Raw genomic sequence first — 114,321 nt, 5'->3', positions numbered from 1 at the left:
TCCAGGACGGGCACGGGGGCTACCGTACCTGCCCCTGGTGGCGCCCCTCCCGGACGACCGGACGCAGCACCTCCACCGTCCGGTGCGCGGCCTTGATGCTCACCAGCGGCGAGGTGGGCAGGGTGAGCACGCGGGCGGAGACCTCCTCGGCCACCGGGGACCCCGCTCGGGTCGTAGTGCAGGTCGGACCGGCGCCGCGGGCCGGGCCACAGGGTCGGCCGGTACCAGGCACCGGCGTCCAGACCCTCGCCCCGCAGGGCCGCCAGCACCGCCTCGGCCACCTCGGTGGAGGGGACGAGGAGGGGGAAGCGCACGAGGGTGGTCGCCGGATCCTCCAGGAGACGGGGGACGGCGACACCGGGCTCCCCGCTGAGCCCGAGGCGGTAGACCGCGGCGACGGCCCGCCGGTGCTCGCCGGTGGTGCCCAGCACGGGCAGGGTCCGGCGCATCCTGCGCAGGACGTCCTCGGAGGGGAGGTGGGGCTCGCCCACGCTGCGGCCCGAGCGCTCGGCGTCGGTGACGTCCAGCTCGACCAGACCCCGTTCGGCCGCGGCGGACAGCACCCGTGCGCCGGGGGGCCCCAGGCGGCCCGCCACGCGGCGCAGGGGACCGCCCGCCCGCCGGGCGACCGCGTCGCGCCGACCGGCCTGCGGCAGGTCCGCCAGCGCCCCGGCGAGGACGTCGTGCCAGGGCCCTTCGCGCAGGGCCGGTGAGATCCACACGGCGGCTCCCGACGCGAGCGGAAGGGCCCCGCCGGCCTCGAACCCGTGCAGCGAGATGTCGGCGGCCACCAAACCGTCGGCCGTGCGGGCCAGGTGTCCGGGGCAGTGGGCGCTGTCCTCCACCAGGAGCGCCCCGGGCGGCAGGAACGCGCGCAGCCGGGCGACCGGGGCCACCGGCCCGAACGTGTGCCGGACGACCACCGCCCGCGTGGAGGAGGAGGACACCATCGGCACCGTGGCCGGGTCCAGCGAGAGGGTGTCGCGGTCGATGTCGGCGTAGCGGGGCCGGTGCCCGGCGCCCAGCACCGGCGTGACGGTGGTCAGCGGGGCGAAGGGCTGCACGACCACCTCGCCCGGGCCGGCGTGCCCGCAGACGGCCCGGAGCACGGCCAGGGCGGCGTGCCGGTCTCGGTCCACGAGGAACCAGTCGGCCGGGTCCGTGCCCGACCGCCGCGCCAGCTGCTCCCGGACCGCGGAGGCCGCGGACGACGGAGGCGGTGCCGTGGCCGGTGCCGGTGTCGCGGAGCCCATCACGCCTACGGAGTCTAGGTGTCGGGAGCCCGGCCCACCCCTTGGGCCTCGCATAGGGTGAGCGCCATGGCCCTCACGTTCGAGACCTCTCCTCCGGCCGCGGGCTGGAACGCCCGGATCGCGGCCACCCCGAACGGCGGCAACATCTACCAGAGCCACGAGCTGGGCGAGGTCAAGCGGATGGCCCGATGGCGTCCCCTCTACGCCGAGTCGCACGGCGTGGCCATGACGATCCACGAGAAGGCGGCCCCCGGCTTCGGGACCGTCTGGTACCTGCCGAAGGGGCCGTGCGTGGACGGGACCGCGTCCCTGGCGCCGGTCGTGGACGACCTGCGCGAGGCCGCCCGCGCCCGGGGGGTGATGTTCGTGCGCCTGGAGCCGGAGATCCGCGAGGAGGAAGGGGCCCTGGCCGGCCTGCGGGCCATGGGCCTGGTGCGGACCGACCCCGTCCAGCCGCACTCCTCCACCGTGCTGTTCGCCCTGCCGGAGTCCCCCGAGGACCTGCTGGGCGCCTATCCGTCCAAGACCCGCAACATGGTCCGCCGCGCCGGCCGCGAGGGCGTGCAGGTCGAGCGGGCTCCGGGCACGGAGGAGACCTTCGAGCTGATGTGGCGCCTTTGGTCGGCGGTGGTCGAGGACCAGGGGCTGGGGGTCCGGGGCCACGACTACTTCGTCGAGAGCTGGCGCATCATGGTCTCCGGCGGCCTGGCGCAGCCGTTCCTCGCGCGCAGGGACGGCGAGCCGCTGGCCTGGGCGCTGGTCGCGGCGCTCGGGACGGTCGCCGCCTACAAGGAGGGGGCCAGCCTGCGCGAGCGGCCGGTGCCCGGCGCCAGCCAGCTGCTCCAGCACGAGGGCATGCGGTGGGCGATCGAGCGTGGCGCCCGCACCTACGACCTCGTCGGCGTGCCGCACTCCTCCCGCCTGGACGACCGCTCGGACCTGCGGTACGGACTGGGGGTCTTCAAGCGCGGGTTCAGCAAGGAGGTCACCGACTGGGTGGGCGCGTGGGACCTCGTCCTGCGGCCCCGGAGGTATGCCGCGTGGCAGCGCCTCGGGCAGCGCGTGGTCACGCGCGTGCAGCGGCGTGAACCCGGTGACGCCTTCTGGTGAGCGGTCCCGACCGGCGGGAGGGTGATGCCCGGCCGTGTCCGTAGGATGACCGCCATGGGTCTGATCGAGAGCCGTCCGTCGACCGCGGCCGAGTGGGACGCGCAGGTGGTGGCCGCACCCGGACCGTCGTCGATGTTCCAGACGCACGAGTTCGCCCAGGTCAAGGAGCGGGTCGGCTGGCGTCCCCGCTTCCTCGTCGTGGACGGCGTCGCCGTCACGGTGCACACCCGCACCGCCCCGGGGCTCGGCCGGGTCTGGTACGCCCCCAAGGGACCCTCGGTCGCCTCGGTCGACCAGCTGTCCTCGCTGCTGCCCACGCTGGCGGAGGCGGCCCGGGCCGACGGGGCCTTCCTGCTCAAGGTCGAGCCGGAGCTGCTGGAGAACCCCGAGACGCTGGCGGCCCTGGACTCCCTGGGGCTCGTCCGGGCCGGCCGGGTGCAGACGAACGCCTCCACGGTCCTCGTGGACGTCTCCGGGGACGCCGAGGAGCTGATCATGCGTCTACCGGGCAAGGTGCGCAACCAGGTCCGCCGGGCCCAGCGCGACGGCCTGGAGGTCGAGCGGGTCCCGGCGACCGAGGAGAACTACGAGCGGCTGTGGCGGATGTGGGCCGAGGTCGTCGAGGACCAGGGCATCGCCACCCGCGACCGCGAGTACCAGGTGGGCCTGTGGCGCACCTTCTGCGAGGCCGGGCTGGCCCAGCTCTTCCTCACCCGCTTCCAGGGGCAGGACGTCGCGGGGGCCTTCGTCACGGTGGTCGGTGACGTCGCCTGCTACAAGGACGGGGCGAGCGTGCGCGACGGCCGGTGCGGGGCGCCAGCCAGCTCCTGCAGTACGAGGCCATGCGGTGGGCGCAGGAGCAGGGCGCCACCGTCTACGACCTGTGCGGCACCCCCCACTCGACCAGGGTGGCCGACGAGGACGACCCGTTCTTCGGCATCGGCGTCTTCAAGCGCGGGTTCAACAAGCAGGTCACCGACTGGGTGGGTGCCCTGGACCTGCCGCTGCGGCCGCGGCGCTACCAGGCCTGGACCCGGTTCGGCCACCGCGTCCTGGCCAAGGCCCTCTCGCGCGGCCGCAGCGGGTCGAGCTTCTTCTAGGGGCCCTCCCCACCACTGGCCGAGCGCGTCTGGGGCCGGGGCCGGGGCCGGGGCCGGGGGTCAGTAGAACAGCGGGTTGCGCGCCCTGGTCAGCCGGGCGTGGACCCGCAACCCCACCCGGTCCCAGACGGCCGTACGTCGTCGGTCCACGACCAGCCGGACGCTGCCGACGGTGTCGGTGATCGGCCCGAAGGCCGTCCGTCTTGAACTGCACGAGCCCGTGCAGGGGGTGGTCCTGGTCGTCGGCCGCCCAGCTCGGCGGCACGCCGTACAGGTCGTAGGTGGTGGCCCCCCGCTCCTTGCACCAGCGCATCGACTCCCACTGGACGCGGTACTGCAGGCCGTTGGCTGCCGGGGTGCGCACCGACCCGCCGTCGCGGTAGTAGCCCAGGTCGCCGTGCTGCCACAGGAACGCGCCGGCCTCGGGCTCGGCCACGTCGGCGGAGGACCTGGCCAGCACGACATGGCCCTGGCCCAGGTCGCGGTAGAGGCGCCAGGCCCTGACGTAGTACTCCTTGGGGCGCAACGGGAAACCGGCCCGCTCCACGGTGGGGGCGTACAGCTGCCAGAACGTCTCGATGGCCTCGTCGTCGGTGCGGTGCTCCACGACCGCGTCCGAGGCCTTGCGGATGGCCCTGCGCGCCCGCTGCCGGAAGGAGGCCAGCAGCTCGTCCTCGTCGGGCCGCAGGTCGATGAGGACGGTGTGGTGCCCCTGCTGCAGGTCGGTGAACTCCTCCAGCCCCGGTATGCCGGCGACCAGGTCCGAGCGCGTCTCCGGCCCCTCGGCGGGCACCGGTGGCTCGAAAATGACGCTGAAGGCACCCACCGTGCGCAGGTCCTCGCAGATGGCCCGGACGTGCTCGGGGTCGGTCACCCTCGGACCCATGGGGGCGTACCAGAGCTCGCCGAAGGGGGGCACCTTCTTGACCAGGTAGAGGGCCGGGACCGACGGCCGGCCCGGGTGCTCGTGGACGACCTGGCGCGCGGACGCCCAGGCGCCCGACTTGATCTCGGCGTAGGGCGCCAGCTGCATGAGGTCGACACCGCCCGGGCTGGCCCGCACCAGGTCGTCCCAGCCGGCCGTCTCCTCGGGGGTCGCGTCGCGCAGCGTCATGCCGCAACCCTAACCGTCCACCGCCGGCGTCCTGCCACGTCGCCGGGCGGGCGGCTGCGGACGTGCGGACGGGGCGCACCGCGGTGGCGGTGCGCCCCGTCCGGTCGTGCTCGGGGTATGGCGTGCGCGCGGGCTCAGCCGGCGTGCTCGCCCTGCTCCTCGGCGGGACCACCGGAGGTGGCCGGCTCCACCGGCAGGGTGTCCGGCACCGCCGAGGGCTTGGGCTGCCCCTGGAAGGTGAAGACCTTGTCCCGGGTGCGGTCCTCGCCCACGGTGTCCTCCACGTCGACGACCACGATCTCGCCGGCGCCGATCTGCCCGAAGAGGATCTTCTCGGAGAGCTGGTCCTCGATCTCGCGCTGGATCGCGCGGCGCAGCGGCCGGGCGCCCAGGACGGGGTCGTAGCCCTTCTTGGCGAGCAGCTCCTTGGCCGACTGCGTGAGCTCGAGGGCCATGTCCTTGTCCTTGAGCCGCACGTCCAGCTTGGCGATCATCAGGTCCACGATCTGGACGATCTCGGCCTGCGAGAGCTGCGGGAAGACGATCGTGTCGTCCACGCGGTTGAGGAACTCGGGACGGAAGTGCTGCTTGAGCTCGTCGATGACCTTGTTCTTCATCCGGTCGTAGCTGCTCTGGGTGTCCGGACCGGCCGAGAACCCCAGGGAGATGCCCTTGGCGATGTCCCGGGTGCCCAGGTTGGTCGTCATGATGATGACGGTGTTCTTGAAGTCGACGACCCGACCCTGGGAGTCGGTCAGACGACCGTCCTCCAGGATCTGCAGCAGGCTGTTGAAGATGTCCGGGTGCGCCTTCTCGACCTCGTCGAAGAGCACGACCGAGAACGGCTTGCGCCGCACCTTCTCGGTGAGCTGACCACCCTCCTCGTAACCGACGTAGCCGGGGGGCGAGCCGAACATCCGCGAGACGGTGTGCTTCTCGGAGTACTCCGACATGTCGAGGGTGATGAGTGCGTCCTCGTCGCCGAAGAGGAACTCCGCCAGCGCCTTGGCCAGCTCGGTCTTGCCGACGCCGGTGGGGCCGGCGAAGATGAACGAGCCACCGGGGCGGCGGGGGTCCTTCAGGCCGGCCCGGGTGCGCCGGATGGCCTGGGACAGCGCGGTGATCGCGTCGTCCATGCCGACGATCCGCTTGTGCAGCTCGTCCTCCATGTGGAGCAGCCGCTGGGACTCCTCCTCGGTGAGCTTGAACACCGGGATGCCGGTCGCGGCGGCGAGGACCTCGGCGATCAGCTCCTCGTCGACCTCGGACACGACGTCCATGTCGCCGTTCTTCCACTCCTTCTCGCGCTCGGCGCGGGACTGGGTGAGCTTGTGCTCCTCGTCCCGCAGCCGCGCGGCCTTCTCGAAGTCCTGGGCGTCGATCGCCGACTCCTTCTCCCGCTTGGCGTGGGAGATCTTCTCGTCGAACTCGCGCAGGTCCGGCGGAGCGGTCATCCGGCGGATGCGCAGCCGGGCGCCCGCCTCGTCGATGAGGTCGATCGCCTTGTCGGGCAGGAAGCGGTCGTTGATGTAGCGGTCGGCCATCCCCGCGGCCGCCACGAGCGCGGCGTCGGTGATGGAGAGACCCGGTGGTGGGCCTCGTAGCGGTCGCGCAGGCCCTTGAGGATCTCGATCGCGTGCGACAGCGTGGGCTCGGCGACCTGGATCGGCTGGAAGCGGCGCTCCAGCGCGGCGTCCTTCTCGATGTGCTTGCGGTACTCGTCCAGGGTCGTGGCCCCGATGGTCTGCAGCTCGCCGCGGGCCAGCATGGGCTTGAGGATGCTCGCGGCGTCGATGGCGCCCTCGGCGGCACCCGCCCCGACGAGGGTGTGGATCTCGTCGATGAACAGGATGATGTCCCCGCGGGTGCGGATCTCCTTGAGCACCTTCTTGAGCCGCTCCTCGAAGTCGCCGCGGTAGCGGCTGCCGGCGACGAGCGCACCGAGGTCGAGCGTGTAGAGCTGCTTGTCCTTCAGCGTCTCGGGCACGTCGCCGCGGACGACGTCCTGGGCCAGACCCTCGACGACGGCGGTCTTGCCGACGCCGGGCTCGCCGATGAGGACCGGGTTGTTCTTGGTGCGGCGGGACAGCACCTGCATGACCCGCTCGATCTCCTTCTCGCGACCGATGACCGGGTCGAGCTTGCCCTCCCGCGCGGCCTGGGTCAGGTTGCGGCCGAACTGGTCCAGCACCAGCGAACCGGCCTGCTGGCCCTCCGCGCCGCCGCTGGGGCCCACGCCCGCGCTCGCGGTCTCCTTGCCCTGGTAGCCCGAGAGCAGCTGGATGACCTGCTGGCGGACCTTGTTCAGGTCGGCACCGAGCTTGACGAGCACCTGGGCGGCCACGCCCTCGCCCTCGCGGATCAGGCCGAGCAGCAGGTGCTCGGTCCCGATGTAGTTGTGGCCCAGCTGCAGCCCCTCGCGCAGCGAGAGCTCGAGGACCTTCTTGGCCCTCGGGGTGAAGGGGATGTGCCCGGTCGGGGACTGCTGGCCCTGCCCGATGATCTCCTGCACCTGCTCGCGGACGGCGTCCAGGGAGATCCCCAGCGACTCCAGCGCCTTGGCGGCGACACCCTCCCCCTCGTGGATCAGCCGAGCAGCAGGTGCTCGGTCCCGATGTAGTTGTGGTTGAGCAGCCGCGCCTCTTCCTGGGCGAGCACCACGACCCGCCGGGCCCGGTCGGTGAACCGTTCGAACATCGTCACTCCTCGACTAGCGTCTCGTCACGCGGTCGGCGGCCGGAGCCCACCCGCGCGGGCGTACGTCCACTCTACGTGGCGTCTGAGAACCTCAACGTCCTCGTGCACCGTCGGTGTTCCACGAGGGCCGCCTGTTCGCCCCTGGCATAACCGGACGGCCCCCGACGGCCACCGTCACGCGCCACCGGACGTCCCGGCCAGCCCCGCGGCGGGCGCGTCCCCGGTCGACCGGCCTCGGAGCGGCCCGCCCCCGGTCAGCCGGCCTTCTTGCGGGTGGAGGTGCGCTTGTCCGCCGCCTTGGCAGGCGTCTTCTTCGCCGCGGCCTTGCTGCCCGTCGAGGCGTCCGTCTTCGCCGCCGTCCTCTTGGTCGCCGTCCTCTTGGCCGCGGTGCCCTTGGCCCCCGCGCTCCGCGACGACCCCGACGAGGCCCGGTCGCCGGACCCGTCCCCGTCGGCATCGGCACCGACGTCGTCCGGAGTCTCCTCGGTGGTCTCGCCCCGACCGGCCCGGGCCCGCTCCACCGACCGCTGCAGAGCGGCGAGCAGGTCGACCACCTCGCCGGACTCGCCGTCCTCCTCGGACTCCGGCGGCTCGGTGACCTCCCCGCCCTCGATCTTGCTCTGGACCAGCGCCTCGACCGCCTGCTTGTAGTCGTCGACGTGCCCCTCGGGCTCAAAGTCCCCGGCCATGGACTCCACGAGCATCCGCGCCATGGCGATCTCGTTCTTCTTGGGGTCGCTGACCTCGTCCAGGTGGTCGAGCCGAGAGGCGTCCCGGATCTCGTCGGGCCACAGCAGGGTCTGCAGCACGATGGCGTCCTCCATCACCCGCAGCACGGCCATGGTCATCCGGCTGCGCACCGACACCGTGACGACGGCCACCCGCTCGGACTCGCGCAGCGCCTCGCGCAGCAGCCCGTAGGCCTTGGCCCCCATCGCGTCCGGCTCGATGTAGTAGGCGCGGTCGTAGAGGATCGGGTCGATCTGGTCGATCGGCACGAACCGCTCGACGGTGATCTCCTTGCTCGAACGGTTGGGCAGCGAGGCCAGGTCCTCGTCGGTGAGCACGACGGTGCGCCCGTCCTCGGTCTCGTAGGCCTTGGCGATCTCCTTGTAGGCCACCTCCTCGCCGTCGGCCTGGGCCACCCGCTTGTAGCGGATGCGGCTGCCGTCGCTGGCACGCACCTGGTGGAAGGACAGGTCGTGGTTCTCGGTCGCCGAGTAGAGCCGGACCGGCACGTTGACCAGCCCGAACGACACGGCGCCCTTCCAGATGGCTCGCATTGGACAAGGATGGACCCATGCGCCCCATGCTCGCCACCCCTGGAGATGCGCGGACCGGTCCACCGTCCGGCCCGTCCTGGGCCCACGAGATCAAGTGGGACGGCATCCGGTCCTGGCCGACGTGCGGGACGGCCGGTTGCGGCTGCTGACGCGCGGCGAGCGGGACATCGCCGTGGCCCTGCCCGAGCTGCGGGCCCTCGCCGGGGTGGCCCAGGACCTGCTGCTCGACGGCGAGGCGGTGACGATGATCGCCGGGCGCCCCTCGTTCAGCCACGTCGTCGACCGGGTGCACACCTCCTCGCCCACCGCGGCGGCCCAGCTGGCCCGCACCCGCCCGGTCACCTACCTCGTCTTCGACCTGCTGCGGCTGGACGGGATGGACCTCACCGGCCTGCCGTGGTCCGCGCGCAGGTCCGCCCTGGAGGACCTCCTCCGCGACGTGGCCGGCGTGCAGGTCCCCCCGGTCTACGACGACGGGGGCCAGCTCCTCGCGGCGACCGCGGAGCAGGGGCTGGAGGGCGTGGTGAGCAAGCGCCGGTCCTCGACCTACCAGCCCGGCTCGCGGTCGACGGACTGGCTGAAGTTCCCCCACCGCGACCACCTCAGCGTCGTCGTCGGCGGATGGCGGGTGCAGACGGGCACCGCCGCCCGGCTCGGCGCCGTGCACGTGGGCCTCCCGCTGGACGACGGCACCGGCACGGTCCTGCGGGACGACGCCGGCCGGTTGCGGCTGACCTACCTCGGCCGGGTGGGCAGCGGACTGGCCGGGCGGGCGGGAGCCCAGCTCCAGACGCTCCTGGAGCAGGTTCCGCCGGTGCCGTACCCGTTCACCACCGACATTCCCCGGCCCGAGTCCGCTGGCTCCACGTGGCTGGAGCCGCGCGTGGTGATCGACGTCGCCTCGCTGGGCATCACCCCCGGGCTGGGACGGTTGCGGCAGCCGTCGTTCCAGGGCGTGCGCCCCGACCTGGACCCGTCGGACCTGCTGGAGGTGCAGCCGTGAGCAGCCAGAGCGTGCGCGTGGCCGGGCGGACCCTGCGGGTCAGCAACCTGGACAAGGTGCTCTACCCGTCCACCGGGACCACCAAGGGCGAGGTGCTCACCTACTACGTGACGCACGCCGACCGGATCCTGCCCGAGCTGGCCGACCGGCCGGTGACGCGGATCCGCTGGCCCGAGGGGGTGGGTGCGGCCCACTTCTTCGAGAAGAACCTGCCGCCCGGCGCCCCCGACTGGCTGTCGCGCGTCACGGTGCCCACCCCCGGGTCCTCGCGGGGGCGCGAGACCATCACCTTCCCCCTCGTGCACGACGTCGCCGCGCTGGTGTACCTGGTCAACCTCGGCAGCCTGGAGCTGCACGTGCCCCAGTGGCGGGTCGACGCGGAGGGGACGCCGCTGCCCCCCGACCGGATGGTCGTGGACCTCGACCCCGGCCCGGGGGCGGGGCTGCGCGAGTGCTCCCGGGTGGCGCTGCTCGTCCGCGACCGGCTGGACGCGGTCGGGCTGTCCACGCACCCGGTGACGAGCGGGTCCAAGGGGATGCAGCTCTACGCCCCCCTGGAGGGCGCGCGGGGGTCGGAGGAGGTGAGCGGGGTCGCCAGGACGCTGGCCGAGCACCTGGCCGAGACCCACCCCGACCTCGTGACGGCACGGATGACCAAGGCGGAGCGGCCCGGCAAGGTCTTCCTGGACTGGAGCCAGAACAACGCCGCCAAGACCACGATCTGCCCGTGGTCGCTGAGGGGCCGGGATCGGCCGCAGGTGGCGCTCCCCCGCTCCTGGGACGAGGTCGAGGCGGCCGAGGCGGGGGGGCCGGAGCTCACCCAGCGCACGATCGACGAGGTCTGAACCCGTCGAACGGGGCGGCCGCGGGGACGTCCCCCGGGCGTGCGGACGGGCCGCTCCCGGTCGGGAGCGGCCCGTCAAGAAGGCGTCGGCCTCCTCGTCCGGTCGCGTCAGTGCGCGGCCGCGTAGGCGTCCTGGAGCTCCTGAGAGACCCGCCCGCGGGAGCTGACCTTGTAGCCGTTCTCCCGACCCCACTCGCGCATCTTCGCGAGCTCGTCGGCCTTGGCCGAGGAGCCGGAACCCGAGCCGGAGCCCGCGCCGCGACGACGGGTCTGCCGACGGCCGCCGGCGCGACGGGCCTCGCCGATCCACCGGGCGAGGTCGTCCCGCAGCTTGGCTGCGTTCTCGTCGTTGAGGTCGATCTCGTAGGTCACCCCGTCGAGGGCGAACTCCACCGTCTCGGTGGCCTCGCCGCCGGAGATGTCGTCCTCGAGAATGACCTGCACACGCTGAACCATAGGCGTTCTCCTGGTGATTGTCGTGACGTGCCGAACAGGGATCGGCGGCACGCCGACAACTCTACCGAACAATTCAGGCATCCGGAAAGCCCCTGTGGAAGAGGGCCATTTATCGGATTTCAGTCACCGCTGGAACGGGTCGTTGGTATTGTCCGTCAGCGCGTCCTGCTCGGCCTCCCACCGGCGAAGCGCCGCACGTTCCCGACGGTCGCCCTCGACGAGGTGCTTGAGAATGACCCAGAACAGGAACAGCAGACCGGCCGAGGGAATGAGGGCGGCCAGCACCATCCAGCTGTCGTGGAGAAAAGAGGGCATCATGCCTCCGGCTTGAGGAAGGGAAAGAGGATGGTCTCACGGATCCCGGCGCCGCTGAGCAGCATGAGCACCCTGTCCAGCCCCATGCCCAGCCCCCCCATGGGCGGCGCGGCGTACTCCAGGGCACGCAGGAAGTCCTCGTCCAGCTGCATCGCCTCCGGGTCGCCACCGGCCGCCAGCAGGGACTGCTCGGTGAGGCGGCGGCGCTGGATCTCCGGGTCGATCAGCTCGGTGAAGGCGGTGCCCCGTTCGACCCCGGCGATGATGAGGTCCCAGGCCTCGACCAGCCCGTCGTGCGTACGGTGCTGGCGCGCCAGGGGCTGGGCGATCTCGGGGTAGTCGTGCACGAAGGTGGGCTGGAGCAGCGTCGGCTCCACCAGGTCCCCGAAGATCTCCATCGCGATCCGGCCGGCATTGTGGTCGGGCCGCACGGGAATGTCGTGCCGCCGGGCGATCTCGACCACCTCGTCCCGGGGCGTGCGCACGTCCACGGAAAGACCCAGCACCTCCGAAAGTCCTTCGTAGAAGGAGAGCCAGCGCCATTCCCCGTCCAGGTCGACCATCCCCATGGGGGTGGAAATGCGACGACGGCCGACGGCGTCGGCGGCCGCCAGGATCATCCGCTTCATCAGCTCGGCCATCGAGTACTGGTCGCCGTGGGCCTCGTAGGCCTCCAGCATGGTGAATTCCGGGCTGTGCGTGGAGTCGATTCCCTCGTTGCGGAAGATCCGCCCCATCTCGTAGACCTTGTCCACGCCGCCGACCACGGCCTTCTTCAGATAGAGCTCCAGCGCGATCCGCAGGGTCATCGGCATGTCGAAGGCGTTCAGGTGCGTACGGAAGGGACGGGCCGCCGCACCGCCGTGCACCGCCTGCAGGACCGGGGTCTCGACCTCCACGTACCCCTCGTCCTCGAGCACCCCGCGGACCGCCCGGGTGACCGCCGCCCGGTCGAGCACCATCTGCCGGGCCTCCTCCCGCACGACGAGGTCGACGTAGCGCTGGCGCACGCGCTGCTCCTCGGAGAGGTCCTTGTGCAGGACCGGCAACGGACGCAGCGCCTTGGAGGCCATCAGCCACTCGCCCGCCATCACCGACAGCTCGCCGCGGCGGGAGGCGATCACCCGACCGTGGACGAAGACGTGGTCCCCCAGGTCCACCCACTGCTTCCAGCGGTCCAGGGCCTCCTGCCCGACCTCGGCCAGGGAGAGCATCGCCTGCAGGCGGGTGCCGTCCCCGGACTGCAGGGTCGCGAAGCACAGCTTGCCGGTGTTCCGCACGAAGACGACCCGTCCCGAGACACCGACCCGGTCCTGGGTCTCCTCGCCGGCCGAGAGGTGGTCCCACCGTCCCCGCACCTCGGCCAGGGCGTGCGTGACCGGCACCGACACGGGGTAGGGCTCCATCCCCGCCTCCAACATCGCCGCCCGCTTCTCGCGGCGGATCCGCATCTGCTCGGGCACGTCGACCTCGGGGACCTCGGACTCCAGGGCCTTGGGCTGGGGCGTCTGACTCACCCCGACAGGGTATCCGCCGGTGCCGGGGGGGTCCGGTCAGAACAACGAGCCGCCGGCCACCCGGCGCTCGAGGTCCAGCAGAGCCTGCTTGCGCCCGACCCCTCCCCCGTAGCCGGTGATCGCGCCGGCGCTGCCCACCACGCGGTGGCACGGCACGACGATCGAGACGGGGTTGCGGCCGTTGGCCAGCCCGACGGCCCGGGCGGCCCCGGCCTGCCCGATCCGGGCGGCCAGCTGCCCGTAGGACCAGGTCTGGCCGTAGGGGATCAGCAGGAGCGCGTCCCACACCCGCCGCTGGAACTCCGTGCCGGGAACCCGCACGGGCAGGTCGAAGCCGGTCCGGCGGCCCGCCAGGTAGTCGGTCAGCTGCTCGGCGGCGGACTGCAGGACGGGGTCGGCGTCCTGCAGGGCCGTGGTGGTCCCCAGGTCGGCGGGAGCGTGCCGGTGCGTCTCGAAGTACACCCCGGTCAGGTGCTCTCCGTCACCGACCAGCCGCAGCGGCCCGAGGGGCCCGTCGAGCAGGACGTGGGTGGTCTTCGTGCTCGACGTCGTGCTCGACATCGTGCTCGACATCGTGCTCGAGGTCGTGCCCGAGGTCGTGCCCGTCGTGGTGGTGGTCGTGGTGGTCGGGATCATGCGTCCTCCGTGGGGTGCGGGGCGGGTCGGGTCGGGCCACCGGCGCGGAGCAGCTGGACGGCATACCCCCGCCAGGGGCTCCAGCGCCCGGCGCGGGCGGTGAGCTCGGACGCGGTGGCGCCCAGTCCTGCCCGGGCCGCGCGGCGCAGGACGTCGAGGTCGCTGGCGGGCAGGGCGTCGGGGTCGCCGAGGGCGCGCAGGGCGATCGTCTCCACGGTCCAGGGTCCCACGCCGGGCACGGCCGCCAGGGCGGCCCGGGCCTCCTCCCAGGAGGACCCCGGGCCCAGGTCGACACGGCCCTCGGCCAGGGCCGACGTCAGCGCCACCAGCGTGTGCGCCGACGGGCGCCCGGCATGCCCGGCAGCTGTTCGAGGTGCGCCGCGGCGACGTCGGCGGCGGAGGGGAACAGGTGGGTGGGTCCGCCGGGGCTCAGGAGAGCGCGGGGCAGCTCCCGGCCCAGGCCGCGGACGAGCTGGGCGGCCATCGTCGTCGCCCGCGAGGTGGAGACCTGCTGCCCGAGGACCACCCGCACCGCCGTCTCGTCGGGGTCGACGGTGCCGAGGGGCCGGACCCCCGGGGTCGCCGCCACCAGCGGACGGAGCGCGGGGTCCTGCGCCAGGTGCTCGTCGACCGCCTCCGGGTCGGCGTCCAGGTCCAGGAGCCGGCGGAGCCGACCCGTCGCGGCGCCCAGGTCCCGCACGTCGGTGAGCCGCAGGAGTGCGCGGACGTGCCGGTCGCCGGGTGCCGGAGCCTCGAGCCGGACGACACCGGGGCCGTGCGGGAGGGCCAGCGACCGCTCCCACCCGCCGTCGCGCCACGCCTCCACGCCGGGGACGACCCGGCCCCTCAGCTGCTCGACCAGGCTGGGCACGTGCAGAGGAGGTCGGAAGGGCAGGCGGACCTCCACCTGGGCGGCCGTGCCGGCCTCCTGCCCGGTGACCCCGTCGGTCTCCCCCTCGCCGGCCCCGACGGCACCACCGGGCGCACCCGTGCCGCGGAAGCGCGCCGTGCGCCGCAGCGTGGTGGGCGTGGTGGCGTAGACGGCGCGGACGGTGTCGTTGAACGCCCGTACGCTGCCGAACCCGGCCGCGTGGGCCACGTCCGTGACGGTCAGGTCGGTCGACTCCAGCAGGACCCGCGCGGTCTGCGCCCGCTGCGCCCGGGCGAGGGCGAGCGGGCCGGCACCCAGCTCCGCGGTGACGAGGCGCTCCAGCTGCCGGGTCGAGTACCCGAGCCGGTCCGCCAGGCCGGTGACGCCCTCGCGGTCGACGACGCCGTCGGCGACCAGGCGCACCGCCCGGGCGACCAGGTCGGCCCGCGGCCGCCAGCGGGGGGGGAACCGGGCGTGCTGTCGGGCAGGCACCGGCGGCAGGCGCGGAACCCGGCCCGCTGGGCGGCAGCGGCCGAGGGGTAGAAGGAGAGGTGGACCACCTTGGGGGTGATCGCCGGGCAGCTGGGTCGGCAGTAGATCCCGGTGCTGGTCACGGCCGTGACGAACCACCCGTCGAAGCGGGGGTCCTTGCTGCGGACGGCGGTCACGCACCGGTCGTGGTCGAGCTGCACCCCTCCATGCTGCGGTCCGGGCACCGGTGCGGTCCAGCAGAAAACCGACATCGACAGGGAGGGTCGGGCGACGGCACCGCTCGAGGCCCGCGGTCCCCTGCCCCACCGCCGGGGATCCTGCCCGCCCGCGGACGGTTCGGCCCCGGCGAGGTTCAGCCGGGAGAGGCCGCCCGCTCCCGGCGCTCGGCGATCCGCCCGAGCTCGTAGGCCACGGTCGTGGCCAGCATGACGAGGACGAAGGGCAGCACGAAGAGCGTCATGACCGTGGTGAAGCCGGAGAGCGCGTCGTGGGAGGTGGCCTGCAGCACGACGTAGCCGACGTAGGCGGCGTAGAGCACCATGAACAGGACGCCCTCCCACCGGGCCACCACGAAGCCGGTGAAGGACACCGGCAGCAGGGCCAGCGAGGTGGCCAGCATGACGGGCAGGTCGAGCGCGAGGACGGCGGGAGGCACCTCCAGGCCGCCGGCCAGCAGCGCGGGCAGGCCCAGGACGAGGCCGAGGTTGGCGATGCAGCTGCCCACGACGTTGCCCAGCGCCAGGTCACGCTCCCCCCGCAGCGCCGCGATCGCGGACGCCGCCAGCTCCGGCAGCGAGGTGCCGACCGCCACCACCGTGAGCCCGACCACCAGCCCGCTCACCCCCAGGGCGGTCGCGACCGACGTCGCGCCCGAGACCAGCAGACCGGCTCCCACGACCAGCAGGACCACCCCGCCCAGCACGAGGAGCACCGCCGCCCAGCCCGGCAGCACGCCTCCGGCCTCCTCGTCCGCCGGCGGGTCGTCCGGCCCGGCCGTCCCCGGGTGGGCCTCCCCCGGCCTGTGCTCCGCGTCCTCCGTCGGCGGGTCCTCGTCGGGCGCCGGGTCCTCGTCGGGCGCCGGGTCCTCGTCGGGGTCGCGGCGGGCGATCCACACGCTGGCCAGCAGATGGACCAGGAAGACCCCGAGGAGCACCACCCCGTCGGCCAGGCCGATCCGACCGTCCAGGGACAGCACCAGGGCGAGCACCCCCAGCCCGAGCATCACCGGGACGTCGATCCGCACGATCCGGCGCCGGGCGGTCAGCGGCAGGATCAGCGCCGAGACCCCGAGGATGAGCAGGACGTTGGCGATGTTGGAGCCCACGACGTTGCCCAGCGCCAGGTCGGTCTCCCCCCGCAGCGCGGCACCCGTGCTGACCGCCAGCTCGGGGGTGGAGGTGGCCACCGACACCACGGTGAGCCCGACCACCAGCGGGGTCAGCCCGGAGCGCACCGCGAGCGCCGAGGCACCGCGCACCAGCAGCTCGCCACCGCCCACGAGCAGCACCAGGCCCAGCACGATCCGACCGACGTCGAGAAGATCCACGTGCGGCACAGTAGTGGGGGTGCACCCCGACCGGCAGCCCCACCACGACGCCCCCGGTCGGGCACGACCCTGGCACGCGGCGTGGGCGGACGCGCTCTACGGCGACCGCGGCTTCTACCGCTCGCACGCGCCCGCGCAGCACTTCCACACCTCCGCCCAGGGGATCCCCGGGGGCGGGGCAGTCCTGGCCGAGGCGCTCGTCGCGCTGTGCCGCAGGCACGGGCTGACCGGCGTGGTCGACGTGGGGGCCGGCCGGGGCGAGCTGCTCGCCGAGGTGCGCCGGCTCGCACCGCAGCTGCACCTGCACGGCGTCGACGTCGTCGACGCGCCGGCCGACCTCCCCGTCGACCGCTGGACCCGTTCCCCCGGCGGGGCGCTCCTGCCCGACGCCCTCCGGGACCTGCACGGGGTGCTCGTCGTGGCCCACGAGTGGCTCGACGTGGTGCCCTGCCCCGTCCTGGTCCGGGACGACCACGAGGTATGGCGCGAGGTCGCCGTCCACGAGGACGGCACCGAGGTCCTCGGCCCGGTCCCGTCGGCCCCGGACCTGGCCTGGGCGCGGCGGTGGCTCGGCCCGCAGGTGCACCGGGCCGAGGTCGGCCGGCCCCGCGACCAGGCGGCGACCGACCTCGTGGGCCGCGTCCGGCAGGGGCTGGTGCTCCTCGTCGACTACGGGCACACCTCCGCCGACCGGCCGGCCGGGGGCACCCTGACGGGCTACCGCGCGGGGCGGCAGGTCGCCCCCGTCCCGGACGGTTCGTGCGACCTGACTGCCCACGTCGCCTGGGACAGCCTCGTGGACCACCTGGGTGCGCCCGCCGTGCTGACCTCGCAGCGTGCCGCCCTGCTCGGGCTGCTGCAGGCCGACGGTCGTGCCGGCGACGGCAAGGACGGGACCGGCGAGGACGGGACCGGCGAGGCCCTCCTCCTGGCGCGCCGGTGCCGCACGGGCTCGCCCGTGCCGACCCCGCGGCATACCTGTCCCTGCTGGCGCGGCGCGCCGCCCTCGGCGCGCTCACCGCCGTCGGCGGTCTCGGCGACTTCGGCTGGGTGCTCGTCGTCGTCGAGGAGCCGGGCCGCGGCCGCGTCGCCCCCGACGGGGCCACGGTGCCCGACTAGGGTGGCCCGGGTGAGCACCCGCGACCTGGACGTCTCCCTCGGCGCCGCCGGCGTGGGCGGGGTGAGCACCACCGAGATGGTGCTCAACATCGGTCCGCAGCACCCGGCCACGCACGGGGTGCTGCGGCTGCGGCTGACCGTGGACGGGGAGCGGATCATCGCCGCCGAGCCGGTGATCGGCTACATGCACCGGGGGGCCGAGAAGCTGTTCGAGGTCCGTGACTACCGGCAGATCCTCGTCCTGGCCAACCGGCACGACTGGCTGTCGGCGTTCAACAACGAGGTCGGGGTGGCCCTCACCGTCGAGCACCTGCTGGGGATGGAGGTGCCCGAGCGGGCCACCTGGACCCGCACGCTGCTCTCCGAGCTGGGGCGGGCGCAACCACCTCATGTTCCTGGGGTCCTACCCGCTGGAGCTGGGTGCGATCACCCCGATGTTCTACTCCTTCCGCGAGCGGGAGGAGCTGCAGGCCGTCATGGAGGAGTACTCCGGCGGACGGATGCACTACATGGCCAACCGCGTGGGCGGGCTGCTGCACGACCTGCCCGAGGGCTGGCTGGACCGGGTCGACGCCGCGGTCGAGCAGGTCCGGGCGCGGATGCCCGAGCTGGAGTCGATGCTGCTGGGCAACGAGATCGTCCTGGCGCGCACGCGCGGGGTGGGCGTGCTCGAGCTGGCCGACGTCCTGGCCTACGGCGTGTCCGGGCCGATCGCCCGCGCCTCCGGCCTGGACGTGGACCTTCGGCGGGACGAGCCCTACCTGGCCTACGCCGAGCTCTTCGGCGAGGGCGGGCCGGGCCGGGTGGTGACCCGGGAGGAGGGGGACTGCTACGCCCGGCTGGAGGTGCTGGCCGAGCAGGTGCACGTCTCGCTGGACCTGGCCCGGGCGTGCACGCGACGGCTGCGCGAGCTGGGCCCGGGCCCCTACGACACCAGGCTGCCCAAGGTGCTCAAGGTGCCCGAGGGCGCGCACTACCTGGCGACCGAGAACCCGCTGGGGTTCAACGGCTACCACCTGGTCAGCCGCGGCGACAAGGCTCCCCACCGGCTCAAGCTGAGGTCCGCCTCGTTCAACAACGTCCAGGTGCTGCGGGAGATGCTCCCGGGGACCGTGGTCGCCGACATGGTCGCGATCCTGGGGTCGATGTTCTTCGTCGTCGGGGACGTCGACAAGTAGGTCGGCCCCGGCACCGCGGCCTCAGGCGGTCGGGGGCCGCATCAGCGCGAACCGCTCCCCGTCGGGGCCGGTCGCCTCGGCGATCCGGCCGTGCTCGGAGTCGAAAGGCTCGGTCGTCACCCGACCGCCGGCCGTCGTCGCGGACCCGGGCCACGGCCTCGTCGGTGTCCGCCACCTGGAGCACGACCGACCAGTACGGGCCCTCCCCGGCACCGACCAGACCCAGCCCGGCCGTCCCCGACCGGTCCTCCCCCGGGGCGCGGGCGACGGCATACCTCATGTCCCCCTCGGAGAGGTCCTCGTAGGTCCAGCCGAAGACGTCCGCGTAGAACCGCCGACCGCGGTCGAAGTCGCCGACCATGGCCTCGGTCCAGGCGACCGCGCCCGGGACGTCGTAGGCCTCGAACCCCTGGTGGGACCCCGGCTGCCACAGGCCGAACCCCGCGCCGGTCGGGTCGGCGTGCAGGGCCATCGTGCCGAACGGCCCCACGGACACGGGGGACATCAGGGTCGTGCCGCCGGCGTCGGTGACGGCACGGGAGGCAGCCTCGGCGTCCGCGACCACGAGGTAGACGGTCCACTCGTGCGGCGGCTCCGGCATCCCCTCCATCGGCGGGGCCATGCCCGCGACGGCCAGGCCGTCGACGGTGGCGTTGAGGTAGCCCCCGAACTCCTCCTGCCCACCCGTGTAGTCCCAGCCGAGCACCTCGCGGTAGAAGGCCTTGCTGCGGTCCGGGTCGGTCACCGAGATGTCGATCCAGCCGGGTGCGCCGACGGGGCGGCGGGTGCTGCGTGCGGTCATGGGAGCTCTCCTCGTGGACGGTGCCCCGTCGGGCCGACGGGCGGCTGCATGGTCAGACCGTGCGCGGGTGCAGGACTCATCGGTGGCCGGGACGGTGGCGAGGTGACCACGGGCGGAGTCCTGTCAGGTCTCCCTCCGGCGCAGGACGCTGACCGCGAAGGTCGCGTCCTGGCCCCAGGGCTTCAGGTCCCAGGTCGCGAACCGGTGCTCCAGCCGCAGCCCGGCCGGGAGGAGGAGGTCGTCCAAATCGGTCGGGGTGAAGCCCCGGGTGACCCGGCAGCCCACCAGCACGAAGCCTCCGGCAACGACGTGGGACGCCACGCCTCGCAGCGCCGGACCGCGGTGCTCGACGGGCAGGAAGTCCAGGACGTTCCCCGCCAGGAGGGCCCCGTCGAAGGGCTCCGCCTCACCGACCGCCCCGAGGTCGAGGGTGGCCAGGTCCCCGACCAGCCAGGTGGCGTCCGGGTGGTCCGCGCGGGCCGCCGCGACCAGGACGGGGTCGATGTCCACCCCCACGACCCGGTGGCCCAGCCGGGAGAGGTGCCCGCCGTGCCGCCCGGGACCGCACCCGGCGTCGAGCAGGCGCGCACCCCGGGGGGCCAGGACGTCGACCAGGCGGGACTCCCCCTCGACGTCCTCCCCCCGGGCGGCCATCACCCGGAAGCGCTCGGCGTACCACCGCGAGTGCTCAGGATCCTCCAGCCCGGGCCAGAGCGAGGTCGGGCGGGCCGGTCCGGGGGCCGGTTCGACGGGGGTGTTGCCGTGGTCGCTCACCCGGCCACTCTAGGCCGGTCAGCCGTAGGCCAGGTCGGCGTCGGGCACACCGTCCCCGTCGTCCGTCGTCGCCGTCGCCGGGCGGGATCCGGCACCACGCCTGCCCGAGGTAGCCCACGACCGAGAGCAGCAGGGCTGCCGCCGCGTGGACCACGCCCCAGACCAGCTGGGCGCGTTCGCCGGCGACGTCGGCGTTGGGCAGGTGCACCAGGGCGTTGGCCAGGTACCACCCGACCAGCGCGGCCCCGCCCAGCGCGGCCGCCTGGGCCCCCACCAGGGTGCCCCGCCCGCGCTGGGGGCTGGGGCGGGCGGTGCGCGCCCCCCGCAGGTAGCGACGGATCTGCCAGCTCATGACCAGCACGAGAAGGGTGACCGCCACGAGCGGGACCAGCCCCAGCCAGGAGATCACCGGATACTCCGCCCCGAGCGTCCGCAGCAGCTGCAGGACCAGCCAGCCGGCCATGCCGGAGAGCACCCCGACCAGGAGGCCGGTGGTGGGACGCACCCCCTCGACCGTGTTCACCGGGCACCTCCTGCGTCCAGCACGCGCAGCTCCTGCTCCCCACGTCGTGGACGAGGTCGCGCACCGCGCGCACGTCCTCCCCCCTCCGCAGGTGGGCGTCGGGGTCCAGGTCCAGCCAGGGCCGCAGCACGAAGGCCCGCTCGTGGGCCCGCGGGTGCGGCAGCGTCAGGGCGGGGGTCTGCGCGCGGACGTCGTCGCCGAGGACGGGGTCGCCGTACTGGACCAGGTCCAGGTCCAGGGTGCGTGCACCCCAGCGCACCTCCCGGGTGCGGCCGTGGTCCTCCTCGAGCCGGTGCAGCCGGTCGAGGAGCGTCGTCGGCGCCAGGCTGGTGCGGGCCAGGACCACCCCGTTGACGTAGTCCGGCTGCCCGGCCACGGCGGCACCTCCGACCGGGGCACCGACGTAGAGCGGCGAGAGGCGCACGCCGCGCAGCCCGCGCACCCGGTGCAGCTGGCGGACGGCCGTCCGCACGGTGCGGGCGGGATCCACGCCCTCACCGCTGGGCAGGTTGGCCCCGACGGCGACGACGACGGGCACGTCCCGCTGCCGGCGCACGACGACCGCGACGTCGCCGAAGGGCACGCCGACCGGGGCCTGCGGCTTGTGCACGGTCACCTCGACCGTCTCGACGGCCGGTCGTGCCAGGACGACGGCGGCGATCTCCTCGGCCACGGTCTCGACGAGGTCGCGCGGCTGCCCCTCGACCACCGCGACGACGTCGGCGGCGACCTCGCCGTAGTGCACGGTGCGGGCCAGGTCGTCGCTGGTCCCGGCGGGCCGCAGGTCGAGGCCGATCACGACGTCGACGACGAAGTCCTGGCCGTCGCGCCGCTCGTGCTCGAAGACCCCGTGGTGACCCCGGGCCACCACGCCGGTCAGCCGGACCTGGTCGCCGCGCTCAGCCACGGTGCCGCTCGGTCATCTCGTGGACGGCCAGCGCGTCCCGGGTGGAGGCCACGTCGTGCACCCGCACCGCCCAGCAGCCCGCCCGTGCGGCCAGCAGGCTCGTCGCCGCGGTGGCCATGTCGCGGTCGGCGGGGCGGGGTCGCTCGGGGGCGCGGCCCCGTCGACGGCCGCGCCCGGCCGGGCGGGCAGCCGCCCCAGGAACCGCTTGCGGGAGGCGCCCAGCAGCACCGGGTGGCCGAGCTGGAGGACGCGCTCCAGGGCGGCCAGCAGGGTCCAGTTGTGGGCGGCGTCCTTGGAGAAGCCCAGGCCGGGGTCCAGGACCACCTGGGCGGGGGCGACGCCCCGCGCGGCGAGGGTCGCGACCCGCTCTTCCAGCTCACGGCAGACCTCCTCCACCACGTCGTCGTAGTGCGGTCGCGCGTGCGGGTCGGTGAGCAGGCCCCGCCAGTGCATGACGACGAACGGGACGCCGGTCGCGGCGATCAGCGGGGGCATCTCCTCGTCCGCCAGCCCGCCCGAGACGTCGTTGACCAGGGTCGCCCCGGCCTCCAGGCAGGCCCGGGCCACCGAGGCACGCATGGTGTCGACCGAGACCGTGAGACCCTCCTCGACCAGCCCGGTCACGACGGGGAGCACGCGGTCCAGCTCCTCGGCCTCCTGCGGCCGTGTGCTCCCCGGCCGCGTCGACTCCCCGCCGACGTCCAGGAGGTCGGCACCCTCGGCGGCCAGCCGGCGGCCGTGCGCCACGGCGGCGGCGGTGTCGGACCACCGGCCGCCGTCGCTGAAGGAGTCGGGCGTGACGTTGACGATGCCCATGATCCGGGTCGGCCCCGGTCGGACCAGGTCGGCGACGGTGGGCACCACGGTCACGTGCTCCGACCGGTCATCAGGCTCATCGCCTCGGCCCTCGTGGCCGGGTCGCGCAGCATGCCGCGGACCGCCGACGTCGTCGTCCGGGCCCCGGGCCGCCGCACGCCGCGCATGGACATGCACAGGTGCTCGGCCTCCACGACGACCATCACCCCGCCCGGGTCGAGGTGGTCGACGAGCGCCTCGGCGATCTGGGTGGTCAGCCGCTCCTGCACCTGGGGCCGACGGGCGAAGACGTCGACGAGGCGGGCCAGCTTGGACAGCCCCACGACCCGTCCGTCCCGGCCCGGGACGTAGCCGATGTGGGCGACGCCGTGGAAGGGGACCAGGTGGTGCTCGCAGACGCTGTAGAGCGCGATGTCGCGCACGATGATCATCTCCTCGTGCTCCACGTCGAAGCGGGTCCCCAGGACGTCGGCGGCGTCCTGCCGCAGCCCGGAGAAGACCTCGGCGTAGGACCGGGCGACCCGCGCCGGGGTGTCCCGCAGGCCGTCGCGGTCGGGGTCCTCCCCGACGGCGAGGAGGATCTCGCGCACGGCCGCCGCGATCCGCTCGTGGTCGACCTCCTGGACGACCGGGCCGCCGGGCGCGTCGCCGTCGTCCCTCAGGACGGGCGGGTCCCCCGCCGGCGTCGGCTGCTGCGGGTCACGGGTGCCCGGGGTCGACATACCCGCCCTCCGGGACCTCGACGACCTTGTGCGGGGGACGCTCCTGACCGTCCGGAGCGGCCGGCCCCTGACCGTTGGCCATCGAGCGCTTCTCCGCGTCCGTGAGCACCGGTCCTTCGGTGTGCACGTGCCGGCTGTCGGAGGAGAGCCACACGGGCCGCACCGGGCGCTTGCGCAGGTCCGTGAAGATCTCGGCGATCGCGGCGGCGTTCAGGGTCTCCTTCTCCAGCAGCTCCAGCACGAGCGCGTCGAGGATGTCCCGGTTGTCGTTGAGCGCGTGCCACGCCTCGTCGTGGGCGGCCTCGATGAGCCGGCGGACCTCCTGGTCGACGACCCCGGCCAGGTCCTCGGAGTAGTCCCGCTCGTGGCCCATGTCGCGGCCGAGGAAGACCTCGCCCCCGGCGGAGCCGAGCTTGACCGCCCCGACGCGCTCGCTCATCCCGAACTGGGTGACCATCTTGCGGGCCAGGCCGGTGGCCTTCTCGATGTCGTTGGCGGCCCCGGTCGTGGGGTCGTGGAAGACCAGCTCCTCGGCGACCCGGCCGCCGAGGGCGTAGGCGAGCTGGTCGAGCAGCTCGTTGCGGGTCGTGGAGTACTTGTCGTCGGCCGGCAGCACCATCGTGTAGCCCAGGGCCCGCCCGCGCGGCAGGATCGTCACCTTGCTGACCGGGTCGGTGTGGTTCATCGCCGCCGCCACCAGGGCGTGCCCGCCCTCGTGGTAGGCGGTGATCTTCTTCTCCTTGGCGCTCATCACCCGCGTGCGCTTCTGCGGGCCGGCCATCACCCGGTCGATCGCCTCGTCGAGGTCGGGGTCGTGGATGACCTTCTCGTTCTTGCGCGCCGCGAGCAGCGCGGCCTCGTTGAGCACGTTGGCCAGGTCGGCGCCGGAGAAGCCCGGGGTCCGCCGGGCGATGGCCATGAGGTCCACGTCCGCGAGCGGCTTGCCCTTGCCGTGCACCTGCAGGATGTGCAGCCGGCCCAGCATGTCGGGGGCCTCGACGGCGATCTGGCGGTCGAAGCGGCCCGGGCGCAGCAGCGCCGGGTCGAGGATGTCGGGACGGTTGGTGGCCGCGATGAGGATGACGTTGGTCTTGACGTCGAAGCCGTCCATCTCCACGAGGAGCTGGTTCAGCGTCTGCTCGCGCTCGTCGTGGCCGCCGCCCATGCCGGCGCCGCGGTGGCGGCCGACGGCGTCGATCTCGTCGACGAAGATGATCGCGGGCGCGTTCTCCTTGGCCTGCTCGAAGAGGTCCCGGACGCGGGAGGCACCGACCCCGACGAACATCTCGACGAAGTCCGAGCCGCTGATCGAGTAGAACGGCACGCCCGCCTCACCGGCGACCGCCCGCGCCAGCAGGGTCTTTCCGGTGCCGGGAGGACCGTAGAGCAGGACGCCCTTGGGGATCTTCGCGCCGACCTCGAGGAACTTGCGGGGCTCGGAGAGGAACTCCTTGATCTCCTCCAGCTCCTCGACGGCCTCGTCCGCGCCGGCCACGTCGGCGAAGGTGACCTTCGGCATGTCCTTGGTGGCCAGCTTGGCCTTGGACTTGCCGAACTGCATCACCCCGCGACCCCCGCCCTGCATGCGGGTCATCAGCCACAGGAACAGACCCAGGATGAGCAGCAGGGGCAGGAAGTTCACCAGCATCGAGACGAAGACGTTCGGCCGCGCCGGGTCGTCGGTCCAGGTCTCGCTGGGCGGGTTCTCGTCCAGGGCCGTGATGATCTGCTCGCCGCGCGCCTCAACGTAGTAGGCCTGCACCTGGCCGGTCTCGCGCACGTCCGGGCTGGAGAAGGTCTCCCCCTCCTTGAGGGTGAGGTCGACCCGGTCCGGCGTGACGACGGCCTCGGCGACCTTGTCGTCCTGGATCAGCTCGAGGGCGTCCACGGTGTCGATGCGGGTGTACGCGCTCGGGGAGAGCAGCGAGAACCACAGGATGCCCAGGCCCAGGAAGAGGAAGATCCAGATCCAGGGACTGGGCTTGGGACGGGGGCGCGGCTTGGCGGTGCTCATGTGGTCGCGGCGGGGACGGCGCGGGTAGGACGCGCTCGCCCCGGTCCTCCTGATCGTTCGGTGTCGGCACGGGTCTCCTGCCGACAACGTGCGGCAGGGGGCCAGTGTTCCATCACCCGGGGGGCTCGGCGCCCCGGGCACCCCCCGGCGGACCGACCCGCCGCCGGGGCTGCGCTCCTGCGCACCCCCGAGGACGGGGGCCCCGCCCCACCGGGTGGACCTTCGCGAACCGCCGTCCGGGCCCCGTCGTCGGGTCCGGCGCTCAGCTGTAGACGTGCGGCGCGAGGGTGCCGATGACGCGCAGGTTGCGGTACTTCTCGGCGTAGTCCAGCCCGTAGCCCACGACGAAGGCGTTGGGGATCTCGAAGCCGACGTAGCGCACGTCGATCTCGACCTTGGCCGCCTCCGGCTTGCGCAGCAGCGTGCAGATCTCGACCGAGGCGGGGCGCCGGGACTCCAGGTTGGTCCGGATCCAGCTCAGCGTCAGGCCCGAGTCGATGATGTCCTCGACGATGAGCACGTGCCGGCCGCTGATGTCGGTGTCCAGGTCCTTGAGGATGCGCACCACGCCGCTGGACTTGGTCCCCGAGCCGTAGCTGCTGACCGCCATCCAGTCCATCTCGGCCGAGCCCGGCAGCGCGCGGGCGAAGTCGGCCATGACCATGACCGCGCCCTTGAGCACGCCGACGAGGAGCACGTCCTTGTCGCGGTAGTCCTGCCACACCTGCGCCGCGAGCTCGGCCAGCCGCTGCTGGATCTGCTCCTCGGTGAACATCACGTCCTCCAGGTCGGCACCCATGTGCTCGGCGTCCACGGGCCTGCTCCTTCGTGTCGGGGTCGATCGCGTTCCGGCGCTCGTGGTCATTCAACTACGGACGGCGTCATTCACCTACGGGCGACCCAGGTGCACCAGGCCGCCCTCCCGCCGGGCCCGCACCCCGCCCGGGAGATGGACCGGACCCTGCCCGTGCCAGTCGGTGAGCAGGGCGTCGACGGCGCGCAGGTGCTCGCCGGTGAGGTCGGTGCCGGGGCTGCCCTCGGCCAGGGCCACCCGGCGCCAGAGCCGGCGCCGCACCGCGGGGCCAGGGCCTGCAGCGCGCCCACCTTCCACGGGGGCGGGCCCAGGTCCTGGTATGCCGACGCGCTCACCCGCTCGAGCGCGTCCGCGTCGTCGCGCAGCAGGTCCGCCGACCTGGCCAGCCCGGCCACCAGCCCGGGACCCAGCTCGTCCTCCAGCAGACCGAGCGCCCTCCGGGCCCGCACCCGGGCGAACCGCGGGTCCTCGTTGTGCGGGTCGGTCCACGGCTCCAGGCCGGCCGCGGCGCAGGCCTGGGCCGTCTGCGCACGGCCGACGCCCAGGAACGGCCGCAGCAGGAGCACGGGGGAACCGTCCCCGAGCGGACGGCCGGCGGGCATCCCCGCCAGGGACCGGGCCCCCGAGCCGCGCGCGAGCCCGAGCAGCACCTGCTCGGCCTGGTCGTCCCGGGTGTGCCCGACGAGCACCGCGACCGCCTCCGACCGGCGCGCCGCCGCCAGCAGCGCGGCATACCTGGACCGGCGCGCAGCGCCCTCGGGACCGGTGCCCGGACCGCCGGGGGCCTCGACCTCGACCCGCACCACCTCCACGGGGTCCAGACCCAGGCCGCGGCAGGCGGAGGCCGCCGTCGCCGCCACCCGGTCCGAGCCCTCCTGCAGTCCGTGGTCGACGACCACCGCCCCGGCGGACACCCCCGCCCGCGGGGCCTCGAAGGCCGTGGCCGCGGCCAGCGCCAGGGAGTCCGCTCCCCCGGAGCAGGCGACGAGGACCGGCCCGGACGGCGGCAGCCCGCCCAGCGTGCGGCGCACCGCCACCCGGGTGGCGGCGACCGCGGGGTGGGGTCCGGGCACGGTTCCGCGCTCCTGGTCCTCTCAGCCGTGGACCCGGGCGACCCAGGCCTGCGGCTCGGCGATCTCGGTGGGTCGGGGCAGGGTCTGCGGCGAGGTCCACACGGCGTTGAACCCGTCCACGCCGACCTGGTCCATGACCGCGCGCACGAACACGGCACCGTCGCGGTACTGCCGCATCTTGGCCTCCATCCCCAGCAGCCGGCGCAGGATCTTGTCCACCCCGCCGGCCCCCTTGCGCCGCTCGGTGAAGCGGGCCCGGATCGTGGCGACGGTGGGGATGACGCTGGGGCCGACCTCGTCCATGACCACGTCGGCGTGCCCCTCGAGCAGGGACATCACGGCGGTGACCTCGGCCAGGCGTTCGCGCTGCTCGGGCGTGGCCAGGACCTGGGTGATGTCGGTGTCGCCGCGCAGCACGCCGGGGATCTGGGTGACGATCTCGCCCAGGCGCTGGGAGAGCTGGTCCGGCTCGGGCATCATCCGGGCGCCGACGGACCGGGCCTGCTCGATGAGGTGCCCGCGCAGCCACGGGACGGCGGTGAACTGCACGCGGTGCGTCTCCTCGTGCATCGCCACCCACAGCCGGAAGTCGCCGGCGTCGACCTCCAGCTCGCGCTCGGCGGCCAGGATGTTCGGGGCGACGAACATCAGGCGCGGGGTGCCCTGGGGGGCGAGGTCGTACTGCCCCAGCACCTTGGTCGAGATCCAGGACAGCATCCCGGCGACCTCGGTGCCGGTGATCGTGGACCCGATGCGCTGGGCGGTGGGGCCGACCTCGGCCAGCTCCTTACCGCGGGCCCGGGCACGGGCCCGGTCGGCCGTCCGCTTGCGGGCCACGACGTCGTCGAGCACCGGCGCCAGCATGGCCCCCATCGAGGCAGCGTTGGCGCTGATCCAGCCGGGCCGGTCCACGACGAGGGCCGGCGGGGTGCCCGGGGGCGTGTGCAGCCGGGCGGTGGTGGCGACCGGGTCGACGGCCCGCTCGCCGGCGGAGCGCAGCTCGGCGACGAGCTGCGCGATCTCGGCCCGCCCCGCCCTGGGGCCGGGCGGGACCAGCCGGCGGGCCGCCGAGGCGGCGAGCTCCCAGTCGACCAGGTCGCTGCCGGAGAGCCGGTCGCCGCCCGGGTCCGCGTCGACGTCCGGGTCTGCGTCGACGACCGGCAGGGAGGAGCCGTCGTCGGTCGGGGAGGCGCCGTGCGGGTCGGGGCTGGTCGTCATGGACCCGACGGTATGCGGTGGGGCGGGCCGGCGCGAACGCGGCCGACCCTCAGGAGCAGCCGCAGCGGGCCAGCTCGGCCACGATCTCGTCCAGGACCGAGCGGGCCTCGAGCACCGCGCCGTCCTCGCCGATCCGGTCGGCGCCCAGCGCGTAGACGAGCAGCCGGCCGTCGGCCGTCACCACGGTCCCGGCCAGCGACGTCACCCCGGGCAGGGACCCGGTCTTGGCCCGGGCGGTGCCGATGGCCGGGCCGTGCACCGGCAGGTGGAAGCGGGTGGCCAGGGTGCCGGTGTACCCGGCGATCGGCAGCCCGCCCGCGGCCAGCACCGCCTGCAGGTCGGGATGGCTGCCGTCCGCCCCGGCGACGAGGAGGTCGGCCACCACGCGGACCGGGAGGATGGTCCCGTCCGACAGTCCGCTCGTGTCGGCGATCTCCACGCCGGTGAGGTCGACCCCGTAGGTCCGGGCCAGCGTCTCCTCCACCCACGCGGCGACGTCCTGCCGGTCGGGCGCGCGACCGGCGGCGACCGCCGCCTGCCGGGACAGCTGCTCGACCATCGCGTTGTCACTGGTCGCCAGGGCCAGGGCCAGCACGTCCCGCAGCGGGGCCGAGCGCACGACGGCCAGCTCCTCGGGGGACCCCGCCGCGGTGTCCCCGGAGGCGGGGGCGTCGTCGGCCGGGCCCGCCTCCTGCGTCGACCCGCCGTCCTCCGGCGCGGCGTCCGCACCCGCCCCGGTCGCCACCTCCACCTCGGGGACGTCCGGCAGGTCGGCCAGGTCCTCGGCCTCGGTGAGCACGGCGTCGCCCTCGCCGGCGAGGGGGACGCCCCGGTCGAGGAGGGCGGCCGCGAACGCCCGCACGGCCTCCTGGGCCGGGTCGCGGGGGGAGGGGAAGAACGGCAGGGCGCGGTCCTCCTCGAGCCCCAGCTGGACGATGCGGCCGGTGTAGCCCTCGGCGACCCAGAAGTCGGTCCAGCTGTCCAGGACGGACGGGCCGGCGGCGTGGGTCAGGTCCACCCGGAGGCGCACCGGCGCGGTCGACCCCTCGGCCTGGAGGGCTTCGGCCACCTGGTCCGCGAGGTCGCCCAGACCGGCGTGACCGGCGACCGAGTCCGGGTCGCCGGCGCCCCGGGCCAGGAGCATGTCTCCACCGGCCACGAGGACGAGCTCCTGCGGCCCGGTCCCGCGGACGACGCGCGTCGGGAAGGTGTGCTCGACGTCGAGGCCGGTGACCACGGCCGCCGCCGCGAGGATCTTGGTGGTGGAGGCGGGGGTGAGCAGGCGGTCGGCGTTGCGGTCGAGCAGGTGCTCCCCGGTCAGCGCGTCCCGCACGGTGACGGCGCGGCGGTTGGCCGGTCCGAGCCACCGGCTGTCCAGCTCGTCCTCGAGGGCCTCCTCGACGCCGGCCGGACCGGGGACCGACCCGTCGGCCACCTGCCCCAGCGGACGGACCGTCGGGGCCACCACCGGCCGCACCTGGGCCGGGCTCGTCGGCTCGGGGGCCGAGGTCGTCGCGGCCGGGTCGGCCTCCGGGGAGGTCGGGCCCACGGTCGAGGCGCCCGCATCGGAGGGCGCCTCCGCCTCAGAGGTCGGGCCCGCGGTCGAGGTCGCGGCGTCCGGCGCGGCGAGGGCCGGCGCACCGGCGAGGACGGCGGCGAGCATGAACGCGGTCCCCGCCGCGCGTGCGCCATACCTCCCGCGCCCGCCCCCGACGACCCCCGGGGTGCGGGGGCGGACCTGCCTGCGATGCACCGTTGCCTGCCCTCCGTGGTCGTGGGTCCCCGGGATAGGGAACACTGGGGCCTAGAGCCTAAGCCGAACCCACCAGAAGAGAGCAGCGCACATGCACTTCGACGTGACGATCGAGATCCCGCAGGGCAGCCGCAACAAGTACGAGGTCGACCACGCGACCGGCCGGATCCGGCTGGACCGCATGCTGTTCACCGCGACCCGCTACCCGGCCGACTACGGCTACATCGAGGAGACCCTCGGTGAGGACGGCGACCCGCTGGACGCCCTCGTGCTCCTCGACGAGCCGACCTGGCCCGGCTGCCTGGTCGCGGCGCGCCCGATCGGCATGTTCCACATGCGGGACGAGGCCGGTGGCGACGACAAGATCATCTGCGTCCCGGCCGACGACCCGCGCAAGAGCAACATCCGCGAGCTGGAGCACATCAGCGAGCACACCCGGCTGGAGATCCAGCACTTCTTCGAGGTCTACAAGGACCTCGAGCCCGGCAAGTCGGTCGAGGGAGCGCACTGGGCGGGCCGCGAGGAGGCCGAGCGCTGCTACCACGAGGCGGTGCAGCGGGCCAAGGACGCGGGGCTGTCCACCGCGCGCTGGCCGATGCCCTCGCCCCACTGACTCGCCCTTCGGCCCCGTGATCACCGCCCGGCGGGGCTGGGCGCAGTGATCCGGGACACGGCCAGCCTGGCCCACTGCCCCACGCCGACGAGGGTGGCCGACGCGGCTCCGCACCAGTCGCCGTAGCCGACCAGCTGCAGCCCTGGCACGCTTGCGGCGGTGGGGCCGTCGGTCACCGGACGTCCGCCCCGCCACCCCAGGCCGGCACCGCGCAGGTGGCCCAGGGCCGGCCGGAAGCCGGTGCACCAGACCACCGCGTCGAACGGACAGGTCGACCCGTCCGGCCAGCGGGCGCCGTCGGGGGTCAGGCGCTCCATCAGGGGGACCGCCGTCAGCAGGCCGGCGTCCCTGGCCCGGCGCACGGGCGGCACTGCGACGACGTCACCCAGTCCCCCGACCCCCTCCCCCAGGCCGCGCACCCGCAGGCTGGCCACCCGGAAGAGCTCGCGCCCGTCGACGTCGTCGGGCAGGTAGCGGGGAGGGGTCCGGGTGCACCACGTGACGTCCGCGTGGTCCAGCAGGTCGGCGGCGACCTGGGCCCCGGAGTTGCCTCCGCCGACCACCAGGACGCGCCGGCCGGCAAACCGGTCGGGTCCCCGGTACTGGGCCGAGTGCAGCTGCTCCCCGCCGAACACCTCCAGGCCGGGCAGTGTCGGGAGGAACGGGCGCGACCAGGTGCCCGTCGTGCTGACGACCGTGGCGGCCTCCCAGCCGCCCCGGTCGGTCAGCACCCGGTGACCGCCGTCGACCGGGAGGACCGACCGCACCCGGACCCCTCGGCGCACGGGGACCTCGTAGCGCTCCTCGTAGCGGGTGAGGTAGTCCACCACGTGCTCGGCCGGGGGGTACTGGTCCCCCGACCCCGGCATCTGCCAGCCGGGCAGGGAGGAGAAGGCGGCCGGGGAGAAGAGGCGCAGGGAGGGCCAGGTGTGCAGCCAGGCCCCGCCCGGGCGGTCCTGGTCGTCCAGCACGACGTGCTCGAGTCCGGAGCGTCGCAGGTAGTAGCTGGTGGCCAGGCCGGCCTGACCGCCGCCGACGACCACGACGGGTACCGACCTGGTCGTCGTGCTCCTCGTGGTCGTCGTGCTCGTGGTGGTCGTCACGCCACCGCTGCCGTCGGCGGGGGCGGGGGTGTGCGCGGGCTCAGTGCCCCTCGTCCTCCTCGGCGACCTCCTGCGTCGGGTGCACCGTCCCGTGCTCGTGCTCCGGCGGGGCGTAGAGGGAGTACAGCTTCAGCGGCTCCTCGCCGATGTTGGTGATGTTGTGCCAGCTGCCCGCCGGGACGAGGACGACCCAGTCGTCACCGACCTCCTCGTCGAACCCCAGGTCGTCCTCCGCCGGTCCCATCTGCACGCGGCCGCGCCCGGACTCCACGCGCAGGAACTGGTCGTGGTCGTGGTGGACCTCCAGGCCCACGTCGCCGCCGGCCGGGATGCTCATGACCGTGAGCTGCAGCTTCGTCCCGGTCCAGAGCGTGGCCCGGAAGTTGTCGTTGCCGAGCGTGGCCTTCTCGATGTCGGTGACGAAGGGGTGGGGTCCGGCGTCCTGGAACGTCATGAGCGGTCCTTTCTCCGTGGGCGGCGGCGGTTCCACCGCCACCCGGCCCGGAGGACGGGCCGGGAGCTCCAGTATGGAGCGTGGCCGGCAACCGCCGCCGCGGGGGTGGTCCCCACCGACAACCACCGCGGAGGGGGCGGCCTCCGGCCAGATTTGGAGGAGACACAGATCACACCCGCTGCTAGCCTCCCGATCGCCCCCACCACGCAACGACGCGCGGTTGCCGACCCTCGACGGAGAGGTGTCTGCGTCCCGGGGCCCGAGAGAAAGAAGAACCCCTGATGAGAAGAAGGTTCGCAGCGACTGCTGCGTCCGCGGTCCTGGTGGCCGCGGTCTCGATGACTCCGGCGCTGGCCCACCACCCGGAGGTCACGGACGAGGGTGGCAACAGCACCTCGCCCTACAAGTACGAAGGTCTGGAGGTCAAGTACGACCGCGACTGGGTCACGCCGAGCACCGTGGGCAAGGGGAAGGGCAAGGGCTCCGAGCGCGGCAACGCGCCCGGCACCTCAGCCCCCTGCGTCGACGGCATGGCGGCGGACTTCTTCCCCTGCGACGGCATCGACCTGCTCAGCCACGTCTCGCACAACGAGCTCGGCACCACCTTCGTCAACGACATCTGGGGGTGGACCGACGCGAAGTCCAAGAAGGACTACGCCCTCGTCGGTGCCTCCAACGGCACGGTCTTCGTCGACATCAGCGACGCCAAGCGGCCCGAGGTGCTCGGCATCCTGCCCACCGCCTCCACGGCGGGCGGCTCGTCCTGGCGGGACATCAAGGTCTACCAGGACCACGCCTACGTCGTGTCCGAGCACACGAACCACGGGATCCAGGTCTTCGACCTCACGCGGCTTCGCGACTGGGACGGCACCTACACCACCTACGACGTCGACGCCCGTTACACCGGGCACGGGTCCGCGCACAACCTCAACATCAACGAGGACACCGGCTTCCTCTACTCGGTGGGTGCCGGACCGTTCTCCTCCAGCCCCCTGCCCAACACGGTGACCGTCGACGCGCCGTCGTCGGCGGCCGGCGACTACCTGGCCAACAGGGCCGGGTTCGGACCGGCCCCGACGGTGGAGGGCCTGTCCGGCTCCTTCGCCGTCGTCGACGACGGCACGGGCACCGCGGAGGGCTGTGGTCCGCTGGTTGGCTTCCCCGCCGGCGCGATCGCCATCGCCGACCGCGGCACCTGCGCCTTCACCCAGAAGGTGGCGAACGCCCAGGCTGCCGGCGCGTCGGCCGTGGTCGTCGCCAACACCGCTCCCGGGACCATCGTCATGGGAGGCAGCGATCCCACCATCACCATCCCCGCAGTGATGGTGAGCCAGGCCGACGGTGACACCATCAAGGCCGGTCTGCCGGCGACGGGAAGCATCGTGGCCAACGACCCGCCGCCCGTGTGCGGCACCGGCCTGCACATGGTCGACATCAACGAGCCGAAGAACCCGACCTACGCCGGGTGCTTCGACGACCACGGCTACATCCATGACACCCAGTGCATCGTCTACGACGGGCCCGACGCCGACTACACCGGCCGGGAGATCTGCTTCAACTCCAACGCGACCACGAGCGGCGCCGGCGGTCTGCACCGGGTCGCGATCGTCGACGTCACCGACAAGAACGACCCGGTCTCGATCGCGCGCGAGGGATACGAGAACGACGGCTACAGCCACCAGGGGTGGCTGACGCCGGACCGCCGGTTCTTCCTGCACGGTGACGAGCTCGACGAACAGCGTCGCGGGATCAACACCACCACCCGGGTGTGGGACGTGAGCGACCTCGACGACATCGTGGAGGTGCAGGCGTTCGCGAACGACACCACCTCGATCGACCACAACATCTACACCCAGGGTCGGTACGCCTACGCCTCGAACTACACCTCAGGCCTGCGGGTCTACGACACCCGTGACCTGGCGGGCGGTGGCCTGAGCGAGGTGGCGTTCTTCGACATGTACCCCGAGAACGACAACGCGACGTTCGAGGGCGGGACGTGGAGCAACTACGCCTACTTCGGGCAGAAGGGCGTCGTCGCGGCCAGCAGCATCGACCGCGGGCTGTTCATCCTGCAGCCGAGGCTGAGCCGTCAGGGCAACTGACGCCACGGCTGAGACGCAGCAGCACCCCGGGTCGGAAGGACCCGGGGTGCTGCTGTCTGCGGAGCCGCCTAAGGGAATCGAACCCTTGACCTATTCATTACGAGTGAATCGCTCTGGCCGACTGAGCTAAGGCGGCACGGCTGCGTGCGCAGCCCGAGCGAGAATACCCGACTCCGGTCGGCGGGCCCAAACCACCGGTCAGCAGGTGAGCCCGTCCTGGGGCACCGTCCCCTCGAGCAGGTAGTCGTCCACGGCGTCGGTGATGCAGTCGTTGGAGCGGCCGTAGGCGGTGTGCCCGTCGCCCTCGTAGGTGACCAGGACGCCGGAGTCCAGGACGTCGGCCAGGTCGACGGCCCACTCGTAGGGGGTGGCCGGGTCGCGGGTGGTGCCCAGGACCAGGATGGGCCCGGCCCCCGTCGCCGAGTAGTCGTCGACCGTCTCGGCGGCCTCGGCGGGCCACACGCCGCAGGCGCCGTCCCCGGCGAGGTAGCGGCCCCACGTCGGGGACACCTCCTCGAACCGTGCCCGGACCGCCTCGGTGTCGAGGTCGTCGGTCTCCTCGCTGGGTCGGTCCAGGCAGTTCACCGCGTAGATCGACTGCATCCCGTTGCCCTGGTAGACGCCGTCCGCGCCCCGGCTGGCATAGGTGTTGGCCAGGAACATCAGCAGGGTCCCGTCACCCTGCTGGGCCCGTTCCAGGGCCTGGGTGAGGATCGGCCAGAAGTCCTCGGCGTACATGGCCACGACGATCCCCAGCATCCCCCAGCCCTCGGTCAGCTCGCTGACCTCGTCGCCGCTCACCGGGAGCGGGGCCTGGTCCAGCCCGGCGAGGAACTGCGGGATGGCGGCCATGGCCGTCTCGACGTCCTCGCCCAGCGGACAGTCGCCGCCCGCGACGCAGTCCTCGACGTAGGCCCGGGTGGCCCGCTCGAACCCGGCCGCCTGCCCGAGGCCCATCTCGACGGCGGAGAGCGTGGGGTCGATCGCACCGTCGAGGACGAACCGTCCCACCCGGTCGGGGAAGAGGGTCGCGTAGGTCGTGCCGAGGAAGGTGCCGTAGGAGGCACCCAGGTAGGTCAACCGCTCCTCGCCGAGCGCGGCCCGCAGCACGTCCATGTCGCGTGCGGCCTCCACGGTGGAGACGTGCTCCAGCAGCTCGCCGGCGTTCTCCGCGCAGGCGGTCGCGAACTCCTCCAGGAGCGCCTCCACCTCGGCCTCCTCGGCCGGGTCGTCGGGCGAGGGGTCGGACCCCAGGAACTCGTCGAGCTGGTCGTCGTCCACGCAGGTCACCGGTGCCGAACGGCCCACCCCCCGGGGGTCGAACCCGACGACGTCGTAGGCGCGGGCGACCTCGGGCGAGACGACGGCGCCGGCCATCATCGCGTAGTCCACGCCGGACCCGCCCGGCCCGCCCGGGTTGACCACGAGGGAGCCCTGCGGGTCGCCGGTGGCGGCCGACCGCAGCAGCGCGAGCTCGATCGTGGCGCCCTCCGGCTCGGCGTAGTCCACCGGCACCGTGAGGAAGGCGCACTCGAAGCTCGTCTCGCACTCGCTCCACGCCAGGTCCTGGCCGTAGAACTCCTCCAAGCCCTCGGGGGCGCCGGCCACGACCTCGTCCGGCGCCTCGGCGGAGCCGGTGCCCCCGGCGGGATCCTGCGTGCCGCCCGCGTCCTGCGACTCCTGGGTGGCGGCGGGCGCGGAGGTACCAGGGTCCGGCTCCTCCTCGTCCGCACCGGGCGTGCAGCCCGCCAGCAGGAGCGCCAGGGCGGCGACGGCCGCCGCACCGGCCCGCGGACGGGCGGCGCCGGCGGGCCCGCGTCGGGGGATGACGCCGCCCGGGCGCGCGGATCGTCCAGGGGTGGTGAGCCGTGGGGCCACGGGGAGGGTGTCCTTCCGTCCGTCCGCCCGGGGCTCCGGGCGGGTGGTGCCGATGGGTCGAGGTCCGGCGGTGGAGGAGGCGGCGCTCATGCCCGCGTCCCTGCCCGGTCGGGCAGGACGAGGGCCACCATCATCGCCTCCAGGACCAGCAGGGGCGCCCCGTTGGCCACGAGCCGGCCGCGCGCCAGCGTGATCGCCTCCAGCGCCGCGAGCAGGCCCTCCGGTGACAGAGAACGCGCCAGCCGCTGGATCTGCTCCGGCTCGGTCGCGTTGACCGGCTCCACCGGCGCGCCGGTGGCCAGCATGAGGGCGTCGCGGTAGACCGAGGCCAGGTCGGTGAGCGCCGAGTCGATGCTGTCGTGCTGCTGACGACGGGTCTCTCGCTTCTGCCGGACCTCCAGGTCGCGCAGGTGGCTGCGCACGGCCGGCGGCTGGCTGCGGGCCGAGGGGTCGGCCCCCAGCTGGGTCAGCAGCGCACGGCGCTCGGCCTCGGCCCGCTGCGTGGAGATGGTCTCGGCCCCCTCGCCGGCCTCCGCGACGAGGTCCTGAGCCGCCCGCAGAGCGGCCCCCACGCCGGTGAGCGAGCGAGGCGGGGATGGCCACGATCTCCCGCCGCCGTGCGCGGGCGTGCTCGTCGGTCGCCAGCCGGCGGGCGATGCCCACGTGGCTCTGGGCCGCCCGGGCCGCGTAGTGGGCCATCGCCGGGTCGATCCCGTCCCGGCCCACGAGCAGGTCGGCGACCGCGTCCACCGGAGGGGTCCCCAGCTGCAGGCGCCGGCACCGGGAGCGCACGGTGACGATCAGGTCGTCGGCGGTCGGGGCGCACAGCACCCAGACGGTGCGCGGCGGCGGCTCCTCCAGGGACTTCAGCAGGGCGTCGGCGGCCTGCTCGTTGAGCCGGTCGGCGTCCTCGACCACCAGGACCCGCCACCGGCCGGTGCTCGGACGGGTGGCCGCCGTGAGCGCCAGCTCGCGGGCGCGGTCGACGCGGATGAACGTCTCGGTGGTGGACACCAGGGACACGTCGGGATGGCTGCCGGCCAGGACGGTGCGGCAGGCGTGGCACTCGCCGCAGCCGGGGTCGTCGGTCCGTTCGCACTGCAGCGCGGCGGCGAACGCGCGGGCCGCCACGCTGCGCCCGCTGCCGGGCGGACCGGTCACCAGCCAGGCGTGCGTCATGGCGGCGGGGACCGTGACGGCGCGGCGCAGGACCGCGACCGCCCGCGCCTGGCCGACCAGCTGGTCGAAGACGCTCACGGTGCCCCCTCCGGGCTGCGCAGCAGGACGTCCACCCGCGCGCGCACCTCCTCGGCCAGCTCGTCGGCCGGGCGCGAGGCGTCGAGCAGGAGGTAGCGCTCGGGCTCCTGCGCCGCGAGCGCGAGGAAGCCCTGCCGCACCCGGTCGTGGAAGGAGTCGGCCTCGCGCTCGAGCCGGTCGTGCTGCGCCCCGCGCCGCGCGCGCCCCTCCCCGGGGTCGACGTCCAGCAGGATCGTCAGGTCCGGCAGCAGGCCCTCGACCGCCCACAGCGAGAGCGCACGGACCTCCTCGTGCCCCAGCGCGCGGGCGGCCCCCTGGTAGGCGACCGAGGAGTCCAGGTAGCGGTCGCTGACGACCACCGCGCCCCGTTCCAGGGCCGGCCGGACGACCGTTGCCACGTGCTGGGCCCGGTCGGCGGCGAAGATCAGCGCCTCGGCCCGGGGCACGACCGAGCCGTCCTCGCCGTGCAGGACGAGCTCGCGCAGCGACCGGCCCAGGGCCGTGCCGCCCGGCTCCCGGGTGCGCACGACCTCGTGGCCGTGCCCGGCCAACCAGGCGCCCAGCCGGTCCGCCTGGGTCGACTTGCCCGCCCCGTCACCGCCCTCGAGGGCCAGGAACAGCCCGCCATCAGGGGCCGGCCGCCCGCCGTGGGCGACCACCGGCACGCCGTCCCCGCCTCCCGGCAGGGGCGGCGTCGGGCTCGGTCCGGTCACGGCGGCAGCCTACGTGAGGCGACCGACGCGCCAGACCTCCTCGTCCACACGACCGGACCAGGTTCACTCCCCTGCCGACGGGGGCCGGCCGCGCGTGGCGGGCCGCCGGGGTCAGCCGCGGGCGGAGTTGGCGACGACGGCGTCGTGCACGTACCGCGCCAGGCCCGGGGCCACGTCCTCGTAGGTCTTCGTGAAGCGGGGGTCGGTGACGTACATGGCCGCGATGTTGGCGTGCAGCTCCCGCGGGCAGTCGTAGAACCACCGGCAGATCTGCTGACGGGCCTCCTCGGCGACGTCCATCGCCTCCTCCGAGGTGGCCGGCACCCCGGCCTGCATCAGCTCCACGTAGCGCGCGTTCACCGCGTCGCCCTCGTCCTTGATCTGCTGCCACTGCGCCTTGCCGTAGCCCTTGGCCCGCTGCTGCGACTGCGCCCAGGCCGCCGACCCGCCCCAGCGCTCCTCCGCCTCCTGGGCGTAGCTCTCGTCGAAGGTGTCGCCGAAGAGCTCACGCTGCTCCTCGCGGGTGATCCGGTCCTCGTTCATCTCTGCCTCCAGGGCTCGGTCGATGGCCGTCACGAGCTCGGTGAGCTCGGCGACCCGTTCCGTGACCGTGTCCCGCTGACGACGCAGGTGCGCGGCCACCGTGTCCGCGCCGGCACCGTCCCTCAGCATCTGCCCGATCTGCTCCAGGGAGAGGCCGAGCCGGCGGTAGACGACGACGTGCTGCAGCCGCCGCAGGTCCTCCTCGGTGTAGAGGCGGTAGCCGGCGCGGCTGCGCTCGGAGGGCACCACGAGGCCGATCTCGTCGTAGTGGTGCAGGGTCCGCACCGTCACGCCGAGACCCTCGGCCACCTGGCCCACGGTCAGCAGCTCCTCGGTCATCAGCTGGTTCTTGGTCACGGCACGATGCTCGTGCCTCCCGTTCCGTGAGGGTCAAGCCCGCAGGTCGGACGCATCGTCCTCAGCCTCCTCCACACCCTCCGTCCCGTCCGCCCCGTCCGCCCCCCGGCGCCCGTCCTCCCCGGCGCGCGGCGCCTCCTGCCCGCGGGTCATCGTGCCCCGCCCCCGCAACGACTCGAAGATGAGGGAGGTCTCGGCGTGCAGCACCCCGGGACGGTTGGTCAGGTGGTCCAGGACGAAGTCGCGCAGCGCGTCGGCCGACTCGGTGGCCACGTGCACGTAGTAGTCGATGGCTCCGGAGACGTGGAAGGCGCCCAGGACGCCGGGCAGCCGGGGCACCTCCTCGGTGAACTGCTCGAAGTGGCTGCGGCGGTGACCGCCGAAGCGCACCGCGATCATCGCCTCGACCGGCCGGCCCACGGCCACCGGGTCGATGTCGGCGTGGATGCCCCGCACGACCCCCCGCTCGCGCAGCGAGCGCACCCGCACCAGGCAGGTCGACTCGGCGATGCCGACCTCGCGGGCGAGCATGGCGTTGGACATCCGCCCGTCCCGCTCCAGCAGGCGCACCAGCGCCAGGTCGGTCTCGTCCAACGGCTTGGCGCGGTCCTGCGGATTCTTCGGCACCCCGCCAGGGTATGCCGTGGGGCGAGGCAGCGGCATACGTCGCCCTTTGCGGGTCATGCTTCGTGGATTTCGTCTTGATGACACAGGATCTACACTTCTGTCTCATGAACGCCGAAGCCCTGGGTCTTGACAGCCGCGCCGTCCACGCCGGGCGGGAGGACCTGGCCGCCCTGGGGGTGCACGTCCCCCCGATCGACCTCTCCAGCACCTACCCGCTGCCCGACGTGGAGGCCGGTGGCGAGGCCTACGAGCACATGGCCTCGGGGCACGAGCGCGCCCCGGGGCAGACGGCGGTGTACCAGCGGCTGTGGAGCCCCACGGTGGCCCGGTTCGAGGAGGCGCTGGCCGCCCTGGAGGGTGCCGAGGCCGGGGTGGCCTTCGCCTCCGGGATGGCCGGGCTGACCGCGACCCTGCTGGCCTGCGTCTCCGCGGGCACCCCCCACGTCGTGGCGGTGCGTCCGCTCTACGGCGGCAGCGACCACCTGCTCGCCACCGGCCTTCTCGGCACGAGGGTGACCTGGGTCGACGCGGACGACGTCGGGGAGGCGGTCGAGCCGGACACCGGCCTGGTGCTGGTCGAGACCCCGGCCAACCCGACCCTGGACCTGGTCGACCTGAGCGCCCTGTGCGAGCGCGCGGGGGACGTCCCGGTCCTGGTCGACAACACCTTCGCCACCCCCGTGCTCCAGCGGCCGCTCGAGCACGGGGCGAGCCTCGTCCTGCACTCGGTGACCAAGTTCCTCGCCGGGCACGGGGACGTCCTCGGCGGCGTGGTCGCCACCTCCCAGGAGTGGGCCGGGCGCATCCGGCCGGTCCGGGCCATCACCGGCGCGATCATGCACCCGTTGTCCGGTTACCTGGCCCACCGCGGGTTGCAGACGCTGCCGGTGCGGGTGCGGGCCCAGCAGGAGGGCGCCCAGGTGGTGGCCGCCTGGCTGCGGGCGCACACGGACGTGGACCGGGTCTTCTACCCCGGGTCGGAGGGGTCCGACCCGGCCGGGCTCGTCGGCACCCAGATGAGCGGACCGGGAGCGGTGCTGGCGTTCGACCTGGGCAGCTACGAGCGGGCCCGCCGGGTGGCCGAGGGCGTGCGGATGATCACCCACGCCGTGTCGCTCGGCGGGGTCGACAGCCTGATCCAGCACCCCGCCGCGCTGACCCACCGTCCCGTCGCCGAGGAGGCGCGTCCCGGAGCGGGCATCCTGCGCCTGTCGGTCGGGCTCGAGACGCCCGAGGACGTCGTCGCCGACCTGGCGCAGGCCCTGTGCGCCTGACGCGCGGCTCTCGGGCTCGTGCTTCCGTGCTGCGGGCGAGCCGGAGGCGTCCCCGGGGCTACGGCTCCTCGCAGGGAGGCGTCCACGGGACGCCGGGCAGCCGGTCGGCCCACTCCTGCTCGGTGAGCCGCACCCCGGTGGTGCCGCAGATCCAGTCGAGGGCGCGCTCGACGTCGGTGTCCCAGATCCGGACCTCACCGAGGTTGCCACCGGCGTAGATCACCTCGTCGCCCCCGCCCCCACCCGACCGCGAACAGCCGGGTCTGCGCGGCGCCGAGGGCCAGGGGGTCGCTCCAGCCGTCGCCCTCCCGGTCCCAGAGCCAGAGCCGCCCGTCCTGGGAGGCCGCCGCGAGCCGGCCGCCGTCGGCGCTGTACTGCACGTTGTAGACCTCCGAGCCAGGACCGGTGAGGGTGTCCACCAGGACCGGCGCCGCCGGGTCGCGCACGTCCCACAGGGCCACCTCGCGACCGGCCCCGACCGCGACGAGGTGCTCGTCGGTCGGGTCCAGGTCCAGGCCCAGGACCGCGCCCGGCGTCTCGAGGTCGCCGAGCAGCTCCCCGATGCGGGTGCTCCACAGCCGCGTCCGCCCCACCTGTCCGACCACGGCGACGTCGTGGACCGAGTGCGCGACGGCATACACCAGCCCCTCGGTGTCGGCCCGTCCTGCCAGGGCGAGCCTGGCCCGGTCCTCGTCCACGGCGTACCACGACACCCAGCCGTTGTCCCCGCCCGCGACCATCGTCGTGCCCGCGGAGTCGAAGGCCACCATCTCCACGATCTTGCGGTCCGCCGGCTCCAGCCGACCCCCGGTGATGTCGTCGTCCAGCACGAGCCGGGGACCGTCGGGGTCGCACACGTCGTAGGCGAGAAGACGGTCGGTGGTGGTGCCCCCGACCATCACGGTTCCCGCGGGTCCGAGGTCGGCCGCCCCGCTGAAGACCTCGCCGTCAGGAGCCCGGGTCGCCGAGAGCTGCACCGGCCGACGGGGGTCCTCGGCGGTGTCGTAGAGGACCAGACGCCCGTCGCCGGCACCCGCCGCGACGAGAAGCAGCTCCCCCTCCGCGTCGGTGCGGGTGGTGAAGACGCCGTCGGCGTGCCGCACGGGCACCGGCCCGGTCGTGTCCCAGAAGAACCACTCGTCGTTCTCCGGCGCGACCACCCACCTGCCCTCGGCCAGGGCCACGACCGCGACGTTGGGTGCCGCGGTGGCCACCGACGCCGCCGGCACGTCCCAGTCCGTGGAGGCCCATCCCTGCGGACCCCGCCGCCACAGGAGCACCTCCCCGGCCGACCCCGACGGCCACGACCTGCTCGCCGTCGGGGGCGAACTCGACGTCGTTGACGTAGCTGGCGAACGCCCGCGCCTCCCCCTCCGGCGTCAGCCCCTCGTCGTCCACGGCGAACAGGCGCAGGGTCTTGTCGCGGCCGACGACGGCGGCGGTGGTCCCGTCGGGGGACAGCTCCACGCGGTGCTGCAGGCGTCCGTCGGGGTCGACCAGGGTGTCGGCGACGCGCCGCCAGCCCCCGGGCCGCACCTGCCACAGCGTCGCGGTGCCGTCGTCGCCGAGGGTCACCGCTCGACGCCCCTCGGGGCCGAGCGCCAGGTCCACCACGGGCCGGCCCTGGTCGGCCACGGACCCGACGGCCTCCCACCCCCCGACCGGGAGACCCCCGCCCTCGACCGGGCGGGTCCAGGCCAGCACCTCCTCGCCGGCCCCGGCGACCAGGAGCTGCCCGTCCTCGACCGTGCGCACGTCCAGGGAGACGGCATACCCCTCGGTCGGCAGGGACAGCACCCCGGCGTCCCGGGGCCGGGCGGGGTCGGTCACCTCCACCAGGCGCAGCCCGTCGGGGCCGGCGGTGGCGACCACCTCCCCGCCGTCGGGCGTCACCACCAGGTCGGCCACGCCGGTGGTCGGGCTGGTCTGCTCGGTCAGGACGTTGACCGCCGTCGACGGGGCCCCGAGGCCGTCGTCGGTGAGCGCGGCGGCGGTGCGCACGCTCCCGTCGGCCGACCCCAGGGCCACCCACGTGCCGTCCGGGGAGACGTCCCCGCGGTTGACCCCGGTGGGGTCCAGGTGCCGGGTCAGGTGCGGACCGGCGGCCGCGTCGAGCACGGCCACCACCGCCTCCCGGGTGGGGCGCAGGGCATGCGCGGACGCCGCGAACTGGGCGGCGGTGGCGGGGTACTCCCCCCGCAGGGACACCGCCTGGTTGGCCACCTGGCGGGAGCGGGCCTCGTCGCGCTGGACCTGCACCTGCTGGCGGGAGGAGAAGGCCGCCACCGAGAGCGAGGCCGTGGCCAGCGCCAGCACCGTGGTCGCGGCGAGCAGCCGTCGGGTGCGCCGGTGGGTGAGCTCCCGCCCGGCGGCCAGCTGCTCCTCCCGACGGGCGCCCGCCTCGATGAACTCCTCCTCCTCGGCCGTCACGTCCTCGCGGTGCTCGGCCAGCCAGTCCCTGGCGACCGCCAGCTGGCTGCCGGTGAGCAGCAGGGCCGGGTCCCGACCGGCCTCCAGCCACTCCGCGCGGCGCAGGGCCACGCGGTCGCGGACGCGCAACGCGTCGCCCCGTCGGCGCACCCACCCGTCGAGCAGCGGCCAGTCGACGAGCAGCACCTCGTGGCTCAACGAGACCCGGTCGTCCTCCAGGACCACCAGCCGACGGTCCGAGAGGTGCTCGAGGACGTCCTGGGCGTGCGGTCCCAGGGACAGCAGCTCCTCGCGCGAGGCCCACCGCCGGGACGGGGCCTGGCCGGGCTGGACGCCCACCAGGCGCAGCAGCAGCCGTCGGGCCGTGCGCCGGTCCTCCTCCGGCAGCGCCTCGACGACGTCGTCGGCCCACCGCACCAGGGAGCCGCGGAAGCCCCCGACCTGCTCGTAGTGCTCGCGGGTGAGCTCGCGGCGGTCGCTGACCGACCACATGGACCGGAGCAGGTGGGAGAGGTGGGGCAGCACCTGCTGGGGGCGACCGTGGCCGACGGCCCCGGCCAGGACGAGGTCGGCCAGACCGTCCTGCAGGCGCAGACCGACGAGCTCCGCCGGACCGGTGATCACGCCCCGCAGCTCCTCGGGTCCCGGTGGAGCGACCAGGACCTGCCGCTCCCGCAGCGCGCGCAGCAGGAGGGGGTGCTCCGCGGCGCTGCCGTAGTGGTCCGCCCGCAGACCCACCACGACCGCCCGCCGTCCGGTGGCCGGGCCCTCGGGGGACGGCGGGACGTCACCACCGCTCAGCCAGGTGGCCAGGACCTCGACGAAGCGGTCCTGGACCGACCGGTCGTGGCCGAGGGTGAACAGCTCCTCCAGCTGGTCGACGACCAGGAGGCGGACGTGCCCGGAGGAGGCGAGGACGGCCAGGGTCTCCTCCAGCAGCTCCACGGGCAGGGCGCCAGGGGTGAGGCGGCGCAGGTCCACGTCCTCGCCGGGCTCGGCCAGCCCGGCACCCAGCAGCGAGGACTTGCCCGCCCCCGAGGGCCCCACGACCGCCACCACGGCGTGGTCGGCCAGCGCCGAGGCGACAGCACCCCGCAGCTCGGCGACCTCGGCACCGCGGCCGAAGAAGAGGTCCGCGTCCTGGGGGGCGTAGCTCTCCAGCCCCAGCCACGGTGCGCGCCGGACCGGCGCCGGCTCGGGCTTGGTGCGCAGGTCCCACAGCCGCTGCTCCCAGCCGGCGACGTCCTCGGCCGGCACCCGGCAGGCCTCGAGGATCCCCCGGAGCACCTCGGGGCGGTTCCACGGAGGAAGCCGGCGCCCCGCGAAGTAGTCGCCCAGGGTGCTGGCCGGGATCCCGCTGCGGGCGGCGACCTGACGGACGGAGAGGCGTGCCCGGTGCCGCAGCGTAGTGAGCGCAGCGCCGAACTCCTCCGCGGTGGACGGCGCAGGCCCCATCCCTCACCTCCCCGGACGGCTCGTCGGTCGGACCGGGGACCATCATGGCGCACCGCCGGGCGTCCGGTGCGCCACGGGGTGCCGTCCGACGTCGTCCGGACACGGCAAAGTGGCCTGCGCGCACGCCGCCGACCGACGACGATCGTCCACAGGGGCAGCACGCCCCGGGGCCGAGACGCCCCACCGACGACCCGGGGAGGACGGATGACCCGACCGCACGACGCGGCCGAGCTGCTGTGCTCGGTGCTGGCCCGGCCGCGCTACCGCCGACGCTGGCTGCGCCACGTCCGACGCATGGCGCCCACCGCCTCGGTCCACCACGCGGCGGTGGCCGAGGTGATCGTGCGCCACCTGGTGGCGACCGGCGAGCTGGCGGAGGGTTCCGCGCGCTCGGCGCGCACCTACAAGGACCTCGTCGGCGGGGCCCTCACCGGGCGGACGTTCAGCTGCACCACCCTCCAGCTCTTCGTCGACGCCTTCGAGATCGAGGACGAGCTGGCCGAGGCCCTGTGGGACGCACTCCTCGGCGAGCGGGCGCGCTCAGGGTGAACCCGGCTCCGGGCCGGACCCGGTGCGGCCCCACCGGCGTGGGGCAGGTAGGTTCGTGGCCGTGAGAGCTCGCGCCGCCGGCCGCTACGACGACGTCGCCCGGGCCAGCGCGGCCGTCGTCATCGAGCGCTATTCCACCTCCTTCGGCTGGGCCACCCGCCTGCTCGCCGAGCCCGTCCGCACCCACGTCCGGTGCATCTACGCGCTGGTGCGGGTCGCCGACGAGCTCGTGGACGACGTCGACCTGGCCTGGGGGACCGAGCAGCGGGCGGCGCTGCTGGACGCCATGGAGGAGGACACCCGGCGCGCCCTGGAGATCGGTGGCAGCCCCAACCTCGTCGTGCACGCCTTCGCCCGGACCGCCGCCCAGCACGGGATCGGCTGGGAGCTGGTCGGTCCGTTCTTCGACTCGATGCGCGCCGACCTCGACGTCGCCGTGCACGACCCCGCCTCGTTCGAGACCTACGTCTACGGGTCCGCCGAGGTCGTGGGGCTGATGTGCCTGCGGGTCTTCGTCGGGGGCGACCAGGCCCGCTACGACCGGCTCACCCCGGGGGCGCGGGCCCTCGGCGCTGCCTTCCAGAAGCTGAACTTCCTGCGCGACCTGGCCGACGACCACGGGGCGCGCGGCCGGGACTACTTCCCCGGGGTGGACCCCGCCCGGCTCACCGACGAGCGCAGGGACGAGCTGCTCGACGACATCGACGCCGACCTGGCGACCGCGGCCGCGGTCATCCCCGAGCTGCCCCCGAGCAGCCGCCGCGCGGTGCAGGCGGCCCACGACCTGTTCGCGGCCCTGTCCGTCCGGCTGCGCCGCACCCCCGGGGCCGAGATCGCCACCCGTCGGGTCCGGGTCCCCGACCCGGTCAAGGCCGTGGTCCTGGCCCGCTGCCTGGTGGGACGCCGATGAGCCGGGTGGTCGTGGTCGGCGGGGGCATCGCGGGCCTGGCGTGCGCCGCGCTGCTCGCGGCCGACGGGCACGACGTGGAGCTGCTGGAGCAGCGCCCCGCCGTGGGGGGCCGCGCCGGGTCGTGGGCCCGCGACGGCTACCGGTTCGACACCGGGCCGTCCTGGTACCTGATGCCCGAGGTCTTCGACCACTTCTTCGCGATGATGGGCACCAGCACCTCCGAGCAGCTGGACCTGCACCGGCTCGATCCGGCCTACCGGGTCTTCTTCGAGGGCCACGACGAGCCGCTCGAGGTGGCCGCCTCCACGGAGGCCAACGTGGCCACCTTCGAGCGCATCGAGCCCGGCGCGGGCCAGGCGCTGCGCGACTACCTGGTCTCGGCCGCCGACGCCTACGACATCGCCCTGCGCCGCTTCCTCTACACCAGCTTCACCCGGCCCCTCGCCCTGGCCTCCCCCGACGTGCTCCGCCGCCTCCCGCGGCTCGGGCCGCTGCTGACCAGGTCCCTGGAGTCCTTCGTCGGCGCGCGCTTCCAGGACCGGCGGCTGCGCCAGGTGCTGGGCTACCCGGCGGTCTTCCTGGGCTCCTCGCCCGACCGCACCCCCAGCCTCTACCACCTCATGAGCGCCCTCGACCTGACCGGCGGGGTGATGTACCCCCAGGGTGGTTTCACCCGGCTCGTCGAGGCGGTGCACGACCAGGCGGTCGCCCGGGGCGTGCGGGTGCGCACCGGTGCCCGCGCCGTGGCCGTCGGGACGGCGCCCACGGGAGGGCCAGGCATCGACGAGGGCGGCCCGGACGGACCTGCTGCGGCCGGGAGCGGGGAGGGGCTCACGGGCCGCGGCGCCCGCCTGCGCCGGACCCTGGTCGACCGGTTGCCCGCCGGGCTGCGCGGGCGGCGGGCCCGGGTCACCGGTGTGCGCTGGGTCGACGCGGAGGGGGTGGAGCACACCTCCCCCGCCGACGTCGTCGTCGCTGCCGCCGACCTGCACCACGTGGAGACGCAGCTGCTGCCCGAGCACCTGCGCACCTACCCCCAGTCCTACTGGGACCGGCGCACCAGCGGACCCGGCGCTGTGCTCGTCCTGCTCGGCGTGCGGGGCGAGCTGCCCCAGCTGCCCCACCACAGCCTGTTCTTCACCGAGGACTGGCAGGAGAACTTCGGCCGGATCCGGGCGGGTCAGGTGCCCGACCCGGCCTCCTCCTACGTGTGCCGGCCGTCGGCGACGGACCCCGACGTGGCCCCGCCCGGCCGGGAGAACCTCTTCGTGCTCGTGCCCATGCCCGCCGACCCGGGCCTGGGCCACGGTGGCGTCGACGGGCAGGGTGCCCCGGCCGTGGAGCGGGTGGCGGACGCCGCCATCGCCCAAATCGCCGAGAGGGCCGGGATCCCCGACCTGCCGGAGCGGGTGGAGCTGCGGCGCACCATCGGACCGGCCGACTTCGAGGCCGACCTGTCCGCCTGGCGCGGCGGGATGCTGGGCCCGGCCCACACGCTCGCCCAGAGCGCGATGTTCCGCTCCGGGAACGTCTCCCGGCACGTGGACGGACTGCTCTACGCCGGGTCGAGCACCATCCCCGGCATCGGCCTGCCGATGTGCCTGATCAGCGCCGAGCTCGTCGCCAAGCGGCTGCGCGGCGACCACTCGACCGCGCCCCTGCCCGAGCCGGGAGCCGGCTGACCTACCCGGTCGTCTTCTTCGCGGTCGTCCGGGGTGCGGTGGTCGTCGCCGCGGTCTTCTTCGCCGTCGTCTTCTGGGCGGCCGTCTTCTTCGTCGTGGACTTCTTGGCAGCCGTCTTCCTGGCGGGGGCCTTCTTCGCCGCCCGCTTGCGGGTGGTGGGCCCCTTGGCCCGCTTCTCCTCGAGCAGCTCGAACCCGCGCTCGGGGGTGATCTCCTCGGGCTCGTCCCCCTTGCGCAGGGTCGCGTTCGTCTCGCCGTCGGTCACGTAGGGGCCGAAGCGGCCCTCCTTGACCACGACCGCACGCCCGGACACCGGGTCGTCGCCGAGCTCCTTCAGCGGCGGCTTTCGCGGCCGCCCGACCCCGCTGCTTGGGCTGGGCGTAGATCGCCAGTGCCTCCTCGAGGGTGATGTCGAAGATCTGCTGCTCGCTCGTCAACGACCGGCTGTCGGTCCCCTTCTTCAGGTAGGGGCCGTAGCGGCCGTTCTGGGCGGTGATCTCCTCCCCGCTCTCCGGGTCGGCGCCCACGACGCGCGGCAGCGACATCAGGCGCAGTGCCGTCTCCAGGTCGATCGTGGCCAGGTCCATGTCCGCGAAGAGGGACCCGGTGCGCGGCCTGACCTTCTTGGCACCGCGCTTGGGCGCCTCCTCGGTCTCCGGCAGCACCTCGGTGACGTAGGGCCCGTAGCGTCCCGCCCGGGCCACGACCTCGTGGCCGGTGGCGGGGTCGGTGCCCAGCACCCGGCCGTCGTCGGCCGCGGCGGCCAGCAGCTCCTGGGCCTTCTCCCCCGTCATCTCGTCGGGGGCGATGTCGTCCGGGACCGTCGCCCGGCGGGGCTGCCCGTCCTCGTCGGCGACCTCCACGTAGGGCCCGTAGCGGCCCACCCGCACGACGGTGCCGTCGCCGATCTCCACCGCCGAGACCGCCCGGGCGTCGATGTCGCCCAGGTCCTGGACCAGGTCGCGCAGCCCCTCGGTGGAGGTCGCCTCGTCCCCGAAGTAGAACCGCTGCAGCCAGGCCACCCGCTGCTCGTCCCCGCGGGCGATCGCGTCCAGCCCCTCCTCCATCGAGGCGGTGAAGTCGTAGTCGACCAGCCGCGGGAAGTGCCGCTCGAGCAGCTGGGTCACGGCGAACGCGAGCCAGGTGGGGATGAGCGCCGACCCGCGGGTGCGCACGTAGCCCCGGTCCTGGATGGTGCCGACGGTCGCGGCGTAGGTCGAGGGGCGGCCGATCCCCCGCTCCTCCAGCGCCTTGACGAGCGTGGCCTCGGTGTAGCGCGCGGGCGGGCTGGTCTGGTGCCCCTGCGCCTCGGCCCGCAGCGTCTCCAGCGGCACGCCCTCGGAGAGCTTGGGCAGCCGGTGGCCCATCGCCCCGTCCTCGCCGTACCGGCTCTCGTCGCGCCCCTCCTCGTATGCCGCGAGGAATCCGCGGAAGGTGATGACGGTGCCGGACGCGGCATACCCCGCCCTCCTGTATGCCGTGCGCGCGCCGCCCTCGGCGGTGCTCGCCGTGCCCTCCGGCAGGGTCGCGGCCAGCCGCACGCTGGCGGTCGAGCCCTTGGCGTCGGCCATCTGCGAGGCGACGGTGCGCTTCCAGATCAGCTCGTAGAGGGCGTACTCCTGGCCGCGCAGCTCGCCGGCGACCTGGGCCGGGGTGCGGAAGGTGTCGCCCGCGGGGCGGATCGCCTCGTGCGCCTCCTGGGCGTTCTTGGCCTTCTTGCCGTAGGTCCGGGGAGCCTCGGGCACGTAGTCGGCGCCGTACATGTCCCGGGCCTGCTGACGGGCGGCGCTGATCGCCGAGCCCGACAACGTGGTCGAGTCGGTGCGCATGTAGGTGATGTAGCCGTTCTCGTACAGCCGCTGCGCGGTGCGCATCGTGGACTGGCTGTTGAGCCGGAGCTTGCGCGAGGCCTCCTGCTGCAGCGTGGAGGTGGTGAACGGCGCCGAGGGCCGGCGGGTGTAGGGCTTCTCCGAGACCTCGGTGACCGCGACCCGCGCCTCGCGGGTGCCGTCGGCGACCGCCTGGGCGGCGCCGGCGTTCAGCTGCACCGCCCCCTTGGTGCGCAGGGTGCCGTCGTCGGCGAAGTCGCGGCCGGTGGCGACCCGGGAGCCGTCGACCTCCACGAGCCGGGCGGTGAACGCCTGGCCGTCGTTGCCGCCGGGGGCGAACTCGCCCTCCACGTCCCAGTAGGAGGCGGTGCGGAAGGCCATCCGCTCACGCTCGCGCTCGACGACGATCCGGGTGGCGACCGACTGGACCCGGCCGGCCGAGAGGCCCTGCTTGACCTTGCGCCACAGGACCGGTGAGACCTCGTAGCCGTAGAGCCGGTCGAGCACGCGGCGCGTCTCCTGGGCGTCGACGAGGTCGGTGTCCAGCTCGCGGGTGTCGTGCACCGCGCGCTGGATGGCCTCCCGGGTGATCTCGTGGAACACCATGCGGCGGACCGGGACCTTGGGCTTGAGCACCTCGAGCAGGTGCCAGGCGATGGCCTCGCCCTCGCGGTCCTCGTCCGTGGCCAGGTAGAGCTCGTCGGCGTCCTTGAGCGCACGGCGCAGCTCGGTGACCTTCTTCTTCTTGTCGGCGTCGACGACGTAGTAGGGCTCGAAGCCGCCGTCGACGTCGATGGCGAACCGGCCGAAGGGTCCCTTCTTCATCTCCGGGGGCAGCTCGGAGGGGTTGGGCAGGTCGCGGATGTGCCCGACGCTCGCGTCGACGGTGAACTCCTTGCCCAGGAACTCGCCGATCTTCTTCGCCTTGGCCGGCGACTCGACGATCACCAGCTTGTGTCCTGCTGCCACGGTTGCTCCTCACCCACGGCCCGTGTGCCGCGGATTCGTCGCGGCTCCGACACGGGACCTCGGGCGTCACCGTAGCCGATCGTCGGGCGGCCGCTACGCTGCTGCCTCATGACGGTGCACCACGACGCAGGTATGCGGTCCCCCGCCCGGTCCCGCCGCTGGACGGCCCTGGGGCTGGCCGGGCTGGTACTGCTGGCCGGCTGCAGCGTGGAGGACGGGGACGGGAACGGCGACGCGTCGGAGGGGACCGCGGGCGTCCAGGACGGTGGTGGCGGGGGGGACGAGGCCGCCGGCACGGCCGGGGAGGGATCGGGCGAGGGGTCGGACGAGGGGTCGGGCGGGACCGCCGGACCGCCCACCGAGCCCGCCGACATCGCCCCGGTGGTGGCCGGCCGGTCGGCGGCCGGTGGCGACGGTGCGGTGACGGTGGAGGGGGACCACGCCGGGTTCGTGCTGCCGTCGGGCAACATCGCCTGCTCGGTCACCGCGTCCTCGGCCGTGTGCCAGGTCGTCGACAAGGACTACACCCCCAGCGGCGACCACCTGGCCTCCACGCTCGTGGGCGAATGCGCCGTGGAGGAGGCCGACGCCATCATGCTGTCGGCGGAGCGGGGCGCGTGGACCTGCCTGCCCGAGCCGCTGGTGGGCCAGGCCACGGTCGACGCCGGGGGCTGGTGGGCGGAGGAGGCCGGCGGGGACACCACGGACGTCGACGGGGCCACCGTGGCGGTGCTGCCCTACGGGTCCTCGCTCACGCTGGGCCCGGTCACCTGCTCCAGCGCCGAGGACGGCGTGCGCTGCGACAGCGACGAGATCGGCAAGAGCTTCCTGCTCTCGAACACGACCTACCAGTACGACTGAGGGGGTCCGGCCCCGCTCCCGGACGGGCTCAGCGCAGCAGGCCGTCCTTGACCAGGTCGCGCAGCAGCGGCAGCACCTCGTCCACGACGACCGGGGTGGCGACCTCCGTGAGCACCGCCAGCCCGGCGCACAGCTGCCGGGCGGTCAGGTCGCCGTCGCAGGCCCCCACGAACCCCGCCCCCAGGGTCGTCAGCCGCACGGTGCGGCGCAGGCCACCGCCCTGCCGCAGCTGGATCACCTGGGGGTCGGGGGCACCGGGGCGGCCGACCCGCTCCTCGGTGACGTCGTCGGCGACCTGCCAGGCCACGTCCAGCAGCGCGTCGTCGTCGTGCTCGGCCAGCCAGGTGCGGGCGCGCAGGCCGGCGAGGACGGCCGGCCCCATCGGGCCCGCCACGGGGTGACGCACGTCGACCAGGTCGCGCCAGGGCCCGCGCCCGGTGGCCGGCCGCTGCAGGGTGACCACGCCGAAGCCCACCCGCTCCACGCCCCGGGCCGCGAAGTCGTCCAGCCAGGCCCCGTAGAGGCGGTCGAACCCGTCCGTGCCGGGACGGGAACCGCCGTCGCGGACCCAGGTCTCGGCATACCCCTCGGCGTCCTGCACCTCCCGCTGCACCACCACCCACGCGTCCAGGCCCGTCCCCTCGAGCCAGCCGGACACGTGGTCGGTCCAGTCCTCCCCGGGCCCGAGCTCCCAGTTGGCCAGCAGCTGGGCGGTGCCGCCGGGACGCAGGTGCCGGCCGATGCCACCGACCATGTCGGCGACCAGGCGGTCGCCGGACAGCCCGCCGTCGCGGTACCCGTAGCGGGGCACGCCCTCCTGCCGCGGCGTGATGACGAAGGGCGGGTTGGACACGACGAGGTCGAAGGCCTCCTCCCCGAGGGGCTCGAGCATCGACCCCTCCCGGAGCTCGAGGGAGACGTCGTTGAGGGCAGCCGTGAACCTGGCCATCTGCAGCGCCCGGGCCGAGACGTCGGTCGCGACCACCGACCGGGCGTGGCCGGACAGGTGCAGCGCCTGCACGCCGCACCCGGTGCCCAGGTCGAGCGCCCGGTCGACGGGCGGACGGGGCGTCCAGGAGGCCAGCGTGGTCGAGGCCCCGCCGACCCCGAGGACGTGGGAGGTGGGCAGCGGTCCCCCCCACCAGCAGCTCGGACAGGTCCGAGACCACCCACCAGGTGCGCCGGCCGTCGCCGTAGGGACGCAGGTCGACGGCGGCGGTGAGCGGCGGGCCACCGCGGGTCGGCGCGGTGCCCGGGGCCCGGACCCCGCTGGTCACGAGGCCCAGGGCCCGCAGGCCCGCGGCCCCGGTCCGGGGCACGGCGAGGTCGAGCAGGGCGGCCGGCAGCGCCTCGCCCAGGACGAAGAACCGGACCAGCAGGGCGGCCGGCTCGTCGCGGCCGGCGAGCGACCGGCGGGCGGGGAGCAGCTGGTCCCGGTGCAGGGCCGCGCCGGCGGCCGGACCCAGGAGGTCGGCGAGCGCGTCCACGGCATACCCGGCGTCCTCGAGGTCCGCCCGCAGGTCGTGGATCCGGGTCGGATCGGCGGTGAGCACGTCGGACACTGTGCCACGCCGACGAGAGGGCGGCACCCCCACCGTGGGGGTGCCGCCCTCGTCCGTCGGGAGCGGGGGTCAGTCGCGGGACGCGACCCCGGCCTCCACGGGCGCCTCACCGATGGCGATGTCCCGACGCTTGGAGACCACGACCGCGCCCACGATCACCGCGGTCGCGACCAGCGCGATGGCCCAGCGCACGAGGTCGTTGGCCCCGTCGCCGTAGGTCAGGCCGACGATCGCCGGGGCGATGAGCAGGGCGACGAGGTTCATCACCTTCAGCAGGGGGTTGATGGCCGGGCCGGCGGTGTCCTTGAAGGGGTCCCCGACCGTGTCGCCGATGACGGTGGCCTCGTGGGCCGCGCTGCCCTTGCCGCCGTAGTGGCCGTCCTCGACGATCTTCTTGGCGTTGTCCCAGGCGCCGCCGGAGTTGGCCAGGAAGACGGCCATGAGCACGCCCGTGACGATGGCCCCGGCGAGATAGCCGGCGAGGGCGCCGACGCCCAGTCCGAAGCCCACGGCGATCGGGGCGAAGACCGCCAGCAGCCCCGGCGTGGCCAGCTCGGGAGCGAGTCCCGGGTGCAGATGTCCACGACCCGGGCGTAGTCCGGCTTCTCGGAGTAGTCCATGATGCCGGGCTGCTCGCGGAACTGGCGGCGCACCTCGAAGACGATCGCGCCCGCCGCGCGGGTGACCGCGTTGATGGCCAGGCCGGAGAAGAGGAACACGACCGCGCCGCCGAGGATCATGCCGACGAGCGCCCGCGGGTCGAAGACGAGGAACTGGTCCCACATCCCCGCGCCCTCGGTGTCCCCGGCGTCGGCGACAGCGCTGATGATGGCGTTGAGGTAGGAGCCGAACAGCGCAGTCGCCGCGAGCACGGCGGTGGTGATGGCGATGCCCTTGGTGATCGCCTTGGTGGTGTTGCCGACGGCGTCGAGCTCGGTGAGGATCTGCGCACCCTCGCCGTCGACGTCGCCGGACATCTCGGCGATGCCCTGGGCGTTGTCGGAGACCGGGCCGAAGGTGTCCATCGCGACGATCACGCCGACGGTGGTCAGCAGTCCGCAGCCGGCGAGCGCGACGAAGAACAGCGACAGCATGAGCGAGCCGCCGCCCAGGGTGAAGATCGCGAAGATGGCGATGGCGATGGTGACGGCGGTGTAGACGGCCGACTCCAGCCCCACGCCGATGCCCGAGAGGACCACGGTCGCCGGCCCGGTGAGCGAGGTGCGGGCGACGTCGTTGGTCGGCTTGGACTCGGTTCCGGTGAAGTGGCCGGTCAGCCACAGGATGAACGCGGCCAGGACTATCCCGATGACGACCGCCACGGCCGCGCCGAGCGCGGGGTTGACGTCGACCACGCCGTCCATGCCGCCGAACGGCTGGCCCTGGGCGGCGACGCCCAGCTCCGCGGAGTCGGTGGGCAGGAAGACGAACGCGGCCACGACCGAGGCGACGGCGGCGATGCCGGCGGAGATGTAGAAGCTGCGGTTGATGGAGCGCAGGGCGTTGACGCCCGGGGTGGCCTTGGTGATGTAGACCCCCAGGATGGCCGTGAGGACCCCGATGGCGGGGATGATCAGGGGGAAGGTCAGGCCGCCCTCGTTGCCGAGCGCGGCCGTGCCGAGGATGAGCGCGGCGACGAGCGTGACGGCGTAGGACTCGAACAGGTCCGCGGCCATGCCGGCGCAGTCGCCGACGTTGTCCCCCACGTTGTCGGCGATGGTCGCGGCGTTGCGGGGGTCGTCCTCGGGGATGCCGGCCTCGACCTTGCCCACCAGGTCGGCGCCGACGTCGGCGGCCTTGGTGAAGATGCCGCCGCCCACCCGCATGAACATCGCGAGCAGCGCCGCGCCGAAGCCGAAGCCCTCGAGGACCACGGGGGCGTCGCCCCCGTAGAGGAGCACCACCAGGGCCGCACCGAACAGGCCGAGGCCGACGGTGGCCATGCCCACCGTGCCACCGGTGCGGAACGCGATCCGCATGCCCTCGTCGCGGCTGCCGTGCCGCGCCGCCTCGGCGACGCGCATGTTGGCGGCCGTGGCCAGGTTCATGCCCAGGTAGCCGATGGCCGCGGAGAACCCGGCGCCGAAGATGAAGGCCACCGACCGTCCGACGAGGACGGAGGTGTCCTCGGCGGGCAGTGCCATCAGCAGGAAGAACGCCACGACGGCGAAGATGCCGAGGGTCTTGAACTGCCGCTGCAGGTAGGCCGAGGCCCCCTCCTGGACGGCTCCGCCGATCTCCTGCATCGAGGCGGTCCCGGGGGAGGCGGCCAGCACCTCGCGCCGGAACATGAATCCGAACACGAGCGCGACGACGGCGATGCTGAGCACGACGATCACGATCGAGGTGTCGGTGCCCGAGAGCGTCACCTCGGTCACGGCACGGACTGGGGTCATGGAACAGCCTCCTGGAGCTGGCCCGCAGCGCTGCGGGTCGACGGCGCGGGGGAGTCTCCCCCCACGGGTGTTGGTGGTCACTGTAGTGACCGGGTCCAGCCCCGTTCGTCCGGGGCCGGGGTGTGTCAGCCCGTCGTCGTACCGTGGGCGGCGTCATGGACCAGCACGCCGACCCGCAGCACCCCGACCCGCAGCACCCCGACCCGCAGCACCTCGATCCGCGCGCCGTCCTGGCGCACCTGGCCCGGGGGACGCGTGCCGGGCGGCTCGTCCACGTCCGCACGGTCCCCGCGCGGGAGGCCCGCACCGTACCGTGGCCCACCTGGGTGGCGCCGCCCGTCACCGCGGCCGTGCAGGGTGCGGGCATCGGCGAGCTGTGGGAGCACCAGGCCCGGGTGGCCGAGCTGGCCAGGGCGGGCGAGCACGTTGTCGTGGCCACCGGCACCGCCTCGGGCAAGTCGCTGGGCTACCTGCTCCCCGTCCTCACGGCCGTGGTCGAGGGGGCGGACGCCGCGAGCGGCCGGGGAGCCACGGCCCTGTACCTCTCCCCCACCAAGGCCCTCGGCGCCGACCAGGCCGCTCGGCTGCACGCCCTCGCGGTGCCCGGGGTGCGGGTCGCCACCCTGGACGGGGACACCCCTCCGGAGGAGCGGCGCTGGGGTCCGCGAGCACGCGCACTACGTCCTGACCAACCCCGACCTGCTGCACCACACGCTGCTGCCGGGCCACGAGCGGTGGCGGGCGTTCCTGCGGGCCCTGCGCTACGTGGTCGTCGACGAGTGCCACGTCTACCGCGGGGTCTTCGGTGCCCACGTCTCGGCGGTGCTGCGTCGGCTCCTGCGGGTGGCCGCGCGGTACGGCGCCCGTCCGACGCTGGTGCTGGCCTCGGCCACCGTCGCCGAGCCGCAGGCCCTGGCCCGGGCGCTCACCGGCCAGGAGGTGCGGGCCGTGACCGAGGACGGCTCCCCCCGGCAGGAGGCCGTGCTGGCCCTGTGGCAGCCCCCCGAGCTGGAGGACGGTCGTCGGCGCAGCACCCTGGCCGAGACCGCGGGGCTGCTCGCGGACCTGGTCGACGTGGGGGTGCAGACGGTCGCCTTCGCCCGGTCCCGGCAGGGTGTGGAGGTGGTCGCGGGCCGCGCCCGGGACGAGCTGGCCGACGGCGGGGAGCGCCGTCCCGGGCTCGTCGCGGCCTACCGGGGCGGCTACCTCCCTGAGGAGCGCCGGGCGCTGGAGTCGGCCCTGCGCGAGCGCAGGGTGCTGGGGCTGGCGGCCACGAGCGCCCTCGAGCTGGGGATCGACGTGGCCGGCCTGGACGCCGTCGTCATGGCCGGGTGGCCCGGGACCCGGGCCTCCTTCTGGCAGCAGGCCGGCCGGGCGGGCCGCCGGGGATCGCCGTCGTTGGCGGTCCTGGTCGCCGCGGACGACCCGCTCGACAGCTACCTGCTGGCCCATCCCGAGCTCGTCGTCGATGCTCCCGTCGAGGCCTGCGTCCTGGATCCGGAGAACCCCTACGTGCTGGCTCCCCACCTGGCCGCCGCTGCTGCCGAGCTTCCGCTGACGCGCGAGGACGTGCGGTGGTTCGGTCCCACCGTCCCCGACCTGGCCGAGCAGCTCGTCGCCGCCGGTCTGCTGCGTCGGCGCCCGACCGGGTGGTACTGGGCCCGGTCCGACCGGCCGGGCGACCACCTGCAGCTGCGCGACGCCGGCCAGCCCGTGCAGATCGTCGACACCGCGACCGGTCGCGTCCTGGGCACGGTGGACGAGGACCGCGCCCTCACCACCGTGCACGCGGGCGCGGTCTACGTCCACCAGGGCGGCGTCCACGTCGTCACCGACCTGGACCTGGAGTCCGGCGTCGCGCTCGTCGTGACCGGGGACCCCGGCTGGACGACCCGTCCGCGCACGGAGGGCGACTTCAGGGTGCGCGTCGTGCAGGAGGAGCAGGTGTGGGGCGCCGCCACGGTGAGCACCGGCACCGTGGAGGTCACCCACCGGGTCGTGTCGTTCCAGCGCGTGCTGCCCGACGGGACCGTGCTGGGCACCCACCCGCTCGACCTGCCGGAGCGCTCCATGACCACCCAGGCCGTCTGGTGGGCGCTGCCCGAGGAGGAGCTGGCCCTGGCCGGCGTGGCTCAGGAGGACGTCCCCGGCGCGCTGCACGCCGCCGAGCACGCCAGCATCGGCATGCTGCCGCTGGTGGCGACGTGCGACCGCCGGGACGTCGGCGGCCTGTCCACCGCGCACCATCCGGACACCGGGCGTCCCACCGTCATGGTCTACGACGGGCGACCCGGGGGTGCTGGCTTCGCCCGGCGCGGCTACCGCGAGATGTCCACGTGGCTGACCGCCACCCACGACCTGGTCGAGGGGTGCGGCTGCGCCACCGGGTGCCCCGCCTGCGTCCAGTCACCGAGCTGCGGAAGCGGCAACGACCCGCTGGACCGGACCGCGGCGGCCGCGGTGATCTCGCACCTGCTCTCCGAACGGGCCGTCGCCGTCCCCGCCGGCTGAGGGTCCCGCCGGCTGAGGGTCCCGCCTGGCTCACGGGCCCGCCGGCTGACGACCCGCCGGGCGACAGCCCCGGGGGTCGACGGCATCTGCGGCAGAGGCCTCCGGAGGCGGATCCGGCCACGTCAGGACGGGCGGAGCGGGTCGCCCCGCCTCGCCGGTCGTCGCCCCGTCCGATAGCCTCGACAGACACCCGACGACCGGCCTCGGGCCGGCGCCGACCCGTCCAGGAAAGGCTTCGCGATGCTCATCATCGGCTTGCTCCTCATCCTCGTCGCCGCCGCGGTCGTCGCCTACATGCTCCTGGCCACGGCGGGGGCGGCCGCCGTCAGCATCGACTACGGCGTGCTCAACCTGGAGATTCCCCCGCTCTGGATCTACCTGGCCGGGCTTGCGACCCTGGCGGTCGCCGCCCTGGGGTTCTGGATGGTCGGCACCGGCGCGCGTGCCAAGGCCCGGCGGTCCCGCGAGGTGCGGGAGCTGCGCAAGCAGGCCAAGGAGGCCGACCGTCGGGCCGTCCGCACCGACGACGCGTCTTCCCTGGACCGCAGGGCACCGCGCCCGGGGACGACGGGGACGACGGGGACGGGCACGGCCCGGGGCCCCGGCACCACGTCAGGGCCGGCGTCCTCCCAGGACCGCAGCCGGCTCGACCTGGACCGCTGAGCGATCGGGCACCACTCCGGCCGAAGCCCTGCGCTCCACGGTCCACCGGCCTCCCGCCGTCGTCCGGCTGACGACCACCTGCACCCGTGGGAGACCGGCGGCGTCGGTCCCGGCCCGGCAGCGGTCGAGCTCGGCCCCGTTGCGCCGGGCCACCCGCCCCGCGAGCCCGCAGGCCTCCCCCTCGGACGTGCCCGCGAGCACCTCCCCGACCGCCGCCAGGGCCGCCAGGTCGGCTGCCGTCCTCGCCCGCTGACCCGTCACGGCCACCGAGGCGACCAGGGCTCCCGCGAGCAGCAGGGTCGCGAGCACGCCCACCAGCCCGACCCCCAGGACGGTCCCCGCGCCGCGGTCCGCGGCGCGCGGCAGCCGGACGCGGATGGGACGGGACACCGCCAGTACCCCGTCGACGGTCACGGGCGGGCCCCCGGCTCCCACCGGGCCACGGCCCTGGCGCGCGCGGGCGGCAGCAGTCCCAGCCACGAGGCCCGGGCCGGCGCCTCGACGGTCACCACGACCTCCTCCCCGCCGGAGGAGACGCCCAGCAGGGACCCCTCGGGGGTGAGCTCTCTCCACGATGCGCCCGACGGCGGCCGCGGACTCACCGCTGGACGCAGCGCGCGCCGCGGCGCGCGCTGCGTCCTCGACCCTGACCTGGTCCACGGCCAGCGTCATCGCGGTGAGGCACAGCGCGAGCACCAGCACGACAGCAGGAAGAGCCACGGCCAGCTCGGCCGTGCTCATCCCCCGGTCGTGGACCCGGCGCCCGCGCCGGGTCACAGCGACACCGACAGCGCGGTGGTGATGACCGTGGTGACCAGGCCCTCGACGGCGCCCGACTTGACCACGGCCAGCAGCAGGGCCGCGAACGCGCACGCGGCGATGGTGCCCACCGCGTACTCGGCCGTGGACATCCCCGACTCCCTCCCCCTCCTGAGCTCCCGCACCGCGGTCGCCAGGGTGATCGTGCTCTTTCTCATGGTTCCCCTCCTTCGTGGGTGCGTCCCCGGGTGGGACGCACGTCTGTGGCGGTGGCGCGCAGAGCAGCGCCTACCAGGTCAGGTCCCGGGTCAGTGCGAGCACGACCGGGACGACGGTGATGAGCACGAACGCGGGCAGGTAGGCCAGACCGAGCGGGACCACGAGCCGGACGCCCAGGCGGGCAGCCCCGACCTCGACGTCGGCCACGGCCTCCCTGCGCAGGTCCCGCGCCGCCCCCACCAGCGCCTCCCCGGGCGCCACCCCTGCGGCCTGGGCCAGCCGCAGGCTGCGGGCGCCGGGTGTCCAGCAGGCGTCCACGAACCCCCACGCCTCGTCGGGGTCCTCCCCCCGGTGCAGGGCGGTGGCGACGTCCTGCAGCTCCCGACCGGGCGGCCCGGGGATCACGGCTCCGACCGTCCGGAGCGCCTGGGCCACGGAGCCACCACCCTGCAGGGCCAGGGCGATGAGCTCGAGCGCCTCGGCGACGAGGACCGGACCACGCGTGGGGGTCGCCATCCTTCGCGCACCGCCCGGGTGCCAGGTGCGCCGCCCCCCGGAACGTCCGGGCTCCGTCCGGGCCGGTGTCCACGTCCGCCCGGACGGCCAGCAGAGCACGGCGGCGAGGACGAGGACCGCAGCGGCCCAGCCCGACCCCGGCGTCACGCGACCCGCCCCACCACGCGGGCGACCATGCGCCCCACCAGCAGGTGCCCGCCCACGAGCAGGACGACCCCGGTCACCGCCGCGCCGGCCCCGAGGGGGTGGGCGTACAGCTCGCGCGGGCCGATCCCCAGCAGCGCGGCCATCCCCAGACCGGCCACCGGCAGCAGGGCCAGGACCCGGGCCGTGGCCCTCGCCCCGGCGGTGGCCACCTCCACCGCCCGGTGCAGGCGCCGACGTTCCCGGGCCGCCTCGGCGCTGGTGCGCACGGCCGCGGCCAGCGGCGCGCCGGTCGCGCCGGCGACCGTCCAGGCCCTGGCCACCGCCGCGACGGTGGGGCTGCCGGTCCGGCGCGCCACGCGCGCCCAGACCGGTGCCAGCGGCTGGCCCTCGTCAGCGGTTCGCCGCAGCTCGTCCCAGGCCCGGGCGCTCCCACCTCGTGGTTGGGCGGGCCCCAGCGCCAGGTGCACGGCGCGACCGGTCGGCAGCCCCGCCTCCAGGGCGGCCGCCAGCCCGTCCAGCAGCAGCACCTCCTCGGCCCCGGCCCGTCCCCGCGCCACCGCCGGCACCCGCTCCAGCCCCCGCCGGACCACGGAGCGCACCCGGGACCGCGACCGCTCGTCCCGGGGGCCCCGGACGTTCCGGGGACCCCTGTCGTCGGCGGCCCCGCCCGGTTCCTGCGGGTCCGGTCGCACGAGGACGGCGGAGGCGGCCACCAGCATGGCGAGGACGACGGGCAGGCCGGGTGCCGTTCCGAGCAACGTCGCACCGCCGGTCATGAGGACCACCCCGTCCCTCCCAGGAGCTCCTCCAGCGCGACGCGTCCCGCTCCCCGGCCCACCCGTCGCCTCCACGGGTGAGCGCAGGGACGCTGGCGACCGGCTGGCCCGGCCGCGGCCGGGAGAGCACCGCGACCTGCTGCAGGTGTCGGGCGCCGTCCGCGCGTCGGGCGACGTGCAGGACCACGTCGATGGCGCTGGTCAGCTGGGCGTGGACGGCCTCCCGGCTCATCCCGGCCAGTGCACCGAGCGCCTCCATCCGGACGACGGCGTCACCCGCCGTGTTGGCGTGCAGGGTTCCACCACCCCCCTCGTGACCGGTGTTCAGCGCCCCCAGCAGCTCCCGCACCTCGGCCCCCCGCACCTCGCCGACGACCAGCCGGTCAGGTCTCATCCGCAGGCTCTGGCGCACGAGCGTGGTGAGGGTGACGCCCCCGCGACCCTCCACGTTGTTCGTCCGGCCCTGCAGGTGGACGACGTGCGGGTGGTCCACCTGGAGCTCGCGCACGTCCTCCACGACGACGATCCGTTCGGTGGCCGGCACCTCTGCCAGCATCGCCGCCAGGAGGGTGGTCTTGCCCGACCCGGTCCCGCCCGTGACGACGAACGAGCGACGGGCGGCGACCACCGCCCGCACCACGCCCAGCCCGTGGTCGTCCAGCGCCCCCCAGGCCCGCAGCTGCCCGAGGTCCGGAGCCAGCCGACGCGCGACCCGCAGGCTGACGTGGGCCGCGCCGTCCACCAGGGGTGGCAGCAACGCGTGCAGCCGGATGCCACCCGGGAGCAGACCGTCGACCCACGGGCTGGACTCGTCGAGCCGCTGCCCGGCGAGGCCCGCCAGGCGGACCGCCAGGCGGCGCACGCTGCGGTCGTCGTGGAGCACCACCGTGGACCGTTCCACCCCTGCACCACGGTCGACCCACACCCCGCTGTCCCCGTTCACGAGGACGTCCGTCACCCCGCGGTCCTCCACCAGGGCGGCCAACGGTCCCAGCGCTGCCACCACGGCAGGCGGTGTGCGGGCGACGTCGACGGAGCCGTCGGGAGGAGGTGCGTCCATGCGCCCCACCCTGGGCGGTCCACCAGGACCGGCCAAGGGCGCGGGGATGGGGTGTGGAGAGCGCCAGCGAGCACCCACCGGATGTGGACCGGACGGCATGCCGGCGACGCGCAGACGGTCGGGGCACCGCGACAGGAACGGGATCTGCCCACCGACGGCAACGGTCGGGTCACCCGGGGCCACGCGGGCTCCCGACGCACGAGAGGACGGCCCGGCGGGGGAAAGGGGACGGCCCCGGCGGGGGGGCCGGGGCCGTCGACGTCCAAGGTCAGGGGGGGATGACCTTGAACGCCCGCGCTACGACTCTTGCGAGGAGCGCTGTTCCTTCAGTATGCACCGCTGATCGGTCGGGATGCAACTACGGGACCGGTGGATCAGACCAGCCGTCCGGCCAGCACCGCGTCGGCGATCCGCGTCCCCTCCGCCGAGGCCCGTCGGACGGCCTCGGCGCTGTGCAGGAGCCACAGGCGGACACCGTCCGGACCGCCGCCGGCGTAGGCCCCGAGCGCTCCGCGGTAGTCCGTCCCCGCCCGGTCGGCGTGGCCCACCTCGGGGACCGCGACCCCGGTGGGGTCCAGGCCACCGACCCGCAGCATGCACCGCTCCAGCGCGCGGGCCACCACGCCGTTTCCGGCCACGAACGGCCGCACCGTCACGATCTCGGCGTGCACGACCGCGGCGGCGACGAGCGTGGGGGCCCCACCACCGACCACCGAGGCGACGACCTGGTGGACGGCCGAGAGCCGCTCCTGCACCTCGACCGGTCCGGGCGGCGGCCCGAGCTCGGTCCACTCGCGGCACTCCTCCCCCGACGTCCGGGGTCGCCCCACCTGGTCCATCGGCAGCAGGTCGCCGGTCGCCGCGGCGTGCAGCGCCGCCAGCACCTGGGCAGGGGACCGCAGCTGACCGGCGCCCACGTGCTCGGTCGCGGCGGTCGCGCGCACGACCCCCGCCAGCACGCGCCATACCGGGTCGTCCGCCCGCTCCTGAAGGTCGACGCCGCCGCGGACCATGTCCCGCACCACCTGGGAGCTGAGGGTGGAGCCCGCGGGCTCGGCCCCCTCGAGCATCGCGCTGGCCGTGGCGCCCCGGACCCGGGACTCCGCGGCCGCCTCGGGGATGCGGCGCCGCAGCGCCTGGTGCCAGCGCAGCCTGGTGCAGGCCTCCCGGGCCTCCTCGACACCCTCGCCCACCCCCGGCAGGTCGGAGAGCTGACGGAGGGCGGAGAGCGGGGCGGGCACGGGTCCACTCTAGGAGGCCCGCCCCAGGGGGCCCTCGGCCGCACGGGCCGACCTCCTTGCCAAATCGTGACCTGGGACCTCTGGTGAGGGCCCACCCCCTGTGGCATCGTGCTCGGTATCGACGCGGAGCCGCCCACGGGCCGGCCCACCGGCTGTCACGGGACCGGGGTCGACACGGTGCCTGCCCGGCACGTACAGGGGGTGCTGGGCGGGCACCGTCCCGCGTCCGGGGGCCGCCCGCGGGGCCGCGGGGCGGCCCGGACCTGCACGTGCCCCGGTCAGGCGTTAGCATCCAAGCCATGGCCACTCCTGTTGACCCCGGCAAGCAGCCCTACACCGGCACGACCGGTGAGCGCACCATCGGACAGCTCGTCAGCGACGTCTCCACCGACCTGTCGCAGATCATGCGGGGCGAGATCGAGCTCGCGAAGGCTGAGATCAAGCAGGACGTCTCCCACGCGGGCAAGGGTGCGGGGATGTTCGCGGGGGCCGGTGTGCTCGCCCTCTACGGGCTGGGGCTGCTCCTGCTCGGACTCGCCGGCGTCATCGCCATCTGGCTCTCGTGGTGGGCCGGCCTGCTCATCGTCGCGGCGGTGCTCTTCCTGGTCGCCGGCATCCTCGCCCTCATCGGCAAGAAGCAGATCACCCAGGTCAAGGGCAAGCCGGAGAAGGCGATCACCCAGGCCCAGCGCACCGTGGAGACCCTCAAGACGGCCCCGGCTCAGCTCAAGGGTCCGCCGACGACGGGCGGCGCCCCCGTCCCGGCGAGCACGAGCACGACGACCTCCGTCTGACCCTCCGAGCCTCCTCGGCCGCGTCCTCGGCCGGCACTCCTGCCCGGCCGTCACGCCCCTCCCGTCCCGTCCCGACGGTTCAGGCAGGCAGGTCCCGCACCAGGCCGGTGTCCCAGGGTCCGGATACGCCGGCCAGGTCGAGGACGCGGTCGAGGATCCCGGCGGTGAACCCCCACACCAGCAGGCCCTCCACGTCCCAGGCCGGACCGACGAAGCCGCTGGGATGACGGACCAGGAAGCGTCGGGCCGGGTCCACCAGCTCCCCGACCGTGGGCTGCACCACCCGCGCCACCTCCCGCGGGTCCTTGGCCCACAACGATCCGGGGTCCGGCGACCGCCACCACCCCAGCACCGGTGTCACGTCGAAGCCGCTGACCGGGATGTGCAGCGTCGGCAGCTCGGCGAGGACCTCGACGCCGTCCCGGTCCAGGTCGATCTCCTCCCATGCCTCCCGCAGCGCGGTGTCGGTGGGGTGACGGTCCCCGGGCTCGGTGGCCCCGCCGGGGAAGGCCGGCTGGCCCGCGTGGCTGCGCATGCTGTGCGCCCGTTCGGTGATGACCACGCGGGACTCCTCGGGGTCACCACCGGCCGTGTCCGGTCCGAAGAGCACCAGGACGGCGGAGTGCCGACGCCCACCCTCGGGCGGGGGCAGGAAGCGGCTGAAACGGTCCCCGTCCAGGCCCGGGACCGAGCCGGCGAAGGCCCGCAACCACTCCGGCACGGGGTATGCCGTCACGCCCGCGCCTCGGTCCGCACCAGTCGAGCGGCGGCCGCGGGGTCGGTCTCCCCCACCCCGGAGGACGGGCACAGCGACGCCACCGGGCAGGCCCCGCAGGCCGGTCGCCGGGCGTGGCAGGTGCGCCGCCCGTGGAAGATGAGCACGTGCGACAGGTGCGTCAGGTCCCGGCGCGGGAAGAGGCCGCCGACGGCGTGCTCGACCGCCACCGGGTCGGTCTCCTCCGTCCACCCGAGCCGACGGACCAGCCGACCCACGTGCGTGTCCACGGTGAGGCCGGGCACGCCGAAGGCGTCCCCGAGCACGACGTTGGCCGTCTTGCGTCCCACCCCGGGCAGGGTGACCAGGTCCCCGAGCCGTCCGGGCACCCTGCCGTCGAAGCGCTCCACGAGCGCGGCCCCCAGCTTCAGCAGGCTCTCCGTCTTGGCCCGGAAGAAGCCCGTCGGCTGGATGATCGCCTCCACGTCGGCGCGCTCCGCCACGGCGAGCGCGAACGCGTCGGGGTAGCGGCCGAACAGCGTCGGGGTGACCCCGTTGACACGACGGTCGGTCGTCTGAGCCGACAGCACCGTCGCCACCAGCAGCTGGAAGGGGTCGGCGAAGTCCAGCTCGCACCGGGCGTCGGGGTAGTGCGCGGCCAGGACGCGGTAGGTGCGCCGGGCCCGGCGGGTCAGCGCCAGGGAGGACTCGCCGGTGGAGGTGCCCCGCTCGGCGGAGGTGGTCCGGTCACCGGCGGTGGGGGTCTTCGCGCTGCTCACGCTCCCAGCGTAGACGTGACGCGCGACACACCCGCTCACCCGTGACGAGCACCGGTGGTGGCAGTATGTGCACGTGGACCGGCAGATCGTGATGAAGGCGCCCCTGTTCTCGGCCCTCGACGACGAGGCCGCGCGACGGCTCGCCGACTCGATGACCCCCCACCAGCTGGCCCGGGGCGAGGTCGTCTTCCATGAGGGCGACCCCGGGGACTCCCTCTACGTGGTCATCAGCGGCAAGGTGAAGCTGTCGCGCACCTCGGGCGACGGACGGGAGAGCCTGCTCCAGGTGCTCGGCCCGGGCGAGATGTTCGGCGAGCTGAGCCTGTTCGACCCCGGCCCGCGCCTGTCGACCGCCTACGTGGTCTCCACGGCCGACTTCATCTCCCTGGGCAACGACGCGCTTCGGCTGTTCCTGGCGGACCACCCCGAGGTCGCGATGCAGATGCTCGCCGGGCTGGCCCACCGCCTGCGCCGGACCAACGAGGGCATCTCGGACCTGGTCTTCACCGACGTGCCCGGGCGGGTGGCCAAGGCGCTGCTCGACCTGGCCGAGCGCTTCGGCCGTCGCGGCGAGCACGGCCTGCTCGTCGCCCACGAGCTGACCCAGGAGGAGCTGGCCCAGCTCGTCGGAGCGAGCCGGGAGACGGTCAACAAGGCCCTGGCGGACTTCGCCCACCGGGGGTGGATCAGCCTGGGCGCCAAGTCCGTGACCCTCCTCGACGTGGACCGGCTGCGCCGCCGCGCGCGCTGAGGCGCCGCCCCTGCCCTCAGAGCTCGCCGAGGTGGTCCAGCTGGGCCAGGACCGACAGGCGGGCCGCCGGCCACACCGCGCGCGGCACGTCCGCGTAGACCTCCGCCACGACCAGGTCCGCCAGGTCGCGGCCGTCCGTCGACAGGGACGATCGGGCGGGCGTCGTCGACGGGGACGAGCGGGCGGCCCCGTCCGAGAGCCGGGCCACCGCCGCCCGCACCTGGTCCAGCCGCTCGCGCCGGTGGTCCAGGTAGAACTCCACCGTGCCGGCGGCGTCCGGCACCACCGGCCCGTGCCCTGGCGCGATGCTGGTCGCCGCCCCGGACCCGGTCAGGCGGGCCAGCCGCTCCAGGGAGTCCAGGTAGGAGGCGAGGTCCCCGTCGGGATAGGCGACGACCGTCGTGCCCCGGCCCAGGACGGTGTCACCGGTGAGCAGCACCTGCTCGGCGGGCAGCAGGAAGGAGAGCGAGTCGGCGGTGTGCCCCGGGGTGGGCACCACCAGGAGCTCGAGACCGTCGACCTGCAGGTGCTCGCCGGGAGCCAGGTCGTCGTGCCCGCGCCCGACCGCGCGCACCGGCGCCCCCGTCAGCTCCGCCCACCGAGGGGCCGACTCGGCGTGGTCGGCGTGCCCGTGGGTCAGCAGGGTCAGGGCCACCCGTCGGCCCTGCCCGGAGACGTGCGACAGGACCGCCCGCAGGTGGGTCTCGTCGTCCGCGGGGCCGGGGTCGACGACGACCACGTCCCCGCCGCCGGGCTCACCCAGCACCCAGGTGTTGGTGCCCTCCAGGGTCATCGGGGAGGGGTTGGGGCACAGCACGCAGACGGCGCGCTCACCCCACGCGCCCCCCGTCCAGCCGGGGTCGGCGGCCGCGCCCGGTCTCACGGGACCACCGCGGCCGGGACCCCGTGCCCCGCGGCGTCCACCGGGCAGCGCATCCACAGCCGTCCGTCGTGCTCGACCGGCCACGGACGGACCGGGTGGACCGCGACGGGTCCGGCCAGCCAGGCGTCGAGGTCCTGCACCTCGCGGAGCTGCTCGAGCATGACCTGCGTGGGCGGAAGCAGGATCTCCCGTCCCACCTGCTGGTGCTGGAGGACCTCGGCCGGCGCGGACCAGGAGCTCCGCTCGGCCTCGGTGGTCTCCCCGTCCGCCCGCTGCCCCCGGGGCATCCTGGCGGCGAAGAAACGGGTGTCGTAGCGGCGTGGCTCGCACACGGGGGTGGTCCAGTGGGCCCGCAGAGCCATCAGGTCGGTGCGCAGCACCAGCCCGCGACGGGCCAGCAGCTCGCCGAAGCTCTGCGTGCGGTCCAGCAGCGCCTGACGCTCCTGGCGCCAGGAGGGACCAGCCACGTCCGCCACCACCTCGTGCGGGCCCGGGCCCGCGAGCAGGACCCCGCACTCCTCGAAGACCTCGCGCGCCGCGGCGGTGACCAGCTCGCGGGCGACGTCCTCCCCCGTGCCGAGCAGCTCGGCCCACCGGAGCGGGGACGGGCCGGCCCACGGGACGTCCTGGTCGGCGTCCCGGGGGTCGACGCCCCCTCCGGGGAAGGCGACCATGCCCGGCGCGAAGGCCATCGTGGCCGCACGGCGCAGGACGAACACCTCCACCCCGGGTCCGGCGGACGCCTCGCGCAGGAGCATGACCGTGGCCGAAGGACGGGGCCGGGCCACCTGCCGCCGGGCCGGCTCGGTCGCGAGCCAGGCCCGGGAGTGCCCCTCGACGACCTCGGGCATCGGCAGGTCCCGGTAGGGCCGGGGGTCCTCCACGTCCGTCACGACGACGTCAGTCGCGGACGGCGACCGTGATCTCGACCTCGACGGGGGTGTCCATCGGCAGCGTGGCCACGCCGACCGCTGACCGGGCGTGCACGCCGGCGTCGCCGAACGCCGCGCCGATCAGCTCGGAGGCGCCGTTGACGACCTTCGGCTGACCCGTGAACGCCGGGTCGCTGGCCACGAAGCCGACGACCTTGACGACGCGGACGACGCGGTCCAGGTCACCCACGACGGACTTCACCGCGGCGATCGCGTTGAGGGCGCACAGGCCGGCGAGCCGCGCGGCCTCCTGCGGGCCCACCAGCCCCTCGCCCTCGCCGACCTTGCCGGTCGTGGGCAGCGCACCGTCCACGAACGGCAGCTGGCCCGAGGTGTAGACGAGGTCGCCGTGCTGGACGGCGGGGACGTAGGCGGCGACCGGGGCGGCCACCTCGGGGACGGAGTGGCCCAGCTCGGCCAGGCGCTGCTCGACGGTGCTCATGACGTGTCCTCTCAGCCCTTGGGGCGCTTCAGGTAGGCGACGAGGTTGGTGCCGTCCGGTCCGGGCACGACCTGGACCAGCTCCCAGCCGTCCTCGCCCCACTGGTCGAGGATCTGCTTGGTCGCGTGGATGATGAGGGGGACGGTGGCGTACTCCCACTGCTGGATGCTCATGCCTGGACACTACAAGCAGGGACGCCGGACCAGCACCCCGCCGGCGGGCGGGAGGACCGGCCGGGAGGCGGAGGGAGGTGGACGTGGTGACCGGACGCGACGTCCTGGACCGGTGGGCACCGCCGGGGAGGGAGCTGCGGTACGGCCGCGAGGAGCACCAGGTCTGCGAGTTCTTCGACCCGCCCTCCACCGCGCCGTCGGCCCGCGGGCTCGTCGTCCTCGTCCACGGAGGGTTCTGGCGGGCCGAGTGGGACCGGGCGCACCTGCGCCCCCTCGCGCACGCCCTGGCCGAGCAGGGGTATGCCGTCGCGCTCCCCGAGTACGTCCGTTCCGGGATGCCCGGGGGAGGCTGGCCCGGCACGTCTGCCGACCTGCTCACCGCCCTGGCCGCGGTCCGGGCGCAGCACGACCCCGGCGTCCCCGTCGTCCTCGTCGGCCACTCCGCCGGGGGCCACCTGGCCGTCTGGCTCCTCCACCAGCCGGCGGCCCGGGGCGTGTCCGGGGCGGTCAGCCTCGCGGGGGTCCTCGACCTGCGCCTGGCGGCCGGGCTCGACCTGGACGACGGGGCGGTGCAGGACCTCCTCGGCGGCGGGCCGGAGCAGGTCCCCGGGCGCTACGCGGTGGCGGACCCCGCGAGCCTGGGGCGCACGCCATACCCCGTGGTGGTGGTGCACGGGGAGGACGACGCACAGGTGCCGGTGGCGGTGTCCCTGAGCTGGTGGGCCGCGGCCGGGACGGAGGGGAGGGACGAGCTCGTCGAGCTGCCCGGCGTGGACCACTTCGCCCTCGTCGACCCGGAGGCGTCGACCTTCCCCGTGCTGACCTCCGCCCTCGACCGCCTCGCCGACTCCCGTCCGTGACCGCGGTTCCTCGGGGATTTCCAGGATCCTCCCGTACCGTGGTCGGATGCGCTCTGCTCTGTCTGCCGCGAAGGTGACCTCGCTGCTGGGGATCTTCCTCGCCGTGTCCGTGCTGATGGGGGTCATCGCCGCAGGCCTGGCGGCACCCGTCGTCGGCGCCGCCGGCCTGGCCGCGCGGGAGGGCGTCGGCATGTTCGACCGCCTGCCCGGGGACCTGGAGCAGAACCCGCTCGCCCAGCAGTCGCGCATCCTGGCCGCCGACGGATCGATCCTGGCGACGCCGGCGAAGCAGAACCGCATCATCGTCGAGAGCGACGAGATCTCCCAGCACATGAAGGACGCCCAGGTCGCCATCGAGGACGAGCGCTTCTTCGACCACGGCGGCATGGACGTGGAGGCCCTGGCGCGGGCGGTCGTCTCCAACGCGACCACGGACAACACCCAGGGCGGGTCGACCCTGACCCAGCAGTACATCAAGATGGCGCTGCAGGCGGAGGCCATCAAGGAGCAGGACGCCGACGCCCTCCAGCAGCTCAACTCCCGGTCCGGGATGGACGGCTACATCCGCAAGCTGCGCGAGCTCAAGTACGCCGTCACGCTCGAGGAGCGGCTCACCAAGGACGAGATCCTCGTGGGGTACCTCAACCTGGCCTTCTACGGCGACAACGTCTACGGCGTCGAGGCGGCCGCCCGGCACTACTTCGACGTGCGCGCCAAGGACCTCAGCATCGCGCAGTCGGCGACCCTGGCCGGCATCGTGCGCGCGCCCACGACCACCAACCCGGTGGCCGACGTCGAGGTGGCCACCGCCCGCCGCAACACCGTGCTGGACAAGATGGTGGCCCTGGAGATGATCACCGAGGAGGAGTGGGAGGCCGCCCGCGAGAGCGAGATCGAGCTGACGCTGACCGACAGCCAGCGATCGTGCATCAACTCGCGCAACCCCTACTTCTGCGACTACGTCACCGCCTGGCTGCTGCAGCAGCCCGCCCTGGGCGCGACCCAGGACGAGCGGTTCGAGCGGCTGACCACCGAGGGACTGACGATCACCACCACGCTGGACCGCGAGCTGTCGGACGAGCTCGGCGAGATCCTGCGGGAGGCGACCCCCCAGAACGACTACAACGTCGCCTCGGCCGCGACCATCATCCAGCCGGGCACCGGCCACGTGCTCGCCTTCAACCAGTCCAGCGAGTACTCCTTCGACGAGTCGGGGGACAAGGTCAGCAGCACGTCGGTGAACTGGAACGTCGACACCGAGTACGGCGGCCCCGGCGGGATGGAGATCGGCTCGGTGGCCAAGACCTACACGGTCGTGGAGGCGCTCGAGAAGGGCGTTCCGGTCGAGACGACCCTGGAGATCGCCGAACCCGGCCTGGCCGACGAGAACGGCGTGTGGCTGGACAACCCCGAGGACGACGACCCGCCTCAGCCGGAGGGTGAGACCCACCCGGTCGGGGTCTTCCAGAAGGAGGACTTCCAGGAGGACTGCACGATCGGGGAGGACTACTGGACCGTCCGCAACGCCCTGGACCAGAACCACGACCCGGAGATCGAGCTGCGCACGGCGACCGGCCTGTCGGTCAACACCGCCTTCGCCACCCTCGCCTCCCAGGTCGGCACGTGCGACATCGTCGACACGATGACCGAGATGGGCCTGCGGGCCGCCACGGGCGAGGAGTTCAGCCCCTTCCCGCCGTCGATCGTGCTCGGGTCCGACTACGCCTCCCCGATGACCGTGGCGACCTCCTACGCCGCGCTGGCCGCCGGCGGGGTCTACTGCCCCCCGCTGCCCGTGACCAAGATCGTCGACAGCAGCGGTGAGGAGATCCCCCTCGAGACTCCCGGGTGCGAGCGGGTGATCGACGAGGAGGTGGCCCTGGGGACGGTCGAGCTGCTCAAGGAGGTCGTCCAGATGACCGGCTGGGGCTGGACCGCGATCCTGGACGGTGACCGGCCGGCCGCCGGCAAGACGGGGACGAACAACAACTCCAGCCACACCTACTTCGCCGGGTTCACCCCCCAGCTGTCGACCGCCGTCTTCGTGGGCGTGCCCACCGGGGCCGTCCTCGGTGAGGAACGGTCGGACATGCAGATCGGGGACCGCTTCATCGAGGGACCGCTCTTCGGGTCCTCCTTGGCCGCCCCGACGTGGAAGGCCATCATGGAGATGGCGCACGCCGACCTGCCGGTCGAGGACTGGGAGGAGCCGTCCGACGAGATCCTCAACGGCAAGCGGGTCACGATCCCCGACGTGATCGGCATGGACGAGGAGGAGGCGCGCGAGGCGCTGCGCGAGGAGGGGCTCACCGCCTCCGTCCAGCAGGTGGGGTCCAGCAGTCCCGAGGGCACCGTCCTGTACACCACCCCGGGGGTGGGTTCCTCGATCCGGACGACCACCTCGGTGGTGCTGCACGTCTCCAACGGCTTCACGCCCGCTGCTGCTCAGCCCGCGCCCCAGCAGCCAGCGCCGCCCCAGCAGCCGGCACCCCAGCCTGCCCAGCCGGCACCGCCCCAGCAGCCGGCGGCGCCCCCGCCGCCGCCGAGCCAGCCCGACCCGCCCGCCGAGCCCGAGCCCCCCCCGAGGCCGCCGAGCCGCCGCCCGAGGAGGAGGCCGAGCCGGCCCCGGCCCCCGCACCGGCGCCTGCGCCGGAACCCCCGCCCGAGGAGGAGCCGCCCGGTGAGGGGCCCGGTGGTGACGGACCGCCCGGGCAGGACGACGGCTGATCTGAGCACGACGAAGGCCCCCGACATCCGGGGGCCTTCGTCGTCTCTCCGGTGCCGCGGGCACCGGCCCGGAGGGGAGCGGTCGGGTCAGCCGGCGAGCGCCGCCCTGACGGCGGCCGCCACCCGGCCACCCTCGGCCCGTCCAGCGACGCGCGGCTGGACGACCTTCATCACCTGCCCCATCGCCGCCGGTCCGGCGACGCCCAGCTCGGCCACCGCACGGGTGGCGATCTCGGCCAGCTCGGCGTCGTCGAGCTGGGCGGGGAGGTACTCCTGCAGCACCGCCAGCTCGGCCTCCTCCCGCTCGGCGAGCTCGGGCCGACCGGCGTCGGCGTAGGCCTCCGCGGCCTCCCGGCGCTTCTTCGCCTCCTTGCCGACCACGCGCAGCAGCTCCTCCTCGGAAAGCTCGCGGTGCGTCTTGCCGGCGACCTCCTCGGTGGTCACGGCGGTCAGCACCATCCGCAGCGTCCCCGCGCGCACCTTGTCCTGGGAGCGCATCGCCTCGGTGAGGTGGTGCTGGAGGGTCGCCTTGAGTCCGCTCTGCTCGGTCATGGCGCCAGTGTCTCACCGTCGCCGGCCGGATCCCCCGACGTCGGTCCGACCGTGGGAGGGTTCTGCTCCGGTCCGCCCGAGCCCCAGACGCGGTCCGACCGTGGGGCGGTCCTGCTCCGGTACGCGCGAGCCACCTGGGAGGATCGGGGCATGGACGGACGGGTATGGCGCGGGGCCGCCGCGGGTACGGGGCTGGCGGCGGCGGGGGCGGCCTACGCCACCTGGGTGGAGCCCCGGTGGTTCGCCCTGCGCAGGGAGGAGGTGCCCTGCCTGCCGGCAGGAACCGCTCCCCTGCGGGTGCTGCACGTGTCCGACCTGCACCTGGTCCCGCGCCAGTCGGTGAAGCGGGCCTGGGTCAGCCGGCTGGCCGACCTCCGCCCCGACCTCGTCCTGGACACCGGTGACAACCTGGCGGCCCACGACGCCGTGCCCGCCCTGGTGGACACCCTCGGTGGGCTGCTCGACGTGCCGGGCGCCTTCGTGCTCGGCAGCAACGACTACTTCGCGCCGGGTCTGAAGAACCCGCTGCGCTACCTCGACGACAGTCACGAACGCCCGGTTCGGTCCGACAGACCGGTTCCCGGGCAGCACGGCCCGGGGTCGGCCGATCCGGGTGACGGGTCGAGGCTGCCCACGGAGGACCTGCTGGAGGCTCTCACGGGCCGCGGGTGGATCGACCTGACGAACGCGCGGACCCGGCTCGACGTCGCCGGCGTCCGGCTCGAGCTGGTGGGGGTCGACGACCCCCACCTGGAGTACGACGACTATCCAGCGGTTGCCGGGCCTGCCGACGGCGAGGCAGACCTGACGATCGGGGTGACGCACGCGCCATACCAGCGTGTGCTGGACGCGATGAGCAGGGACGGGGCGCGGCTGCTCGTCGCGGGCCACACGCACGGAGGGCAGCTGCAGGTGCCCGGCCACGGTGCCCTGGTGACGAACTGCGACCTCGACACCTCCAGGGCCGCAGGCCTGTCCCGGTGGTGGCCGGGAGCGGGTGCGACCCCGTCGTCCGACGCGCCCGCGGACGCGGCCTGGCTGCACGTCTCCGCCGGACTGGGTGGTAACCCGTACACCCCGTTCCGCTTCGCCTGCCGTCCCGGCGCGACCCTGCTGACCCTGCTTCCGACCTCCTGAGTCCTGTCCGCCGGCCGGCGGCGCGAGCGGATTGGGAGGACACCCCGCCGTGGGTTAGCATTGTCGACGCTGTCCGGCGACGAAGGTCGACGGCTGCACAGCCACGGGGTGTGGCGCAGCTTGGTAGCGCGCTTCGTTCGGGACGAAGAGGTCGCAGGTTCAAATCCTGTCACCCCGACCATGACACGAAGGGCCGTTGACCTGCGGATACGCGGTTTCACGGCCCTTCTGCTTCCCCGTCGTGCCGTGAGCGTGCCTGGAGCTCCGCCGCCCTCAGGCGGCTCGGCGCACCGGGACCCATGTGACCGCCAGGCCGCCAGCGTCCAGCCCGAGCGCAACCGCGGGCAGGTCCCGGCCGTGCTCGACCTGGCCGAGGGTGCGCGTCGATGTGGGGGTTACCGCGCAGGGACGGTGGTGGATCCGGCGAGTGAACCGAACCGCCGTCAGATTAACCCCCGTAACATTCCATCCATGGGTTTGAATCACATTCGGCGTGGCAGCGGCAGCCCGTTGCTGCTGGTACATGGCCTCGGCGCGGGCTGGCGGTCCTGGACCCCGATCCTGGACGGGTTGGCCGCGCAACGCGAGGTCATCGCGGTCGACCTGCCCGGCTTCGGCCAGACCCCACCGCTGACCGGTGAGGTCTCGATCGCGACCCTCACCGACGCGGTCGAGGAGTTCATCCGCGAGCAGGGCCTCGGCAGGGTTTCCACCGCGGGCCAGTCCATGGGTGGCCGGATCGTGCTCGAGCTCGCCCGCCGTGGGGTCGGCGGCGACACCGTCGCCCTGGATCCGGGCGGTTTCTGGACCGACCGCGAAGTCGCCGTCTTCAGCGCCACGCTGCGGCCATCGATCAAGGCCGTCGGCGCGCTGCACAAGGTGCTGCCCACCATGCTGGGCAATCCGGTCACGCGAACGGCACTGCTGGCGCAGTTCTCCGCCCGGCCCTGGGCCCTGTCGGCCCAGACGGTGCTGCCGGACGTGCGCGGGCTGGCAGAGGCGCCGGCCACAGGTCCGGCCATGGACGCTCTGACGAAGGGGCCCAAGCAGGCAGGAGCCCCAGCCGGCACCCTGCCTGGTCGGGCCACCATCGGCTGGGGCCGCCGCGACCTTGTGACCCTGCCCCGACAGGCGTCGCGTGCCGTGGCGGCCTTCCCGGATGCGGCGTTGCACTGGTTCAAGCGGTGCGGCCACTTCCCCCAGTGGGACGCACCAGACGACGCCATCCGACTCATCCTCGACAACACGGCCTGACATCACCGACCCAGCCGGCTGGCTGTCAGAACGCCGGGAGCTGGAGTCTCCGCGTCCAACGAGCGGGTGCTCCCCCTGCAAGAGATGGTGGATCTGCCGATGCACGGCCTTCGGAAGGCCTTCGAGTTCACGCCGACCGGCACCTCCAGCGCGTTCGCCGAGATGGGCGTTCCCGCCGCAGGTCTGGTCGCGTGGTTCACCATGCTGGCCGAGATCATCGGGGGAGCGGCCCTCGTTCTCGGGATGCTCACCCCGGTCTTCGCCCTGATCAACCTGATCAGCATGACCGGTGCGATCATCCTGGTGCCCCTGCCCAACGGCCCCTTCGTCGAGACCGGTGGCTATGGACTCGTCCTGACCATCGCCGCTGCGCTCGTCCCGGTCGCCGCGTTCGGCGCCGGCCGGTGGAGCATCGACGCCCTGATCGCCGGGCCCGCCAACGAGGGCACCACCGCCACGGCGGGATCGCGGGAGCACGCCCACGTCGACTGACGCCTCGTTCACCCCTGTTCACGCGCCTGGTGCGACCTCCTGGTTGCACCGGACGCTCAGGTTTCCGACGATGGCCGTCAGTCGCGTGTTCCAGCGCGCGCCCATCGCTCTTCGCCGTGCCCAGACCCCTGAGCTCACCGCTGCTCTGGTTGGCCATGAGGACCTCATCGACCAGTGTGGCGTAGGTGCAGCCTTACGGGCCACCGTCCGCGAGCACCACGTCCTGCCCCCGCAGGTCGGCCCGGAAGCCGTCGTCCTGGACCTCGACGTCCCGCAGCACCAGGTTCTCCGGGAGCCCCTCGATGGGATGCTCGATGGTGACGAACCGGCGCACGACGGCGGCGACGGCGCGTGAGAGAGCACGTCCGGTCCGCCGATGTCGATGGCCCGCGGTTCCACGACCAGCAACCCGTCCACGACCTCCACGGTGCCCGTCGCGACGGCGGTCAGCTCCCTGCCGAGCACCTCGACGGTCCGCACCACCGAGGCCTGGCCGTCGTCCGCAGGTCGGACCACGGAGTCCCCGCCGAGCTCGGAGGCCACGTCGGCGAACGGCACCGTCGCCTGGACCTCCAGGTCGTCGACGACCAACCCCTCGCCACCGGAGCGCACCCCCCGGCCGACGGCCTGGACGTCCCGGAGGGTCGAGTCGGGAAGGACCACCGTCCCGGCGGCGATGTCCACGTCCGCGAGCCACACCTCCTCGTCCGCGAGGTCGGTGGGCGGCTCCTGCCCTGGTGTCCCGGGGTCCTCCCGGACCGCGGGCGTGGTGGGGGTGCCGGCCTGCTCGCCGGCCGGCGTCGTCACCACCCACCACAGCACGCCGAGCGCCAGCACGATCAGCAGCAGCATCCCCAGGCGCCCGTGGCGATGTCGGTCGCACGTGATCGCGTCATGCCCCCAGTGTGCGGCAGGATCACAGGGGACCGGCTCGACGGCCCTCTGCAGGGCCCCCTGTGGCCCCGGCCCTCGCCGGGCGTGCCGCCGGCCCCGCGGCTATAGTCGGGCAGGTCCGCTATCCGGCCAGATCAGGAGAGATTGCCGTGAGCACGTACAGCCTTCCCGACCTTCCCTACGACTACGCAGCCCTCGAGCCGCACATCAGCGCCGAGATCATGGAGCTGCACCACTCCAAGCACCACAAGGCCTACGTCGACGGGGCCAACACCGCCCTGGAGAAGCTGGCCGCGGCCCGCGACTCCGGAGACTTCGCCACGGTGCCGATGCTGGAGAAGAACCTGGCGTTCAACCTGGGTGGGCACACCAACCACTCGGTGTTCTGGCAGAACATGTCCCCCGAGGGTGGTGACCGTCCCGACGGCGACGTCGCCGCCGTGATCGACGAGCACTTCGGCTCCTTCGACGGCTTCAAGGGCCAGTTCGAGGCCGCCGGCACCACGATCCAGGGATCCGGCTGGGCCGTCCTCGCGTGGGACTCCATCGGCCAGAAGCCGCTGGTCATGCAGCTGTGGGACCAGCAGGGCAACGTCCCCCTGGGCCTGACCCCGTTGCTCATGCTGGACATGTGGGAGCACGCCTTCTACCTGCAGTACAAGAACGTCAAGGCCGACTACGTCTCGGCCTGGTGGAACGTCGTCAACTGGACCGACGTGAGCCAGCGCCTGGAGCGCGCGCGCAGCGCGACCTCCGGGCTCATCGTGGCCTCCTGAGCCACTCCGCCGCAGCGACCCACGGGGCGCCGGACCACCGGTCCGGCGCCCCGTCGGCGTCCCGGCGCGGGCCCTCGCCCGCATGGCCGGAGCGGCTCCCTCCGGACGGGAGGGCCATTGTTAGACTCCCCGCCATGCGCCGTCGCCGTCGAAACTGCCCGACGGTCGTCGGCAGCGCTCACGGGCCACGGTCATGAGCATGGTCTGGACTCTTGCGGTCTGCGCGCTGGCGGTCCTGGCCAGCTTCCCGCTCACCCGCGTCCTGGGCCGACACGCCGGGTGGCCGCTGGCGGCGCTCTACCTCGTCGCCGCCGCCGTGTTCTGGCCGGTGGCCAGCAGCGTGATGGCCGGCGAGGTCGTGGTCTGGAGCGTCCCGTGGGTGCCCGACCTGGGCCTGGCGCTCTCCCTGCGGGCCGACGGGATCGGTGTCGTCTTCACCACGATCGCCCTGATCATCGGCGCCGTCGTGCTCGGCTACTCCACCGCCTACCTGTCCCCGGGCCGCAACCTCACCTTCTACCTCTACCTCGTCGGCTTCACCTTCGCCATGGTGGGGCTGGTCCTCGCGGACGACCTGATCCTGCTGTTCATGTGCTGGGGAGCTGACCTCCCTGGCCAGCTTCCTGCTCATCGCCCGCTCCGGCTACTCCGGCGAGGCGGCCTCGATGCGCACCCTGCTCATCACGTTCATCGGCGGGCTCACGCTGCTCGCGGCGGTCGGGGTCATGGTGGCGGCGACGGGGACCACCGGTCTGCAGGAGGCCCTGGCGCACCCGGTGTGGGGCGAGCGGCCGGGTCTCACCACGGGGGTCGCCGTCCTGGTGCTGCTGTCGGCGTTCACCAAGTCGGCGCAGTTCCCCTTCCACGTGTGGCTGCCGGACGCGATGGCCGCGGCCACCCCGGTCAGCGCCTACCTGCACGCCGCCGCCGTGGTCAAGGCCGGCATCTTCCTGCTCATGCGCTTCTCCCCCCTGTTCCACGACGTGCCGGTGTGGAACGCCACGCTCATCACCGTCGGCCTGTTCACCTGCGCCCTCGGCGGGTTCTTCGCCCTGCAGAAGACCGACCTGAAGAAGCTCATGGCCTACTCCACGGTCAGCCAGCTGGGGCTCATCGTGGCCGCCATCGGCGTGGGCACCGAGTACGCCCTCGCGGCCGCCGTGATGCACACGATCGCGCACGCCCTGTTCAAGTCCGGTCTGTTCATGATGGTCGGCGTCGTCGACCACGCCACCGGCACCCGTGACGTGCGCCGCCTGCCCGAGCTGCGTCGGGCGATGCCCCTGGCGTTCTGGACCACCGTGCTGGGCTGCGCGTCGATGGCCGGCATCCCCCCGATGCTCGGGTTCGTGTCCAAGGAGAAGGTCTTCACCGCCCTGCTCGAGGCGCCCGGCCCGGCGTGGACAGGGTGGGCCGCCCTCGTGGGCGGTGCGCTGGCCTCGGTGCTCACGTTCGCCTACTGCGCCAAGATCGTCTTCCACGGGTTCGTGGACGGACGCGGCCACGACCGCTGGTCGGAGGACGCCCCGCTGCGCGCGACCCCGCCGGCGCTGGGCGTCTTCGCGGCCCTGCCGATCCTCGCCGGTCTGCTGCCGCTGGCCCTCGTCGTCGGCGTCCTCGACACCCCCGTCGACCGCGCCGTGGCCGCGGCCCTGCCGCACCTGGAGCCCGAGACCCACCTGGCGCTGTGGCACGGCGTCAACGCCGAGCTCGTCGCCACCCTGCTCATCATCGCGGTCGGGGTGGTCGTCATCGTGCAGCGGCGCCGGCTCCTGCCCGCGCTGGAGAAGGAGACCTTCCGGCGCGACGGGGCCGGGGTCATCGCGGCGGTCGTGGCCCCCGTGGCCAGGACGGGTATGCAGCTCGCCCTCCTCGTGCGCGCCGACAACCCCACCCGCCACGTCGCCCCGGTCCTCGTCGTCCTCACCCTCGTCCTGGGCGGGGGCTCCCTCGCGCTGCTCCTGACCGGAGACCTCGCAGATCCCTACCCCGGGCTGACCCGGTGGACCGACGCGGTCGCCTTCGTCGTCATCGCCCTCGGGGTGGTGGGCACGACGATCTCCCAGTCCCGGCTGGCCGCGACGGTCAGCCTGTCCGCGGTGGGCATCGGCATCACCGTGCAGATCTTCTCCCTCGGCGGACCCGACGTCGGCCTGACCCAGCTGCTCGTCGAGGCGCTGACCATCCTCATGATCATGCTCGTCCTGCAGAAGCTGCCCCTCCGGTTCGGCAGGTCCCCGCGGTGGGGCCAGAAGGCGGCGATGGGGCTGGCCCTGGCCACGGGCCTCGCGTTCGGTCTGGGGGCCTTCGCCCTCACCGGCCGGCGGGAGCGTTCGGAGATCGCGGACTACTACCTCACCGAGGGGCCGGAGATCACCCACGGGTACAACGTCGTCAACACGATCCTGGTCGAGTTCCGGGCCCTGGACACCCTGGGCGAGCTCACCGTGCTGGGGATGGCCGGCGCCGCCATGGTGGCCATCCTGTCCACCGTGCGCGACCGCTACCTCGATCCCCCCCGGGACGCCGACCGCAGCTGGGTGGCCGACCCGGACATCCCCCTGCGGCCCCTGGGCAGCGCCGCCGAGCGGGCGACCACCGGGCCTGGGGCAACGCCGTCCCCATGCAGCTGCTCGTGCGGCTCACCGCCCCCCTGATCGTGCTGATCTCCCTCATCCTCTTCTGGCGGGGGGCCACAACTCCCCCGGTGGCGGTTTCATCGCCGCCCTCCTCGGCTCCGCCGTCGTGGCGCTCGTCTACCTGGCCTCGGCCCGCGACCAGGCGGTCGGGCCGGCCCGCCTCCCGATGGTGCTCATCGGCGGAGGTGTCGCCCTCGCCATCCTCACCGGCCTGTGGGGACTGCTGGTCGAGGGCTCGTTCCTGGCGCCCATCAGCGGCGACGTCGGCAGCCTCTACCTCACCTCCGCCCTGCTGTTCGACCTCGGGGTCTACGCGGCCGTGCTGGGTCTGGTCATGGAAGCCTTCAACCTGCTGGGCGCCGCCGGGGGCCGGGAGGGCACGCGCGAACGGGCCGACGAGTCGGTCGAGGGCGAGCTCACCGGGCCCATGGACACCATCCGGGGGGAGACTCCCGAGGAGCTCGCCGCTCGGGAGGCCGCAGACCAGGAGAAGGCCCTCGCCGCCTCCCGCGCGGCGGGCGCACCCGACGGCCCCGACCCCAAGGGGCGTGGCCGGGTCGGCCGAGGCACGACATACCTGACCCACGGCGTGCCCCCTCGCAACCTCGGCGACCGGAGGGACCCGTGATCATCCCCCTGTCCATCGCCGTCCTCGTCACCGGCGGGGTCTACCTCCTGCTGCAGCGCGGCATGGTGCGGATCATCTTCGGGCTGGCGCTGCTGAGCCATGCCGCCAACCTGACCCTGATGCTCGCCGGCGTGAGCGCGTGGCGGGGCGAGCCGCTCCCGGACCGGGTCGATCCCTCGGTGGCGGCCGACCCCCTTCCGCACGCGTTCGTCCTGACCGCCATCGTCATCGCGTTCGCGGTGACCGTGCTCATGCTGGCCATGGCCGTGATCGGGCACAACGACGACACCAAGCGGATGCCCCCCACGGGCGAGGAGCGGGCGACGTGAACGCGGCCCTGCTGCCCCTGCTCCTGGCCGTGCCGCTCCTGGCGGCCGGGCTGCTGCTCATCGTGCGGCACCGGGTCCTCCAGCGGGTCGTCATGCTCACGATCCCCGCGGGGACCCTGGTCTTCGCGGTCCTGCTGCTCCTGGAGCACCGCACCGTCCCCGTCCTGGCGCACCAGGTCGGCGCGTTCGCCCCCGGGGTGGCCATCCCGTTCGTCTCGGACACGCTGGCGGCACTCATGCTGGCGGTCACCTCGCTGGCCACCCTCGTCACGCTGTGGTTCCTCACGGTGACCGGCGAGGACCGCTACCGGTTCGTGCCGCCCCTGGCGCTGATGCTGCACGGCGGTGTCAACGGCGCCTTCCTCACCGGCGACCTCTTCAACCTCTTCGTCATGGTCGAGGTCATGCTGCTGCCCTCCTACGCGCTCATCGCGGTGACGGGCACCTGGCGCCGGCTGGGCATCGGACGCACCTTCGTCGTGGTCAACCTGCTCACCAGCGCCACCCTGCTCACCGGCGTGGGTCTGGTGTATGCCGTGGCGGGCTCGGTCAACCTCGCCGTCCTGGCGGACGCCGCCTCCGCGGATCCGGCCCTCGCGCTGGCCGGCGGGGTCGTGCTGCTGGCCCTGGCCGTCAAGGGTGCCGTCGTCCCGGTCCACGGGTGGCTGCCGCAGACCTACCCGGCGACCTCGGCAGGGGTCATGGCCCTGTTCTCGGCCCTGCACACCAAGGTCGCCCTGTACGCCATCTACCGCGTCTACACCACCCTCTACGAGGGCCCGGCCCCGTGGGCGCTGGTGCTCGTGGCCCTGGTCGTGGTCACGATCGCGGTCGGCGCGTGGAGCACCTTCGGCGAGCACATCGTCCGACGGGCCCTGGCCTGGCAGATGGTCGCCGGGGTGGGACACATCCTCGTGGGGGTGGCCGTGACCACCACCGCGTCCCTCGCCGCCGGCCTGTTCTACATGCTGCACCACATCGTGACGATGGGAGGTCTGCTGCTGCTCGCCGGAGCGATCGAGCAGGTGTACGGCAGCGGGCGGTACGAACGGCTCTCCGGGCTGATCCACCGCGACCGGGCGGTGGCCATCCTCACCGCGTTCGGCCTGCTCTCGCTCGTGGGCATCCCGGCCTCCTCCGGCTTCTTCGGCAAGGTGGCCCTCATCGGTGCCACCGCCGGGTCGGCCACGTGGGAGGGCTGGCTGCTGCTGGCCACCATCCTCGTGGCGGCGCTGGTCAGCCTGGTGGCCATGCAGCGGCTGTGGGCCGGGGTCTTCTGGGGCCAGCCGATGGAGGACTACCGCCCCGACAGCCCGGACACCGGGCGGGCCGCCCTGACGCGGCTGACCGACGACGTGGTGATCCCGGTCAGGCTGTGGGCCCCCGGCGCCACGCTCATCGGCGTCCAGCTCGCCATGTTCGTCGGGGCTGGTGTCCTCCTGCCCCTCGTCACCCGGGCGGCCGAGGGTCTGACGAACACCGCCCCCTACGTCGAGAGGCGGTGCTGGGACCGTGATGAATCCGGTGCGCGTGCTCACCTACGGAGCCTGGCTGACCGTGGAGATCGTCAAGGGTGCCCTCGCGGTGGCCAAGGACGCGGTCCTGCCCGGCGTCGACATGGAACCGGCGATCCTGGAGCTGCCGCTGCGCTGCTCGACCGACCTGGAGATCAGCGTCATGGCGTCCTCGATCACGATCACTCCCGGGACGATCACCGTCGGCATCGCCAGTGCTGCGGGGACGACCCCTCCCACGCTGTTCGTGCACGCCATCTACGCGCACGAGCCGGAGGAGATCCGGACCGGGCTGCGGGGCATGGAGGACCGGGTGCTGAGGATGACCCGCGGACCCGGCTGGGAGGGGAGGACACCATGATGGTCGTCGTCGTCGCGACGGTCTCGGTCCTGGTCGTCGCAGCCGTCCTGGGCCTGGTACGGCTGTACACCGCCACCGACGACGCCTCGGTGGCCGCGGTCAGCGACCTGCTCTACTTCTGCGCCGTGGGCATCATCGTCATGGGGGCGCTCGCGGTGGGCTCCTCGATCGTGTTCGACGTGGCGGCCATCGCCTCGCTGGTCGGGATCCTCGCGACCGTGGCGCTGTCCCGCATCCTCACCCGGGGGAGACGCTGATGCTCATCACCCTGCTGGTCGGCCTGCTGTGCCTCAGCGGAGCCGGTTTCGTCCTCGTCAGCGCAGTGGCCATGCTGAAGGCCCGCGACGGGCTGTCGCGGATCAACGTCCTGTCGGCGGCCACCGGGCTGGGCCTGCCCCTCATCGTCCTGGGTGCCTTCGCCGAGGACGTGCGGACGAACGGTTTCAGCTGGCTCGACCTGGTGAAGGTGGTCATCGCGGTGCTCGGCTTCATCATCATGAGCTCGGTGGCCTCCAACAACCTGGGCCGCGCCGCCTACCGGTCCGGCGCCCCCGTCGACCCGGCCACCCGGCCGAACGAGCTGGCCGAGGAGCCGCAGACCGAGGTCTGAGGCGTCCGTCCGCTCCGCTCAGGCCTGGTGCAGAGCGGCCATCTCCGCCTCCATGACCTCTTCGTCGTCGGCGTCCAGGCGCACGTGGGCCAGCAGGGTGAGGAGCACCCGCAGGGCCGCGGCGGCCCGCTCCCCCCAGGAGGAGAGGTAGCTGAACTGCCACCACCACATGGCTTCGGTGGGTCGGCCAGCGTCGTGGTGCTGGAGACCGTGGGAGAGGTCGGCGGCCACGCTCACCAGGTCCGCGGCGAGCGAGCCCCCCACCACCTCCCCGGAGAGGACGGGGTCCTCGAGGTCGCAGTAGGGGTCGAGCCCGCCCAGCAGCTGGTGCAGAGCGACCCGGACGCGCTCGAGGTCCTCGTCGGGACCGGTGTCCGGCTCGAAGCGCTCCACCGGGACCACGTCCACGAGGGCCCCCAGCCGGGCTCCGGTGGCGCTGAGCTGCCCCAGGGCCAGCAGGAGGACCGGGATCGCCGACTCGGGGGCCTCCCCCGCCGCCACGCCCTCCAGGGCGGCGAAGTAGGCCCGGACCTCCGAGGCGGTCTCCGCCGCCAGAGGTGCCCAGTCGTTCTGCACGTCGGTGCTCATGGCCACAGACTAGGCCCGGCGGGGTGCGGTCCGCAGGTCCGTCGCCGGCCGGGCCGCAGACCTGTAGGTCTAGCCCGACAGCACCCGTCGGCCCTCGAAGGCGCGTCCGAGGGTGACCTCGTCGGCATACTCCAGATCCCCTCCGACGGGGAGCCCCGAGGCGAGCCGGCTGACCCGCACCCCCTCGTACGGCACGAGCAGGCGGGCGAGGTAGGTGGCCGTGGCCTCCCCCTCGAGGTTGGGGTCCGTGGCCAGGATGACCTCCTGGACCTGGCCGTCGGCCAGGCGCGCGAGCAGCTCCCGCACCCGCAGGTCGTCGGGCCCGACACCACCGATGGGGTTGATGGCGCCGCCGAGCACGTGGTAGCGCCCGCGGAACTCGCGGGTGCGCTCGATGGCCGCCACGTCCTGGCTCTGCTCGACGACGCAGATCAGCGAGGGGTCCCGCCGCGGGTCCAGGCAGATGCGGCACCGCTCACCCTCGGCGACGTTGCCGCACTCCTGGCAGAAGCTGACCTTCTCACGGACCTGCACGAGGGCGTCGGCCAGCCGGGTCACCTCGTCCGGGTCGGCGGACAGCAGGTGGAACGCGATCCGCTGGGCCCCCTTGGGCCCGACACCGGGCAGCCGGCCGAGCTCGTCGATCAGGTCCTGGACCACTCCCTCGTACACAAGGGTCCACTCTAGGTGCGCCGACCGACAGGGACCGACCACCCGGGTGGCAGGGTCCGGCGACGCCGCCGGGAGGCACGGGTCAGGATCCGGCGACGTCCCCGGGGAGCAGCAGTCTTCGCAGCGCCGCCACGTCGTCGACGACGTGGTCGGCCTCGGCGAGCGCGGATGCCTCCCCCGCACCCCAGGTCACCGCGATGCTCGCCATCCCCGCGGCCCGGGCCGCGTGCACGTCCACCCACGCGTCGCGACGTAGACGCACTCCTGCGGTCTGGCACCGAGCCTCCGGGCCCCCTCCAGCAGGGGGCCGGGGTGCGGCTTGTGGACCGGTGTGGCCTCCATCCCGACCACGTGGGTCAGGTCGGGCAGACCGGTGACCCGCATGCCCTGCCGGACGGTCTCCTCACGCTTGGAGGAGACCACGGCTGTCGGGATCCGGGCTCGCTGGAGCTCGGCGAGCAGCTCGGCGGCACCCGGGACCGGCCGGATGAGGTCGTCGTGGTGGGCGAGGTTGTGCTCCCGGTAGCGACGGACGAGCGCCTCTCCCTGGCCGGGGTGCCGCTCCTCCAGCACGTCGAGGAGGACCCGGCCGATCCAGCCACGGGTCTCGCTCTCCCCGGCCGGGTCGCCGACGGCGTCCAGCGTGTGCCGGTAGGAGGCCAGGATCAGCGGAATGGTGTCGGCGAGGGTGCCGTCGAAGTCGAAGAGGACCACCGGCCACCCGGGCGGGCCGGCGCTCACGCGGGCATCTCCGGCTGACGCTGGTTGTACTCCCCTGCCCAATCCTGGCCGGACATCGCCCGGATGGCCGCCATCACCTCGTCCGTGAGCTCGCGCCGTGCCCGGCCCATCGGGACCCCCTCGAACCGGCCGGCGACCTCGATGGGCCTGCCGAACTCGACCCGTACCTTGGCGCGCCTGGGGAAACGGGCTCCGACGGGCTGGATCTGGTCGGTGCCGGTCAGTGCCACCGGGACGACGGGGCACCCGGCCTCCAGGGCGAGCCAGGCCACACCGGTGCGTCCGCGGTAGAGCCGACCGTCCCGGCTGCGGGTCCCCTCCGGGTAGATGCCGAAGGCCCCGCCGGAGCGGAGGTGCGCCAGGGCCAGGTCGAGGGAACGCTGCGCAGCACGGGCGTCGTCACGGTCGACCGGGATCGCCCGGACCCCGGTGAACCACTCCCTGCTGATCCAGCCCTTGAGTCCCGTCCCGGTGAAGTAGTCGGACTTGGCCAGGAAGGCCACCTGTCGGGGAGCCGTGAGGGGGATCACGACGGAGTCGACGAAGGAGAGGTGGTTGCTGGCGAGCACGACCGGACCGGTGGGGGGCACCTGGTCGGTCCCGACCACCTCCGGCCGCCAGATGGCGGTCGCCAGCGGGGTGACCACCGGGTGCAGGAGCTCGTAGATCATGTCGGCCTCTCAGCCCACGGGGTCGTCGTTGATGGCGATGACCGTACCGCCGAGGACGGACTCGATCACGGGCTGTCCCACCGCGCCGGAGCCGGCCAGGTCCTCGTCGTCAACGCTGGGCGCGTCCCCGGTGCCGTCGGTCCGCCGGTCCCGGTCGGCCGGGGCGCCACCCGCCCGTGGGGCGGCCGTCGCCCACGCCGGTGCCGACACCTGGCCGGCGCGGTGTCCCCAGTCCGGTCCTGGTCCGGTCGTCGGTCCTCGCCCGACGGCGCCGAGCTGCTCGGCCACCGAGGGCCCTGCCTCGTGCCCGCCCGGTCCGACGGGGACGGGCGCGGGCCCGGACGCCGGGGCCTGGGGCCGACCCCGCGGCGCACCGGCCCCGCCGGGGGCACCGGGTCCGTCCTGAGCACCGGCTGGGGTCGTCGCGCCGGACGTGGGCGGACCGACGGGCCGGCCGGGTCCGGCGGGGCTGCTGCTCACCGGCCCTGGACCGGGAGGCGCGCCCCGCGTACGGATCCGACCCCGGGGAGGGCCGTCGGGCAGTCCCGCCAGGGGGTCCTCGGCCGGGACGGGGTCCGTCGGCCCGGGGTCCCCGGGTTGTTCCGGACCCGAGGGTCCTCCGTCACCCAACGGCTGACCGGGACCCGCGGGAGGCTCGCCACCCGCCGGCTGGCCGGATCCCACCGGTTGACCGGGTCCCGCGGGCTGTCGCAGTTCCGCCTTCTGGTCCTCCCGCGGCGGGTCCCCCGCGACGGTGGCTTCGATCCGGGTGTCCAGCGCGACGGACTCGATGAGCGCCTGGCGCAGGGTCTCCTCGTGGGGCGTCCCCATGAAGTGCCGATCCAGTTCTCGTCAGGCATCCCGAGCAGGACGCGACGGCCGTCGTAGTCGAGCAGCACGGCCTTCTGCAGTCCGCTCCACGTGCGCCGGCTGATGGAGTGCACCCGCTCGAGCACGTCGGGCCACTGACGGCGCAGCGCCGCGGTGTCGAGCGCGCCCGGCCCCCGTCCGGCGTCAGACGCGTCCGGACGCTGGCCGGCCGGCTCTCCCGGTGACGCACCCCCGCCCGCAGAGAGGTCGGCAGTGGCGACAACCGCATCCTCGGGGGCGACGGGGTCGCCGCCGGACCCGACAGGACCCGCCTGCACGGGACCGGCCTGCCCAGGAGCAGCCTGCCCAGCCCCTGCCTCCACGGGTGGCGCCCCGTCCGTGGCCGGTACCGTCGGCCGCGTCGACCCCGACGACCCCGACGCCTGCGCGGCCGCAGGCGGAGCGCCGTACGGCGCCGCCTGCTGGCCCGGGCGTCCGGCAGCACCCGTCGGCCGGCTCTGGTCGGCGGCTCCCAGCCGGCGCTCCACCCTGTCCAGGCGCGCGCCATACCCCTCCTCGCCGGAGGCGGCCGGCAGCAGCAGCCGCGCGACGAGCAGCTCCAGGAGCAGCCGGGAGGAGACCGCGCCGCTCATCTCGGACAGGCCGCGACTGACGACGTCGGCAGCCCGGGAGAGCGCCTCGGGGCCCTGCACGGCGGCCTGGTGGCGCATCCGGTCGATCTGGTCGGCCGGCAGTCCGGGCAGGAGCCCTGCCGCGGGGGCGTCGTCGCCGACGGCGGTGAGCACGATGAGGTCGCGGTAGCGCTCGAGCAGGTCCTCGACGAAGCGGCGAGGGTCGTGCCCGGACTCCATGACGCGCCCGACCTGGGCGAAGGCCGTCGCAGAGTCCCGGGCGGCGACCGCGTCCACGATGGCGTCCAGCAGCTCGACGTCGGTGAAGCCCAGGAGCGCGGCGGTCCGCTCATAGGTCAGCCCCTCCTCCCCGGCACCGGAGATGAGCTGGTCGAGCACCGAGAGGGAGTCGCGCACCGACCCTCCCCCCGCGCGGGTGACGAAGGACAGGACGCCGGGCTCCAGCGACACGCCCTCCTGCTCGCAGAGCTGCTCCAGGTAGGTGGTGAGCCGCTGCGGGGGCACGAGGTGGAAGGGGTAGTGGTGCGTCCGCGAGCGGATGGTGGCCAGCACCTTCTCCGGCTCGGTCGTGGCGAAGATGAACTTCACGTGCGGCGGCGGCTCCTCGACGACCTTGAGCAGGGCGTTGAAGCCGTTCGGCGTCACCATGTGCGCCTCGTCGATGATGTAGACCTTGAAGCGCGCCTGCGCGGGGCCGAAGGCCGCCCGCTCGCGCAGGTCGCGGGCGTCGTCCACCCCGCCGTGGCTGGCGGCGTCGATCTCGATGACGTCGACCGAGCCCGGGCCGCCCCGGGCAAGCGCGACGCAGGACTCGCACGTGCCGCAGGGCTCGGGCGTCGGGCCCTGCTCGCAGTTGAGGCAGCGTGCCAGGATGCGCGCGCTGGTGGTCTTCCCGCACCCCCGGGGTCCGGAGAACAGGTACGCGTGGTTGACCCGCTCCGATCGCAGCGCCTGCATCAGCGGCTCGGTCACGTGCTCCTGGCCGATGACGTCGGCGAAGGTCTCGGGCCGGTAGCGGCGGTAGAGGGCGGTAGTCACGTCCCCGACCCTAGTCGGCGCCTCCGTCGGGCCTGCCACCGTCCACAGGCCGCAGGATGCTCATCCGGTGCGCCGCCCGGGTGAGGACCACGTAGAGCGCACGCACCCCGCCGGGCGACTCGGCGACGATCTGGTCGGGGTCGACCACGAGCGTCGCGTCGTACTCCAGGCCCTTGGTCGACAGGGGGTCGACGACCACCACCCGGTCGGCCAGCTCCGCGACGGGGGCCAGGAGCGGACGCCAACGGAGCGGGGCGACCACGGCCACCTGCCCCTCCACCTCCGCCAGCAGGGCGCCCACCGCGGCGCCCGCCGCCGCCACGACCTCACCCTCCGGAACGCCGAGCTCCACGGGGTGGTGGCCGGTCTCCCGGACCGCGATCGGGATGTCGGCGTCGGGCACGTGCTCGCGCACCATCCGGGCGGCGTGGTCGAAGATCTCCCGCGCGTTGCGGTAGTTGGTGTCCATGTGGAAGGCGCGGCGCACGGACGAGCCGAACGCCTCCTCCCGCGCCCGGGCGGCCTCCTCCAGGTCGTCCCAGGAGGCCTGGGCCAGGTCGCCCACCACCGTCCAGGAGGCCCACCGGCCGCGGCGGCCCAGCATCCGCCACTGCATGGGTGAGAGGTCCTGGGCCTCGTCGACGAGGACGTGGGCGTACTCCTCCACGCCACCCAGCCGACCGGCGGTCAGGCGTACGAGCGGGTCCCGGGACAACCTCGCCGAGCCGTCGGAGGAACCCGCGCGGTCGGCGCCGCCGGAGGCCGCGCCCCCCGCCTCCGTCGGTCGGCCGTCGCCGTCCCGCCCCACCCGCAGGGCGGCCACGCCGTACTGGCTGGCGTCGTCGAGCTCCTCGATCTCGTAGAAGCCCCGTTCCTCGCTGGGTGGGTCCACCATCTGCCCCAGCCGGCCGTGCAGGTCGTCCACGAGCGCCACGTCGGCGACCGACCAGCGCCCGTCCTGCAGGGCCCGCCGGTAGGAGACGGCCAGCAGCCGGGCCTCCTCGGCGGAGGCGCCCAGCCGTCGGCCCAGCTCCTCGTCCGCCAGCCACAGCAGCATCTCGCGGGGGTCCACCGGGCGCCACCAGGCCCGCACGAACGCCTCGACGTCCCCCGAGTCGACGAAGCGGTCGACGAACTCGGCCCGGTCGCCGTGCTGCACCTGCCCCCACGCCACCCCTGCCAGGGCCTCCACGGCGGCGTCGTAGGAGCTGTTGCGGTGGTGGTGGCGCAGCACCTGCCGGCGCACCCGTTCCAGGTCGTCCGCCCGCAGCCGGACGGCGTGCCCGGCGACGAAGACCCGCAGCTCCGTAGGACCGCCCGGGTGCGGCTCGCGGGTGAGCCGGGCCAGCAGGGGACGGATCCGCAGCGAACCCTTCAGGGCCGCGGTGGTGGGGTCGTCCAGCACCGTGGCGGTCATGCCCGCCAGCACGTCCCCGACGGAGCGCAGCGCGACCGTGTCCTCCCCGAGCGAGGGCAGGACACGCTCGATGTATGCCGTGTACGCGGCGGAGGGCCCGACGACGAGCACCCCGCCCGCCTCGTAGCGACGCCGGTCGGAGTAGAGGAGGTAGGCCGCCCGGTGCAGCGCGACCACGGTCTTGCCCGTCCCCGGACCCCCGGTGATCTCGGTGACCCCGCGGGCGGGCGCCCTGATGGCCTCGTCCTGGTGCTGCTGGATGGTCGCGACGATGTCGCGCATGCGCTCCCCGCGGCTGCGGGTCAGGGCGGCCATGAGCGCACCGTCACCGACGACCACCAGGTCGTCGGGGGCCTCAGCCACCATGAGGTCGTCCTCCACCCCGACCACCTGCTCGCCGCGGCAGCGCAGCACCCGGCGGCGCAGCACCCCCTGGGGGTCGACCGGGGTCGCCCGGTAGAAGGGCGCGGCGGCAGGCGCGCGCCAGTCGACCACGAGCGGCTCGTACTCGTCGTCGCGCACCCCGAGGCGCCCGACGTAGCGGACCTCGCGCTCCCCGTCGCCCGTGGCGCCGGCACCGTGGTCCAGGTCCAGCCGGCCGAAGACCAGGCCCTCGTGCTGGTGCTCCAGGCTTGCCCGACGCCGGTTCGCGGTGAAGACCAGCGCGTCCCGCTCGAACAGCCCGGCCAGCTCCTCCTCGCGGGGATCACCGGTGCCGGCCCGCTCGGTGCGACCGCGCGCCATCCCCTCGGCGTGCACCAGGTCGACCCGGTCGGCGGCCTTGGCGAGCTCGCCGTAGACCCGGTCGACGTGGGCCTGCTCGGTCGCGATCTCCTCGGCGACGACGTCGTTCGTCGTGGCGCTCACTCCTCCACCCTCGCTCTCCTGACGCCCTCCGACGGACGTGGACTCCCCTGGCAAAAGGCCCTACTCTACCGGCCGCGCGACCCCGGACCCTCAGACCCATCCCCGTCGCACGGCCTGGACGCCGGCCTGGAACCGGGTCCCCGTCCCCAGGTGCTCCATCAGGTAGCGCACCCGCCGCTCGACGGTGCGCACCGAGACGCCGAGCTGCCGCGCGATGACCTTGTCGCTGGCCCCGGTGGCCAGCAGCGCGAGGACCCGCGCGTCCTTCTCCTCCAGCGGAAGGCGGCCGCGCCCGGCCGACCGGGCACCCTCCCCGACGAGACCGGCGTTGAGCACCGTGCCGTAGGGGGTGGACAGGTCCCAGATCTCGACGAACAGCCGCGTCAGCGCCTGCACCCAGCTGGTGCGGTGCGCCTCGAACGAACCGTCCCCGTCGGGTGCGTGCCGGCTGAGGTCCACCAGGACGTCCGTGTCGTCGGTCATGAGGACCGAGAACGGCACGCCGTTGGCCACGCGCACCTCGTGCCCCAGCTCCCGGGCCCGGTCTGCGTAGGCGAGCGCGTCGGGGTCGCCCAGGAGGCTGGAGTTCAGGACCAGACGGACCGCCACACCGTCCCGGACGGTCGTCCACCTCCCACCGGCCCCCTCGGCGAAGAGCGTGCCGGCAGCGGCCGAGTCGTCCACGGCCCACCACAGGCGGCTCGTCGCCGAGCGGTGCAGCCCGGCGATGCGGTGGGCGATCTCCACCGTCCCCGAGATCACGTCGAGGTCGGCCTGCCCCGCCCCCTGCTCGACGTCCCCCATGGCCCGGCGCCACATGCTCTCGACCTCCGAGGCCGTGGCCCTGGTCATGGCCACCCGTCGCTCGATCTGGTCCATCCGGCGGGTGAGCGCCTCGCGCGGCGGGACGACCAGCCAGCGGTCCCCCTCCTCCGCCGGTGACAGCATCCCCCGCTCCATGAGCTCGGCGACCGCGTCGTCGACGTCCTCGTCCGCCAGGCCGGCGTCCAGCAGCTGGGCGCGGGACGGAACCCCGAGCCGGACCGCCGTGAGGTAGACCCGGGAGAGGAACTCCTCGTAGACCTCGCCGCGGGAGTGCCGGGTCGGTGACGACGGGTCCGGGGGACGCTGCGAGGGTGCGGTCACCAGCCCATCCTGGCGGATCACCGCCAGTGTCGCCAACCCGACATGTCTTGACGTGACATCGGGTCGTCGATCTGCCTACTCTAGGTCTACCGGTTTCGGCCGGTAGCAGGGATCGTGCGAGTCACCGGGCAGCCCCCATCAGTCCGGTCGACCCTGCCCTGCTCGTGGCCCTCTTGGGAGATACCCCCCCTGCCTTCCAGGAGGGCCACACCTTTTCCACCCCAGCAGCCCCTGCCCTGCAGCCCCGGCCCGCTGCGGCGGCCGGCCACCCGCACCCGTACCCGCACCCGTACCCGTACGTCCACCGTGCGGGGGCCCGGCGTCGCAGGTGCGCGGGAGCGTGGGGCGGGACCGTGACGGTGCCGGGGATCCGGTGCTGGGGATCCGGTGCTGCAGATACCCTGGCTGTCCGTGAGAGTCCTCCTCCTCGGCGCGGGCGCGCGCGAGCACGCCCTGGCCCGCTCCCTGACCTCCGACCCGCAGGTCGACGACCTGCTGGCCCTGCCGGGCAACCCGGGGATCGCCGAGCTGGCCGTCTGCCTGGCCGGTGACCCCGCCGACCCCGCGACCGTGGTGCGGACCGCCACCGAGCAGCACGTCGACCTCGTCGTCGTCGGTCCCGAGGCGCCCCTGGTCGCCGGGGTCGCCGACGCCCTGGCGACGGCCGGGGTCCCCTGCTTCGGTCCGACCGCCGCAGCCGCCCGGCTGGAGGCCAGCAAGGCCTTCGCCAAGGAGGTGATGGCCGCAGCCGGCGTCCCCACGGCGGCCGCGCACGTCTGCGCCACGCAGGCCGAGGTCGAGACGGCTCTCGGCGCGACAGGAGCCCCGTACGTCGTCAAGGAGGACGGGCTCGCCGCGGGCAAGGGGGTCGTGGTGACCGACGACCTCGACGCCGCGCGGCGGCGGCACGCCGCCGCCTGCCTCGCCCGTCCGGGTGGCAGGGTCGTCGTCGAGGACTTCCTGGACGGTCCCGAGGTCTCCCTCTTCTGCCTCGCGGACGGCAGCAGCGTCGTCCCGCTCGCACCGGCGCAGGACTTCAAGCGCCTCGGCGACGGCGACACCGGGCCGAACACCGGGGGGATGGGCGCCTACTCTCCCCTCCGGTGGCTGGACGAGCAACGACCCGGTCTCGTGGCCGAGGTCGTCGAGACGGTCGCCCTGCCGACCGTCCAGGAGATGGCCCGCAGGGGTTCGCCCTTCACCGGCGTGCTCTACGTCGGGCTGGCGCTGACCTCGGCGGGGCCGCGGGTGATCGAGTTCAACGCCCGGTTCGGCGACCCGGAGACCCAGTCCGTCCTCGCCCGTCTGCGCACCCCCCTCGCGGGGATCCTCCTCGCCGCCGCCCAGGGCCGCCTGGCCGACCTGCCACCGCTGGAGTGGTCCCCGGAGAGCAGCGTCACCGTCGTCGTGGCGGCGGACGGTTACCCCGCGTCCCCCCGCACGGGCGACGAGGTCACCGGCCTCGCGGACGCCGCCCAGGTCGACGGTGTGCACGTCCTGCAGGCCGGGACCGCGCTGCGGGAGGGACGCCTCGTCTCCGCCGGCGGCCGCGTGCTGAGCGTGGTGAGCGTGGGCCCGGACCTGGCCGCGGCGCGGGCCCGCGCCTACGCGGCCGTGCACCGCGTCCACCTCGCGGGGTCCCAGGCCCGCGAGGACGTCGCCCGGGCCGCCGAGCAGGGCGAGGTCCTCGTCCCGACCACGAAGGGCTGACATGACGCAGCAGATCCCCGGCCACGAGCTGCTCTACTCGGGCAAGGTGCGCGGGCTCTACGCGCCGCTGGACCCCGTCACCGGGGAGCAGGACGGCAGCAGGCTGCTCCTCGTGGCCTCGGACCGGGTCAGCGCCTACGACCACGTCCTGTCCACACCGATCCCCGACAAGGGCGCGGTGCTGACCCAGCTGTCGCTGTGGTGGTTCGACCAGCTGGCCGACCTGGCACCCCACCACGTCGTCTCCACCGACGTGCCCGCCGAGGTGGCCGGCCGGGCGGTCTACGTCCGCCGGCTGCGGATGCTCCCGGTGGAGTGCGTGGCCCGGGCGTACCTGACCGGGGGCGGCCTGGCGGAGTACCGCGCCGACGGCGCCGTCTCGGGCCTGACCCTGCCGCCGGGCCTGGTGGACGGCTCGCGGCTCCCCGCACCCGTCTTCACCCCCAGCACGAAGGCTCCCGTCGGGGAGCACGACCAGCCGATCTCCTACGACGGCGTGGTGGACCTCGTCGGTGCCGGTCTCGCCGACCGCCTGCGCGACCTGACGGTCCGGATCCTGCTGCGCGGCAACGAGATCGCCGCTGACCGCGGCATCCTCATCGCCGACACCAAGGTCGAGTTCGGCCTCGATCCGGCCCAGCTGGGAACCGGCCCGGACGGCGAGATCGACTGGGCGGCAGTCGATCCGGACGCGGTCGACGTGGTGCTCTCGCGGACGAGGTCCTGACCCCGGACTCCTCCCGCTTCTGGCGGGCGGACGCGTGGGAGCCGGGGCGGACGCAGGTCTCCTACGACAAGCAGGTGCTCCGTGACTGGCTCACCTCGCCCGCCAGCGGCTGGGACCGGGCCTCGGACACCCCGCCACCGGACCTGCCGGACGAGGTCGTCACCCTGACCCGCGCCCGCTACGTCGAGGCCTACGAGTCCCTCACCGGGGAGCCGTTCCGTCCCGGCGGACACCCTCTCCCGGCGCCCTGAGACGGCATACCCCGGCTCGATATCGTGAGACCCACCTCCCGCCGCCGCCCCAGGAGACCCCGCCCATGGCTTCGTCCCAGCACGTGCTGACCACCGTCCCCGGCGGGTCCGCCCTCTCCGACTTCCGGGCGGCCGCGCTGCTGCGCCGGCTCCAGGTCGCCTGCTCGCGCGTCACGGGCGTGTCCGCGCGCCACGTGCACTGGGTCGCGTCCGACGACGCGCTCGACGCAGGCACGGTTGAGGAGGTGCGCAGGATCCTCACCTACGGCGAGCCCTGGGAGGGCGGGGACGCGCACGAGGCGGAGGAGGGCGGGGACGTGCACGAGGCGGAGGAGGGCGGTGCGGTCGAGGAGGTCGTGGTCGTCGCCCCCCGCCTGGGCACCGTCTCCCCGTGGGCGAGCAAGGCGACCGACATCGTGCACAGCTGCGGGGTGCCGGTGCACCGGGTGGAGCGCGTGGTCGAGCACCACCTCGAGCTCGCACCCGGTGGAAGGCTGACCGGCGAGGAGTGGGACGCCTGCGCCGCGGTGCTGCACGACCGGATGACCGAGACCGTCCTGCGCACCCGCCAGGAGGCGGCCGCGCTGTTCGCCGAGCGCCAGGCCCCGCCGATGGAGCACGTCGACGTCCTGGGCCGGCGCCGCGAGGCGCTGGTCGAGGCCGACCGGAGGTTCGGGCTGGCGCTGGCGCCGGACGAGATCGACTACCTCGTCGAGTCCTTCACCGCGCTGCGGCGCAACCCGACCGACGTCGAGCTGACGATGTTCGCGCAGGCCAACTCCGAGCACTGCCGGCACAAGATCTTCAACTCCGACTTCGTCGTCGACGGCCAGGTACAGGAGCGCAGTCTCTTCGGGATGGTCCGGCACACCGAGGCCGTGGCCGGCCAGGGCACCGTCGTGGCCTACAAGGACAACGCGTCGGTGATGCGCGGCGGACCCGTCGTGCGCTGGCTGCCCGAGGACGGCGGACCCAGCCGCTACGTCGCCCGGGAGGAGGAGGTCCACGTCCTCATGAAGGTCGAGACCCACAACCACCCGACGGCCATCTCGCCCTTCCCCGGGGCCGCGACCGGCGCCGGCGGCGAGATCCGCGACGAGGGCGCCACCGGCCGCGGCAGCGCACCCAAGGCCGGGCTCACCGGGTTCGCGGTCTCGCACCTGCACCTGCCCGGCATTGACGAGCCGTGGGAGGAGCAGGGGTATGACGCGCCCGCCCACCTGGCCACCCCCTGGAGATCATGGTGGAGGGTCCGGTCGGGGCGGCGGCGTTCAACAACGAGTTCGGACGTCCGGGCCTCGGCGGGTTCTTCCGGGTCTACGAGCAGGTCGTCGACGGGGTGCACCGTGGGTACCACAAGCCGATCATGAGCGCCGGCGGCCTGGGGTCGATCAGCGCCTCCCAGACCGAGAAGGTCCGCTTCGGGCCCGGGACGCTGCTGGTCCAGATCGGCGGACCGGGCATGCGGATCGGCCTCGGGGGCGGTGCCGCCAGCTCGATGGCCTCCGGCGCCAACGCCGCCGAGCTCGACTTCGACTCGGTGCAGCGGGGCAACCCGGAGATGCAGCGCCGTGCCCAGGAGGTCATCAACCACTGCTGGGCCCGCGGCGAGGACAACCCCGTGCTGGCCATCCACGACGTCGGGGCGGGCGGGCTGAGCAACGCCTTCCCCGAGCTCGTCGACGACGCCGGGCTCGGCGCGCGGTTCGACCTCTCGGCGGTGCCGCTGGAGGAGTCGGGGATGTCGCCCCGGGAGATCTGGTCCAACGAGAGCCAGGAGCGCTACGTCCTGGCCGTCGCCCCGGAGTCGCTCGCGGACTTCGCCGCGCTCTGCGAGAGGGAGCGCTGCCCGTACGCCGTCGTCGGGGTCGCCGCGGACGACGGCCGGCTGGTGGTCGTCGAGGGCGAGGGCGACGACGGTGGGCTCGGGGGCAGCGAGGGCGACGCCGGCCGTCCGGTCGACATGCCGATGGACGTGCTGCTCGGCAAGCCCCCGCGGATGACCCGTGACGTCCGGCGGGTCGTGCGGTCGGCGCCCGAGCTGCAGTTGGACCACCTGGACGCGGAGGCGGTGCGGGACACCGCATACGCCGTCCTGCGGCACCCGACCGTCGCCTCCAAGCGGTTCCTCGTCACCATCGGCGACCGGACCGTCGGCGGGCTGACCCACCGCGACCAGATGGTGGGCCCGTGGCAGGTTCCGGTCGCCGACGTCGCGGTGACCCTGTCCGACCACGTCGGTCTCGCCGGTCAGGCGATGGCCACCGGGGAGCGGATGCCGCTGGCGGCGCTGGACGCCCCGGCCTCGGGACGGATGGCCGTCGGCGAGGCCCTCACCAACCTGCTCGCCGCGCCGGTGACGCTGCCGGGGGTCAAGCTGTCGTGCAACTGGATGGCCGCCGCCGGTGAGGAGGGCGAGGACGCGGCCCTCTACGACACGGTGCACGCCGTGGCGATGGAGCTGTGCCCGGCGCTGGGGATCTCGGTGCCCGTGGGCAAGGACTCGCTGTCGATGCGCACCCGCTGGACCAGTGCCGACGGCGCCCCCCGACAGGTCGTCTCGCCCGTCTCGCTGGTCGTCTCCGCGTTCGCGTCGCTGCCCGACGTGCGCGGCACCTGGACCCCCCAGCTGCACGCCGGGTCCGAGCTGCTGCTCGTGGACCTCGGCCCCGGTGCCGGGCGCCTCGGCGGCTCGATCGTGGCCCAGGTCCTCGGGCAGTTCGGAGGACCGGTCCCCGACCTCGACGACCCGGCCTTCCTGACCGACCTGGCCGCCGCCCTCGTCGAGCTGCGGGAGCGGGGCCTGGTGACCGCCTACCACGACCGGTCCGACGGCGGCCTGTGGGCGACCCTGTGCGAGATGGCGTTCGCGGGAGGCGTAGGCCTCGACGTCGACGTACCCGTCCACGGGGCCCCGGACGGCCCGGTCGACGCACGCTCGGGGGTCGCGGCCCTCTTCGCCGAGGAGCTGGGCGTCGTCCTCGAGGTGCCCGCCGGTCGTCTGCCCGAGGCCGTCGAGGTGCTCGAACGGCACGGACGCCCCAGCATCTCCAGGCTCGGCAGGTCGACGACGGAACGGCAGGTGCGGGTGCGGGCCGGCACGGTGAGCCTCGACGAGCCGTTGCGCGACCTCGCCCAGGCCTGGGACGAGGTCTCCTGGCGGATCGCCGGTCTGAGGGACAACCCCGGGTGCGCGGACGAGGAGCACGCGCTCGTCGGCTCCGACGACGACCCCGGGCTGCACCTGTCGACGACCTTCGACCCCCGGGACGACGTCGCGGCCCCCTACCTGGCCCGCGGCGCCCGGCCGGTCGTCGCGGTGCTGCGCGAGCAGGGCGTCAACTCCCACGTCGAGACGGCCTTCGCCTTCGACCGGGCCGGCTTCGACACCTACGACGTGCACATGACCGACCTGCAGTCGGGGCGCTTCGACCTCGCGGACGCGGTCGGGCTGGTCGCGGCGGGCGGGTTCTCCTACGGCGACACCCTGGGTGCCGGCGAGGGCTGGGCCCGGTCGGTGCTGCACAACCCGCGCCTGACGGACACCTTCTCGGCCTTCTTCCGACGGCCGGACACCTTCGCCCTGGGGATCTGCAACGGCGCGCAGATGTTTGCCGCACTGGCCGGGCTGGTCCCCGGTGCCGAGGCCTGGCCCCGGTTCACCCGCAACCGCAGCGAGCAGTACGAGGCCCGGTTCAGCCTGGTCGAGGTGGTGGACTCACCGTCCGTCTTCTTCGCCGGCATGGCCGGTTCACGGATCCCGATCGCCGTCGCGCACGGCGAGGGACGGGCCGACTTCTCGGCCCGGGGCGACGCGGCGACGGTGCTGGGCGCCCTGCGCTACGTGGACCACCACGGGCGGGCGACCACGGCATACCCGCTGAACCCCAACGGGTCCGCCGGGGGACTCACCGCCGTGACCACGCCCGACGGGCGGTTCACCGCGATGATGCCCCACCCCGAGCGCGTGCAGCGCAACGTGCAGATGTCGTGGACCCCGGGCGGCCCGACCCACGAGAGCCCCTGGCTGCGGATGTTCCGCAACGCGCGGGTGTGGGTGGGCTGAGCGGCCTGTCGGGGTCTGGGTGGTCCGCTGGCTGCGCCCCGTCCCGTGCCCGTCCGTCCGGGGTGAGGTCGGGAGGCGACGACCGGCATCGGCGTGCACGGCGACGGAGGTCGGCCTGACCCGACCTCAGGTGGACGGCGTCGCCGGGCTGGGAGCCGGTGCTGGTCGGCGGCTCCGCGGGTCTGCTCCTCGGTGAGCGCCCGCTCGGCTGCGGACGGGCGGGCCGCCAGCAGGGCCCAGAGGATGCAGGCCAGGTCGACGACCTCCTGCATCCACGCCCCGACGAAGGCCGGCATCCTCCCGGTGGCCCCGACCAGCATGAGGACCACCGAGAGACCGACGCCGATCGCGATGGCCTGCCAGGCGACCCGCATGGTGTGCCGCCCCAGCAGGACCAGGCGTGGGACGCGGGCCAGGTCGTCGAGCATGACCACGACGTCGGCCGACTCCACGGCCGCCGCCGACCCCCGGGCGCCCATGGCCACCCCCACGTCGGCGGCCGCCAGGACCGGTGCGTCGTTGACCCCGTCCCCCACCATGAGGACCGGTCGGTCGGGCAGACCCGTCACCGCCGTCACCTTGTCCTCGGGCAGCAGGCCGGCCCGGACGTCGTCCAGCCCGACCTGCGCGGCGACCCGCCGGGCGGTGCCCTCGGCGTCACCGGTGAGCAGCATCACGTGCGCGCGATGCCCATCCGGTGCAGCTGCGCCAGCGTCCCGGTCGTCTCGGCGCGCACCACGTCGGCCAGCACGATCGTCCCGACGAGGAGGCCGTCCCGGGAGACGTGCACCTGCGTGTGCCCCGCCGGGGCCGACGACGTGGCCGCGGACTCCTCCGGCGGAGAGGATGCCGCCACGCCCCCGGCCGCCCCGGGGGCCGCAAAGGCCAGCTTGCCCACGCGGACGAGCGTCCCCTCGACGACCGCCTCCACCCCGTGGGCCGGCACCTCGCGGGCGTCGGTCGCGACCGGGACCTCCCCGCGCTCCCGGGCGGCGGCCACGACGGCCCGGGCGAGAGGGTGGGCCGACCACGCCTCCACGGCGGCCGCGGCGGCGAGGACCTCCTCCACCCGGGCAGCCGGGACGACGTGGACGGCGACCACCTCGGGGCGGCCGTGGGTGAGCGTTCCGGTCTTGTCGAAGGCGACCGTGCGGACCTTGACAGCTGCTCGAGGGTCCCGGCGTCCTTGACGATCATCCCGCCGCGGGCACCGCGGGACATGCCGGCCATGAAGGCGACGGGGGCGGCGATGATGAGCGGGCACGGGGTGGCCACGACCAGCACCTGGGCGAACCGCAGGGGGTCGCCGGAGAGCCCCCAGGCGAGCCCCGCGATGAGGAAGGCGGTCAGGGTGAAGGGCACCGCCACCCGGTCGGCGAGCCGGACGAAGGGCGCGCGGGACTCCTGGGCCTCCTTCACCAGCGTCACGATGCGCTGGTACTGCGAGTCGGCCGCGGTCGCGGTCGCCACCAGCCGCACGGCGGCGGCCCCGTTGAGGGCACCGGAGAGGACCCGGTCGCCCCGGACCCGCTCCACCGGGAGGGACTCCCCGGTCAGGGAGCTCTCGTCGAAGACACCGTCGTCGGAGTCGAGGACGGTGTCGACCGGGACCACCTCGTGCGGCCGGACCACCAACCGGTCCCCCGGGCGCACCACGGCCAGTCCACCCGCTCGGTCCCCCCGCCGTCCAGCTCGCGCAGGGCGACGCTGGGGGCCCGTTCCAGCAGGCTCGTCAGCTCCCGGCCCGCCCTGGCCGAGGCGTAGTCCTCCAGGGCCTCACCGCCGGTGAGCATGAGGCAGACGACGAGCGCGGCCCAGTACTCCCCCACCGCCACCGTGGACACGACGGCCGTCACCGCCAGCACGTCGACCCCGTAGGTCCCCGCCCGCAGGTCCGCGACCATCCCCCGCAGCTGCAGCGCCGCGATCCCCAGCGCGACCGCGCTCACGACCCAGCGCGCCGCCCCCGGTGGGCCGGTGACCTCCAGGACGATCCCGACGAGGGCCGTCAGCAGCACCACTCCCACGGCCGGGTAGTCACGGATGCCACGACGCACCTGCATGCCCCATGCCTACCGCCTGCCGGCCCTCCCCGCCAGCATGGGCAGGCTGTCCTCAGGGACGGTCCCGGTCCTGCTCCTCCAGCAGTGCCCGTAGACGGGCCAGGTCCTTGCCGGTGGCACGGCGCACCGCGGCCGCCAGGAGGGCCGAGCCGAGCGAGGCCACGCCCCGGGGCCGGCCCCGGTTGCGCAGCGACATGCCGGTGCCGCCGTCCTCGTCCCACCAGGTGTAGGTGGTCTCCATCGGGAACGGCCCGTCGTCGGTATTCATGACCAGCCGCCGCCCGGGGAGCAGCTCACGGATCTCGTAGGTGTAGGCCAGCTCGCGCCCCAGGAAGTGCGCGACGAAGTCGGTGCGGGCCCCCACCGCAACGACCGGGGCGCCGTGCGGCCGGACCGACCGGATGTTGGCGTACCAGGCCGGGGCGTTGGCGGGGTCGCCGGCGAAGGCGGCGACCCGTTCCCGAGGCACGGCAAGGTGCGTGGCGACGGTGACGTCGACCGCGGGCACCGCTCAGTCCCGCCCCAGCATGTCGTGCAGGACGATGGACTGGTCACGGCCCGGGCCGACGCCGACCACCGAGATCCGGGTGCCCATGAGCTCCTCGAGGCGACGCACGTAGGCCCGGGCGTTGGCGGGCAGCTCCTCGAAGGTGCGGCAGCCGGTGATGTCCTCCTGCCAGCCCGGCAGCTCCTCGTACACCGGACGGGCGTGGTGGAAGTCGGACTGGTTCACCGGCATCTCGTCGAACCGCTCGCCCTGCACGTCGTAGGCCACGCAGACCGGGACGGTGTCCAGCCCGGTGAGCACGTCGAGCTTGGTGACCACCATGTCGGTGATGCCGTTGATCCGCTGGGCGTAGCGCCCGATGACGACGTCGGCCCAGCCGCAGCGGCGCGGGCGACCGGTCGTGGTGCCGTACTCGTGCCCCGCGTCCCGCAGGAACTGGCCGTGCTCGTCCTCCAGCTCGGTGGGGAAGGGCCCCTCCCCGACCCTGGTCGTGTAGGCCTTGAAGATGCCCACGACGCGGTCGACCCGCGTGGGGGCGACGCCGGAGCCGGTGCAGGCACCGCCGGCGGTGGCGTTGGAGGAGGTCACGAAGGGGTAGGTGCCGTGGTCGACGTCGAGCAGGGTCGCCTGGCCGGCCTCGAAGAGCACCGTCTCCCCGCGGTCGAGCGCCTCGTTGAGCACCAGGGCGGTGTCGGCCACCATCGGGCGCAGCCGCTCGGCGTGGCGCAGCAGCTCGGTCATCGTCTCCTCGACCTCGACCGCGCGCCGGTTGTAGATCTTGACGAGCAGCTGGTTCTTCGTGGCCAGCGCCGCCTCGATCTTCTGCCGCAGGATCGACTCGTCGTAGAGGTCCTGCACCCGGATGCCGACGCGGTTCATCTTGTCGGCGTAGGTGGGTCCGATGCCCCGGCCGGTGGTGCCGATCTTCCGGCTGCCCAGGAAGCGCTCGGTGACCCGGTCCAGGACGCGGTTGTACGGCGGGATGACGTGGGCGTTCGCCGACAGGAGCAGCTTGCCGGTGTCCACCCCCCGCTCCTCGAGCGCGTCGATCTCCTCGACGAGGACCCCCAGGTCCACGACGACGCCGTTGGGATGACCGGGGTGCACCCCGGGGAGAGGATCCCGCTGGGCAGCAGGTGCAGGGCGTACTTCTGGTCGCCGATGACGACGGTGTGGCCGGCGTTGTTCCCCCCGTTGAACTTCACCACGTAGTCGACGCTGCTGCCGAGCAGGTCGGTGGCCTTGCCCTTGCCCTCGTCGCCCCACTGGGCACCGATCAGGACGATCGCTGGCATACCGGACCTTTCCTCAGCTGCGTTCCCGGACGCCCCACTCTATCGGGGGGCGTGACGCCACCCGCCCGGGTCTGGTTGGATGGGCGGTGGTCGGGTGAGGACGTCAGGGGACGCGCACCATCCGACCCTCAGGGGGCGCGGTCGGCGCCGGAGCGGTCAAGGGGCCCCGGCGCCGACCGCGGGGACCGACCGGCAGACCGAGGGGACCGACCGGCAGGCCGGCGCCCGGTCGCCGGCTAAAGCCCGAGCTCGCGCGCGCCCGTGGTCGAGGACGCCCGGAGGAACTCGGTGCAGCGCACCCGCTCCTCCTCCTCGCCGATCGCGCCGGCGGCCCTGGCGAGCGCGGCCAGCGCCCGCAGGAACCCCTGGTTCGGTCCGTGCTCCCACGGGACCGGCCCCTGCCCGCGCCAGCCGGCGCGACGCAGGGAGTCCAGGCCCCGGTGGTACCCGGTCCGGGCGAAGGCGTAGGAGGTCACCGGGTCCTCGGTGGCCATGGCGTGCTCGGCGAGCACGGCCCAGGCCAGGCTGGAGGAGGGGTATGCCGTCGCGACCGCGCGGGGGTCCTGCTCCTCGAGGGCGGTCGCCGCCGGGTCCTCGGGCAGCCGGGTCGGCGGGATGCCGAGCAGGTCCTCGCCCGGCCCGGCCGTCACCGGTGGGTCCCGGCCGAGCGCAGGTTCTCGCAGGCTTCCACGACCCGGGCGGACAGGGCCGCCTCGGCCTCCTTGCCCCAGGCCCGCGGGTCGTACTGCTTCTTGTTGCCGACCTCGCCGTCGACCTTGAGCACACCCTCGTAGTAGTGCGCAGCATGTAGCCGGCGATCGAGCGGGTGAAGGCGTACTGCGTGTCGGTGTCGATGTTCATCTTGACCACGCCGTAGTCGACCGCGTCGGAGATCTCCTGCGCGCTGGAGCCGGACCCGCCGTGGAAGACCAGGTCGAAGGGCCGGTCGTCGGCCCCCTGCCCCAGCTCGGCGGCCGCGGCCTCCTGGGCGGCCTTGAGGATCTCGGGCCGCAGCCGGACGTTGCCGGGCTTGTAGACGCCGTGCACGTTGCCGAAGGTGAGGGCCGTCAGGTAGCGCGCCTTGTCAGCGCCGCCGAGCGCCCGGATCGTGGCGACGGCGTCCTCGGGGGTGGTGTAGAGCTGCTCGTTGATCTCGTTGGCGACCCCGTCCTCCTCGCCGCCGACGACCCCGATCTCCACCTCGAGGATGGTCCGGGCCCGCTTGGACAGCTCGAGGAGCTCCTCGGCGATCTGCAGGTTCTCCTCCAGCGGCACGGCCGAGCCGTCCCACATGTGGGACTGGAAGTAGGGCAGCCCGCCCTGCTGGACCCGCTCGATCGAGGCGGCCAGCAGCGGCCGCACGAAGCCGTCCAGCTTGTCCTTGGGGCAGTGGTCGGTGTGCAGCGCGATGTTGACGTCGTACTTCTTGGCGACCTCGTGGGCGAAGGCGCTGAACGCCATCGCGCCGGTCACCATCTCCTTGACGCCCTGGCCGGAGAAGTACTCCGCCCCGCCGGTGGAGACCTGGATGATGCCGTCGCTGCCGGCGTCGGCGAAGCCCTTGATGGCGGCGTTGAGGGTCTGGCTGGAGCTGACGTTGATGGCCGGGTAGGCGAAGCTTCCCGCCTTGGCCCGGTCGATCATCTCGGCATAGACCTCGGGAGTGGCGATCGGCATGGGTCCTCCTTGGTGGAACGGCGTCGGCGCGCTTTCCCTCCCACTCTTCCACAGGGTCGGCGGGCTTCGCCTGCGGGGTGAGGACGGAGCCGACCACTAGGGTGTGCCCATGCCAGGCCCCTTCACCGACTACCCGACCCGGACCGAGGTGTTCGACGAGACGGTGGCCTCAGACGGGGCCGTCCGTCAGACCTACGAGCAGGTCGCCGAGCAGTTCGCGGCCCTGGGCGACGACGACGTGCGCGCCCGGGCCGACTACGTCAGCACGAGCTACCACGACCAGGGCGTCACCTTCGACTACGAGGGCGAGGAACGGCCCTTCCCGCTCGACATCGTCCCCCGCATCATCGACGCGGCCACGTGGGGCCACGTCGAGGCCGGCGTCGCCCAGCGGGTGCGTGCCCTCGAGCACTTCCTCGCGGACATCTACGGCGCCATGCAGATCGTCACCGACCGCGTCCTGCCCCGCCACGTGGTGACCACCAGCTCGCACTACCACCGGGTCGCCTTCGGCATCCAGCCCGGCAACGGCGTGCGCGTCCACGTCTCCGGCATCGACCTCATCCGCGACGCGGAGGGCACCTTCCGCGTGCTGGAGGACAACGTCCGCATCCCCAGCGGCGTCTCCTACGTGCTGACCAACCGGGCCGCGATGACCTCCACCCTCCCCGAGATGGTGGGGACCCACCGGATCCGCCCGGTCACGTCATACCCCTCCCGGCTGCTGCGGGCCCTGCGGGCCGCCGCCCCCAGCGGCGTCCAGGACCCCGAGGTCGTCGTCCTCACCCCGGGGCCCTACAACTCCGCCTACTTCGAGCACACCCTGCTGGCCCGGCTCATGGGCTGCCGCCTGGTCGAGGGTCGCGACCTCGTCGTCCAGGGTGGGCGGGTGATGATGCGCGACACCCAGGGGCTGCAGCCGGTGCACGTGATCTACCGGAGGGTCGACGACGACTTCCTCGACCCGGTCGCCTTCCGCAACGACTCGGTCCTGGGCTGTCCCGGCCTGCTCAACGCCGCCCGGGCGGGCAACGTGACGATCGCCAACGCGGTGGGCAACGGCGTGGCCGACGACAAGCTGATGTACAGCTACGTCCCCGAGCTGATCCGCTACTACCTGGGCGAGGAGCCGCTGCTGCCCAACGTCGACACCTGGCGCCTGGAGGAGCCCGCCCACCGCGAGGAGGTCATGGACCGCCTGGACGAGCTCGTGCTCAAGCCGGTGGACGGCTCCGGCGGCAAGGGCATCGTCATCGGGCCGCAGGCCGACCGGGCCGAGCTGGACGCGCTGCGCGCCAGGGTGAGCGCCGACCCGCGCGGATGGATCGCCCAGCCGGTGGTGCAGCTGTCCACCGTGGCCACGATGGTCCCCGACGGGATGCGTCCTCGGCACGTGGACCTGCGACCGTTCGCGATCAACGACGGCGAGAAGGTGTGGGTGCTGCCCGGCGGGCTGACCCGGGTGGCCCTCGGGGAGGGCGAGCTCATCGTCAACTCCAGCCGCGGCGGCGGGTCCAAGGACACCTGGGTGCTCTCCGGCGACGGGCGGCGCACCCGGGTCGAACCCCGTCAGCAGCGCCAGCTGCAGGTCTCCTCCGCCCCGCAGGTCGCCCTGGCCCGCTCCGAGGCCGAGCCGGCCGAGCAGGAGCAGCAGCAGCAGCAGCAGGTCGGGCAGGACGAGGACGGACGGGGCCACGAGCAGCCCCGGGACCACCAGGGAGGTATGCCGTGCTGAGCCGGATCGCGGAGTCGCTCTACTGGATCGGGCGTTACCTCGAGCGCGCCGAGGACACCTCGCGGCTGCTCGACGTGCACCTCACCCTCCTCCTGGAGGACCCCGTCCTCGACGAGGAGACGACCAGCCTGGTGCTCCTGCGCGTCATGGGCATCGACGACGAGGCCAGCCCGGACCACCAGACGGTGCTGCGGATGCTCGGCTGGGACGAGACCTCGCCGACCTCGATGGTGGCCGCCTTCCAAGGAGCCCGGGAGAGCGCCCGCCGCTCCCGCGAGACCGTCTCGCTGGAGATGTGGGAGGCCATCAACACCACCTGGAACATGATGCGCGGCAACCGGCTGCAGCACCTGCCCGCCCACCGGGCCTGCCAGCTGCTGCGTGAGCGGTGCGCGGTGGTCGTGGGCCTGGCGGACTCCACGATGAGCCACGACGAGGGCTGGCACTACATGATGCTGGGCCGCTCGATGGAGCGGGTCGACATGACCTCCCGGATCATCGAGTCGGCCGCTTACAACGCCGACTCGCCCTCGGCCTGGACCCAGACCCTGCGCGCGTGCGGGGCCCACCACGCCTTCATCCGCACCTACCGCGGGGCGGCCACCGACCAGCAGGCGGCCGAGTTCCTCCTGCTGGACCGGCTCTTTCCCCGCTCGCTGCTGTCCGCCCTGGAGCAGGCCCAGGAGGCCCTCGTGTCCCTGGAGACGCTGCCGCGACGCGGACGACGGCCCGACCCCGGGCTGCCGGCCGCGACCGGCCTGGGCGCCGTCCACGGCCGGGCCGGGGAGGCCCACCGGATGCTGGGACGCGCCCGCGCCGAGCTCGAGTACGGCTCCCTGGAGGAGATGATGCTGACCCTGCCCGAACGGATGAGCCAGCTGCAGCGCACCTGCAGCCAGATCAACGACGCCGTGTCCACCCACTACTTCGACGGTGCCGGCCAGGCCGTCTGGCGGGCGGGGGTGCGCTGATGCTGCTGCGCGTGGTGCACCGCACCGGCTACGAGTACGCCGGCACAGCCTCCCACTCCTTCAACGAGGCGAGGATGACCCCCCGGCAGACCCTGCACCAGCAGGTGCTGCACACCAAGGTCGACATCACCCCCGTGGCCTGGACGAACACGTACTCCGACTACTGGGGCACGACCGTGACCCAGTTCGAGGTGCACGAACCGCACCCCCGGCTCATGGTGGCGGCCTCCTCCACCGTGGACGTGCAGCGGCCCAGGGTCGACGGCCACGGCCTGGGCTGGGAGGACATCCGCTCCCCCCAGATCTTCGACGACCTCAGCGAGTACCTGCACCAGTCCCCCTCGGTGCAGCCACCGGAGGACCTGCGCGAGCGGGTGGCCGAGATCGCCGGCCGCAGCGCCACCCCCGGGGCCTGCGCCCGCGAGGTGGTGGACATGGTCCACGAGGAGATGAGCTACGTGTCCGGCTCGACCGGGGTGCACACCCGGGCGGCGGAGGCGTGGGCCACCCGCTCCGGCGTGTGCCAGGACATGTCCAACCTGACGATCGGCTGCCTGCGCTCGGTGGGGATCCCCGCCTGCTACGTCAGCGGCTACCTGCTGCCGGTCCGCGAGCCGGAGGTGGGGCGGCCCTACACGGGCGAGTCGCACGCGTGGGTGCGCTGGTGGGACGGCGAGTGGGTCGGGATGGACCCGACGAACGCCATCCAGCCCGGCGAGCGGCACGTGGAGATCGGCCGGGGCCGGGAGTACGGCGACGTCCCTCCGCTGCGGGGCATCTACACGGGCACCCGCAGCTCCTCGATGTTCGTCGAGGTGGAGCTGACGGCCCTGCGCTGACCGCCCGCAGGGACCGGCCGGCACCGGGAGGTCGGCCGCACCGGCGCCCGGATCAGCCGACCGAGACCGTCGAGACGTGGTCGTCGGTCGGCAGGTCCTCGCCCTCGACCACCGCGGTCACGGTGAGCCCGCCGAAGGACAGCCCGCCGGTGTGCACGGTGAGGAAGGACGTCTCCGCCGCGTCCGTCCCGGTGCTGATCCGCACGAGCGAGGAGCGCGGTGCCAGGCGGGTGGGGTCCAGCACGACCCAGCGGCCGTCGACGGCCGCCTCGACGACGGCGTGGAAGTCCATCGGCGACAGGCCGGGGGCGTAGCAGGCCACCAGCCGGGCGGGGATCCCGCGGGCGCGCAGGAGGGCCATCGTCAGGTGCGCGTAGTCCCGGCACACGCCGCGCCGGGCCAGGTAGGTGTCGCTGGCCCCGTCGGTCACCCGCGAGGAGCCCAGGACGTAGCTGAGGTGCTCGTTGACCCAGGTCGCCACGCGGAGCACGTCCTCCTCGTCGACCACCGCGCCGACCTCGGCCCGGGCGACCGACTCGAGGCGGTCCAGGTCGACGTAGCGGCTCGGTCGCACGCACGCCGCGGATGCGCTCCAGCGGGGTGACCGGACCGGCGACCCCCCCGTCGGCGACGGTCGCCGCATACTCCACCCGCAGGTCCCCCGGACCCACGTCGCGCAGCACGTGCCACCGCGACCCGGTGGCGGGGTCGAGGACCTCCTCGACGTCGACCTGGCTGCCGTCGAGGGTGACGACGAGGCGTTCCTCCTCGCGGTCCACGCCGTCGGCGACCGCCACCCCCAGGGTGGCCTCGACGGGCGAGCTGACGGTGGCGGTGAGGGTCGAGGTGAGACGTCGGCGCATGCCCGCCAGTGTCTCAGGCCGGAGGCCCCGCCGACGACGTGCCCGCGTGCTGCAGGGCCCAGTGGTACATGACGACCGCCGCGGCCGCCCCGGCGTTCATCGACCGGGTCGAGCCGTACTGGGTGATGGCCAGCACCTGCGAGCACGCCGCGAGGGCCGGTGGCGAGAGCCCCGGTCCCTCCTGACCGAGGAGGAGTATGCAGTCGCGCGGCACGGTATACCCCTCCAGGGGGAGCGAGCCCGGGACGTTGTCGACGCCGAGCAGCGGCAGCTCCCGCTCGGCCGCCCACGCCGCCAGGTGGTCCACGTCGGGGTGGTGGTGCTCGTGCTGGTAGCGGTCGGTGACCATGGCGCCACGGCGGTTCCAGCGGCGACGCCCCACGATGTGGACCGCGGCCGCGTTGAAGGCGTTGGCGGTCCTCACCACCGAGCCGATGTTGAAGTCGTGCTCCCAGTTCTCGACCGCGACGTGGAAGCCGTGCCGCCGGGTGTCCAGGGCCGCCACGATCGCCTCGTGCCGCCAGTAGCGGTAGGTGTCGACGACGTTGCGCCGGTCCCCCTCGCGCAGCAGCTCGGGATCCAGGTGCGCGGGCAGTCCGCCGGCCCCGTCGGTCGGCCACGGGCCCTCCCACGGTCCGACCCCGACCCGGGGGGCGGGCGGCGGGTCCCCGGGCCGGTCCACGGAGGTCACGAGGGCCGGCGGGCCTGCTGGCTGCGGACCCGGGAGACGACGAACCAGGCGACCGCCACGGCCACGACGGCGAGGACCACCTTCTGGAAGACCCCGGCGTAGTCCTCGACCACGTGCCAGTTCTCCCCCAGCTGGAAGCCCGCCACGACGAACAGGGTGTTCCACAGCAGGCTGCCCGCGGTCGTCAGCGCCAGGAAGACCGGCAGAGGCATCCGTTCGATGCCGGCCGGCACCGAGATGAGGCTGCGGAAGATCGGCACCATCCTGCCGAAGAAGACGGCCTTGGTGCCGTGCCGGCCGAACCAGGCCTCGGTGCGGTCGAGGTCCTCGAGGTTGACGAGCGGCAGCCGCGCCCACACCGCCCGGAAGCGGTCGCGCCCGAAGACCGCCCCGAGGGTGTAGATGGCCAGGGCCCCCACCACCGACCCCGCGGTCGTCCAGAAGATCGCCCCGCCGACGGTGAACGTGCCCTGGCTCGCGGTGAAGCCGGCGAGCGGCAGGATCACCTCGCTCGGCAGCGGGGGGAGGTTCTCCAGGGCGATGACCAGGCCCGCACCCGGCCCGCCCAGCCGTTCCATGAGGTCGACCGCCCACCCGGCCACCCCGGTCAGCTCCGTCTGCGTGCTCACGTGCGTCTGTCTCCTGTCGGCGGGGAGCCTCGATTGTCCCATCCGCACCACGGGGGGTCGGTCGTCGGCGCGGCGGGCACGACGCGCCCCGCACCCTCCATCCCTCGCCCGACCGGCGGCTTCGCACTACGGTGGACGCAGCGCCGCAACTCCTGCGGGTGCCTCGGACGCGGCCGTCCCCGGTCGCCACAGGGAGGAACGCCACATGAACGACACCACCAAGTGGATCATGATCGCTCTGCTGCTGCTGCTCATCGCGGCCGCCGTGATCGTGCTGCTGCGCTCGCCCGGCAAGGACCGCGACCGCGACCGCGACGGTGGGGACGACGCGGTCGCGGGGAGCGACCACGACCACGACCGCGTGTCGGGCCGTGAGGAGGGGCGCCTGGCCGGTGCACCGGAGCGGGGCGTGTACGACCAGGAGGCAGACCTGCGCGAGGGTGCGGACCTGCGCGAGGGTGCGGACCGCCCCGTCGCCCACGACCGGGGCGTCGGTCACGAGCAGGCCGGTGCGGCCCCCGTGGTCGGGGGCGACGTCGTCGGGGACCACGACGTGACGGCGGCCCCGGCGGAGCCGTCGACCTACGACCGTGCAGCCGGTGCCGACGCGACGACCGTCGACGAGGAGCCCGTGGTCCACGAGGCGCCCTCCCAGGAGCCGCCGGCCAGCGCCGCGACCGGTGCCGACACGATGGCCGACGACCGGGACGGCTCCACGACAGACGACCGGGACGGCTCCGCGGTCGAGGACCGAGGCGGCTCCACCGTCGACGACGTCGCCACCGACGACAGCCTCACCTACGCCGAGGACATCGGGGCGACGACCGGCCCGGACGCCGCGGCGGACCGGGACGCCACGGTGGACGAGGCCGTCGCGGCCGAGCCCTACCAGCCGGCTGCCGGGGCCTACGAGGGCGGCGAGCCCGGGACCTACGCCGGAGAGAGCTACCGTCCCGACGACGAGGGGCCCGACGCGACGGGAAGCCTCGTCGACCAGCACCCCACCGAGGAGCTCACGGCCGGTGAGACCGAGGGGTACGGCGGGCCCGCGGCGGTCGCCGACACCACCCCGGCCGACGAGCCGGCCGTGACGGACGTGACGGCCGACGCCCCAGCCACGGACACCGGTGACGGCGCGGGCGGGGACGACGACCGGCTGAGCCAGGCCGCCAGGATCGGGGCCCTGGGGGCCGCCGGTGGAGCAGCGGCCGGGGCGGCCGCCCGGAACACCGATGAGGACGCCGCTGCGGACAGCGGGGATGCCGAGCACGCCCGGGACGCTGAGCACGCCAGGGACCTTGAGCACGCCAGGGACCTTGAGCACGCCGGGGACGTCGAGCACGCCGGGGACACGGGGACGTCCGCCGCGGCCGGGTACGGCGCCACCGCGGCCCGGCCGTTGAGCGACGAGGAGGTGTCCGACGGAGCCCGCCAGGAGCCGCTGGCGACGACCGACCAGGAGCAGCCGGACGGCGTCACCACCTCCGCGGGCCACGACGAGCCGCTGACGGCGGACGAGGTGCTGCGGGCCTCCGACGAGGACCGTGACGTCTCGCAGGACCAGACCTCCCAGGACCGGGCCTTCTCCCAGGACCAGACCCCCGAGACGACGACCGGGGCGACCGCGGCCGGAGCCCGGGGAGCCGGGTACGAGACGGGCGAGGACACGGACGCCGGGGTCGTCAGGGACACCGTCGAGGACCGCCGTACGGAGGACGACAGCACCCTGACCAGTGCCGACGGCACCGACGTGGTCCACGCCGACGAGGGGCGCACGGCCGTGGCGGGCGACGAGGACGCGACCACGGTCGACGCCGGTGCCACGCCCGAGGCGTCACCGGTGTTCGCGGAGTCGGTGTACGGCCCCGGGTCGGCGGACCCCCTGGACGACGGGACCGGCCCCGCGGGCTGGGAGGTCAAGGGCAACGTGGGCTCGATGCTCTTCCACACCACCGACTCGCCCAGCTACGACGCCGTCCGGGCCGAGGTCTGGTTCGAGAGCGAGGAGGCCGCCCGGAACGCCGGCTTCGCGCACTGGGACCGCCGACGCCGCTGACCCTCCGACGCTCGAGGCCCCGTCGACCCGGTCGGCGGGGCCTCTGCGCGTCGCGGCGCGACCTCGAGAGCGAGGACAGCGAGGAGCGGGGCGACCGCGGGGAGCCGATGCACGGCTGCGCCCCCAGCACCCCCAGCGTTCGCCCTGGTCACACGCGCACCGTGTCCGCTGCGACCCTCGAAACGCCTGTGACGGGCGGGAATTCGCAGTCCGCCGGAGTCACACCGGTGTGATATTCGGGCTGACCTGCGGCTTCACCCCTTCGGTTGTGACCAACATCACAAAGTTACATGCTTGTGGTTCCCAGGAAAACCATACTCGCGCAGGTCAGCACAGGTTGACCCACGCTGGGGAACGGTTGTTCACTGCTCGTGCTCGCCCCCTCGAGCGGTTGTTGCCCCCCGACTGGTCCTTGTCCCCCGACCTAGATGGATAGCTCTATGACGACGCGCACGCGCAGCCTGTCCCGCACGCTGATCGCTGTCACCGCTGCGACCGCCCCGGTCGTGGCCCTGGCCCCCACCGCACAGGCCGCGCCTGCGCCCCAGGTGCCGCGGACCCCGCTGCCCCCGGCGCTGCCGACCACCCCCCTCCCCACGGTCCCGCTGACCCCCTCGACCGACGACCCCGCCACCGTCGCCCGCTGGGTCAGCGTGCCGGTGGCCAACGTCCGCTCCGGTCCGAGCCTCAGCAACGGGGTCGTCACCACCAAGACCCTGGGGAACGCCGTGAGCGGCACCCTGACGTCCAACGGGTGGTTGCGCATCAGCAGCACGCAGTACATGCACCCCTCGGTCCTCACCAGCACCGACCCCACCCCCACGACCTCGTCCTCTCCTCGGTGACGATGTACATGGCCGCCGCGATCGGCAACGTCCGCTCCGGCCCCGGCCTGGGCTACCCGGTCGTCGCCACCATGCGCCAGGGCGCCGAGGTCCGCGGCAGCTGGACCAACGGCTGGCTCAACCTGGGCAACGGCCGGTTCGTCAGCGGCACGATCCTCACGGCGCAGGGCCCCTCGGCCCCGGCGGAGCCGGTGAGCTCCACCCAGGTGACCCGCTGGGTGAGCGTGCCCGCGGCCAACGTCCGCTCGGGCCCGTCCACGTCCTACTCCATCGTGGGTGCCCGCACCCAGGGTGCCGAGGTCACGGGGACGCTGGCCTCCAACGGCTGGCTCCGGATGAGCAGCACCCAGTACATGGCCCCGTCGGTCCTCACCGACCGGGACCCCGGTGGCGCACCGGCCCCGGCCCCGGCCCCCGCCGAGACCGTCACCCAGTACGTCACCGCGGCGATCGGCAACGTCCGCTCCGGCCCCGGCCTGAACTACTCGGTGGTGACCACCATGCGCCAGGGCACCGAGGTCCGCGGCAGCTGGACCAACGGCTGGCTCGACCTGGGCAACGGTCGCTTCATCAGCGGGACCATCCTGACGTCCACCGCGCCGTCGGCCTCGACCCCGGCCCCCGCCCCCGCCCCCGCGCCGTCGACCCCGATCCGGTCGGCGCTGATGGACACCGCGGCGGACTACGTGGGCTACCCCTACGTGCTCTACGGCACGCCCCCGAACGCCTTCGACTGCTCGTCCTACACCTGGTGGGTCTACAAGCAGAACGGCATCAGCATCCCGCGGACGGTCCGCGACCAGCGCACCGTCGTCACCCCGGTCACCGACCCCCAGCCCGGTGACCTGGTCTTCTACAACAACTTCTACCACGTGGGCATCTACGCCGGGAACGGCATGATCTACGAGGCGATGAACCCCTCCACCGGTGTGATCTACCACAAGATGTGGGACCACGACGTCTGGTACGGCCGGGTCCCCGGCGTCTGCCCGTCCCGGACGCGCACGCGAGCGGGCCCCTGCACCCGGGGAAGGTGCAGGGGCCCGCTCGCGTCCTGGGGTGCCGCCCTGTCCGGGGCGGGGCCCTCCGTCCCCGTCCGGAACGGCGGGGCCCCCGTCAGGGAGTGGACAGTCCCAGGTCCTCG

96 protein-coding genes, 2 tRNA genes and 19 pseudogenes (3 of these 117 running past the window's edge) are annotated in these 114,321 nt (G+C 73.9%); 41 read left to right on the top strand and 76 right to left on the bottom strand.

Annotated features, from left to right (window positions below):
• Positions 1-1,253 carry the 5' portion of a peptidoglycan bridge formation glycyltransferase FemA/FemB family protein gene (locus ACQ95T_RS02600; protein ID WP_431473891.1) on the bottom strand. Its footprint begins 1,171 nt before the window's first position, so only the first 1,253 of its 2,424 coding nucleotides appear in the window; its start codon is at positions 1,251-1,253; its stop codon lies beyond the left edge, outside the window.
• 66 nt (positions 1,254-1,319) lie between these two features.
• Between ACQ95T_RS02600 and ACQ95T_RS02595 the strand changes: the two genes are divergently transcribed.
• The 3 genes and pseudogenes from ACQ95T_RS02595 to ACQ95T_RS02585 all read left to right on the top strand — a co-directional run.
• Positions 1,320-2,363, top strand: a complete 1,044-nt coding sequence (locus ACQ95T_RS02595) for a lipid II:glycine glycyltransferase FemX (protein WP_425939122.1) — start codon at positions 1,320-1,322, stop codon at positions 2,361-2,363.
• Positions 2,364-2,387: 24 nt separating this feature from the next.
• Positions 2,388-3,098, top strand: a pseudogene (locus tag ACQ95T_RS02590) (lipid II:glycine glycyltransferase FemX); the annotation flags it as partial.
• 107 nt (positions 3,099-3,205) lie between these two features.
• Positions 3,206-3,334, top strand: a pseudogene (locus tag ACQ95T_RS02585) (FemAB family protein); the annotation flags it as partial.
• A 1-nt stretch (position 3,335) separates the two neighbouring features.
• Here ACQ95T_RS02585 and ACQ95T_RS02580 read toward each other — a convergent pair.
• From ACQ95T_RS02580 to ACQ95T_RS02570, 3 genes and pseudogenes are all read right to left on the bottom strand, one after another.
• On the bottom strand, positions 3,336-4,577 hold the full coding sequence (locus tag ACQ95T_RS02580; protein ID WP_431473497.1) for a lipid II:glycine glycyltransferase FemX: 1,242 nt from the start codon (positions 4,575-4,577) through the stop codon (positions 3,336-3,338).
• Positions 4,578-4,711: 134 nt separating this feature from the next.
• A pseudogene (locus ACQ95T_RS02575) lies at positions 4,712-7,274 on the bottom strand (ATP-dependent Clp protease ATP-binding subunit).
• Positions 7,275-7,528: 254 nt separating this feature from the next.
• Positions 7,529-8,557, bottom strand: a complete 1,029-nt coding sequence (locus tag ACQ95T_RS02570) for a Ku protein (RefSeq protein ID WP_425939115.1) — start codon at positions 8,555-8,557, stop codon at positions 7,529-7,531.
• 94 nt (positions 8,558-8,651) lie between these two features.
• Between ACQ95T_RS02570 and ACQ95T_RS02565 the strand changes: the two genes are divergently transcribed.
• Together ACQ95T_RS02565 and ligD are read left to right on the top strand one after the other, a co-directional pair.
• Positions 8,652-9,560 carry a DNA ligase gene (locus ACQ95T_RS02565; RefSeq protein ID WP_431473496.1) on the top strand — a complete coding sequence of 303 codons (909 nt, stop codon included), beginning with the start codon at positions 8,652-8,654 and terminating at the stop codon, positions 9,558-9,560.
• Positions 9,557-10,405, top strand: coding sequence for a non-homologous end-joining DNA ligase (gene ligD / locus ACQ95T_RS02560; protein ID WP_425939111.1), 849 nt, complete (start codon positions 9,557-9,559; stop codon positions 10,403-10,405). Before ACQ95T_RS02565 ends, ligD begins: the two co-directional genes overlap by 4 nt.
• 107 nt (positions 10,406-10,512) lie before the next feature.
• Here ligD and ACQ95T_RS02555 read toward each other — a convergent pair whose 3' ends face one another.
• The 8 genes and pseudogenes from ACQ95T_RS02555 to ACQ95T_RS02520 form a co-directional block, all read right to left on the bottom strand.
• Positions 10,513-10,860, bottom strand: a complete 348-nt coding sequence (locus ACQ95T_RS02555; protein WP_425939110.1) for a histone-like nucleoid-structuring protein Lsr2 — start codon at positions 10,858-10,860, stop codon at positions 10,513-10,515.
• A 123-nt stretch (positions 10,861-10,983) separates the two neighbouring features.
• Entirely contained in the window at positions 10,984-11,148 is a 165-nt protein-coding gene (locus ACQ95T_RS02550; protein ID WP_431473495.1) for a hypothetical protein, read from the bottom strand.
• Positions 11,149-11,174: 26 nt separating this feature from the next.
• Entirely contained in the window at positions 11,175-12,626 is a 1,452-nt protein-coding gene (lysS, locus tag ACQ95T_RS02545) for a lysine--tRNA ligase (RefSeq protein ID WP_425940007.1), read from the bottom strand.
• 102 nt (positions 12,627-12,728) lie between these two features.
• On the bottom strand, positions 12,729-13,328 hold the full coding sequence (locus tag ACQ95T_RS02540; RefSeq protein ID WP_425939107.1) for a methylated-DNA--[protein]-cysteine S-methyltransferase: 600 nt from the start codon (positions 13,326-13,328) through the stop codon (positions 12,729-12,731).
• A complete protein-coding gene (locus ACQ95T_RS02535) occupies positions 13,325-13,654 on the bottom strand; it encodes a hypothetical protein (RefSeq protein ID WP_431473494.1) in 330 nt (109 codons plus the stop codon). Before ACQ95T_RS02535 ends, ACQ95T_RS02540 begins: the two co-directional genes overlap by 4 nt.
• A complete protein-coding gene (locus ACQ95T_RS02530; protein ID WP_431473493.1) occupies positions 13,645-14,691 on the bottom strand; it encodes an AlkA N-terminal domain-containing protein in 1,047 nt (348 codons plus the stop codon). Before ACQ95T_RS02530 ends, ACQ95T_RS02535 begins: the two co-directional genes overlap by 10 nt.
• Before the next feature lie 47 nt (positions 14,692-14,738).
• Positions 14,739-14,942, bottom strand: a pseudogene (locus ACQ95T_RS02525) (Ada metal-binding domain-containing protein); the annotation flags it as partial.
• 101 nt (positions 14,943-15,043) lie between these two features.
• Positions 15,044-16,237: a calcium/sodium antiporter gene (locus ACQ95T_RS02520; protein WP_425939103.1), complete on the bottom strand. Its 1,194-nt coding sequence runs from the start codon at positions 16,235-16,237 to the stop codon at positions 15,044-15,046.
• A gap of 13 nt (positions 16,238-16,250) precedes the next feature.
• Between ACQ95T_RS02520 and ACQ95T_RS02515 the strand changes: the two are divergent.
• From ACQ95T_RS02515 to ACQ95T_RS02505, 3 genes and pseudogenes are all read left to right on the top strand, one after another.
• Positions 16,251-16,979: pseudogene (locus ACQ95T_RS02515) on the top strand (SAM-dependent methyltransferase); the annotation flags it as partial.
• A gap of 197 nt (positions 16,980-17,176) precedes the next feature.
• Positions 17,177-17,356: a hypothetical protein gene (locus ACQ95T_RS02510; RefSeq protein ID WP_431473933.1), complete on the top strand. Its 180-nt coding sequence runs from the start codon at positions 17,177-17,179 to the stop codon at positions 17,354-17,356.
• Positions 17,357-17,432: 76 nt separating this feature from the next.
• A pseudogene (locus ACQ95T_RS02505) lies at positions 17,433-18,534 on the top strand (NADH-quinone oxidoreductase subunit D).
• On the opposite strand, the gene ACQ95T_RS02500 reads toward ACQ95T_RS02505, so the two are convergent.
• The 11 genes and pseudogenes from ACQ95T_RS02500 to ACQ95T_RS02450 all read right to left on the bottom strand — a co-directional run bounded on the left by ACQ95T_RS02500 (position 18,428) and on the right by ACQ95T_RS02450 (position 29,950).
• Entirely contained in the window at positions 18,428-19,336 is a 909-nt protein-coding gene (locus ACQ95T_RS02500; RefSeq protein WP_431473492.1) for a VOC family protein, read from the bottom strand. The pseudogene ACQ95T_RS02505 and the gene ACQ95T_RS02500 sit on opposite strands and share 107 nt — an antisense overlap.
• 123 nt (positions 19,337-19,459) lie before the next feature.
• Entirely contained in the window at positions 19,460-20,110 is a 651-nt protein-coding gene (locus ACQ95T_RS02495) for a class I SAM-dependent methyltransferase (RefSeq protein ID WP_425939096.1), read from the bottom strand.
• Positions 20,025-20,633, bottom strand: coding sequence for a DUF3180 family protein (locus tag ACQ95T_RS02490; RefSeq protein WP_431473491.1), 609 nt, complete (start codon positions 20,631-20,633; stop codon positions 20,025-20,027). Before ACQ95T_RS02490 ends, ACQ95T_RS02495 begins: the two co-directional genes overlap by 86 nt.
• Before the next feature lie 160 nt (positions 20,634-20,793).
• Positions 20,794-21,501, bottom strand: a pseudogene (folB, locus tag ACQ95T_RS02485) (dihydroneopterin aldolase); the annotation flags it as partial.
• Positions 21,502-21,552: 51 nt separating this feature from the next.
• Entirely contained in the window at positions 21,553-22,404 is an 852-nt protein-coding gene (gene folP / locus ACQ95T_RS02480; RefSeq protein WP_431473490.1) for a dihydropteroate synthase, read from the bottom strand.
• A 2-nt stretch (positions 22,405-22,406) separates the two neighbouring features.
• Positions 22,407-23,078 (bottom strand): GTP cyclohydrolase I FolE, encoded by a 672-nt coding sequence (folE, locus tag ACQ95T_RS02475; RefSeq protein WP_425939091.1) that lies wholly within the window; start codon positions 23,076-23,078, stop codon positions 22,407-22,409.
• On the bottom strand, positions 23,056-25,092 hold the full coding sequence (ftsH, locus tag ACQ95T_RS02470) for an ATP-dependent zinc metalloprotease FtsH (RefSeq protein ID WP_425939089.1): 2,037 nt from the start codon (positions 25,090-25,092) through the stop codon (positions 23,056-23,058). Before ftsH ends, folE begins: the two co-directional genes overlap by 23 nt.
• Positions 25,093-25,354: 262 nt before the next feature.
• The gene (hpt, locus tag ACQ95T_RS02465; protein ID WP_425939087.1) at positions 25,355-25,906 is read right to left on the bottom strand and encodes a hypoxanthine phosphoribosyltransferase; all 552 of its coding nucleotides are present in this window, start codon (positions 25,904-25,906) and stop codon (positions 25,355-25,357) included.
• A 71-nt stretch (positions 25,907-25,977) separates the two neighbouring features.
• Positions 25,978-26,979, bottom strand: a complete 1,002-nt coding sequence (tilS, locus tag ACQ95T_RS02460) for a tRNA lysidine(34) synthetase TilS (RefSeq protein WP_431473489.1) — start codon at positions 26,977-26,979, stop codon at positions 25,978-25,980.
• Between the two features lie 21 nt (positions 26,980-27,000).
• Positions 27,001-28,197, bottom strand: coding sequence for a zinc-dependent metalloprotease (locus tag ACQ95T_RS02455; RefSeq protein WP_425939084.1), 1,197 nt, complete (start codon positions 28,195-28,197; stop codon positions 27,001-27,003).
• Between the two features lie 49 nt (positions 28,198-28,246).
• Positions 28,247-29,950 carry a D-alanyl-D-alanine carboxypeptidase/D-alanyl-D-alanine-endopeptidase gene (locus ACQ95T_RS02450; RefSeq protein WP_425939082.1) on the bottom strand — a complete coding sequence of 568 codons (1,704 nt, stop codon included), beginning with the start codon at positions 29,948-29,950 and terminating at the stop codon, positions 28,247-28,249.
• Between the two features lie 91 nt (positions 29,951-30,041).
• Here ACQ95T_RS02450 and ACQ95T_RS02445 point away from each other — a divergent pair, with 91 nt between their 5' ends.
• Positions 30,042-30,563, top strand: a complete 522-nt coding sequence (locus ACQ95T_RS02445; protein WP_425939080.1) for an inorganic diphosphatase — start codon at positions 30,042-30,044, stop codon at positions 30,561-30,563.
• A 20-nt stretch (positions 30,564-30,583) separates the two neighbouring features.
• Here the strand turns inward: ACQ95T_RS02445 and ACQ95T_RS02440 are convergent, their stop codons facing one another.
• A complete protein-coding gene (locus ACQ95T_RS02440; protein WP_425939078.1) occupies positions 30,584-31,666 on the bottom strand; it encodes an ArsO family NAD(P)H-dependent flavin-containing monooxygenase in 1,083 nt (360 codons plus the stop codon).
• 40 nt (positions 31,667-31,706) lie between these two features.
• The gene (locus ACQ95T_RS02435) at positions 31,707-32,120 is read right to left on the bottom strand and encodes a cupin domain-containing protein (RefSeq protein WP_425939076.1); all 414 of its coding nucleotides are present in this window, start codon (positions 32,118-32,120) and stop codon (positions 31,707-31,709) included.
• Between the two features lie 281 nt (positions 32,121-32,401).
• Here ACQ95T_RS02435 and ACQ95T_RS02430 point away from each other — a divergent pair, with 281 nt between their 5' ends.
• On the top strand, positions 32,402-34,222 hold the full coding sequence (locus ACQ95T_RS02430) for a choice-of-anchor B family protein (protein WP_425939075.1): 1,821 nt from the start codon (positions 32,402-32,404) through the stop codon (positions 34,220-34,222).
• Between the two features lie 62 nt (positions 34,223-34,284).
• On the opposite strand, the gene ACQ95T_RS02425 is transcribed toward ACQ95T_RS02430, so the two are convergent.
• The 7 genes and pseudogenes from ACQ95T_RS02425 to ACQ95T_RS02395 form a co-directional block, all read right to left on the bottom strand.
• Positions 34,285-34,358 (bottom strand) — tRNA-Thr (locus ACQ95T_RS02425).
• 62 nt (positions 34,359-34,420) lie between these two features.
• Positions 34,421-36,190 (bottom strand): alpha/beta hydrolase, encoded by a 1,770-nt coding sequence (locus ACQ95T_RS02420; protein ID WP_431473890.1) that lies wholly within the window; start codon positions 36,188-36,190, stop codon positions 34,421-34,423.
• Complete coding sequence (locus tag ACQ95T_RS02415; protein WP_431473932.1) at positions 36,187-36,672, bottom strand: hypothetical protein; 486 nt, start codon at positions 36,670-36,672, stop codon at positions 36,187-36,189. The genes ACQ95T_RS02420 and ACQ95T_RS02415 overlap by 4 nt, the downstream gene beginning before the upstream one ends.
• A 64-nt stretch (positions 36,673-36,736) precedes the next feature.
• Positions 36,737-37,357: pseudogene (locus tag ACQ95T_RS02410) on the bottom strand (DNA polymerase III subunit delta'); the annotation flags it as partial.
• Positions 37,354-38,016 (bottom strand): dTMP kinase, encoded by a 663-nt coding sequence (gene tmk / locus ACQ95T_RS02405; RefSeq protein ID WP_425940004.1) that lies wholly within the window; start codon positions 38,014-38,016, stop codon positions 37,354-37,356. The gene tmk and the pseudogene ACQ95T_RS02410, both read right to left, overlap by 4 nt.
• A 165-nt stretch (positions 38,017-38,181) precedes the next feature.
• Complete coding sequence (locus ACQ95T_RS02400; protein ID WP_425939070.1) at positions 38,182-38,970, bottom strand: MerR family transcriptional regulator; 789 nt, start codon at positions 38,968-38,970, stop codon at positions 38,182-38,184.
• Positions 38,971-39,003: 33 nt separating this feature from the next.
• Positions 39,004-39,597, bottom strand: coding sequence for an Lrp/AsnC family transcriptional regulator (locus tag ACQ95T_RS02395; protein WP_425939068.1), 594 nt, complete (start codon positions 39,595-39,597; stop codon positions 39,004-39,006).
• Between the two features lie 104 nt (positions 39,598-39,701).
• Between ACQ95T_RS02395 and ACQ95T_RS02390 the strand changes: the two genes are divergently transcribed.
• On the top strand, positions 39,702-40,871 hold the full coding sequence (locus ACQ95T_RS02390) for a trans-sulfuration enzyme family protein (RefSeq protein ID WP_425939066.1): 1,170 nt from the start codon (positions 39,702-39,704) through the stop codon (positions 40,869-40,871).
• A 58-nt stretch (positions 40,872-40,929) separates the two neighbouring features.
• Here the strand turns inward: ACQ95T_RS02390 and ACQ95T_RS02385 are convergent, their stop codons facing one another.
• The 3 genes from ACQ95T_RS02385 to ACQ95T_RS02375 all read right to left on the bottom strand — a co-directional run bounded on the left by ACQ95T_RS02385 (position 40,930) and on the right by ACQ95T_RS02375 (position 44,756).
• Positions 40,930-41,094: a hypothetical protein gene (locus ACQ95T_RS02385; protein ID WP_431473488.1), complete on the bottom strand. Its 165-nt coding sequence runs from the start codon at positions 41,092-41,094 to the stop codon at positions 40,930-40,932.
• Positions 41,066-41,611: a WD40 repeat domain-containing protein gene (locus tag ACQ95T_RS02380; protein ID WP_431473889.1), complete on the bottom strand. Its 546-nt coding sequence runs from the start codon at positions 41,609-41,611 to the stop codon at positions 41,066-41,068. The genes ACQ95T_RS02385 and ACQ95T_RS02380 overlap by 29 nt, the downstream gene beginning before the upstream one ends.
• A 208-nt stretch (positions 41,612-41,819) precedes the next feature.
• Positions 41,820-44,756 carry a helix-turn-helix domain-containing protein gene (locus ACQ95T_RS02375; protein WP_431473487.1) on the bottom strand — a complete coding sequence of 979 codons (2,937 nt, stop codon included), beginning with the start codon at positions 44,754-44,756 and terminating at the stop codon, positions 41,820-41,822.
• 204 nt (positions 44,757-44,960) lie between these two features.
• On the opposite strand from ACQ95T_RS02375, the gene ACQ95T_RS02370 reads away from it, so the two are divergent.
• From ACQ95T_RS02370 to crtI, 3 genes are all read left to right on the top strand, one after another.
• Positions 44,961-45,305 (top strand): hypothetical protein, encoded by a 345-nt coding sequence (locus tag ACQ95T_RS02370; protein ID WP_431473486.1) that lies wholly within the window; start codon positions 44,961-44,963, stop codon positions 45,303-45,305.
• 61 nt (positions 45,306-45,366) lie between these two features.
• A complete protein-coding gene (locus ACQ95T_RS02365; RefSeq protein ID WP_425939061.1) occupies positions 45,367-46,215 on the top strand; it encodes a phytoene/squalene synthase family protein in 849 nt (282 codons plus the stop codon).
• The gene (gene crtI, locus ACQ95T_RS02360) at positions 46,212-47,897 is read left to right on the top strand and encodes a phytoene desaturase family protein (protein ID WP_425939059.1); all 1,686 of its coding nucleotides are present in this window, start codon (positions 46,212-46,214) and stop codon (positions 47,895-47,897) included. The genes ACQ95T_RS02365 and crtI overlap by 4 nt, the downstream gene beginning before the upstream one ends.
• 1 nt (position 47,898) lies before the next feature.
• Here the strand turns inward: crtI and topA are convergent.
• Positions 47,899-50,695 (bottom strand): annotated as a pseudogene (gene topA, locus ACQ95T_RS02355) (type I DNA topoisomerase).
• 108 nt (positions 50,696-50,803) lie between these two features.
• On the opposite strand from topA, the gene ACQ95T_RS02350 reads away from it, so the two are divergent.
• Entirely contained in the window at positions 50,804-51,556 is a 753-nt protein-coding gene (locus ACQ95T_RS02350) for a hypothetical protein (RefSeq protein ID WP_425939057.1), read from the top strand.
• A gap of 28 nt (positions 51,557-51,584) precedes the next feature.
• On the opposite strand, the gene ACQ95T_RS02345 is transcribed toward ACQ95T_RS02350, so the two are convergent.
• The 4 genes and pseudogenes from ACQ95T_RS02345 to ACQ95T_RS02330 all read right to left on the bottom strand — a co-directional run bounded on the left by ACQ95T_RS02345 (position 51,585) and on the right by ACQ95T_RS02330 (position 55,789).
• On the bottom strand, positions 51,585-52,790 hold the full coding sequence (locus ACQ95T_RS02345; protein WP_431473485.1) for a methyltransferase: 1,206 nt from the start codon (positions 52,788-52,790) through the stop codon (positions 51,585-51,587).
• A 94-nt stretch (positions 52,791-52,884) separates the two neighbouring features.
• Positions 52,885-53,043: pseudogene (locus ACQ95T_RS02340) on the bottom strand (DUF7059 domain-containing protein); the annotation flags it as partial.
• A gap of 144 nt (positions 53,044-53,187) precedes the next feature.
• A pseudogene (locus ACQ95T_RS02335) lies at positions 53,188-55,514 on the bottom strand (sodium-translocating pyrophosphatase).
• Positions 55,515-55,639: 125 nt separating this feature from the next.
• On the bottom strand, positions 55,640-55,789 hold the full coding sequence (locus tag ACQ95T_RS02330) for a hypothetical protein (RefSeq protein ID WP_431473484.1): 150 nt from the start codon (positions 55,787-55,789) through the stop codon (positions 55,640-55,642).
• A 51-nt stretch (positions 55,790-55,840) separates the two neighbouring features.
• Here ACQ95T_RS02330 and ACQ95T_RS02325 point away from each other — a divergent pair.
• The 3 genes and pseudogenes from ACQ95T_RS02325 to ACQ95T_RS02315 all read left to right on the top strand — a co-directional run.
• Positions 55,841-56,107 (top strand): annotated as a pseudogene (locus ACQ95T_RS02325) (DEAD/DEAH box helicase); the annotation flags it as partial.
• Positions 56,108-56,198: 91 nt separating this feature from the next.
• Entirely contained in the window at positions 56,199-58,025 is a 1,827-nt protein-coding gene (locus ACQ95T_RS02320; RefSeq protein WP_431473888.1) for a DEAD/DEAH box helicase, read from the top strand.
• Positions 58,026-58,265: 240 nt separating this feature from the next.
• On the top strand, positions 58,266-58,688 hold the full coding sequence (locus ACQ95T_RS02315) for a hypothetical protein (protein WP_425939049.1): 423 nt from the start codon (positions 58,266-58,268) through the stop codon (positions 58,686-58,688).
• Here the strand turns inward: ACQ95T_RS02315 and ACQ95T_RS02310 are convergent.
• The 6 genes from ACQ95T_RS02310 to ACQ95T_RS02285 all read right to left on the bottom strand — a co-directional run bounded on the left by ACQ95T_RS02310 (position 58,638) and on the right by ACQ95T_RS02285 (position 63,406).
• Positions 58,638-59,429: an Rv3654c family TadE-like protein gene (locus ACQ95T_RS02310; RefSeq protein ID WP_431473483.1), complete on the bottom strand. Its 792-nt coding sequence runs from the start codon at positions 59,427-59,429 to the stop codon at positions 58,638-58,640. The genes ACQ95T_RS02315 and ACQ95T_RS02310 overlap by 51 nt on opposite strands.
• Positions 59,430-59,461: 32 nt before the next feature.
• Positions 59,462-59,665, bottom strand: coding sequence for a DUF4244 domain-containing protein (locus ACQ95T_RS02305; RefSeq protein ID WP_425939043.1), 204 nt, complete (start codon positions 59,663-59,665; stop codon positions 59,462-59,464).
• Positions 59,666-59,735: 70 nt separating this feature from the next.
• Entirely contained in the window at positions 59,736-60,182 is a 447-nt protein-coding gene (locus tag ACQ95T_RS02300; RefSeq protein ID WP_425939041.1) for a type II secretion system F family protein, read from the bottom strand.
• Between the two features lie 143 nt (positions 60,183-60,325).
• The gene (locus tag ACQ95T_RS02295) at positions 60,326-60,796 is read right to left on the bottom strand and encodes a type II secretion system F family protein (RefSeq protein WP_431473482.1); all 471 of its coding nucleotides are present in this window, start codon (positions 60,794-60,796) and stop codon (positions 60,326-60,328) included.
• On the bottom strand, positions 60,720-62,165 hold the full coding sequence (locus ACQ95T_RS02290) for a TadA family conjugal transfer-associated ATPase (protein ID WP_431473481.1): 1,446 nt from the start codon (positions 62,163-62,165) through the stop codon (positions 60,720-60,722). Before ACQ95T_RS02290 ends, ACQ95T_RS02295 begins: the two co-directional genes overlap by 77 nt.
• 374 nt (positions 62,166-62,539) lie before the next feature.
• The gene (locus ACQ95T_RS02285) at positions 62,540-63,406 is read right to left on the bottom strand and encodes a Fic family protein (protein WP_425939035.1); all 867 of its coding nucleotides are present in this window, start codon (positions 63,404-63,406) and stop codon (positions 62,540-62,542) included.
• A 299-nt stretch (positions 63,407-63,705) separates the two neighbouring features.
• Between ACQ95T_RS02285 and ACQ95T_RS02280 the strand changes: the two genes are divergently transcribed.
• Positions 63,706-64,200: a phage holin family protein gene (locus ACQ95T_RS02280; protein WP_425939033.1), complete on the top strand. Its 495-nt coding sequence runs from the start codon at positions 63,706-63,708 to the stop codon at positions 64,198-64,200.
• A 79-nt stretch (positions 64,201-64,279) separates the two neighbouring features.
• Here ACQ95T_RS02280 and ACQ95T_RS02275 read toward each other — a convergent pair whose 3' ends face one another.
• Both ACQ95T_RS02275 and nth read right to left on the bottom strand, forming a co-directional pair.
• Positions 64,280-64,936, bottom strand: coding sequence for an NUDIX hydrolase (locus ACQ95T_RS02275; protein WP_425939031.1), 657 nt, complete (start codon positions 64,934-64,936; stop codon positions 64,280-64,282).
• Complete coding sequence (gene nth / locus ACQ95T_RS02270) at positions 64,933-65,616, bottom strand: endonuclease III (RefSeq protein ID WP_425940002.1); 684 nt, start codon at positions 65,614-65,616, stop codon at positions 64,933-64,935. The genes ACQ95T_RS02275 and nth overlap by 4 nt, the downstream gene beginning before the upstream one ends.
• Positions 65,617-65,767: 151 nt before the next feature.
• Here nth and ACQ95T_RS02265 point away from each other — a divergent pair, with 151 nt between their 5' ends.
• Positions 65,768-66,445, top strand: coding sequence for a Crp/Fnr family transcriptional regulator (locus tag ACQ95T_RS02265; RefSeq protein ID WP_425939029.1), 678 nt, complete (start codon positions 65,768-65,770; stop codon positions 66,443-66,445).
• A 16-nt stretch (positions 66,446-66,461) separates the two neighbouring features.
• Here ACQ95T_RS02265 and ACQ95T_RS02260 read toward each other — a convergent pair whose 3' ends face one another.
• The 4 genes from ACQ95T_RS02260 to ACQ95T_RS02245 are packed head-to-tail and all read right to left on the bottom strand — an operon-like array spanning position 66,462 to position 68,875.
• The gene (locus ACQ95T_RS02260) at positions 66,462-67,328 is read right to left on the bottom strand and encodes an MBL fold metallo-hydrolase (RefSeq protein ID WP_431473480.1); all 867 of its coding nucleotides are present in this window, start codon (positions 67,326-67,328) and stop codon (positions 66,462-66,464) included.
• Positions 67,325-68,221, bottom strand: a complete 897-nt coding sequence (locus ACQ95T_RS02255) for an NUDIX hydrolase (protein ID WP_425939025.1) — start codon at positions 68,219-68,221, stop codon at positions 67,325-67,327. Before ACQ95T_RS02255 ends, ACQ95T_RS02260 begins: the two co-directional genes overlap by 4 nt.
• A 7-nt stretch (positions 68,222-68,228) precedes the next feature.
• Entirely contained in the window at positions 68,229-68,702 is a 474-nt protein-coding gene (locus tag ACQ95T_RS02250; RefSeq protein ID WP_425939023.1) for a RidA family protein, read from the bottom strand.
• 11 nt (positions 68,703-68,713) lie between these two features.
• On the bottom strand, positions 68,714-68,875 hold the full coding sequence (locus tag ACQ95T_RS02245) for a DUF4177 domain-containing protein (RefSeq protein WP_425939021.1): 162 nt from the start codon (positions 68,873-68,875) through the stop codon (positions 68,714-68,716).
• An 86-nt stretch (positions 68,876-68,961) separates the two neighbouring features.
• Here ACQ95T_RS02245 and ACQ95T_RS02240 point away from each other — a divergent pair, with 86 nt between their 5' ends.
• A complete protein-coding gene (locus ACQ95T_RS02240) occupies positions 68,962-69,735 on the top strand; it encodes an alpha/beta hydrolase family protein (protein ID WP_425939019.1) in 774 nt (257 codons plus the stop codon).
• Positions 69,736-69,781: 46 nt separating this feature from the next.
• Positions 69,782-72,100 (top strand): annotated as a pseudogene (locus ACQ95T_RS02235) (transglycosylase domain-containing protein); the annotation flags it as partial.
• Positions 72,101-72,549: 449 nt separating this feature from the next.
• Here ACQ95T_RS02235 and ACQ95T_RS02230 read toward each other — a convergent pair.
• Positions 72,550-73,014 (bottom strand): GatB/YqeY domain-containing protein, encoded by a 465-nt coding sequence (locus ACQ95T_RS02230; protein ID WP_425939016.1) that lies wholly within the window; start codon positions 73,012-73,014, stop codon positions 72,550-72,552.
• A 150-nt stretch (positions 73,015-73,164) separates the two neighbouring features.
• Between ACQ95T_RS02230 and ACQ95T_RS02225 the strand changes: the two genes are divergently transcribed.
• The 4 genes from ACQ95T_RS02225 to ACQ95T_RS02210 all read left to right on the top strand — a co-directional run bounded on the left by ACQ95T_RS02225 (position 73,165) and on the right by ACQ95T_RS02210 (position 75,897).
• On the top strand, positions 73,165-74,151 hold the full coding sequence (locus ACQ95T_RS02225) for a metallophosphoesterase (RefSeq protein WP_425939014.1): 987 nt from the start codon (positions 73,165-73,167) through the stop codon (positions 74,149-74,151).
• A 104-nt stretch (positions 74,152-74,255) separates the two neighbouring features.
• Positions 74,256-74,332 (top strand) — tRNA-Pro (locus ACQ95T_RS02220).
• Positions 74,333-74,622: 290 nt separating this feature from the next.
• Complete coding sequence (locus ACQ95T_RS02215; protein ID WP_425939012.1) at positions 74,623-75,405, top strand: alpha/beta fold hydrolase; 783 nt, start codon at positions 74,623-74,625, stop codon at positions 75,403-75,405.
• Between the two features lie 99 nt (positions 75,406-75,504).
• Positions 75,505-75,897: a DoxX family protein gene (locus ACQ95T_RS02210; protein WP_425939010.1), complete on the top strand. Its 393-nt coding sequence runs from the start codon at positions 75,505-75,507 to the stop codon at positions 75,895-75,897.
• An 18-nt stretch (positions 75,898-75,915) separates the two neighbouring features.
• Here the strand turns inward: ACQ95T_RS02210 and ACQ95T_RS02205 are convergent, their stop codons facing one another.
• A complete protein-coding gene (locus tag ACQ95T_RS02205) occupies positions 75,916-76,749 on the bottom strand; it encodes a hypothetical protein (RefSeq protein WP_431473479.1) in 834 nt (277 codons plus the stop codon).
• A gap of 191 nt (positions 76,750-76,940) precedes the next feature.
• Here ACQ95T_RS02205 and ACQ95T_RS02200 point away from each other — a divergent pair, with 191 nt between their 5' ends.
• Entirely contained in the window at positions 76,941-77,567 is a 627-nt protein-coding gene (locus ACQ95T_RS02200; protein WP_425939007.1) for a superoxide dismutase, read from the top strand.
• 297 nt (positions 77,568-77,864) lie between these two features.
• Here the strand turns inward: ACQ95T_RS02200 and ACQ95T_RS02195 are convergent, their stop codons facing one another.
• Positions 77,865-78,023 carry a hypothetical protein gene (locus ACQ95T_RS02195; RefSeq protein ID WP_431473478.1) on the bottom strand — a complete coding sequence of 53 codons (159 nt, stop codon included), beginning with the start codon at positions 78,021-78,023 and terminating at the stop codon, positions 77,865-77,867.
• Between the two features lie 146 nt (positions 78,024-78,169).
• Between ACQ95T_RS02195 and mbhE the strand changes: the two genes are divergently transcribed.
• Genes mbhE through ACQ95T_RS02170 form a run of 5 tightly spaced genes read left to right on the top strand, consistent with a single transcriptional unit; the run spans position 78,170 to position 83,648 of the window.
• Entirely contained in the window at positions 78,170-80,224 is a 2,055-nt protein-coding gene (mbhE, locus tag ACQ95T_RS02190) for a hydrogen gas-evolving membrane-bound hydrogenase subunit E (protein WP_431473887.1), read from the top strand.
• Positions 80,172-80,834, top strand: coding sequence for an MnhB domain-containing protein (locus tag ACQ95T_RS02185; RefSeq protein WP_431473886.1), 663 nt, complete (start codon positions 80,172-80,174; stop codon positions 80,832-80,834). The genes mbhE and ACQ95T_RS02185 overlap by 53 nt, the downstream gene beginning before the upstream one ends.
• Complete coding sequence (locus tag ACQ95T_RS02180; RefSeq protein ID WP_425939004.1) at positions 80,831-81,163, top strand: cation:proton antiporter subunit C; 333 nt, start codon at positions 80,831-80,833, stop codon at positions 81,161-81,163. Before ACQ95T_RS02185 ends, ACQ95T_RS02180 begins: the two co-directional genes overlap by 4 nt.
• On the top strand, positions 81,160-83,295 hold the full coding sequence (locus ACQ95T_RS02175; protein WP_431473477.1) for a proton-conducting transporter membrane subunit: 2,136 nt from the start codon (positions 81,160-81,162) through the stop codon (positions 83,293-83,295). Before ACQ95T_RS02180 ends, ACQ95T_RS02175 begins: the two co-directional genes overlap by 4 nt.
• Positions 83,295-83,648: a cation:proton antiporter gene (locus tag ACQ95T_RS02170; protein ID WP_425938999.1), complete on the top strand. Its 354-nt coding sequence runs from the start codon at positions 83,295-83,297 to the stop codon at positions 83,646-83,648. Before ACQ95T_RS02175 ends, ACQ95T_RS02170 begins: the two co-directional genes overlap by 1 nt.
• 18 nt (positions 83,649-83,666) lie before the next feature.
• On the opposite strand, the gene ACQ95T_RS02165 is transcribed toward ACQ95T_RS02170, so the two are convergent.
• The 9 genes from ACQ95T_RS02165 to ACQ95T_RS02125 all read right to left on the bottom strand — a co-directional run bounded on the left by ACQ95T_RS02165 (position 83,667) and on the right by ACQ95T_RS02125 (position 92,251).
• Positions 83,667-84,236 (bottom strand): DUF5063 domain-containing protein, encoded by a 570-nt coding sequence (locus ACQ95T_RS02165; RefSeq protein WP_425938997.1) that lies wholly within the window; start codon positions 84,234-84,236, stop codon positions 83,667-83,669.
• A gap of 69 nt (positions 84,237-84,305) precedes the next feature.
• Positions 84,306-84,908, bottom strand: coding sequence for a recombination mediator RecR (gene recR / locus ACQ95T_RS02160; RefSeq protein WP_425938995.1), 603 nt, complete (start codon positions 84,906-84,908; stop codon positions 84,306-84,308).
• An 82-nt stretch (positions 84,909-84,990) separates the two neighbouring features.
• Positions 84,991-85,101: a hypothetical protein gene (locus tag ACQ95T_RS02155; RefSeq protein ID WP_431473476.1), complete on the bottom strand. Its 111-nt coding sequence runs from the start codon at positions 85,099-85,101 to the stop codon at positions 84,991-84,993.
• A complete protein-coding gene (locus tag ACQ95T_RS02150; protein WP_431473475.1) occupies positions 85,098-85,649 on the bottom strand; it encodes an HAD family hydrolase in 552 nt (183 codons plus the stop codon). The genes ACQ95T_RS02155 and ACQ95T_RS02150 overlap by 4 nt, the downstream gene beginning before the upstream one ends.
• On the bottom strand, positions 85,646-86,320 hold the full coding sequence (locus ACQ95T_RS02145; protein WP_425938991.1) for a lysophospholipid acyltransferase family protein: 675 nt from the start codon (positions 86,318-86,320) through the stop codon (positions 85,646-85,648). The genes ACQ95T_RS02150 and ACQ95T_RS02145 overlap by 4 nt, the downstream gene beginning before the upstream one ends.
• 9 nt (positions 86,321-86,329) lie before the next feature.
• Positions 86,330-86,608, bottom strand: coding sequence for a hypothetical protein (locus ACQ95T_RS02140; RefSeq protein ID WP_431473474.1), 279 nt, complete (start codon positions 86,606-86,608; stop codon positions 86,330-86,332).
• A 188-nt stretch (positions 86,609-86,796) separates the two neighbouring features.
• Positions 86,797-88,821 (bottom strand): DNA polymerase III subunit gamma and tau, encoded by a 2,025-nt coding sequence (locus tag ACQ95T_RS02135; RefSeq protein WP_431473473.1) that lies wholly within the window; start codon positions 88,819-88,821, stop codon positions 86,797-86,799.
• A gap of 10 nt (positions 88,822-88,831) precedes the next feature.
• Positions 88,832-91,105 (bottom strand): HelD family protein, encoded by a 2,274-nt coding sequence (locus ACQ95T_RS02130; RefSeq protein WP_431473472.1) that lies wholly within the window; start codon positions 91,103-91,105, stop codon positions 88,832-88,834.
• A gap of 90 nt (positions 91,106-91,195) precedes the next feature.
• On the bottom strand, positions 91,196-92,251 hold the full coding sequence (locus ACQ95T_RS02125; RefSeq protein ID WP_425938985.1) for a LuxR C-terminal-related transcriptional regulator: 1,056 nt from the start codon (positions 92,249-92,251) through the stop codon (positions 91,196-91,198).
• A gap of 411 nt (positions 92,252-92,662) precedes the next feature.
• Between ACQ95T_RS02125 and purD the strand changes: the two genes are divergently transcribed.
• The 3 genes and pseudogenes from purD (at position 92,663) to purL (ending at position 99,005) form a co-directional block, all read left to right on the top strand.
• Entirely contained in the window at positions 92,663-93,961 is a 1,299-nt protein-coding gene (purD, locus tag ACQ95T_RS02120) for a phosphoribosylamine--glycine ligase (protein WP_431473471.1), read from the top strand.
• A gap of 1 nt (position 93,962) precedes the next feature.
• Positions 93,963-94,939 (top strand): annotated as a pseudogene (locus ACQ95T_RS02115) (phosphoribosylaminoimidazolesuccinocarboxamide synthase).
• Between the two features lie 65 nt (positions 94,940-95,004).
• Positions 95,005-99,005 (top strand): annotated as a pseudogene (gene purL, locus ACQ95T_RS02110) (phosphoribosylformylglycinamidine synthase).
• 368 nt (positions 99,006-99,373) lie between these two features.
• On the opposite strand, the pseudogene ACQ95T_RS02105 reads toward purL, so the two are convergent.
• From ACQ95T_RS02105 to fbaA, 8 genes and pseudogenes are all read right to left on the bottom strand, one after another.
• Positions 99,374-99,679: pseudogene (locus ACQ95T_RS02105) on the bottom strand (HAD-IC family P-type ATPase); the annotation flags it as partial.
• Complete coding sequence (locus ACQ95T_RS02100) at positions 99,679-100,107, bottom strand: hypothetical protein (protein WP_431473470.1); 429 nt, start codon at positions 100,105-100,107, stop codon at positions 99,679-99,681. The gene ACQ95T_RS02100 and the pseudogene ACQ95T_RS02105, both read right to left, overlap by 1 nt.
• Before the next feature lie 161 nt (positions 100,108-100,268).
• A pseudogene (locus ACQ95T_RS02095) lies at positions 100,269-100,619 on the bottom strand (heavy metal translocating P-type ATPase); the annotation flags it as partial.
• On the bottom strand, positions 100,559-101,068 hold the full coding sequence (locus ACQ95T_RS02090) for a hypothetical protein (protein ID WP_431473469.1): 510 nt from the start codon (positions 101,066-101,068) through the stop codon (positions 100,559-100,561). The pseudogene ACQ95T_RS02095 and the gene ACQ95T_RS02090, both read right to left, overlap by 61 nt.
• Positions 101,069-101,120: 52 nt before the next feature.
• Positions 101,121-101,576, bottom strand: a complete 456-nt coding sequence (locus ACQ95T_RS02085; RefSeq protein WP_425938976.1) for an SRPBCC family protein — start codon at positions 101,574-101,576, stop codon at positions 101,121-101,123.
• 3 nt (positions 101,577-101,579) lie between these two features.
• Positions 101,580-102,871 (bottom strand): annotated as a pseudogene (locus tag ACQ95T_RS02080) (adenylosuccinate synthase).
• Between the two features lie 236 nt (positions 102,872-103,107).
• Complete coding sequence (locus ACQ95T_RS02075; RefSeq protein ID WP_425938972.1) at positions 103,108-103,521, bottom strand: DUF3151 domain-containing protein; 414 nt, start codon at positions 103,519-103,521, stop codon at positions 103,108-103,110.
• Positions 103,518-104,548: pseudogene (gene fbaA / locus ACQ95T_RS02070) on the bottom strand (class II fructose-bisphosphate aldolase). Before fbaA ends, ACQ95T_RS02075 begins: the two are co-directional and overlap by 4 nt.
• Positions 104,549-104,657: 109 nt before the next feature.
• Between fbaA and ACQ95T_RS02065 the strand changes: the two are divergent.
• Genes ACQ95T_RS02065 through ACQ95T_RS02055 form a run of 3 tightly spaced genes read left to right on the top strand, consistent with a single transcriptional unit; the run spans position 104,658 to position 108,093 of the window.
• Entirely contained in the window at positions 104,658-106,283 is a 1,626-nt protein-coding gene (locus tag ACQ95T_RS02065) for a circularly permuted type 2 ATP-grasp protein (RefSeq protein ID WP_425938968.1), read from the top strand.
• Entirely contained in the window at positions 106,277-107,254 is a 978-nt protein-coding gene (locus tag ACQ95T_RS02060) for an alpha-E domain-containing protein (protein ID WP_425938966.1), read from the top strand. The genes ACQ95T_RS02065 and ACQ95T_RS02060 overlap by 7 nt, the downstream gene beginning before the upstream one ends.
• Positions 107,254-108,093, top strand: coding sequence for a transglutaminase family protein (locus ACQ95T_RS02055; RefSeq protein WP_425938964.1), 840 nt, complete (start codon positions 107,254-107,256; stop codon positions 108,091-108,093). Before ACQ95T_RS02060 ends, ACQ95T_RS02055 begins: the two co-directional genes overlap by 1 nt.
• 52 nt (positions 108,094-108,145) lie before the next feature.
• Here ACQ95T_RS02055 and ACQ95T_RS02050 read toward each other — a convergent pair whose 3' ends face one another.
• The 3 genes from ACQ95T_RS02050 to ACQ95T_RS02040 all read right to left on the bottom strand — a co-directional run bounded on the left by ACQ95T_RS02050 (position 108,146) and on the right by ACQ95T_RS02040 (position 110,318).
• The gene (locus ACQ95T_RS02050; RefSeq protein WP_431473468.1) at positions 108,146-108,667 is read right to left on the bottom strand and encodes a transglutaminase-like domain-containing protein; all 522 of its coding nucleotides are present in this window, start codon (positions 108,665-108,667) and stop codon (positions 108,146-108,148) included.
• A 302-nt stretch (positions 108,668-108,969) separates the two neighbouring features.
• Positions 108,970-109,647 (bottom strand): TrmH family RNA methyltransferase, encoded by a 678-nt coding sequence (locus ACQ95T_RS02045; protein WP_425938960.1) that lies wholly within the window; start codon positions 109,645-109,647, stop codon positions 108,970-108,972.
• Positions 109,644-110,318, bottom strand: a complete 675-nt coding sequence (locus ACQ95T_RS02040; protein WP_431473467.1) for a DedA family protein — start codon at positions 110,316-110,318, stop codon at positions 109,644-109,646. Before ACQ95T_RS02040 ends, ACQ95T_RS02045 begins: the two co-directional genes overlap by 4 nt.
• A gap of 163 nt (positions 110,319-110,481) precedes the next feature.
• On the opposite strand from ACQ95T_RS02040, the gene ACQ95T_RS02035 reads away from it, so the two are divergent.
• From ACQ95T_RS02035 to ACQ95T_RS02025, 3 genes are all read left to right on the top strand, one after another.
• Entirely contained in the window at positions 110,482-112,332 is a 1,851-nt protein-coding gene (locus ACQ95T_RS02035; RefSeq protein WP_425938957.1) for a hypothetical protein, read from the top strand.
• Positions 112,333-112,772: 440 nt separating this feature from the next.
• Positions 112,773-113,177 carry a hypothetical protein gene (locus ACQ95T_RS02030; protein ID WP_431473466.1) on the top strand — a complete coding sequence of 135 codons (405 nt, stop codon included), beginning with the start codon at positions 112,773-112,775 and terminating at the stop codon, positions 113,175-113,177.
• Between the two features lie 2 nt (positions 113,178-113,179).
• On the top strand, positions 113,180-114,321 hold the 5' portion of the coding sequence (locus ACQ95T_RS02025; RefSeq protein ID WP_431473885.1) for an NlpC/P60 family protein. It continues 76 nt past the right edge of the window; 1,142 of the gene's 1,218 nt are visible here — the first part of the coding sequence; its start codon is at positions 113,180-113,182; its stop codon lies off the right edge, out of view.
• On the bottom strand, positions 114,294-114,321 hold the final stretch of the coding sequence (gene pyrE, locus ACQ95T_RS02020) for an orotate phosphoribosyltransferase (RefSeq protein WP_425938953.1). Its footprint extends 521 nt past the window's final position; only the last 28 of its 549 coding nucleotides appear in the window; the start codon falls outside the window, past its right edge — the gene reads right to left on this strand; it ends in the stop codon at positions 114,294-114,296. The genes ACQ95T_RS02025 and pyrE overlap by 104 nt on opposite strands.

Origin of the sequence: Ornithinimicrobium carbonis (assembly GCF_050703245.1) — a bacterium.
In the GTDB taxonomy this organism is placed as follows: Bacteria; Actinomycetota; Actinomycetes; order Actinomycetales; family Dermatophilaceae; genus Ornithinicoccus.
The sequence above is the reverse complement of the archived record's forward strand: the minus strand, read 5'-3'. Positions and strand labels throughout refer to the sequence as shown.

Bases quoted from the DNA above. Each gene is read 5' to 3' on its own strand.
- ACQ95T_RS02595 (WP_425939122.1), top strand. From the start codon at position 1,320: ATGGCCCTCACGTTCGAGACCTCTCCTCCGGCCGCGGGCTGGAACGCC.
- ACQ95T_RS02580 (WP_431473497.1), bottom strand. From the start codon at position 4,577: ATGACGCTGCGCGACGCGACCCCCGAGGAGACGGCCGGCTGGGACGAC.
- ACQ95T_RS02570 (WP_425939115.1), bottom strand. From the start codon at position 8,557: ATGCGAGCCATCTGGAAGGGCGCCGTGTCGTTCGGGCTGGTCAACGTG.
- ACQ95T_RS02555 (WP_425939110.1), bottom strand. From the start codon at position 10,860: ATGGTTCAGCGTGTGCAGGTCATTCTCGAGGACGACATCTCCGGCGGC.
- ACQ95T_RS02550 (WP_431473495.1), bottom strand. From the start codon at position 11,148: ATGGTGCTGGCCGCCCTCATTCCCTCGGCCGGTCTGCTGTTCCTGTTC.
- lysS (WP_425940007.1), bottom strand. From the start codon at position 12,626: ATGCGGATCCGCCGCGAGAAGCGGGCGGCGATGTTGGAGGCGGGGATG.
- ACQ95T_RS02540 (WP_425939107.1), bottom strand. From the start codon at position 13,328: ATGATCCCGACCACCACGACCACCACCACGACGGGCACGACCTCGGGC.
- ACQ95T_RS02500 (WP_431473492.1), bottom strand. From the start codon at position 19,336: ATGACCGCACGCAGCACCCGCCGCCCCGTCGGCGCACCCGGCTGGATC.
- folE (WP_425939091.1), bottom strand. From the start codon at position 23,078: ATGTCGACCCCGGGCACCCGTGACCCGCAGCAGCCGACGCCGGCGGGG.
- ftsH (WP_425939089.1), bottom strand. From the start codon at position 25,092: ATGAGCACCGCCAAGCCGCGCCCCCGTCCCAAGCCCAGTCCCTGGATC.
- ACQ95T_RS02455 (WP_425939084.1), bottom strand. From the start codon at position 28,197: ATGACGACCAGCCCCGACCCGCACGGCGCCTCCCCGACCGACGACGGC.
- ACQ95T_RS02445 (WP_425939080.1), top strand. From the start codon at position 30,042: ATGCACTTCGACGTGACGATCGAGATCCCGCAGGGCAGCCGCAACAAG.
- ACQ95T_RS02435 (WP_425939076.1), bottom strand. From the start codon at position 32,120: ATGACGTTCCAGGACGCCGGACCCCACCCCTTCGTCACCGACATCGAG.
- ACQ95T_RS02430 (WP_425939075.1), top strand. From the start codon at position 32,402: ATGAGAAGAAGGTTCGCAGCGACTGCTGCGTCCGCGGTCCTGGTGGCC.
- ACQ95T_RS02420 (WP_431473890.1), bottom strand. From the start codon at position 36,190: ATGAGCGCCGCCTCCTCCACCGCCGGACCTCGACCCATCGGCACCACC.
- ACQ95T_RS02390 (WP_425939066.1), top strand. From the start codon at position 39,702: ATGAACGCCGAAGCCCTGGGTCTTGACAGCCGCGCCGTCCACGCCGGG.
- ACQ95T_RS02380 (WP_431473889.1), bottom strand. From the start codon at position 41,611: ATGGTCGCGGGCGGGGACAACGGCTGGGTGTCGTGGTACGCCGTGGAC.
- ACQ95T_RS02375 (WP_431473487.1), bottom strand. From the start codon at position 44,756: ATGGGGCCTGCGCCGTCCACCGCGGAGGAGTTCGGCGCTGCGCTCACT.
- ACQ95T_RS02370 (WP_431473486.1), top strand. From the start codon at position 44,961: ATGACCCGACCGCACGACGCGGCCGAGCTGCTGTGCTCGGTGCTGGCC.
- crtI (WP_425939059.1), top strand. From the start codon at position 46,212: ATGAGCCGGGTGGTCGTGGTCGGCGGGGGCATCGCGGGCCTGGCGTGC.
- ACQ95T_RS02350 (WP_425939057.1), top strand. From the start codon at position 50,804: ATGACGGTGCACCACGACGCAGGTATGCGGTCCCCCGCCCGGTCCCGC.
- ACQ95T_RS02315 (WP_425939049.1), top strand. From the start codon at position 58,266: ATGCTCATCATCGGCTTGCTCCTCATCCTCGTCGCCGCCGCGGTCGTC.
- ACQ95T_RS02310 (WP_431473483.1), bottom strand. From the start codon at position 59,429: ATGAGCACGGCCGAGCTGGCCGTGGCTCTTCCTGCTGTCGTGCTGGTG.
- ACQ95T_RS02305 (WP_425939043.1), bottom strand. From the start codon at position 59,665: ATGAGAAAGAGCACGATCACCCTGGCGACCGCGGTGCGGGAGCTCAGG.
- ACQ95T_RS02300 (WP_425939041.1), bottom strand. From the start codon at position 60,182: ATGGCGACCCCCACGCGTGGTCCGGTCCTCGTCGCCGAGGCGCTCGAG.
- ACQ95T_RS02290 (WP_431473481.1), bottom strand. From the start codon at position 62,165: ATGGACGCACCTCCTCCCGACGGCTCCGTCGACGTCGCCCGCACACCG.
- ACQ95T_RS02280 (WP_425939033.1), top strand. From the start codon at position 63,706: ATGGCCACTCCTGTTGACCCCGGCAAGCAGCCCTACACCGGCACGACC.
- ACQ95T_RS02250 (WP_425939023.1), bottom strand. From the start codon at position 68,702: ATGAGCACCGTCGAGCAGCGCCTGGCCGAGCTGGGCCACTCCGTCCCC.
- ACQ95T_RS02245 (WP_425939021.1), bottom strand. From the start codon at position 68,875: ATGAGCATCCAGCAGTGGGAGTACGCCACCGTCCCCCTCATCATCCAC.
- ACQ95T_RS02230 (WP_425939016.1), bottom strand. From the start codon at position 73,014: ATGACCGAGCAGAGCGGACTCAAGGCGACCCTCCAGCACCACCTCACC.
- ACQ95T_RS02225 (WP_425939014.1), top strand. From the start codon at position 73,165: ATGGACGGACGGGTATGGCGCGGGGCCGCCGCGGGTACGGGGCTGGCG.
- ACQ95T_RS02215 (WP_425939012.1), top strand. From the start codon at position 74,623: ATGGGTTTGAATCACATTCGGCGTGGCAGCGGCAGCCCGTTGCTGCTG.
- ACQ95T_RS02210 (WP_425939010.1), top strand. From the start codon at position 75,505: ATGCACGGCCTTCGGAAGGCCTTCGAGTTCACGCCGACCGGCACCTCC.
- ACQ95T_RS02205 (WP_431473479.1), bottom strand. From the start codon at position 76,749: ATGCTGCTGCTGATCGTGCTGGCGCTCGGCGTGCTGTGGTGGGTGGTG.
- ACQ95T_RS02195 (WP_431473478.1), bottom strand. From the start codon at position 78,023: ATGATCAGGGCGATCGTGGTGAAGACGACACCGATCCCGTCGGCCCGC.
- ACQ95T_RS02170 (WP_425938999.1), top strand. From the start codon at position 83,295: ATGCTCATCACCCTGCTGGTCGGCCTGCTGTGCCTCAGCGGAGCCGGT.
- ACQ95T_RS02165 (WP_425938997.1), bottom strand. From the start codon at position 84,236: ATGAGCACCGACGTGCAGAACGACTGGGCACCTCTGGCGGCGGAGACC.
- ACQ95T_RS02145 (WP_425938991.1), bottom strand. From the start codon at position 86,320: ATGATCTACGAGCTCCTGCACCCGGTGGTCACCCCGCTGGCGACCGCC.
- ACQ95T_RS02090 (WP_431473469.1), bottom strand. From the start codon at position 101,068: ATGCAGGTGCGTCGTGGCATCCGTGACTACCCGGCCGTGGGAGTGGTG.
- ACQ95T_RS02065 (WP_425938968.1), top strand. From the start codon at position 104,658: ATGCCAGGCCCCTTCACCGACTACCCGACCCGGACCGAGGTGTTCGAC.
- ACQ95T_RS02055 (WP_425938964.1), top strand. From the start codon at position 107,254: ATGCTGCTGCGCGTGGTGCACCGCACCGGCTACGAGTACGCCGGCACA.
- ACQ95T_RS02040 (WP_431473467.1), bottom strand. From the start codon at position 110,318: ATGGGACAATCGAGGCTCCCCGCCGACAGGAGACAGACGCACGTGAGC.
- ACQ95T_RS02035 (WP_425938957.1), top strand. From the start codon at position 110,482: ATGAACGACACCACCAAGTGGATCATGATCGCTCTGCTGCTGCTGCTC.
- ACQ95T_RS02030 (WP_431473466.1), top strand. From the start codon at position 112,773: ATGACGACGCGCACGCGCAGCCTGTCCCGCACGCTGATCGCTGTCACC.